General features: G+C 56.2%; 108 protein-coding genes, 1 other RNA gene and 2 pseudogenes (2 of these 111 only partly in view). 66 read left to right on the forward strand and 45 right to left on the reverse strand.

The features are described from left to right. The 6 genes from mreC to msrB all read left to right on the forward strand — a co-directional run. Positions 1–836, forward strand: the 3' portion of a protein-coding gene (gene mreC, locus M5M_RS17185; protein WP_276324573.1) for a rod shape-determining protein MreC. It extends 4 nt beyond the left edge of the window; 836 of the gene's 840 nt are visible here — the last part of the coding sequence; the start codon falls outside the window, past its left edge; its stop codon occupies positions 834–836. Beyond that, complete coding sequence (gene mreD, locus M5M_RS17190) at positions 814–1299, forward strand: rod shape-determining protein MreD (protein ID WP_015048781.1); 486 nt, start codon at positions 814–816, stop codon at positions 1297–1299. The genes mreC and mreD overlap by 23 nt, the downstream gene beginning before the upstream one ends. Before the next feature lie 63 nt (positions 1300–1362). Then, entirely contained in the window at positions 1363–1944 is a 582-nt protein-coding gene (locus M5M_RS17195; RefSeq protein WP_015048782.1) for a Maf family protein, read from the forward strand. Further along, positions 1941–3419 carry a ribonuclease G gene (gene rng / locus M5M_RS17200; RefSeq protein ID WP_015048783.1) on the forward strand — a complete coding sequence of 493 codons (1479 nt, stop codon included), beginning with the start codon at positions 1941–1943 and terminating at the stop codon, positions 3417–3419. The genes M5M_RS17195 and rng overlap by 4 nt, the downstream gene beginning before the upstream one ends. Positions 3420–3424: 5 nt before the next feature. Continuing rightward, complete coding sequence (locus tag M5M_RS17205) at positions 3425–7450, forward strand: YhdP family protein (RefSeq protein ID WP_162141135.1); 4026 nt, start codon at positions 3425–3427, stop codon at positions 7448–7450. Positions 7451–7520: 70 nt separating this feature from the next. Then, a complete protein-coding gene (gene msrB / locus M5M_RS17210) occupies positions 7521–8057 on the forward strand; it encodes a peptide-methionine (R)-S-oxide reductase MsrB (RefSeq protein WP_144062491.1) in 537 nt (178 codons plus the stop codon). Here msrB and M5M_RS17215 read toward each other — a convergent pair. The 12 genes and pseudogenes from M5M_RS17215 to M5M_RS17270 form a co-directional block, all read right to left on the reverse strand. After that, positions 8008–8646, reverse strand: coding sequence for a trimeric intracellular cation channel family protein (locus M5M_RS17215; protein WP_015048786.1), 639 nt, complete (start codon positions 8644–8646; stop codon positions 8008–8010). The genes msrB and M5M_RS17215 overlap by 50 nt on opposite strands. Further along, positions 8646–9155, reverse strand: coding sequence for a ribosome biogenesis factor YjgA (yjgA, locus tag M5M_RS17220; RefSeq protein ID WP_024330119.1), 510 nt, complete (start codon positions 9153–9155; stop codon positions 8646–8648). Before yjgA ends, M5M_RS17215 begins: the two co-directional genes overlap by 1 nt. 56 nt (positions 9156–9211) lie before the next feature. Next, positions 9212–9478 carry an HPr family phosphocarrier protein gene (locus M5M_RS17225; RefSeq protein ID WP_015048788.1) on the reverse strand — a complete coding sequence of 89 codons (267 nt, stop codon included), beginning with the start codon at positions 9476–9478 and terminating at the stop codon, positions 9212–9214. Positions 9479–9480: 2 nt separating this feature from the next. Next, on the reverse strand, positions 9481–10356 hold the full coding sequence (gene rapZ / locus M5M_RS17230) for an RNase adapter RapZ (RefSeq protein ID WP_015048789.1): 876 nt from the start codon (positions 10354–10356) through the stop codon (positions 9481–9483). A gap of 8 nt (positions 10357–10364) precedes the next feature. After that, positions 10365–10832, reverse strand: a complete 468-nt coding sequence (gene ptsN / locus M5M_RS17235; RefSeq protein ID WP_015048790.1) for a PTS IIA-like nitrogen regulatory protein PtsN — start codon at positions 10830–10832, stop codon at positions 10365–10367. Between the two features lie 38 nt (positions 10833–10870). After that, complete coding sequence (hpf, locus tag M5M_RS17240; protein WP_015048791.1) at positions 10871–11161, reverse strand: ribosome hibernation-promoting factor, HPF/YfiA family; 291 nt, start codon at positions 11159–11161, stop codon at positions 10871–10873. Between the two features lie 53 nt (positions 11162–11214). Further along, positions 11215–12707, reverse strand: a pseudogene (locus M5M_RS17245) (RNA polymerase factor sigma-54). A 131-nt stretch (positions 12708–12838) separates the two neighbouring features. After that, positions 12839–13564 carry an LPS export ABC transporter ATP-binding protein gene (gene lptB, locus M5M_RS17250; protein ID WP_015048793.1) on the reverse strand — a complete coding sequence of 242 codons (726 nt, stop codon included), beginning with the start codon at positions 13562–13564 and terminating at the stop codon, positions 12839–12841. 1 nt (position 13565) lies between these two features. Next, a complete protein-coding gene (lptA, locus tag M5M_RS17255) occupies positions 13566–14084 on the reverse strand; it encodes a lipopolysaccharide transport periplasmic protein LptA (protein ID WP_015048794.1) in 519 nt (172 codons plus the stop codon). Continuing rightward, positions 14071–14658 carry an LPS export ABC transporter periplasmic protein LptC gene (gene lptC, locus M5M_RS17260; protein WP_015048795.1) on the reverse strand — a complete coding sequence of 196 codons (588 nt, stop codon included), beginning with the start codon at positions 14656–14658 and terminating at the stop codon, positions 14071–14073. The genes lptA and lptC overlap by 14 nt, the downstream gene beginning before the upstream one ends. A 2-nt stretch (positions 14659–14660) precedes the next feature. After that, positions 14661–15188: a KdsC family phosphatase gene (locus M5M_RS17265; RefSeq protein ID WP_015048796.1), complete on the reverse strand. Its 528-nt coding sequence runs from the start codon at positions 15186–15188 to the stop codon at positions 14661–14663. 14 nt (positions 15189–15202) lie between these two features. Continuing rightward, positions 15203–16177, reverse strand: a complete 975-nt coding sequence (locus M5M_RS17270; RefSeq protein ID WP_015048797.1) for a KpsF/GutQ family sugar-phosphate isomerase — start codon at positions 16175–16177, stop codon at positions 15203–15205. Between the two features lie 189 nt (positions 16178–16366). On the opposite strand from M5M_RS17270, the gene M5M_RS17275 reads away from it, so the two are divergent. The 5 genes from M5M_RS17275 to hisD all read left to right on the forward strand — a co-directional run bounded on the left by M5M_RS17275 (position 16367) and on the right by hisD (position 20532). Next, a complete protein-coding gene (locus M5M_RS17275; protein ID WP_015048798.1) occupies positions 16367–16990 on the forward strand; it encodes an MlaC/ttg2D family ABC transporter substrate-binding protein in 624 nt (207 codons plus the stop codon). A gap of 96 nt (positions 16991–17086) precedes the next feature. After that, complete coding sequence (locus tag M5M_RS17280) at positions 17087–17317, forward strand: BolA family protein (RefSeq protein ID WP_015048799.1); 231 nt, start codon at positions 17087–17089, stop codon at positions 17315–17317. A gap of 28 nt (positions 17318–17345) precedes the next feature. Then, positions 17346–18611: a UDP-N-acetylglucosamine 1-carboxyvinyltransferase gene (gene murA, locus M5M_RS17285; RefSeq protein ID WP_015048800.1), complete on the forward strand. Its 1266-nt coding sequence runs from the start codon at positions 17346–17348 to the stop codon at positions 18609–18611. Beyond that, positions 18608–19234, forward strand: coding sequence for an ATP phosphoribosyltransferase (gene hisG / locus M5M_RS17290; RefSeq protein WP_015048801.1), 627 nt, complete (start codon positions 18608–18610; stop codon positions 19232–19234). Before murA ends, hisG begins: the two co-directional genes overlap by 4 nt. Next, positions 19234–20532, forward strand: a complete 1299-nt coding sequence (gene hisD / locus M5M_RS17295; RefSeq protein ID WP_015048802.1) for a histidinol dehydrogenase — start codon at positions 19234–19236, stop codon at positions 20530–20532. The genes hisG and hisD overlap by 1 nt, the downstream gene beginning before the upstream one ends. Positions 20533–20537: 5 nt before the next feature. On the opposite strand, the gene M5M_RS17300 is transcribed toward hisD, so the two are convergent. Together M5M_RS17300 and M5M_RS17305 are read right to left on the reverse strand one after the other, a co-directional pair. Further along, positions 20538–21668, reverse strand: a complete 1131-nt coding sequence (locus M5M_RS17300) for a trypsin-like peptidase domain-containing protein (RefSeq protein WP_015048803.1) — start codon at positions 21666–21668, stop codon at positions 20538–20540. Between the two features lie 93 nt (positions 21669–21761). Next, positions 21762–22238 carry a Z-ring associated ZapG family protein gene (locus M5M_RS17305; RefSeq protein ID WP_015048804.1) on the reverse strand — a complete coding sequence of 159 codons (477 nt, stop codon included), beginning with the start codon at positions 22236–22238 and terminating at the stop codon, positions 21762–21764. Between the two features lie 193 nt (positions 22239–22431). On the opposite strand from M5M_RS17305, the gene M5M_RS17310 reads away from it, so the two are divergent. From M5M_RS17310 to M5M_RS17350, 9 genes are all read left to right on the forward strand, one after another. After that, a complete protein-coding gene (locus M5M_RS17310) occupies positions 22432–23100 on the forward strand; it encodes an alpha/beta hydrolase (protein WP_015048805.1) in 669 nt (222 codons plus the stop codon). Further along, positions 23097–24200, forward strand: coding sequence for a cell division protein ZapE (gene zapE, locus M5M_RS17315; protein ID WP_015048806.1), 1104 nt, complete (start codon positions 23097–23099; stop codon positions 24198–24200). The genes M5M_RS17310 and zapE overlap by 4 nt, the downstream gene beginning before the upstream one ends. Positions 24201–24308: 108 nt before the next feature. Further along, positions 24309–24737, forward strand: a complete 429-nt coding sequence (gene rplM, locus M5M_RS17320) for a 50S ribosomal protein L13 (RefSeq protein ID WP_015048807.1) — start codon at positions 24309–24311, stop codon at positions 24735–24737. An 11-nt stretch (positions 24738–24748) separates the two neighbouring features. Further along, the gene (gene rpsI / locus M5M_RS17325) at positions 24749–25141 is read left to right on the forward strand and encodes a 30S ribosomal protein S9 (RefSeq protein WP_015048808.1); all 393 of its coding nucleotides are present in this window, start codon (positions 24749–24751) and stop codon (positions 25139–25141) included. A 237-nt stretch (positions 25142–25378) separates the two neighbouring features. Continuing rightward, positions 25379–25972: a ubiquinol-cytochrome c reductase iron-sulfur subunit gene (gene petA, locus M5M_RS17330; protein ID WP_015048809.1), complete on the forward strand. Its 594-nt coding sequence runs from the start codon at positions 25379–25381 to the stop codon at positions 25970–25972. Between the two features lie 2 nt (positions 25973–25974). Then, entirely contained in the window at positions 25975–28197 is a 2223-nt protein-coding gene (locus tag M5M_RS17335) for a ubiquinol-cytochrome c reductase (protein WP_015048810.1), read from the forward strand. An 84-nt stretch (positions 28198–28281) separates the two neighbouring features. Further along, a complete protein-coding gene (locus M5M_RS17340; protein WP_015048811.1) occupies positions 28282–28923 on the forward strand; it encodes a glutathione S-transferase N-terminal domain-containing protein in 642 nt (213 codons plus the stop codon). 30 nt (positions 28924–28953) lie between these two features. Then, entirely contained in the window at positions 28954–29379 is a 426-nt protein-coding gene (locus M5M_RS17345) for a ClpXP protease specificity-enhancing factor (RefSeq protein WP_015048812.1), read from the forward strand. 66 nt (positions 29380–29445) lie between these two features. After that, complete coding sequence (locus M5M_RS17350) at positions 29446–30273, forward strand: CvfB family protein (RefSeq protein ID WP_015048813.1); 828 nt, start codon at positions 29446–29448, stop codon at positions 30271–30273. Between the two features lie 4 nt (positions 30274–30277). On the opposite strand, the gene cysK is transcribed toward M5M_RS17350, so the two are convergent. Beyond that, the gene (cysK, locus tag M5M_RS17355; RefSeq protein WP_015048814.1) at positions 30278–31246 is read right to left on the reverse strand and encodes a cysteine synthase A; all 969 of its coding nucleotides are present in this window, start codon (positions 31244–31246) and stop codon (positions 30278–30280) included. 203 nt (positions 31247–31449) lie between these two features. On the opposite strand from cysK, the gene M5M_RS17360 reads away from it, so the two are divergent. Beyond that, complete coding sequence (locus M5M_RS17360; RefSeq protein WP_015048815.1) at positions 31450–32067, forward strand: Yip1 family protein; 618 nt, start codon at positions 31450–31452, stop codon at positions 32065–32067. 63 nt (positions 32068–32130) lie between these two features. Here M5M_RS17360 and ilvC read toward each other — a convergent pair whose 3' ends face one another. The 3 genes from ilvC to M5M_RS17375 are packed head-to-tail and all read right to left on the reverse strand — an operon-like array spanning position 32131 to position 35422. After that, positions 32131–33156, reverse strand: a complete 1026-nt coding sequence (gene ilvC, locus M5M_RS17365) for a ketol-acid reductoisomerase (RefSeq protein ID WP_015048816.1) — start codon at positions 33154–33156, stop codon at positions 32131–32133. Between the two features lie 47 nt (positions 33157–33203). Further along, on the reverse strand, positions 33204–33695 hold the full coding sequence (gene ilvN / locus M5M_RS17370; RefSeq protein ID WP_015048817.1) for an acetolactate synthase small subunit: 492 nt from the start codon (positions 33693–33695) through the stop codon (positions 33204–33206). Next, positions 33695–35422, reverse strand: coding sequence for an acetolactate synthase 3 large subunit (locus tag M5M_RS17375; protein WP_042455200.1), 1728 nt, complete (start codon positions 35420–35422; stop codon positions 33695–33697). The genes ilvN and M5M_RS17375 overlap by 1 nt, the downstream gene beginning before the upstream one ends. 414 nt (positions 35423–35836) lie before the next feature. Between M5M_RS17375 and M5M_RS17380 the strand changes: the two genes are divergently transcribed. Continuing rightward, positions 35837–36295, forward strand: a complete 459-nt coding sequence (locus M5M_RS17380; RefSeq protein WP_016389889.1) for a DUF4124 domain-containing protein — start codon at positions 35837–35839, stop codon at positions 36293–36295. 58 nt (positions 36296–36353) lie between these two features. Here the strand turns inward: M5M_RS17380 and clpB are convergent, their stop codons facing one another. The 3 genes from clpB to rluD form a co-directional block, all read right to left on the reverse strand. Next, positions 36354–38930: an ATP-dependent chaperone ClpB gene (gene clpB / locus M5M_RS17385; protein WP_015048820.1), complete on the reverse strand. Its 2577-nt coding sequence runs from the start codon at positions 38928–38930 to the stop codon at positions 36354–36356. Between the two features lie 121 nt (positions 38931–39051). Continuing rightward, entirely contained in the window at positions 39052–39810 is a 759-nt protein-coding gene (gene pgeF / locus M5M_RS17390) for a peptidoglycan editing factor PgeF (protein WP_015048821.1), read from the reverse strand. Beyond that, on the reverse strand, positions 39803–40771 hold the full coding sequence (gene rluD, locus M5M_RS17395) for a 23S rRNA pseudouridine(1911/1915/1917) synthase RluD (RefSeq protein WP_015048822.1): 969 nt from the start codon (positions 40769–40771) through the stop codon (positions 39803–39805). Before rluD ends, pgeF begins: the two co-directional genes overlap by 8 nt. Before the next feature lie 120 nt (positions 40772–40891). On the opposite strand from rluD, the gene M5M_RS17400 reads away from it, so the two are divergent. After that, positions 40892–41812 carry an outer membrane protein assembly factor BamD gene (locus M5M_RS17400; RefSeq protein ID WP_015048823.1) on the forward strand — a complete coding sequence of 307 codons (921 nt, stop codon included), beginning with the start codon at positions 40892–40894 and terminating at the stop codon, positions 41810–41812. A 47-nt stretch (positions 41813–41859) separates the two neighbouring features. On the opposite strand, the gene M5M_RS17405 is transcribed toward M5M_RS17400, so the two are convergent. Together M5M_RS17405 and M5M_RS17410 are read right to left on the reverse strand one after the other, a co-directional pair. Next, entirely contained in the window at positions 41860–43743 is a 1884-nt protein-coding gene (locus M5M_RS17405) for a M48 family metallopeptidase (RefSeq protein ID WP_015048824.1), read from the reverse strand. Continuing rightward, positions 43743–44339, reverse strand: a complete 597-nt coding sequence (locus M5M_RS17410; protein WP_015048825.1) for a LemA family protein — start codon at positions 44337–44339, stop codon at positions 43743–43745. Before M5M_RS17410 ends, M5M_RS17405 begins: the two co-directional genes overlap by 1 nt. A 327-nt stretch (positions 44340–44666) precedes the next feature. Here M5M_RS17410 and M5M_RS17415 point away from each other — a divergent pair, with 327 nt between their 5' ends. Further along, positions 44667–45845, forward strand: a complete 1179-nt coding sequence (locus M5M_RS17415) for an acetyl-CoA C-acyltransferase (protein WP_015048826.1) — start codon at positions 44667–44669, stop codon at positions 45843–45845. Between the two features lie 98 nt (positions 45846–45943). On the opposite strand, the gene M5M_RS17420 is transcribed toward M5M_RS17415, so the two are convergent. The 4 genes from M5M_RS17420 to M5M_RS17435 are packed head-to-tail and all read right to left on the reverse strand — an operon-like array spanning position 45944 to position 49336. Then, positions 45944–46516, reverse strand: a complete 573-nt coding sequence (locus M5M_RS17420) for a BON domain-containing protein (RefSeq protein WP_015048827.1) — start codon at positions 46514–46516, stop codon at positions 45944–45946. After that, a complete protein-coding gene (locus M5M_RS17425) occupies positions 46516–47103 on the reverse strand; it encodes a D-sedoheptulose-7-phosphate isomerase (RefSeq protein WP_015048828.1) in 588 nt (195 codons plus the stop codon). Before M5M_RS17425 ends, M5M_RS17420 begins: the two co-directional genes overlap by 1 nt. A 29-nt stretch (positions 47104–47132) precedes the next feature. Further along, entirely contained in the window at positions 47133–47471 is a 339-nt protein-coding gene (locus M5M_RS17430; RefSeq protein ID WP_015048829.1) for a YraN family protein, read from the reverse strand. Next, positions 47471–49336 (reverse strand): penicillin-binding protein activator, encoded by a 1866-nt coding sequence (locus M5M_RS17435; protein ID WP_015048830.1) that lies wholly within the window; start codon positions 49334–49336, stop codon positions 47471–47473. Before M5M_RS17435 ends, M5M_RS17430 begins: the two co-directional genes overlap by 1 nt. Positions 49337–49377: 41 nt before the next feature. Between M5M_RS17435 and rsmI the strand changes: the two genes are divergently transcribed. Beyond that, positions 49378–50214 carry a 16S rRNA (cytidine(1402)-2'-O)-methyltransferase gene (gene rsmI, locus M5M_RS17440; RefSeq protein ID WP_015048831.1) on the forward strand — a complete coding sequence of 279 codons (837 nt, stop codon included), beginning with the start codon at positions 49378–49380 and terminating at the stop codon, positions 50212–50214. Positions 50215–50253: 39 nt separating this feature from the next. After that, a complete protein-coding gene (locus M5M_RS17445; protein ID WP_015048832.1) occupies positions 50254–51129 on the forward strand; it encodes an LOG family protein in 876 nt (291 codons plus the stop codon). Between the two features lie 58 nt (positions 51130–51187). On the opposite strand, the gene M5M_RS17450 is transcribed toward M5M_RS17445, so the two are convergent. After that, entirely contained in the window at positions 51188–53563 is a 2376-nt protein-coding gene (locus tag M5M_RS17450; RefSeq protein ID WP_015048833.1) for a TonB-dependent receptor, read from the reverse strand. 175 nt (positions 53564–53738) lie between these two features. Here M5M_RS17450 and rnpB point away from each other — a divergent pair. The 21 genes from rnpB (at position 53739) to M5M_RS17550 (ending at position 78907) form a co-directional block, all read left to right on the forward strand. Continuing rightward, positions 53739–54085, forward strand: an RNA gene (gene rnpB, locus M5M_RS19785) — RNase P RNA component class A. A 557-nt stretch (positions 54086–54642) separates the two neighbouring features. Continuing rightward, on the forward strand, positions 54643–55086 hold the full coding sequence (mraZ, locus tag M5M_RS17455; RefSeq protein ID WP_016389897.1) for a division/cell wall cluster transcriptional repressor MraZ: 444 nt from the start codon (positions 54643–54645) through the stop codon (positions 55084–55086). 9 nt (positions 55087–55095) lie between these two features. Next, complete coding sequence (rsmH, locus tag M5M_RS17460; RefSeq protein ID WP_015048835.1) at positions 55096–56016, forward strand: 16S rRNA (cytosine(1402)-N(4))-methyltransferase RsmH; 921 nt, start codon at positions 55096–55098, stop codon at positions 56014–56016. A gap of 74 nt (positions 56017–56090) precedes the next feature. Then, entirely contained in the window at positions 56091–56381 is a 291-nt protein-coding gene (gene ftsL / locus M5M_RS17465; protein WP_015048836.1) for a cell division protein FtsL, read from the forward strand. After that, positions 56378–58087, forward strand: coding sequence for a peptidoglycan D,D-transpeptidase FtsI family protein (locus M5M_RS17470; protein ID WP_015048837.1), 1710 nt, complete (start codon positions 56378–56380; stop codon positions 58085–58087). Before ftsL ends, M5M_RS17470 begins: the two co-directional genes overlap by 4 nt. Then, the gene (locus tag M5M_RS17475) at positions 58087–59571 is read left to right on the forward strand and encodes a UDP-N-acetylmuramoyl-L-alanyl-D-glutamate--2,6-diaminopimelate ligase (RefSeq protein WP_015048838.1); all 1485 of its coding nucleotides are present in this window, start codon (positions 58087–58089) and stop codon (positions 59569–59571) included. The genes M5M_RS17470 and M5M_RS17475 overlap by 1 nt, the downstream gene beginning before the upstream one ends. Then, positions 59568–60956, forward strand: a complete 1389-nt coding sequence (locus M5M_RS17480) for a UDP-N-acetylmuramoyl-tripeptide--D-alanyl-D-alanine ligase (RefSeq protein WP_015048839.1) — start codon at positions 59568–59570, stop codon at positions 60954–60956. The genes M5M_RS17475 and M5M_RS17480 overlap by 4 nt, the downstream gene beginning before the upstream one ends. After that, a complete protein-coding gene (gene mraY / locus M5M_RS17485; RefSeq protein ID WP_015048840.1) occupies positions 60956–62038 on the forward strand; it encodes a phospho-N-acetylmuramoyl-pentapeptide-transferase in 1083 nt (360 codons plus the stop codon). The genes M5M_RS17480 and mraY overlap by 1 nt, the downstream gene beginning before the upstream one ends. Positions 62039–62057: 19 nt before the next feature. Further along, positions 62058–63407, forward strand: coding sequence for a UDP-N-acetylmuramoyl-L-alanine--D-glutamate ligase (murD, locus tag M5M_RS17490; protein ID WP_015048841.1), 1350 nt, complete (start codon positions 62058–62060; stop codon positions 63405–63407). Further along, complete coding sequence (gene ftsW, locus M5M_RS17495; protein ID WP_015048842.1) at positions 63404–64666, forward strand: putative lipid II flippase FtsW; 1263 nt, start codon at positions 63404–63406, stop codon at positions 64664–64666. The genes murD and ftsW overlap by 4 nt, the downstream gene beginning before the upstream one ends. Beyond that, positions 64659–65720: an undecaprenyldiphospho-muramoylpentapeptide beta-N-acetylglucosaminyltransferase gene (gene murG, locus M5M_RS17500; protein WP_015048843.1), complete on the forward strand. Its 1062-nt coding sequence runs from the start codon at positions 64659–64661 to the stop codon at positions 65718–65720. The genes ftsW and murG overlap by 8 nt, the downstream gene beginning before the upstream one ends. Beyond that, positions 65713–67134 carry a UDP-N-acetylmuramate--L-alanine ligase gene (murC, locus tag M5M_RS17505; RefSeq protein WP_015048844.1) on the forward strand — a complete coding sequence of 474 codons (1422 nt, stop codon included), beginning with the start codon at positions 65713–65715 and terminating at the stop codon, positions 67132–67134. Before murG ends, murC begins: the two co-directional genes overlap by 8 nt. Positions 67135–67138: 4 nt before the next feature. After that, positions 67139–68089 (forward strand): D-alanine--D-alanine ligase, encoded by a 951-nt coding sequence (locus tag M5M_RS17510; RefSeq protein ID WP_015048845.1) that lies wholly within the window; start codon positions 67139–67141, stop codon positions 68087–68089. Further along, the gene (locus M5M_RS17515) at positions 68086–68841 is read left to right on the forward strand and encodes a cell division protein FtsQ/DivIB (protein ID WP_015048846.1); all 756 of its coding nucleotides are present in this window, start codon (positions 68086–68088) and stop codon (positions 68839–68841) included. The genes M5M_RS17510 and M5M_RS17515 overlap by 4 nt, the downstream gene beginning before the upstream one ends. Before the next feature lie 60 nt (positions 68842–68901). Continuing rightward, the gene (gene ftsA, locus M5M_RS17520; protein ID WP_015048847.1) at positions 68902–70134 is read left to right on the forward strand and encodes a cell division protein FtsA; all 1233 of its coding nucleotides are present in this window, start codon (positions 68902–68904) and stop codon (positions 70132–70134) included. 71 nt (positions 70135–70205) lie between these two features. Then, a complete protein-coding gene (gene ftsZ / locus M5M_RS17525) occupies positions 70206–71372 on the forward strand; it encodes a cell division protein FtsZ (protein ID WP_015048848.1) in 1167 nt (388 codons plus the stop codon). Positions 71373–71702: 330 nt separating this feature from the next. Further along, positions 71703–72614, forward strand: coding sequence for a UDP-3-O-acyl-N-acetylglucosamine deacetylase (gene lpxC / locus M5M_RS17530; protein ID WP_015048849.1), 912 nt, complete (start codon positions 71703–71705; stop codon positions 72612–72614). A gap of 264 nt (positions 72615–72878) precedes the next feature. Then, positions 72879–73811, forward strand: coding sequence for a M23 family metallopeptidase (locus M5M_RS17535; protein ID WP_015048850.1), 933 nt, complete (start codon positions 72879–72881; stop codon positions 73809–73811). Positions 73812–73919: 108 nt separating this feature from the next. Then, positions 73920–76619 (forward strand): preprotein translocase subunit SecA, encoded by a 2700-nt coding sequence (gene secA / locus M5M_RS17540; RefSeq protein WP_015048851.1) that lies wholly within the window; start codon positions 73920–73922, stop codon positions 76617–76619. A 114-nt stretch (positions 76620–76733) separates the two neighbouring features. Further along, positions 76734–77954 carry a bifunctional glutamate N-acetyltransferase/amino-acid acetyltransferase ArgJ gene (argJ, locus tag M5M_RS17545; RefSeq protein ID WP_015048852.1) on the forward strand — a complete coding sequence of 407 codons (1221 nt, stop codon included), beginning with the start codon at positions 76734–76736 and terminating at the stop codon, positions 77952–77954. Continuing rightward, a complete protein-coding gene (locus M5M_RS17550) occupies positions 77954–78907 on the forward strand; it encodes a Nudix family hydrolase (RefSeq protein ID WP_024330114.1) in 954 nt (317 codons plus the stop codon). Before argJ ends, M5M_RS17550 begins: the two co-directional genes overlap by 1 nt. Positions 78908–78928: 21 nt before the next feature. On the opposite strand, the gene yacG is transcribed toward M5M_RS17550, so the two are convergent. From yacG to pilB, 5 genes are all read right to left on the reverse strand, one after another. After that, complete coding sequence (yacG, locus tag M5M_RS17555; RefSeq protein ID WP_015048854.1) at positions 78929–79129, reverse strand: DNA gyrase inhibitor YacG; 201 nt, start codon at positions 79127–79129, stop codon at positions 78929–78931. A 47-nt stretch (positions 79130–79176) separates the two neighbouring features. Beyond that, positions 79177–79770 (reverse strand): dephospho-CoA kinase, encoded by a 594-nt coding sequence (coaE, locus tag M5M_RS17560; RefSeq protein ID WP_015048855.1) that lies wholly within the window; start codon positions 79768–79770, stop codon positions 79177–79179. Then, positions 79767–80591, reverse strand: a complete 825-nt coding sequence (locus tag M5M_RS17565; protein WP_338057834.1) for a prepilin peptidase — start codon at positions 80589–80591, stop codon at positions 79767–79769. Before M5M_RS17565 ends, coaE begins: the two co-directional genes overlap by 4 nt. 72 nt (positions 80592–80663) lie before the next feature. Next, positions 80664–81899, reverse strand: a complete 1236-nt coding sequence (locus M5M_RS17570) for a type II secretion system F family protein (RefSeq protein ID WP_015048857.1) — start codon at positions 81897–81899, stop codon at positions 80664–80666. Between the two features lie 6 nt (positions 81900–81905). Further along, on the reverse strand, positions 81906–83636 hold the full coding sequence (pilB, locus tag M5M_RS17575; RefSeq protein WP_015048858.1) for a type IV-A pilus assembly ATPase PilB: 1731 nt from the start codon (positions 83634–83636) through the stop codon (positions 81906–81908). Between the two features lie 336 nt (positions 83637–83972). Here pilB and M5M_RS17580 point away from each other — a divergent pair, with 336 nt between their 5' ends. Both M5M_RS17580 and M5M_RS17585 read left to right on the forward strand, forming a co-directional pair. Next, positions 83973–84413: a pilin gene (locus M5M_RS17580; RefSeq protein WP_015048859.1), complete on the forward strand. Its 441-nt coding sequence runs from the start codon at positions 83973–83975 to the stop codon at positions 84411–84413. Positions 84414–84507: 94 nt separating this feature from the next. Then, positions 84508–85221: a tetratricopeptide repeat protein gene (locus tag M5M_RS17585; RefSeq protein WP_016389906.1), complete on the forward strand. Its 714-nt coding sequence runs from the start codon at positions 84508–84510 to the stop codon at positions 85219–85221. 162 nt (positions 85222–85383) lie between these two features. On the opposite strand, the gene M5M_RS17590 is transcribed toward M5M_RS17585, so the two are convergent. From M5M_RS17590 to M5M_RS17600, 3 genes are read right to left on the reverse strand one after another with little or no spacing between them, the layout of a single operon-like run. Continuing rightward, positions 85384–86124 (reverse strand): SDR family NAD(P)-dependent oxidoreductase, encoded by a 741-nt coding sequence (locus M5M_RS17590; protein WP_015048861.1) that lies wholly within the window; start codon positions 86122–86124, stop codon positions 85384–85386. Further along, positions 86121–87437: an FAD-binding oxidoreductase gene (locus M5M_RS17595; RefSeq protein ID WP_015048862.1), complete on the reverse strand. Its 1317-nt coding sequence runs from the start codon at positions 87435–87437 to the stop codon at positions 86121–86123. Before M5M_RS17595 ends, M5M_RS17590 begins: the two co-directional genes overlap by 4 nt. Beyond that, positions 87434–87829: a GtrA family protein gene (locus M5M_RS17600; RefSeq protein WP_015048863.1), complete on the reverse strand. Its 396-nt coding sequence runs from the start codon at positions 87827–87829 to the stop codon at positions 87434–87436. The genes M5M_RS17595 and M5M_RS17600 overlap by 4 nt, the downstream gene beginning before the upstream one ends. 39 nt (positions 87830–87868) lie before the next feature. Between M5M_RS17600 and M5M_RS17605 the strand changes: the two genes are divergently transcribed. Next, on the forward strand, positions 87869–88732 hold the full coding sequence (locus M5M_RS17605) for a decaprenyl-phosphate phosphoribosyltransferase (RefSeq protein ID WP_015048864.1): 864 nt from the start codon (positions 87869–87871) through the stop codon (positions 88730–88732). Beyond that, complete coding sequence (locus tag M5M_RS17610; protein ID WP_015048865.1) at positions 88720–89142, forward strand: divergent PAP2 family protein; 423 nt, start codon at positions 88720–88722, stop codon at positions 89140–89142. The genes M5M_RS17605 and M5M_RS17610 overlap by 13 nt, the downstream gene beginning before the upstream one ends. Here M5M_RS17610 and nadC read toward each other — a convergent pair. Both nadC and M5M_RS17620 read right to left on the reverse strand, forming a co-directional pair. Beyond that, complete coding sequence (gene nadC / locus M5M_RS17615) at positions 89135–89995, reverse strand: carboxylating nicotinate-nucleotide diphosphorylase (RefSeq protein WP_015048866.1); 861 nt, start codon at positions 89993–89995, stop codon at positions 89135–89137. The two genes, M5M_RS17610 and nadC, sit on opposite strands and share 8 nt — an antisense overlap. 95 nt (positions 89996–90090) lie before the next feature. Further along, complete coding sequence (locus M5M_RS17620) at positions 90091–90621, reverse strand: retropepsin-like aspartic protease family protein (protein ID WP_016389907.1); 531 nt, start codon at positions 90619–90621, stop codon at positions 90091–90093. Between the two features lie 205 nt (positions 90622–90826). Between M5M_RS17620 and M5M_RS17625 the strand changes: the two genes are divergently transcribed. From M5M_RS17625 to M5M_RS17635, 3 genes are read left to right on the forward strand one after another with little or no spacing between them, the layout of a single operon-like run. Beyond that, a complete protein-coding gene (locus M5M_RS17625) occupies positions 90827–93103 on the forward strand; it encodes a DUF1631 domain-containing protein (RefSeq protein WP_015048868.1) in 2277 nt (758 codons plus the stop codon). A 39-nt stretch (positions 93104–93142) separates the two neighbouring features. Next, positions 93143–93733, forward strand: coding sequence for a 1,6-anhydro-N-acetylmuramyl-L-alanine amidase AmpD (gene ampD / locus M5M_RS17630; protein ID WP_015048869.1), 591 nt, complete (start codon positions 93143–93145; stop codon positions 93731–93733). A 6-nt stretch (positions 93734–93739) separates the two neighbouring features. Continuing rightward, positions 93740–94612, forward strand: coding sequence for a signaling modulator of AmpD, AmpE (locus tag M5M_RS17635; RefSeq protein ID WP_015048870.1), 873 nt, complete (start codon positions 93740–93742; stop codon positions 94610–94612). Here the strand turns inward: M5M_RS17635 and M5M_RS17640 are convergent. Continuing rightward, positions 94587–95531, reverse strand: a complete 945-nt coding sequence (locus tag M5M_RS17640) for a hypothetical protein (protein WP_015048871.1) — start codon at positions 95529–95531, stop codon at positions 94587–94589. The genes M5M_RS17635 and M5M_RS17640 overlap by 26 nt on opposite strands. 175 nt (positions 95532–95706) lie before the next feature. On the opposite strand from M5M_RS17640, the gene M5M_RS17645 reads away from it, so the two are divergent. Then, positions 95707–96189: a YajQ family cyclic di-GMP-binding protein gene (locus M5M_RS17645; RefSeq protein WP_015048872.1), complete on the forward strand. Its 483-nt coding sequence runs from the start codon at positions 95707–95709 to the stop codon at positions 96187–96189. Between the two features lie 133 nt (positions 96190–96322). On the opposite strand, the gene M5M_RS17650 is transcribed toward M5M_RS17645, so the two are convergent. Both M5M_RS17650 and M5M_RS17655 read right to left on the reverse strand, forming a co-directional pair. Next, positions 96323–97306 (reverse strand): ABC transporter permease, encoded by a 984-nt coding sequence (locus tag M5M_RS17650; protein ID WP_015048873.1) that lies wholly within the window; start codon positions 97304–97306, stop codon positions 96323–96325. A gap of 18 nt (positions 97307–97324) precedes the next feature. Next, a complete protein-coding gene (locus tag M5M_RS17655) occupies positions 97325–98203 on the reverse strand; it encodes an ABC transporter ATP-binding protein (RefSeq protein WP_015048874.1) in 879 nt (292 codons plus the stop codon). Positions 98204–98309: 106 nt separating this feature from the next. Here M5M_RS17655 and M5M_RS17660 point away from each other — a divergent pair, with 106 nt between their 5' ends. Then, positions 98310–99818, forward strand: a complete 1509-nt coding sequence (locus M5M_RS17660) for an AmpG family muropeptide MFS transporter (protein WP_015048875.1) — start codon at positions 98310–98312, stop codon at positions 99816–99818. Between the two features lie 6 nt (positions 99819–99824). Here M5M_RS17660 and M5M_RS17665 read toward each other — a convergent pair whose 3' ends face one another. Then, complete coding sequence (locus tag M5M_RS17665) at positions 99825–100133, reverse strand: MGMT family protein (RefSeq protein WP_015048876.1); 309 nt, start codon at positions 100131–100133, stop codon at positions 99825–99827. Positions 100134–100198: 65 nt separating this feature from the next. Here M5M_RS17665 and M5M_RS17670 point away from each other — a divergent pair, with 65 nt between their 5' ends. The 5 genes and pseudogenes from M5M_RS17670 to groEL all read left to right on the forward strand — a co-directional run. Continuing rightward, positions 100199–101218 carry a DUF481 domain-containing protein gene (locus M5M_RS17670; RefSeq protein ID WP_015048877.1) on the forward strand — a complete coding sequence of 340 codons (1020 nt, stop codon included), beginning with the start codon at positions 100199–100201 and terminating at the stop codon, positions 101216–101218. A 184-nt stretch (positions 101219–101402) separates the two neighbouring features. Next, entirely contained in the window at positions 101403–101810 is a 408-nt protein-coding gene (locus tag M5M_RS17675) for an FxsA family protein (RefSeq protein WP_015048878.1), read from the forward strand. Positions 101811–101977: 167 nt separating this feature from the next. After that, positions 101978–102271: a co-chaperone GroES gene (locus tag M5M_RS17680; protein WP_015048879.1), complete on the forward strand. Its 294-nt coding sequence runs from the start codon at positions 101978–101980 to the stop codon at positions 102269–102271. Positions 102272–102323: 52 nt separating this feature from the next. Then, complete coding sequence (groL, locus tag M5M_RS17685) at positions 102324–103964, forward strand: chaperonin GroEL (RefSeq protein WP_015048880.1); 1641 nt, start codon at positions 102324–102326, stop codon at positions 103962–103964. Positions 103965–104021: 57 nt separating this feature from the next. Next, a pseudogene (groEL, locus tag M5M_RS17690) lies at positions 104022–104795 on the forward strand (chaperonin GroEL); the annotation flags it as partial. 114 nt (positions 104796–104909) lie between these two features. Here the strand turns inward: groEL and M5M_RS17695 are convergent. Beyond that, a complete protein-coding gene (locus M5M_RS17695) occupies positions 104910–105605 on the reverse strand; it encodes an NUDIX hydrolase (protein WP_244431045.1) in 696 nt (231 codons plus the stop codon). Positions 105606–105724: 119 nt separating this feature from the next. Here M5M_RS17695 and M5M_RS17700 point away from each other — a divergent pair, with 119 nt between their 5' ends. From M5M_RS17700 to M5M_RS17710, 3 genes are all read left to right on the forward strand, one after another. Continuing rightward, the gene (locus M5M_RS17700; protein WP_016389909.1) at positions 105725–106420 is read left to right on the forward strand and encodes a hypothetical protein; all 696 of its coding nucleotides are present in this window, start codon (positions 105725–105727) and stop codon (positions 106418–106420) included. 67 nt (positions 106421–106487) lie between these two features. Beyond that, positions 106488–108170 carry a succinylglutamate desuccinylase/aspartoacylase family protein gene (locus M5M_RS20850; protein ID WP_015048884.1) on the forward strand — a complete coding sequence of 561 codons (1683 nt, stop codon included), beginning with the start codon at positions 106488–106490 and terminating at the stop codon, positions 108168–108170. After that, positions 108163–109632 (forward strand): alkaline phosphatase family protein, encoded by a 1470-nt coding sequence (locus M5M_RS17710; protein WP_015048885.1) that lies wholly within the window; start codon positions 108163–108165, stop codon positions 109630–109632. Before M5M_RS20850 ends, M5M_RS17710 begins: the two co-directional genes overlap by 8 nt. A gap of 39 nt (positions 109633–109671) precedes the next feature. Here M5M_RS17710 and M5M_RS17715 read toward each other — a convergent pair whose 3' ends face one another. Further along, entirely contained in the window at positions 109672–110334 is a 663-nt protein-coding gene (locus M5M_RS17715) for a GGDEF domain-containing protein (protein WP_015048886.1), read from the reverse strand. Between the two features lie 172 nt (positions 110335–110506). Here M5M_RS17715 and M5M_RS17720 point away from each other — a divergent pair, with 172 nt between their 5' ends. Both M5M_RS17720 and M5M_RS17725 read left to right on the forward strand, forming a co-directional pair. Further along, complete coding sequence (locus tag M5M_RS17720; RefSeq protein ID WP_015048887.1) at positions 110507–111088, forward strand: hypothetical protein; 582 nt, start codon at positions 110507–110509, stop codon at positions 111086–111088. Positions 111089–111436: 348 nt separating this feature from the next. Beyond that, on the forward strand, positions 111437–113890 hold the full coding sequence (locus M5M_RS17725; protein ID WP_015048888.1) for a hypothetical protein: 2454 nt from the start codon (positions 111437–111439) through the stop codon (positions 113888–113890). Between the two features lie 699 nt (positions 113891–114589). Here the strand turns inward: M5M_RS17725 and M5M_RS17735 are convergent. Then, positions 114590–115343: the 3' portion of a pirin family protein gene (locus tag M5M_RS17735; RefSeq protein WP_015048890.1), read on the reverse strand. Its footprint extends 47 nt past the window's final position; 754 of the gene's 801 nt are visible here — the last part of the coding sequence; its start codon lies off the right edge, out of view — the gene reads right to left on this strand; the stop codon is at positions 114590–114592.

Raw genomic sequence — 115343 nt, forward strand, 5'->3', positions numbered from 1 at the left:
TTACCAAAGGCCCTTCGCCGGCGTCGAAAGCGACCCTGCTGATTCTGCTGCTGTTGGCCTTGCTGCTGATTGATCGCTACACCGAATGGCTCGAGCCTGTGAAGTCAGAGCTGGGTGAGTTGGCGGTGCCTTTTTACTGGCTTACTGATCTGCCGGCGCGATTGAATGAAAGTGCCCAGGATGGACTGCGCTCGCGCGATGAACTGCAACAGGAAAACGCGGCGCTGCGGGGCGAGCTTCTGGTTCTCAAGCGGAAATTGCAGCAAATGGCCTCCTTGGCAGCGGAAAACGTCCGTCTGCGCCAACTGCTCAATTCCGCGGATCTGATCGAAGATCGGGTGTTGGTGGCCGAGTTGATCGGTGTGTCACCCGATCCGCAATCCCACGTTGTGGTGGTCAATAAAGGCGTGAGCGATGGTGTCTATGTGGGTCAGCCTCTGCTGGACGCCAACGGACTTATGGGGCAAGTCGTCTCTGTTACTCCCTCCTCGAGTCGGGTGATGCTGATTACAGACCCGACCCACGCCTTGCCGGTGCAGGTTAACCGCAATGGCGTGCGGGCGATTGCTGAAGGCGTGGGTGACTTATACAAGCTGAAATTGCGCCATGTATCCGGCACCGTTGATATCCGGGCCGGCGATCTGCTGGTATCGTCGGGCTTGGGCAGTCGCTTCCCCGTGGGCTATCCGGTGGCCGAGGTGTCCAGCGTGACCATGCAGCCCGGGCAGCCCTTTGCCGATGTAATCGCCGTGCCGCGCGCCCAACTCAACCGAAGCCGGCACGTGTTGTTGGTATTTGACCGGGAAACCGAACGTGCAACCCGCCAAGGCGAATAATCTCTGGCTGCCGGCGCTGATGTTGGTGCCGGCCTTGTTGCTGTCCGTCTGGCCGATGGGTAATTTTGCCAACTACCGGCCCGAATGGGTGTTGTTATTGAGCGCCTATTGGGTACTGGCCCTGCCGCAGCGTATTGGCTTGGGTGTCCTGTGTTGTGTGGGGCTCCTGCAGGATGTAATAGAAGGTTCACTGCTCGGGCACCACGCCCTGCCACTGGTCCTCATCGGCTATATCTGTCTGCTGTCCTATCAACGGCTGCGCAATTATGCGGCCTGGCAGCAGGCGGGCTGGCTGTTCGTGTTGGTCGGTGTTCAGCAGGTGATCGGTAATTGGGTCAATTCGCTGTCGGGGCATGAATACTCGGGGTTTGGCTTCCTTTGGCCGGCGCTCACCAGCGCTCTGGTCTGGCCGCTGGTGCTCCGTTCCCAGCAGGTGTTACGCAGGCGCTTTAAAATCACCTGATTTTACCTTCCCAGGGGTGCAAGCCCTTATAATGGATAAAAATTCATCCCATAGGAGTATCGGGTGCCCCCTTCTTTGTTATTGGCGTCACAGTCTCCGCGCAGGCGCGAATTACTTGATCAGATTGGTGTCGCTTACATTCAGCAGGCCACGCAGGTAGAGGAGGTCTGGCAGGCGGGTGAATCGCCCTCCGCCTATGTCCAGCGCCTCGCGTTGGCGAAGGCCCGTGCGGGGCTTAAGTTGACCGCTGAGCTTCCGGTACTGGGCGCCGATACGATCGTGGTGTCAGAGGGTCAGATTGTGGAGAAGCCCCGCGATCGCGCGCATGCCTACGCTATCTGGTCCAGGCTATCGGGTAAAAGCCACCAGGTCATGAGTGCCCTGGCGTTGGTGGATGGCTCGCGTGCATTGCAGTCATTATCCGTTACCCAGGTGTATTTCCGCGAGTTGGATGAAAGCGCTATGGCACGCTACTGGGCCAGTGGAGAGCCCGCCGACAAGGCCGGTGGCTATGGCATTCAGGGCCTGGGTGCAGTGTGGGTTGAACGCATAGAAGGCAGTTACTCGGGCGTTGTGGGTTTGCCCATCGAAGCGCTGGTGCCGCTACTTGAATCCTTTCAAATACCTTACTGGGCTGGATCATGAGTGAAGAATTACTGATCAATGTGGCGCCTACGGAAACCCGGGTCGCGCTGGTGGAAAACGGCGTGCTGCAGGAAGTGTACATCGAGCGGCCGCAGCGCCGTGGCTTGGTGGGCAATATCTATAAGGGCAAGGTGGTGCGCGTGCTGCCCGGCATGCAGGCGGCGTTCGTGAATATCGGGCTTGAGCGTGCCGGCTTTATTCATGCTGCAGACATCGCGCCGTTGGATGAAAATGGCATGGAAGCGCGGCAAGCCGAAGTGCCGGATATCCGCAATTTGGTGCATGAAGGGGAAACCCTGGTGGTACAGGTGACCAAGGACCCCATCGGTACCAAAGGCGCCCGACTGACAACCCACCTGTCCATTTCCTCGCGCTACCTGGTGTACATGCCAAAAACGGAACACATCGGTATTTCCACGCGCATTGAAGAAGACTCCGAGCGCGAGCGCCTGAAAAGTCTGGTGGAATCTGCCATGGCCGAACACCAGGGTGAAGGGCGCGGTGGATTTATTGTGCGCACGGTGGCCGAAGTGGCCACTGAGGAAGAGATCCGGGCCGATGTGCCGTTTTTGTTTCAGATGTGGGAAAACCTGTCGGCCAGTTTTGCTAAGGCAGCGGTCCCGAGTATCCTGCACGAAGACTTGCCATTGTTTTTGCGTACGTTGCGGGATCTGGTGAAACCCAATCTGGAAAAAATCCGGGTGGATTCGCGCGAAGTGTTTGCCAAAATGAACGAGTTCGCGCATCAATATTCGCCGGAAATTGCGGGTCTGCTGGAGCACTACCCGGGCGAGCGACCGCTGTTTGATTTGTACGGTGTAGAAGACGAATTACAACGCGCACTGGAAACCAAAGTGCCACTCAAATCCGGTGGTTATCTGGTAATCGAACAAACCGAAGCGATGACCACCATCGATGTGAATACCGGTGCTTTTGTGGGCCATCGCAATCTGGAAGAGACTATCTTCAAGACCAATCTTGAAGCCGCCACTATGATTGCCCGTCAGCTTCGCCTGCGCAATCTGGGCGGGATTATTATTCTTGATTTTATTGACATGAAAGACAGTGAGCACCAGCGCCAGGTGCTGCGCACACTGGAAAAAATGATGGAGCGCGATCACGCCAAGACCAGCATCACCGGCGTGTCAGAGCTGGGGCTGGTGGAAATGACCCGCAAGCGGACGCGGGAGTCGCTTGGTCAGGTATTGTGCGAACCTTGCCCTGTGTGTGAAGGGCGAGGGCGACTTAAGTCGGTGGAAACCGTCTGTTATGAGATGTTCCGCGAAATTCTGCGCGAGGCGCGGTCCTATGAAAACGAAAGTTTTCTGGTATTGGGTGCGCAAGCCGTGATTGATCGTCTGCTGGACGAAGAGTCTGCCAACGTGGCTGATCTGGAAGAGTTTATCGGGCGCCCGATAAAGTTTCAGGTTGAAACACTTTACTGCCAAGAGCAGTACGACATCATATTGGTGTGATCCGTTTGAAACCGTTAACCCGCCTGTTGTCTCTCCTGTTCCGCAGTTTGTGGCGTGTGCTGGCGGTTGCGTTGATCCTGAGTGCACTGGTGGTTCAGCTGGGCCGTATGGCGACCCCTATGGTGGCCGACTATCGGCAGACATTGGTCGATTACGTTGAAAATTCCACCGGCCTGAATGTGACAATCGACTCGCTGGCGGCGTCCTGGGACAGCCTGCTGCCGGTGTTGGTGATAGAGGGCCTGTCGGTTTCAGGTAAAGCCGGGGAACCGGTTCTGTCAGTCGAAAGCGCGCTGGCGGAAGTGGATTTGCTGCGCTCGTTGTTGGATCAACGCCTGCGTTTTTCCGATGTGGAATTTTTGGGGTTGCGCAGCCATTTCATTCAAACCGACGCAGGCGCTTATCAGCTCGCAGGCCTGCAACCTAAACTGATCGAGTCGGCACCCCAGGCCCGCCAAAGTATTTATTCTCTCGACGATTTACGCGGCTTGTTCCTGGTCGGGCGTAGCGTACGCCTGGTGGATTTGCAGACCCAGCTGACGCTGGCAAGCGGGCATCAGATAGAGCTGGTGGTAAACCAGATTTTGTTGGAGCACAGTCAGAATCGCCATCGTCTGAGTGCGGATATTCAGCTCGACGAGCAACCGGAGGCGATCAAACTGGTGCTCGAGGGCAGCGGTGATCCGTTCAATATTGACGAGTTTGGCTCCCAAGGCTATGTCAAAATTGACCGGCTGCCGTCTGAAAAAATCATGGCGCTGTTGGCCCAGCAATATTGGCAAGGTCTGCCCGAAGGGCAATGGCGGAAAGAAGGCGAAGTGTCGGTTGAAGCCTGGGTCAGTCTCACGCCGGACCGGGGGCTCGATTGGATCGGTAAAGTCAACTTAACCGGGCTGCCTTTCGAACTGGATGGCCGTCAGATTCCGCTCCGGAAAATGAGTGCCGATATTACCGGTCACGCCTATTTCGGCGGTGAATGGCAGGTCCAGCTGCAACAAATTGATCTGGCCTGGGGCAACCAGTCTCATCCGCTGTTTGCGTTGGGGATGGGTGCCGGTGCCAACGGCGAGAAGTACTTTCAGGCTGATCGCCTCTTATTATCGTTATGGAGTCGATGGCTGAACCGTTTATCGGCACTGCCGGAGAAGTTACAGGGGCTGGCTGAAGACCTGAGCCCCGGCGGCGAGCTGAAAAACCTACATGCAGGTTGGAGCCAGCCGGACCTGAGTGATGTTTTACTGCGAGCCAATTTACACCAGGCCAGTGCCGGTGCCTGGCACGGAGCGCCGGCGGTGACCGGGGTAGACGGTTACGTGCAGTCCACCTTGCGCGATGGTTTTGTGGTGTTGGATTCGCGGGACAGATTCAGCATGCATTACACCAGTGTTTACGACAATCCAATGGCGTACGACACGGCTCGAGGGCACGTGGCCTGGTGGATCCGGCCCGAACAGCAGGCGGTTTATGTCAACAGCGGACCCATCGCGTTTACCGGGGCCGACGGCGAAGCAACGGGCTTTCTGTATATCGATATTCCGACGCAGGGGCGGGACATGCCGCTGGAATTATTGCTGCAAATCGGTATTCGGAATTCTGCTGCCCAATACCACAAAAAATATGTACCCAGGGTTGTATCGGATAATCTCCGCAGCTGGTTGGATACCGCAGTGCAGGGCGGCGATGTACTGGCGGGCGGATTTTTATACCACGGCTTTTTGAAAGCAGAAGGGCGTCAACCCAGTGTGCAGCTTTGGTTGGATATAGACAATGCAGCGCTGGCTTTTTCACCCGACTGGCCTGCACTTCGCAACGCCAAGGCTGAATTGGTGTTGGATGGTGGGCACTTACAGGTTAATTCGGATCGGGCTCTGATACTGGATTCACAGATCAGCCAAACCCGCGTGGTACTGGAAAAAACGGATAATCGGGATTGGCTCAATATTGACAGCGATTTGAACGGTCCTTTGCGTGATGCCGGTCTGCTACTGGCCGATTCAGCATTGGCCGATATGACGGGCCAGGTGTTTTCAAGCTGGGAATTCAGCGGTCAGTATCAAGGCAAATTGAAGTTGGCGATTCCCATGGGGGAATTGGCACAACGTCGCATGGGTTACGAAGTGAATCTCCAGCTCGCACAGGCCAGTGTATCGATTCCCGCCATCGCCATGACCGCTGAGCAAATTGCCGGTGAACTCCTGGTCTCGGATTCCCGCGCGGTGTCCATCGGCGCAATGCAGGGCAGTCTTTGGGGGGAGCCCTTTACGCTGACGGCTGGTTTAAATGGCAAAAAAGATACCATTAATCTTGCCATTGATACCCGGGCGTCGGCAGGCGCGTTGTTGCAATGGGCCGGTGCGCCCGCCATTGAGCAGGTCTCCGGAAGCGCACGCTTTACGGTGTTGGTGGATATTCCCTGGCAGCGGCCCGAGGCCCAAAGCATACTTACGGTGAAGAGTGATCTGGCCGGAATTGCCCTGGATTTGCCAGCTCCGCTGGATAAACAGGCTGATCAGAGTATTGGCTTGCACGTGAGCATGCCGTTAGCGCAGGATCGGTTGGCACTGGATGGTGCAGTGGGTAAGTACCTTAACGCCAGGTTGTTGTGGACGCGTCGGCCGCAAGGGCTGACCTTTGATCGTGGCGATGTTCAGTTTAACGGCACTGCCCGACTGCCGAGTCAGCCGATGCTCAGCATCGGGATGCAGGTGCAGACTCTGGACTTAGGCCCCTGGCGCGCACTGTTGGACCAACAGCTGGTTCAGCAAAGGGCAGATGTTGCGCCGGTTCAGGATGGTCCTGTTTACCCGCCCATCTATCTCAGTCTTGCCACCGAAAACCTGATGATCGACGCGCAACACAGTTTGGGTGAGTCAAGCGTTGAGGCAATCCGGTCGCAGGATCATTGGATGATTAATTTGCGCAATGAGCGCATAACCGGAGCGCTAACGATTCCTGCCGGCGATGCCCCGCTCGATCTGTCATTGTCAAACCTGCGATTGCCACTGTGGCCTGAAGCCACCACCGCAGCGCCTGCGCCCGACAATCAGCGAGAGTTGATCTGGCGGCAACTGACGGACCTGCCGGCGATGAAAGTTGCTGTTGGCCAACTGTTTTATAACGAAAAAAATGTGGGCCAATTCGGATTCGAATCGGAAACGGTCGGCGAGCAGCTGAGAATATCCTCGTTGACCGGCAATGTGTTTGATTTGCAATTTGTGGCAGACGCGCAGGGCCTGAGTCCGGAAATCACCTGGGATAAGGCATCAAACCTCAGTCGTGTTTCGGGGCGGCTGGCGGCGGGTGATCTGGGCAACAGCATGGACAGCCTGGGTATGACCAAATTGATTGAAAGCCGCAATGCCGAGATAAATTTGGCGCTCTCCTGGTTGGGTACGCCCATGGACGCCGGCATTGGCCAGTTGGATGGCAACGTACAATTCGCTTTCAATAAAGGGCGCTTCTTGCGTCAGGATGCCAGCGCCAGCAATGCACTTATGCGCCTCATGGGCATCCTTAACTTCGATACCTGGATTCGCAGATTGCAATTGGATTTCTCCGATGTGTATGCCAGTGGCATGGCGTATGATCAGGTCACCGGGGATTTGGTCTTTGCCGGCGGCCAGGTCACCATGAATCAGCCTGTGAGTGTAAAGACACCGTCCAGCAAGATGCAGATGGCCGGGTCTGTGGATTTAGTGCGCAACCAGTTGGATACTCAACTCACGGTGAATCTGCCGGTGCTCGATAACCTGACGTTTATTGCCGCTGTTTCTGCGGGGTTGCCCGTGGCGGCTGGGGTATTTGTGGCCAGTCGCTTGTTTGAGAAACAGTTTGATCAGATGACCAGCGTGAATTATTCCGTCGTCGGGCCACTGGACTCACCAGAGATGAAATTCATACAAATTTCGAATCCCCTTGGTCAGTCGGTCAAACCCGGTACCCAGGCCGGTGAGACGCGTGGGGTAGAGCCCTCAGCTCAGGCGCGGGATGAGCGCCAGACGGATGAACCGGCAACCGACCGGCCCTTGTAACAAAACCGATCTTTCTGCCTCTATCTAGCAGGCTGTTTTTTCAGCTGGCACTGGTCGTCACGAGGAGGTCATGATGAGGCTGTTCACTTTATTGGTCGGGGGTTGCCTGATGGCGTGTGCCGGCGACCCGCCTGCGCAGGCAATGGAGGTCGGTCAGGCCCGCGAGCTCATTGCGCAACAGCGCGATCTGACAGCGATTCCCCGGGAAACCTGGCAACAAATGCTGACACCCCAGCAATTCGACATATTGTGGAATGCCGCCACCGAACGACCGCATACCGGCGCGCTGTTACACAACAAGGCTGAAGGTGTTTATGTGACTGCCGGTTGCCGACTGCCGGTGTTTGACTCACGCCACAAGTACGATTCCGGCAGTGGTTGGCCGAGTTTCTGGGACAGTCTCTATAAGGAAAATATCGTGCTGAAAAAAGATTTCAGTTGGGGCATGCGGCGGGTCGAAATCCTGTCTGCCTGTGGCGAGCACCTGGGGCATGTGTTTGAAGATGGCCCCAACCCCACTGGCTTGCGTTATTGCATTAATTCAGCCGCGCTGGAGTTTATTCCGCAGCCGGTGGTGGAAACTTCGGCAACCGAAGATCCCAGATAATCGCCGCACCTCGGACGCTGAAGGCGATGCTGAAACCGATGGCTAATGCCAGGTAATTGGCTGAGCCGTCTTCAACACCTTGGAAGGAGCAGGTAAGCAGATAACCCAGCGCGCCCAGCAGGCTGGCGGATACATAGATTTCAGGTTCCAGCACCACTGGCATCTGATCCAGCAGTACATCCCGGATGATGCCGCCAAAAGAGGCGGTAATCATTGCCATGACCATGGCGACCATCCATGATGCGTGCCATTGCTGGCTGATTTGTGCGGCCATGATGCTGAATAACGCCATGCCGGCGGCGTCCATCCAGACCAACGCTTTGTGTTTGAATTTTATTTTCCGGGCGGCAAAGAACGTGAGGCCGGCGGCCGCAATGCACACTTCGAGATAGAGTGGATCCACCAGCCAGAACACCGGTCGGTCCAGAATCAGATCCCGCACGGTTCCGCCACCAATGCCGGTGACAACGCCAAGGAGGATAAAACTCATAATGTCGTGCTGTTTTTCCGCTGCGGCCAGGGCGCCGGAAATCGCAAACACGGCGCAACCGGCCAGGCCGATCCAATACAGCGTTTGACCGATATCCATTAAAGGGTCGTCAGAGTCTGGCGCAGCAGTTTAAACAGCTTACGGGCAGCAGCCGGCGGTTTGTCCCTCTCGGCCTCTTGCTTGGCTGTTCTCAGCAATTGACGCAGCTGCTGGCGGTCCGCATAGGGAAATTGATCGACAAACTCATTCAGGGCAGCGTCACCTTCCTGCAGCAACCGATCCCGCCACTGCTCGGTTTTGTGGTGTTGTTGCACATGTTGCTCGGAGACCTGCATCAGCGCCTGATACGCGGATTCGATGGCTTCATGGTCGGCCTCACGCATCAGGCGGCCGATAAACTGAAAATGACGCTTGCGCGCACTGTGGGACTTTATCCGGCTGGCCTCCTGAACGGCTTTCAGTAGCGGGTCTTCCAGCGGGATTTTTGCCAACTGGCCCGGGTTAAGCTCGCACAATTTAACCCCCAGCGCCTGCAATGCCAGCATTTCATTCTTGACCTGGGTTTTGCTTTTGGGCGCGTCGTCGGTGTCTTCGATATAGTCTTGCATGATCATGGTCCAATAGGGGGCCGGCATAGTAGCTCAAACACGGGATGGGTGACAGTTCACTCGCCTTCGCCAAACCGGTCGTTGATCAATGCCGAGATGGCTTCAATGGCTTGTTCCTGCTCGGGGCCTTCGGCCACCAGGTGCAGCTCTGTGCCTTGCGCGGCCGCGAGCAGCATCAATGACATGACGCTTTTGGCATCCACCAGTCGGCCTTCTTTGCCAGCCTGAATGCGGCAGTCGAATCGTGCCGCCAGGGCAGACAGTTTGGCAGCTGCGCGTGCGTGTAAGCCGAGTTTGTTGATGATAGTGACGCGGGTTTCCATGGTCAGGTCCGGTCAATTTCGCGGTGGCGAAGATTGATTTTCTTGTGCTGGGACTGCAGGGCTTCCTTGAGCCGCTGGGCAATGAAGACCGAGCGATGCTGTCCGCCGGTGCAGCCAATGGCAATACTCATGTAGCTTCTGTTTCCCTGTTCGAATTTTGGCAACCAGCGTTGCAGGTGAGCGAGTATGTCATTCAGCATTTGCTGGCAATCCGGCTCGCTGTTGAGAAAATCGATCACCGGTTGATCGAGGCCAGTATGAGCCCGCAGCTCGGGTTTCCAATAAGGGTTCGGCAGGCAACGTACATCGAAAACAAAATCCGCATCCACTGGCACCCCGCGCTTAAAGCCAAAGGAAATCACCTGCACCGACATGATGGCGTCGTCTTCGGTGCGCACGCGGCTTTGAACCAGATCGCGTAACTGATGCAAGGTCAGGGTCGTGGTATCGATAACCAGGTCGGCCATGTTGAGCACTGGCTGGAGCAGTTCGCGCTCCTTGCCCAATGCTTCCTTGAGCGCCATGCCAGATTTGCTTAATGGATGCTTGCGCCGGGTTTCTGAAAAACGTTGCACCAAAACGGGGCTGCGGGCGTCCAGATAAAGGATTTCAACATAGATACCGTGGGCATTGGCTTCGGCGACCAGCTGTGGAAAGCGTGGCAGGTCTGACCAGGCATTGCGCGCATCGACACTGATCGCAAAACGTTGCCCGGGCGAATCGTTGACCAGTTGTTTGATTAATTCAGGCAACAGTCGCAGTGGCAGATTGTCGATACAATTGAAACCCAGGTCTTCCAGTACATGCAGGGCTGTACTTTTGCCTCCGCCTGAACGGCCGCTGATGACTACCAGGCGTGAAGCTTTGGGGGAAGACATGGTAAATCCTAGGTTGTCAGTTTAAGAAGTTGTTGTTCGGTATACACAAACAGTGCCTGATTATCGGTTTGGCTGCGCAACTGCTGGCGGAAGCTGTCACGCTGAAACAGTTCCGCCAGTTGAGCCAGTGTTTGCAGGTGCTCGCCGGTGGCCTGTTCGGGCACCATCAAGGCACAAATGATATCCACCGGCTGGTTGTCGGGCGCATCAAAGTCCACAGGCTCTTTCAATACTATCAGTGCACCGGTTGTTTGTGCACACTGGGCCAGGCGGCAATGGGGAATCGCAATACCCAAGCCTAAACCGGTGGAACCCAGTTTTTCGCGTGCCACCAGTGCCCGGAATACGTCGACGGCGTTAAGCTCGGCGGCTTCTTCCGCGATCAGGTTGGCGAGAATCTCTAACACGCGCTTTTTACTGCCCCCCTCAACGCCGCACTGGGTGCGGCTGGGGGCTAGAAGAGTTTCGAACTGCATAAATCTCGGGCTCGTTGCAGGTGTCTGCAACTGGCAGGTTAACGGTGGCTTCTCAGCTTTTCCTTGTGCTTGATCAACTGCCGATCAAGCTTGTCGGCCAATAGGTCGATGGCGGCGTAAAGGTCTTCGTTTTCGGAGTTGGCGAAGAATTCAGCGCCGCTCACGTGTACGGTGGCCTCGGCTTTCTGTTGTAGTTTATCAACACTCAGGATTGCATTCACGCTGGTTATTCGGTCGTGGTGCCGCTCAAGCTTTTCCAGCTTGGCCATCAGGTAGTTTTTGATGGGATCAGTCAGGTCGAGGTGGTGTCCGCTGATATTGACTTGCATTCTGCTTGCTCCTTGTGTCGCTGTTGCATCTGCTGCCCCGGCCGTGCGGGGCGTTAAATCAATCGCTTGCGTTCGTTGGAGGCGGCTATGCCCAACGATTCCCGGTATTTGGCGATGGTGCGCCGGGCTACCTGGATGCCCTGTTCTTCCAAGAGTTTGGTGATTTTGCTGTCACTCAAGGGTTTTTTCGGATTCTCTGCGGCCACCAGCTTTTTAATGATGGCGCGGATAGCCGTGGATGAGCACTCGCCACCGGAGTCGGTACTCACATGGCTGGAGAAAAAGTATTTCAGCTCAAAAATACCTTGCGGTGTGTGCATGTATTTTTGCGTCGTCACACGTGAAATGGTGGATTCGTGCATGCCCACCTCTTCGGCGATGGTGTGCAGCACCATTGGGCGCATCGCTTCCGGACCGTGCTCGAAAAATCCCACCTGTTTTTCGACGATGGTGGTGGCGACTTTCAGTAGCGTTTCATTGCGGCTTTGGAGGCTTTTCAGGAACCAGCGTGCTTCCTGCAGATGGTCGCGCAGAAAGCTGTTGTCACGGCTGGTGTCGGCGCGTTTGACCAGCGCCGCATAACCGGAGTTGATGCGAATTTTAGGCGCGATATCGGGTTCAATTCAACCAGCCAACGATCCTGCTTCTTTGTGACAAATACATCGGGAACCACATATTCGGTATCGGATGCGCTGACGCTTTCTCCGGGGCGCGGATTCAGGGTCTGGATCAGCTCGATGATGCTGGCCAACTCCGCTTCCTTGAGCTTGCACCGGCGCATGAGTTGTTTGTAATCACGACTGCCGAGGAGTTCGAGATGTTCTCTGACTATCAGCTTAGCAGTTTCCAGCAGGGGCGTTGTGGCCGGTAGCGCTTTGAGTTGGATGAGCAAGCATTCCGACAGGTTCTGACCGGCGACGCCGAGCGGGTCGAACTGTTGTATGCGGTGCAGTACTGCCAGCACCTCGTCGTACTCCAGCGGATCGTCCCATTCCTCTGCCTGGCTGAGGCCTTCAAAGATTTCTTCCAGAGGGCTGTCGAGCATGCCAGAAGGACCGATAGCGTCAATAATTGCCATGGCAATGACCCGGTCCCTGTCGCTCATCGGGGTAAGGTTAAGTTGCCACAACAGGTGGTCCTGCAGACTCTCTCCACTGCTGTCACCGCGTTCGTAATCGCGGTCGTCGTCGGGGGCCGGCCCGGCACTGGTGGGCGCGGAGGTGTAAATGTCGTCCCAATTGGTGTCCACTGGCAGCTCGCCCGGGATCTGGTCGGCCCAATCGCTGTCCATATCACCGCTATCGCTGCTACCGGGCTGCTCGCTCTGGTCGCCAGTCTCCTGAGGCTCCTGACTTTGTTCGTTGCTGGCCTTTTGCTCCGGTCCATCGTCGGACTCGGCGACTTCCAGCATGGGGTTGGAATCGAGCGCTTCCTGAATCTCTGCTTGTAAATCCAGGGTCGACAACTGCAGCAGGCGAATGGCCTGCTGTAGCTGGGGGGTCATAGTCAGCTGTTGACCCAGTTTTAATTGCAGAGAAGGCTTCATTGTAAGCGGGCTTGGAACCTCTGGCCCGATGCATGCGCCCGGGACTCGATTAGGACAATAACCCTAGTGTAGTCAGCTGACCGGACGCGGGCAATATTGACAAGCAATGATTGTGCCGTTCCAAAGCGTTATCACAGGGTGAACTGGTCGCCCAGATAAACTTCACGTACCCGTTGGTTGGCGAGTACCTGCTCTGGCGTGCCCGAGCAGATGATGTGACCTTCGCTCACAATATAGGCGGTTTCACAGATGCTCAGGGTTTCGCGCACGTTGTGGTCGGTAATCAGCACGCCGATGCCCTTATCGCGCAGTTGCCGGATAATGTTTTTAATGTCGCCCACAGATATAGGGTCAACGCCCGCAAAGGGCTCATCCAGCAATATAAAGCTGGGTTCAGTGGCCAGCGCGCGGGCGATCTCTACTCGGCGGCGCTCACCGCCGGAGAGTGCCATGCCCAAACTGTCCCGGATATGGGTGATGTGGAACTCTTCCAGCAACGCCTCCATTTTTGCCAGCCTTTGCTTGCGGTTAAGCTCGGGGCGGGTTTCCAGTATTGACAGGATATTGTCGGCTACCGTGAGTTTACGGAACACCGAGGCCTCCTGTGGCAGGTAGCCGATGCCGGCGCGAGCGCGCTCGTGGATGGCTTTGCTGGTGAGGTCCTGGTCGTTCAGTAAAATGCGCCCGGCGTCGCTCGGCACCAGACCTGCAATCATGTAAAAACAGGTGGTCTTGCCTGCACCGTTGGGGCCCAGCAAGCCGACTATCTGGCCATTATTGACCTCCATGGAGACGTCGATAACCACGCGGCGCTTTTTGTAGCTCTTGGCCAGGTTTTGTGCAATCAGCTGCGCCATATCAGTTTTTCGCTCCGGCTTTTTCGTCGTTGCGGTTTTGTGGCTGCAGCACAACCTTTACGCGCGTTTTGGTGTTGGGTTGGCTGTTGGCCTCTACCACGGCGCGGAGGATGTTATAGGTGATTTTGTCGCCGGAAATGAGGGAGCCGTCCTGCTCAACCTGGGCGTTGTCGGTAATTGAGAGTTTATCCTGTGTAACCTGGTAATTCAGGGTGTTGCCGCTGGCAACGACCACGGCTTTGTCCTCGGCTGGTTGCTGCTGGAACCGGGCCGGCGTGCCGGTGGCGATGACCCGGCTGACTTTTTTGTCGTTGCTGTGAATAACGATCTTGTCGGCTTCAATGTGGATGCTGCCCTGATCCATGACCACGTTGCCGGTATAGGTGGTGATGCCGGCTTTCTGGTTAAGCACATAGTGATCGGCTTCGATGTGAATGGGCTGATCCCTGTCTGTGGGCAGGGCGTACAGGTTTGTACTCAGCGCCAACAGCGCCAGTGCCATGAGGTTAGTAGGGCGCATGCACACTTCTCACTCTTTTTTTCAGCGTTAATATTTGTTTGGTCAAATCGGCATCCAGGCCGATGGCGTCCGCAGTGCCGTCCGGCGTGGTGATGCGGACCGGCGCGTCGGTGGTTGCAAACCGGCGCTTGGGAAAATAGACCAGTTTTTCGGTGGTCAGTTCAGTCAGGCCCCGTTCGGGGTCCTGCAGCCAGAGTTTTACATTCCCGGACAAGGTGATTTGCTGGCCTTTTTGGTTCGCGACACCCTGGTTGGCGCGGATAAGCCAAGGGTCTTCCTGGTCCTGGAAAATCTCGGCTTCGAGCTGTTCAATGACCGTGTAATCCTCGGCGCTGGCCTGGCCTTTGGGTTGGAAATGGTCTGCCCTCAGACCTCTGAGTATCTGGACAATGGTGCCACTGTCGCCGTACTGGCGGCTTTCGAAGTCGGTGATAAAAAACACCGGTGCCGTTTGCGTCTGACCGCTATCGGCGGTGTCAAAAAGCTGGCTCGACGGGTTATCTACCGTGAACAGGTAGAGCAGCACCAGCAGGGCGATAGCAACTGGCAGCGCTTTGCGAAGCCACTTCGGCATGTTCAGAATTCCGTGTAGTGTGCAAGCAGGGCGGCGTGCTTGTCCTGGGCGTGCAGCAAAAAGTCGCAGGCTTCACGCACGGCACCTTCGCCGCCTTGCCGGCCGCTTTGCCAGTGAGCCCGGGCAACCACGTCCGGATGGGCATTGGCGGTGGTCATTGCCAGCCCTACCCGCACCATGCAGGTGAGATCGGGATGATCGTCGCCCATAAATGCAATCTGTTCCAACTCACAGGGAAACGCACTGCGCATTTCATTGAGCGCAACAAACTTGTCCTCGCGTCCTTGAATCAGTAATTCAATGCCAAGGTCCCGGGCGCGTTTTTCAACCAGCTGGCTTTTGCGTCCGGTAATGATCCCCACCTTTACCCCGGCCTTTTGCAAGAGCTTGATGCCGTGGCCATCCTGAGTGTTGAACGCTTTCATCTCGTTGCCCTGATTGTCGAAGTACAGGCGTCCATCGGTGAGTACGCCGTCGACATCCAGCACCAGTAGTCTGATCTGGCGGGCAATTTTTTGTACTTGGGTCATGTGCGGTTCAACCTTTAAACGATACCGGCGCGCAGAATGTCATGCATATGCAGCAGGCCGATAGGGTGGCCCTGGTTGTCTTCGACGACCAGGGCGGTGATTTTTTTGGTTTCCATCAGCGTCAGTGCTTCGGCCGCCAGCAGGTCGGCCTGGATGGCTTTAGGTGAGCGGGTCATGACTGTGGCCATGGTGGCATTGGCCAGGTCTGTGCCCTGATCGACACACCGGCGCAGGTCGCCATCGGTGAATACGCCCAGCAACTGGTCCTCATCATCCACCACAGTGGTCATACCAAAGCCTTTGCGTGTCATTTCGACCAATGCTTGCGAAACGGGTGCTGTGTCGCGGACTCTGGGTACTTCTGAGCCTTTGTGCATCAGGTCCTCGGCGCGTACTAACAAGCGCCGGCCAAGCGCACCACCCGGGTGGGAAAAGGCAAAGTCTTCCCGGGTAAAGCCGCGGGCTTCGAGTAAGGCTACCGCCAGCGCGTCGCCCATGACCAGTGTCACGGTGGTCGAAGACGTGGGGGCCAGATCCAGAGGGCAGGCCTCTTCCGTAATGGAGATGTCGAGGTGGACATCTGACGCTTTCGCCAGCGGCGAGTCCGGCTTTCCGGTCATGCTGATGATTGGCACTTGCAAGCGCTTGAACAGGGGAATCAGCGTGACTACCTCCGATGAGCTACCGGAGTTGGAAATGGCGATGACCACATCCTGACGGGTGACCATGCCCAGATCGCCGTGGCTGGCTTCGCCCGGGTGGACGAAGAAAGCCGGCGTGCCGGTGCTGGCCAGGGTCGCGGCGATTTTGCCGCCGATGTGGCCGGATTTACCCATGCCGGTGACGATGACCCGGCCCTTGCACTGCAGTATCAGCTCACAGGCGGCGGCAAAGGTGGAATCTATGCGGCCGTGTAACGCCTGAACGGCCTGAGACTCAATGGCAACGGTGCGTTGGCCAGAAAGGATAAACCGGTTGGTCTCATTCATCAGATAAAATATCACTATGGCAGGAGAACTAAGGCGGCTAATGGTATAGTGCGCGCACCCAAAAGTCAGCTTTTGACCTTGGGGCCGCGGTTCAGTCCATGTTCAGGCTGGTTCGCTATAGTGGCAGTCAATATTCATCGTTGCGGGGGTGGCGCGCCTACCCCGGTAATCGGTAAGGAGAGGTGGGAAATGAGGAATTTGATAGGCACTCTGTTGCTCGTCATCGGCTTTGTGGTCAGCAGTGTGCCTGTGCTGGCTGATCCAGTGGGTCCGCGTGAGGTGGTCGTACAGGTGATCGACAGCCTGAAGTCGAGTGTGCGAGAGCACGATGCTAACAGCGACCCCAAAGGCGATAAGTTGCAGCGGCAACTGCAGCAGATTCTGGAACCCGTGGTGGATTTCGGATTCATTGCACGCGTGGTCATGGGGGACGCGGCAAACTCGGCCTCGCCCGCGCAAATGAAGCGTTTTGAAGATACCTTCCGTTCAGGCATGGTGGCGACTTATGCCAAAGGGGTGAGCGGCTACCTGGACGCAGAAATGAATGTCTTGCCACTGTCGCCTGAGGCGGAGGGGCAAAACCGGGTGGCTGTGCGTCAGGAGGTGATTACCGCCTCGGGCATTCAGATTGTGGATTACACCATGGCCAAGAACCGGCGCACCGGCGAGTGGAAGCTGATCAACGTGGTGCTCAACGGTATCAACCTGGGCAAGACGTTCCGCAGCCAGTTCGCCCAGTCTTACAAGCAATACGGCGGCGATCTGGACAAGGTCATTGACCACTGGGGGCAGGCCCCACAAACCGGCGCCTGAACCCGTGCAATACGAGGTGCAAACCAGTAGACTTGTCACCCCCTTTTCAGGGGGTGATTTGTATTCGGCGCAGCTTGGCGCCAGAGTGGAGTGTGTATGCAACCAGAAGATATCAAAGCGCTATTGGAGTCAGGCCTGACCGATGCCCGGGCAGAGGTGACCTCCGATGGCAGCCACGTCAACGCCATTATTGTCAGTCCCGATTTTGAGGGGCTGCGCCCCGTGCAGCGCCAGCAGCTGGTCTACAAGGTGGTCAGCGAGCATATCGCCAGTGGCGCGATCCACGCCTTTAATATGAAGACACTGACGCCGGCCGAAGCCGGTTGATTCCCCCGCACAGCAAGTTGAGATAACTATGGACAAGCTATTGATCCAGGGCGGCGCCCGTTTAAACGGAGAGATCCGCATTTCAGGCGCAAAAAATTCCGGTTTGCCCATTCTGGCGGCCACGCTGCTGGCGGAAGGGCCAATGCATGTGTGCAATCTGCCCCATCTCAACGACATTACCACCATGTTGGCGTTATTGCGGTGTATGGGTGCAGATATCACCATCGACGAGAAGATGTGCGTGGAAATCAATGCTTGTGGCATTGAGGATTACACTGCGCCCTACGAGCTGGTGAAAACCATGCGCGCGTCCATCCTGGTGCTTGGCCCTATGTTGGCACGCTTCGGCGAGGCCAATGTGTCATTTCCCGGCGGCTGTGCCATTGGCAGCCGGCCAGTGGATATCCACCTGCGCGGGCTCGAAGCCATGGGTGCTGAGATCGAGGTGGATCAGGGTTACATCCGCGCCCGCAGTAACGGCCGACTCAAAGGCGCACACTTTTTCATGGACACGGTCACCGTCGGCGGCACGGAAAATCTGGTGATGGCGGCGGCGCTGGCCGAGGGCCGCACCGTGCTGGAAAACGCCGCGCGTGAGCCTGAGGTGGTTGACCTGTGTGATTGTCTGGTGGCCATGGGTGCAAAAATTTCCGGTATCGGCACCGCCACCCTCACCATCGATGGTGTGGAGTCACTCAAGGGATGTACCTACCGGGTCATGCCTGATCGCATCGAAACCGGCACTTATCTGGTGGCCGCGGCCGCAACCGGCGGCAAAGTGAAGCTCAAAGATACGCGCGCGGATATTCTCGAAGCGGTGATTCTCAAACTGGAAGAAGCCGGTGCTGAAATCACCTGTGGCGAAGACTGGATCGAGCTGGACATGAAGGGCAAACGGCCCAAGGCGGTTAATCTCAAAACCGCGCCATACCCGGCGTTTCCCACCGATATGCAAGCCCAGTTCACCGCCATGAATGCGGTGGCCGAGGGGGTGGGTACCGTCATTGAGACTATTTTTGAAAACCGCCTGATCCAGGTGCATGAACTGAACCGCATGGGAGCCAATATCGCCCTGGATGGCAACCGCGCCATGATTACCGGGGTGCCGAAGTTGAAGGCGGCGCCGGTGATGGCGAGTGATCTGCGGGCGTCCGCCAGTCTGGTGATTGCCGGGTTGGTCGCCGAGGGCGATACACTGGTAGACCGGATTTACCACATCGACCGCGGTTATGAATGTATTGAAGAAAAGCTCCTGATGCTGGGCGCCAACATTCGCCGGGTGACCGCCAAATGAATAAGCTGACCATTGCCCTTACCAAAGGTCGCATTCTGGAAGAGACGCTGCCGCTGTTGGCGGCGGCCGGTATCGAGCCGGAAGAAGACATCAGCAAGTCGCGTAAATTGATTTTTGGCACCAATCACGAGCACATCAATCTGGTGGTGCTGCGCGGTTCGGATGTGCCCACCTATGTGCAGTTTGGCGCCGCCGATATGGGCGTATCCGGCAAGGATACGCTGATGGAAAACGGCGCCGAGGGCTTGTATGAGCCGCTCGACCTGAAAATAGCCAAATGCCGGTTGATGACCGCGGCGATCAAAGGCGCTGTGGCGCCGAGTGGTCGTCTGAAAGTGGCCACAAAATACGTGAATGTGGCCAAACGCTACTACGCAACACTCGGTCGTCAGGCAGACATCATCAAGTTGTACGGTGGCATGGAGCTGGCGCCGCTGATGCAGTTGGCCGATGAAATTGTGGATATTGTCGATACCGGCAATACCCTCAAGGCCAATGGTCTTGAAGCCCGTGACCACATCGCCGATATCAGCTCGCGACTGATCGTGAACAAAGCCTCGATGAAAATGAAGCATGCGCTGATACAACGCATCATTGACGATATAGCCAAAGCGGTGGCCTGATGATCCGGCGACTGAATAGCAATGATCCGGGTTTCGAGCGCGCGCTGGCTGATTTACTGGCGTTCGAAACCATCAGCGACCGGCTGGTGGCTGAACGGGTGGATACCATCCTGCAATCAGTGAAGGCCGACGGCGATGCCGCCCTGCTGAAATACTCCGCCGAGTTTGATCGGTTGGAAGTGGAGCGGGTTGCCGACCTCGAAGTGTCAAAAGCCGAACTGGCTGCCGCCCACGACCGTATTGAGCCGGCCGCACGCGAGGCGCTCACTCTGGCCGCCGCGCGCGTGCGTCGCTACCACGAACACCAGTTGGCGCAATCCTGGTCCTATACCGAAGCCGATGGCACCTTGCTCGGTCAGCAGGTGACCGCGATGGAGCGGGTGGGCGTATATGTGCCCGGCGGCAAGGCGTCTTATCCCTCATCGGTGTTGATGAATACCATTCCGGCCAAGGTGGCTGGCGTGGATGACGTTGTCATGGTGGTGCCTGCGCCTGGCGGTGAGTTGAACCCGTTGGTATTGGCGGCAGCGCACATTGCCGGTGTGGATCGCGTATTCAAACTGGGCGGCGCGCAAGCGGTGGCAGCGCTGGCCTTCGGGACTGAAACCCTGCCCAAAGTGGATAAAATTGTCGGCCCCGGCAACATTTATGTGGCCACTGCCAAACGCGCGGTGTTTGGCACCGTCGCTATCGATATGATTGCTGGCCCGTCGGAAATCCTCGTGGTTTGCGATGGCAAAACCGATCCCGATTGGCTGGCGATGGACTTGTTCAGTCAGGCGGAGCACGATGAATTGGCGCAGGCCATATTTATCGGTTGGGATGCGGCGTTTATCGATCAGGTGCAGGCTGCCATGGCGCGGTTATTGCCAACGCTTGAGCGTGCGGCCATTGCCGGTACTGCTTTGGCTGATCGCGGTGCGCTGATTCAGGTGCGCGATCAGGCGGAAGCCATTGACCTTATCAACCGCATCGCGCCGGAGCACCTGGAGCTGTCCGTTGAGGACCCGCAAGCCTGGTTGCCGTCCATCCGGCATGCGGGGGCTATTTTTATGGGGCGCCACACGGCCGAAGCGCTGGGCGACTATTGTGCTGGCCCCAATCACGTGCTGCCCACCTCGGGCACCGCGCGCTTTTCTTCGCCATTGGGGGTGTATGACTTCCAGAAGCGCAGCTCGCTGATTATGTGCTCGCCTGCCGGCGCCAGTAGCCTGGGTAAGTGCGCCAGTGTGCTGGCGCGTGGCGAGTCCCTGGAGGCCCACGCCCGATCTGCCGAATACCGGATACGTGAAGACTGACCGGCTCAGCCCGCCGTGGGCTGAGCTGCCATAACCAGTTGAATCTGGGTAATCTGTAATCCCCGTTTGATCGTGAGTGTGACCGGATCGCCCGGCCGGCTTTGTTCCAGGAACTGGGCGCCTCGACGACCATCACCGAGCGGTTCATCGTTCAAGTGGGTGATGATATCGCCCGGTTTCAGGCCGGCATAAAGTGCCGGACTGTCGGCATAGATGCCGGTGACAATCACCCCGATGGATGGCTCCACGCCGAGTGAACGCGCCAGTTGCGGTGTCAGCCGGCGCGCTTCCACGCCGATCCAGCCGCGTACCACTTCCCCGTGCTCAGCCAGTTCATTCATCACCCGTTGGGCCATGTCGATCGGTACGGCAAAACTGATGCCTACCGAATAGCCGGTCTTGTCCAGAATGGCGGTGTTGATGCCGATCAGGTTGCCGCGCGCATCAATCAGCGCGCCGCCGGAGTTGCCGGGGTTGATAGGGGCATCCGTTTGCAGGTAATTCTCGAACACGTTGATCCCCAGGCCAAAGCGCCCCACGGCGCTGATGATCCCCTGGGTGACCGTCTGGCCCACCCCGAAAGGGTTGCCGATGGCCATGACCACGTCGCCCACCTGAGCGCTGGCCGGGTCGCCGATGGGAATGGCGTGCAGGTTGTCGAGGTTGATTTTCAGTAGTGCCAGGTCGGTATCCGGGTCGGTGCCGATTACGGTGGCCTGGGCCTCGCGGCCATCGGTCAGCAGGGCCACAATCTGATCGGCGCCATTAATGACGTGGTGATTGGTGAGAATGTATCCCTTGGGATTCATGATGACGCCAGAACCCAAAGAGGATTGCAGGCGTTCTTGCTGGGGCTGATTGGCATTGTTGAAAAAATGCCGGAACAGCGGATCATCCCGCAGCGGATGACGTTGCGCCTGGATTTTGCGCTGGGTAAAAATGTTCACTACCGCCGGTGCCGCCCGCTTGACTGCACCGGCATAGCTGACCGGTTGTGTGCTTTGTACGCTGGGCTGCGCCGATGCGTGCAAGTTCGCCAGAAGTGGGCGAAAGCCGGGCGAAGTGAAAATGACAATGAGTGCGGTGAGTAGCCCGATGGCCACCGGCCAGGCGAGAAAGTCGAGCAGTTTTTTCACAAGTCCACCTCGGCGATACAAGGCGGTCAGTATAAAGCAAGTGAAGAGTGAAAGGACGCCCGGTTAGGGCATCCTTTTAGTGCGCAGAGTGGCTCAGGCCTGACGTTGCAGAACCAGTGTCTGATCTTCTTCCTGCTCGTCCTCGCTCAGACCGTAGGCTTCGCTCAAGGTGCCATGCTTGCCCGGCTTCTTCGGAGCCCAGTCAGTGGGCGCCTGCACGTGCGGTTGCTCATCATCTGACTTTTTCTCCAGCAGCTTACCGTCGCCCGCTTGAGTAATCTGCCGGCTGATTTCTGCGTTGCTGAGCTTCAGTGCCGAGCTGGCCAGGTGTTCGTGTACGTCGCGGTAGGAGCGCGTGAGGTTGTTGATCAGCTCGGAGGTTTCCACAAAGTGCTGGGTGACCTCCTGTTGGTATTCACGCAGTCGTTCCTCGGTATCCATGAGTTGGGTTTCGAGTTCGCGGTTCAGTTTTTCCTGCGGTCGCAGGGCGAACATCAGAAAAGCGCCGAGAATGCCGCCGCACAGAAGGCTGGTGGCAACTGCAAAGATAATGGTGGTCAACGAAAACACAGTGCTCTCCTTTGGGATGCCAAAAAAATCAGGCTACGCGCTTCGCTCCATGCCATAATGCGCCCGCTTGGCGGATGGGCGCACCTGAAAGCGCGACTGCTGTCCTATATTATATGCCTTTATGCCGAAGAATGGATCACTGTTTTATTACGAACAGTGGTGTTCACAGACCAGTTATCGCACGAAAGCATCCATGACACCCGAAATCACCGTATTTACCTCCAACGAACAGTCCTTCGATATCGCTGGGCCGGCCGGTCGCTTGTCGGTCAGGACGCAGGCCGGATCGCCCGAAGGCGTGCTGGCGAGGCGTCGGCTGTTGGTCGTTGTCGCGCACCCGCATCCGCAGCATGGCGGCACCATGGATAACAAAGTGGTAGTGACCTTGGCGCGCGCCTATCGCGATCTCGGAATTGCCACCGTGCGGTTCAATTTCCGTGGCGTTGGTGACAGCGAGGGCGTGTTTGATTTTGCCCGCGGCGAAGTGGACGACATGCAGGCAGTGGTCGCCTGGGCGCAGGCCGACGGTCAATTGGACGAAGTACTGCTGGCGGGCTTTTCCTTTGGTTCGGCAGTCGCGGCTGCGGCGTCCTACGGCGTAAAGCCCGCCCACCTGCTGTTGGTTGCGCCACCCGTTGAGCGCTATGCCTATGATCAGTCGCAGGCGTTTCTGCAGCCCACTGCTGTGGTGATTGGTGCCGATGATGAAGTGGTGGACGTGGCCGGCGTGAGGCGATGGGCTGAAGCCCGGCCGGGATTGCGGTTGAGCGTGCTTGAGGGCACTGGTCATTTTTTTCATGGCAAGCTCGTAGAGCTCAAACAATGGGTCAGTGACTCAGTCGAACAGGCGTTATCAGTATGAGTGGTCATCAGCTTCCGCCGCTAGCGCGCTATGAGCGGGATATTGCTGAAAATGGTTTCCGGTCCGATCAGGCGCAGCGAGCGGCAGTTCAGCAGTTGCAGGACCTGTACGAGCGGTTGACCCGTCCTCAGCCGGCCGGTCTTTTCAGCCGGCTGTTTGGTCGCGCCCCCGTGAAGCTGGAAAAAGGCCTGTATTTCTGGGGTGGAGTAGGGCGTGGCAAGACCTATCTGATGGATCTGTTTTACGATGCCCTGCCGTTCGAGAACAAAATGCGCGTGCACTTCCATCGCTTTATGCGCCGTGCGCATCAGGAGTTGAAAGCGCTCGATGGCCAGAAGAATCCGCTCGAAAAAGTGGCCGACAAACTGGCCGCGGAAACCCGCATCATCTGTTTCGACGAGTTCTTTGTCAGCGATATTACCGACGCCATGATCCTGGGGACTTTGCTGGAGGCCCTGTTCGCCCGTGGTGTGTCGCTGGTGGCCACCTCCAACATTGTGCCGGATGGCCTCTATAAGGATGGTCTGCAGCGTGCCCGCTTTTTGCCCGCGATCAAATTGCTCAACGAGCACACCCTGGTTTTGAACGTGGATGGCGGCATCGATTACCGCCTGCGCGCCCTTGAGCAGGCCGAGCTGTACCACAGCCCGCTCGACGAGGCTGCCGACGTGGCCATGGACAACAGCTTCAGGGCGCTGGTGCCGGACGTGGAAGAGATTGAGCGGGATGTGGCGCTGGAAATCGAGGGGCGGGTGATTCCGGCCCGGTTTGAAGCCGAGGACGTGGTCTGGTTTGACTTCGACGCCCTGTGTGACGGACCCCGCTCCCAGAACGACTACATTGAGATTGCGCGCATTTACCACGCGGTGCTGGTCACCAACGTGCCCCTGCTGGGCGGTGATAAGGACGACCAGGCCAGGCGCTTCATTAATATGGTGGATGAGTTTTACGACCGCAGCGTCAAGCTGGTGATATCGGCCGCGGTGCCATTGGTTGATCTCTACGGGGGTGGCCGGCTCAGTTTCGAATTTGAGCGGACCCAGTCCCGGCTGCTGGAGATGCAGAGTAAGGAATACCTCGCCAGGCCCCATAAACCCTGAGTTTTGGCCTGTTTTGCCCGCCTGTAAAAAGTCCTTGAAATGGGCTGTTGAAGTCTGTAGTATGCGCGCTCTTTTTGTGGGAACAACCCTCGTTAAAGGCGATATAACATGAAGACTTACAGTGCTAAACCCGAGTCAGTCCAGCGCGACTGGTTCATTGTTGATGCCGATGGCAAGACGCTTGGCCGCATGGCTGCCGAGATCGCTAGCCGTCTGCGCGGCAAGCACAAGCCTGAGTACACCCCGCATGTGGACACTGGTGACTACATTATCGTAGTCAACGCCGAAAAGGTGCACGTAACTGGAAACAAGGCGACGGACAAGATGTACCACCGTCACACCGAGTTCCCAGGTGGCCTGAAGTCAATGAGCTTTGAAAAGCTGATTGCTCACGCCCCAGAGCGCACCATTCAGAGCGCCGTAAAGGGCATGCTGCCCAAAGGCCCTCTCGGTCGCGCCATGTTCCGCAAGCTGAAAGTGTACGCTGGTAGTGCCCACCCGCACACTGCTCAGCAACCGAAAGAACTCAACATCTAAGGACGCTGAAAATGGCAGATACTCAATACTACGGTACAGGTCGCCGCAAGACCTCCACGGCCCGCGTGTTCATCAAGGCTGGCAGTGGCAACATCACCATTAATGACCGTTCTCTGGATGTGTACTTCGGCCGTGAAGTGGCTCGCATGATCGTGCGTCAGCCCCTGGAACTGACCGATAACCTCGAGAAGTTCGACGTTAACGTTACCGTTAAAGGTGGCGGTAGCTTTGGTCAGGCAGGTGCAATCCGCCACGGTCTGACCCGTGCGCTGATGGCCTACGACGAAGCGCTGCGTCCTTCACTGCGCGAAGCGGGTTATGTTACCCGTGACGACCGTGAAGTTGAGCGTAAGAAAGTGGGTCTGCGCAAAGCGCGTAAGAAGCCACAGTTCTCCAAGCGTTAATCGTTTGGTCCGCTACGGCGGAGCGAAAAAAGGCGTGCCAGCGGCACGCCTTTTTTGTTTCAGATCAGGGAAAATGGAGCAAACCGCGCACAAATAGGGCGCATCCTGTGGTTATCCTTGTCAGTTGTGGTCATTTTCTTTAAGATTGTGCCACTTTTTGGGGTGCAGATTTTCTCGCTTTTCTTTTTTATTTCAGTCATTTACTGGCTTGATCAGCCGTGATGGGAGAGAGACGTCATGAGCAATGACGCAGTGAACGAGGGGCGTCGTCGATTTTTGACTGCAGCTACCTCTGTTGTCGGTGCCGCCGGTGCCGTAGGTGTAGCCGTTCCATTTGTGGGTTCCTGGAACCCGAGCGCCAAGGCAAAAGCCGCTGGTGCGCCCGTAAGAGCCAACATATCCAAGTTGGAACCCGGTCAGATGATCGTTGTGGAGTGGCGCGGCAAGCCCGTGTACATCCTGCGTCGGACCGAGGAAAACCTCAGTGCTCTGGCCGGTATGGCAGATCGTCTGCGCGACCCTGAATCGGTCGAGCCCCAGCAACCTGCCTATGCCCAGAACGAAGGCCGCTCCATCAAGCCGGAAATCCTGGTCCTGCTGGGCCTGTGTACTCACCTGGGCTGTGCGCCGATGTATCGTCCGGACGTGGGGGCAGCAGACCTCGGCGGCGATGAATGGGAAGGTGGTTTCTTCTGCCCTTGTCACGGTTCCAAGTTCGACCTTGCCGGTCGTGTTTATAAGGGCGTGCCCGCCCCTGTGAACCTGGAAGTTCCCCCCTACAGCTATGAAACCGACACAGTAGTGCTCGTCGGTGTGGATCAGGAGGCCTGAGCATGAACTGGTTAACTAACCTGTGGGGTTGGATCGATACACGACTTCCTGTGCAGCGCGCATGGGATACGCATATGGGCAAGTACTATGCGCCCAAGAACTTCAACTTCTGGTACTTTTTTGGCGTTCTGTCCATTCTGGTACTGGTCAACCAGCTGCTCACCGGCATCTGGCTGACCATGAGCTATACCCCGACCGCTGAAGGGGCCTTCGCGTCTGTTGAATACATCATGCGCGATGTGGATTTCGGCTGGATCATCCGTTACATGCACTCCACCGGCGCCTCGGCGTTCTTCCTGGTGGTGTACCTGCACATGTTCCGCGGCCTGATGTACGGTTCCTATAAGGCTCCGCGCGAGCTGGTGTGGATCTTTGGTATGACCATTTACGTGGCGCTGATGGCGGAAGCCTTCATGGGCTATGTACTGCCTTGGGGCCAGATGTCCTACTGGGGTGCGCAGGTGATTGTGTCCCTGTTTGGTGCGATTCCCGGCATTGGTGATGACCTGGTCCAGTGGATCCGCGGTGACTACCTGATCTCTGGCATTACCCTGAACCGCTTCTTCGCGCTGCACGTGGTGGCCCTGCCCATCGTACTGCTGGCACTGGTTGTGCTGCACATTCTGGCGTTGCACGAAGTGGGTTCCAACAACCCCGACGGTGTTGAGATCAAGAAAACCAAGGATGAGAACGGTATCCCGCTTGACGGCGTAGCCTTCCACCCTTATTACACCGTGCACGATCTGGTGGGTGTGACGGTATTCCTGTTCGCTTTCTGCTTTGTCTTGTTCTTCATGCCCGAAATGGGTGGTTTCTTCCTCGAGTATGCGAACTTCGAAGAAGCCAATAACCTGAAGACGCCGCCACACATTGCACCGGTATGGTACTTCACGCCTTTCTATGCGGTGTTGCGTGCTGTGACCATCGACATCGGTCCGCTCAGCTCCAAGTTCCTCGGACTTGTAGCCATGGGTGGCGCCATTGCGATTCTGTTTGTACTGCCCTGGCTCGACAAGAGCCCGGTCAAGTCCATCCGCTACAAGGGCTTTATGCCCCGTGTATCGCTGATGCTGTTCGCTGCCATGTTCGTGGTACTGGGTTACCTGGGTGTTAAGTCGCCCACCGACGGCCGTACCCTGTTGGCGCAGTTGGCGACCGTTTACTACTTCGCCTACTTCATCCAGATGCCCATGTTCACCAATCCGGACAAGCCTGCCGGTACCCTGTGGAACTGGCTGGTTGCAGCAGCGCTGGGCGGTGGCATGATCTACATGTCTTTGGCCGCTGCCATTGCGGGCAAAGTCGGGCTGTTCATCGTTGTATTTGGTGTTCTGTTGGGCCTGTTCGTGCTGGCTTCGCCCTGGCTGACCGGTAAAGACCGCGTACTGCCAGAGCCCACCCGTACTCAAGACAAAGGTCTGGGTGCGCATCTGGTGTGGGGTGGACTGCTGCTGTTTATTGCCCTGACTGTAGTGCCAATCAAAGCTGTAGGTGCCGAAGGTGCTTACCCTTGTGGCAGCATCCAGTGCGATGAGATGAAGCCTGACCTGGAAGACAAGGCGTCGCTGCAAAGCGGTGCCATGTACTTCGCCAACTACTGTATGGGCTGCCACGCGGCCAGCTTCTCACGCTTTGAGCGCGTCGCTACCGATCTGGACATCCCGGCCGAGTTGATGATGGACAACCTGGTGTTCGGCGACCGCCGCATCGGTGAGCTGATGACCATTTCCATGGACCCGGCCAAATCCAAGGCCTGGTTCGGTGCTACGCCACCGGATCTGACGCTGGTAGCGCGTGCACGTAACCCCGAATGGTTGTACACCTACCTGCGTAATTTCTACAAGGACGACACCCGGCCTACCGGCGTGAACAACCGTGTATTCGACAAGGTAGCCATGCCGCATGCCATGATCGAGCTGCAGGGGCTGGCCGAATGTGCGCCGGGTCCGCGCTTTGAACATGGCCGTCCGGTTCGGGACCCGGTGACTGGCGCAGTGATTGCCGATGATCCCTGTGGCAGCCTGAAAGTGGCTGATGAAAAGGGCAGCATGACCGCGGAGGAGTTCGACAAGGCCGTTTACGACCTGGTTAACTTCCTCGAGTATGTAGCTGAGCCCTATGCGCTGGACCGCGAACGCATCGGCATTTACGTGCTGTTGTTCCTGTCTGTGCTGTTTGTGTTCGTATTCCTGCTTAACCGCGAGTACTGGAAAGACGTTCACTAAGATGCGAAATCTGTCGGGCGGCCTGTGGCAACACAGTGCCGCCCGTGTTTATTATTGTTCTGAACAAAAATTGAGGTGAAACCAATGGGTGTAGTCGCTAAGCGCTCATCTATGACCTACTTTTCTGATGCCGGTGACCACTACAGCCACCGCGTGCGCATTGTGCTGGCGGAAAAGGGCGTCACTGTCGACATTGAAGATGTAGACCCAGAGGCCAAGCCCGCCGAGCTGGCAGACCTGAACCCCTACAACAGTCTGCCTACTCTGGTTGATCGCGATCTGTCCTTGTATGAAACCAAGGTCATGATGGAATACCTCGACGAGCGGTTCCCGCATCCTCCACTGCTGCCCGTATACCCGGTGGCGAGAGCACAGAGCCGCCTGTGGATGTACCGCATCGAGCGGGATTGGTGTCCACAGATCGACGTTATCCTGCGCAACGAAAGCAAAGATGACGTGGCCAAGGCCCGTAAAGAACTGAAAGAGAGCTTCACTGCCATAGCGCCGATTTTCTCCGAAATGCCGTTTTTCATGAGTGAAGAGTTCACCATCGTTGACTGCTGTTTGGCGCCTATTTTCTGGCGACTGGATTCGCTCGGCATCAATATTCCGCAGACCCGGGCCACCAAACCGCTGTTCGACTACATGGACCGCCTGTTTGCGCGCGAATCTTTCCGTGAAAGTCTGACGGAAGTCGAACGGGAAATGCGATCGACCAAGAAGTAATTCTCGGTCCGAACAGGAGTAGTACCGCCGATGGCCATGTCTTCCAGCCGCCCCTATATGATCCGAGCGCTGTACGATTGGATTGTGGACAACAATTGCACCCCCTACATTCTGGTGGATGCAATGATGTCAGGGGTTGAAGTGCCCCAGCAGCACGTCAATAAAGATGGCCAGATAGTGCTTAACATATCGCCCACAGCGGTCATGGGGCTGTCGCTGGACAATCAGGCGGTGAGTTTCAACGCCCGTTTTGGCGGTATTCCCACCGACATTTTTGTACCCAGCCGCGCTGTGTTGGGCATATATGCGCGCGAAAACGGTCAGGGCATGGTGTTTGAGCCAGAGCTGGAGCCTGAACCGGAGCCCACGCCGCCCAAAGGACCGGCGAAAAAGCCGGTGGTGGAAAAGCCTGCGGTGAAAAGTGCGGGCCGACCCAGCCTTCGGGTGGTCAAGTAAACGATCAAACCAAAAGGGGCCTGAGGCCCCTTTTTTGTCCGGGCCACTGGGTCCATTGGAGGATAAATGGCGCAGCCAGGCCGATTTCACACCTTGCCTATCGTCAGAATGACAGACTACGGCGCCTTTCTGGATCTCGGTGATCAAACCCAGGTGTTGCTACCCAAGCGCTACGTGCAAGACTCGCTGGCGGTGGGCGATTTTGTGCGGGTGTTTCTGCATTTCGATTCCGAAGACCGCTTGATTGCCACGACGGATACGCCCAAAGCCACGCTGGGCCAGTTTGCCTTTCTGCGGGTAACGGCCACAGGTCGTTTTGGCGCCTTCCTCGATTGGGGGCTGGGTAAGGATCTGCTGGTGCCTTTTGCCGAACAGCACAAGCCCATGGAGGAGGGGCGCAGCTATCTGGTCCATATCTATCAGAACGCCCAGGATGGTCGCCTGATGGCCAGCTCTAAGGTCGATCGTTTTCTGGATAAAACGCCACCCCGCTACAAGGTGGGTCAGGCAGTCTCTTTGATTATCGCCAACAGTACGGACCTCGGTTACAAAGCCATTGTTGAACATCAGCATTGGGGGCTTATTTTCGAATCGGAAGCCGGTGGCCGGTTGCGCTTTGGCGACAGCGTGCAGGGGTTTGTGAAACGCGTGCGGCCCGATGGCAAAATTGATCTGGGGCTCGCGAGGCCGGCAGAGCGACATGACCAGAATGTGGATCGTGTCTGGGCGGCACTGGAAAGAGCCGGCGGCCTGTTGCCGCTCAATGACAAGTCCTCACCTGCTGACATCGAAAAGCAGCTGGGCATCAGCAAGGCAGCCTTTAAACGGGCCGTCGGTACTCTATTAAAGCAGGGCAAGGTGGCACAGGATACGGGCGGCTTGCGCCGCCTGTAAGTACTTACTGCTGCAGCTCCTGTTCGGTCCAGTGTCCTGCAAACAGCGGACTGGACAGGTAGCGCTCGCCCGAGTCCGGGAGAATGACCACCGTGGTCTTGCCGGCATTTTCCGGCTTTTCTGCCTCTTTCAGTGCCGCGGCAACGGCGGCACCTGAGGAAATGCCAGCCAGTATCCCTTCCTCTTTCATCAGTCTGTGGGCCATGGCCATGGCCTCCTCGCTGCTGACAGTACAGGTGGCATCAATGACGGACAGGTCCAGATTGGCGGGGATGAATCCGGCGCCGATGCCCTGGATCTTGTGGGGGCTCGGGGTAAAGTCGGTGCCCGCTCGGGTCGCAGTGATGATGGCCGAGGTATCGGGTTCAACTGCGACCGTGTGAATCGCTTTGCCCATCTGTTGTTTGATATAGCGAGAGGTGCCCGAAATGGTGCCGCCGGTCCCGACCCCCGCGACAAAAATATCGATTTCGCCGTCGGTGTCGCGCCAGATCTCGGGGCCTGTGGTCTTTTCATGAATTGCCGGGTTGGCGGGATTGGCAAACTGCTGTGGCATGTAGCGGTTTTCCGGGTCCTCCGCCAGCAAGGCTTCCGCCTCTGCAATGGCTCCTTTCATGCCCTTTTCCGGCGGTGTGAGTACTAACTTGGCGCCCAGGGCTTTGACCAGTTGCCGTCGCTCCAGGCTCATGCTGGACGGCATCGTCAGTATCAGTGAGTAGCCTCTGGCCGCACAGACGAACGCAAGGGCAATGCCGGTATTGCCGCTGGTCGGTTCGACAACGGTCATGCCGGGTTTGAGCAACCCTTGCTGTTCGGCTCCCCAGATCATGTTGGCGCCAATGCGGCATTTGACCGACGTGGCTGGGTTGCGCGACTCCAATTTGACCAAAACCTTGTGTGTGGTCAGGCGGTTCAGTCGGACCAGTGGGGTGTTGCCAATGGTTTCGGAATTGTCTTTGTAAATGTGACTCATGCAGGGTTCCCTTCAGTGAACAGGCAGCTTCGCAGGCTAGCATAGCGTCCTTGTCTATATATCATCCAAGAATTATAACGACTATTAATATTGCGAATCCTTATTGGTTTAGTCTGCCGGCCTCAATAATACTGAGATTGCAGTTCTGCTGTGCGCACCTTGCGGCAGCGGAGTGGTTCCTAATAAAAACATAAGGAGGCTGTATGGCCATTTTGGAGCACACACTTGGTATCCTGTTGCACCCCGATCGGGAGTGGAAGGCAATTCGCAATGAGCGACATTCCTTCGCACAGGTGTTTTTCAGTCATGTGCCTTTCCTTGCCCTGATTCCCCCGGTGGCGGCCTATTTTGGTGTGACCCAGGTGGGTTGGACCATTGGCGACGGCGAGGTTGTCCGGCTCACCAGCGAATCCGCCCTGTCTCTTTGTGTAATGACCTATATTGCCCTGATGGTGGGCGTTTATGTATTGGGCGAATTCATTAATTGGATGGCCAAAACCTACGGTGTGACGGACTCTGCGGAGCAGCGCCACTATGAAGGCACGGCTTTGGCGGTTTATATCACGACGCCGGTGTTTCTCGCCGGCATCGTCGGGATCTACCCGGAGCTGTGGTTGAATGCCGCGGCGACTATCCTTGCGGGCTGCTATGCCATTTATCTGGTGTACGAAGGTATTCCGATTCTGATGAATATCGATAAAGAGCGCGCCTTCATGTATGCCACCAGCGTGGTGACCGTTGGTCTGGTCATGTTGGTGATTGTGCGCGTCGGCACAGTGATCGTTTGGGGAATGGGCATAGGGCCTGTCTACGTGGATTGACCCTGTAATCTCTGCAATAAAAAAGCCCCGCATAGCGGGGCTTTTTTATGTCGGCTAAAGCGATCAGCTATTGCCTTCGGTGCGGTCGATGATCTTATTGGCCTTGATCCAGGGCATCATGGCGCGCAGCTTGCTGCCCACCTGCTCGATGCCATGCTCACCGGAGATGCGACGCTTGGCTTTCATCACCGGGTAACCGGCCTGACATTCCAGAATGAAGTCGCGTACGAAGCGGCCTTCCTGGATGTCGGTCAGTACCCGCTTCATTTCCGCTTTGGTTTCTTCGGTGATGATGCGTGGGCCAGTGGCGTAGTCGCCGTATTCAGCGGTGTTGGAGATGGAGTAGCGCATGTCGGCGATGCCGCCCTGATACATCAGGTCAACGATCAGCTTCAGTTCGTGCAAGCACTCGAAGTAGGCCATTTCCGGCGCATAACCGGCTTCCACCAGTGTTTCAAAGCCCGCTTCTACCAGTGCGCTGGCGCCACCGCACAATACCGCTTGCTCGCCGAACAGGTCAGTTTCAGTTTCTTCACGGAAGTTGGTTTCGATGATGCCGGAACGACCGCCGCCGTTAGCCGAGGCCCAGGACAGCGCGATGTCTTTGGCTTTGCCAGTGGCGTCCTGATAAACCGCGATCAGGGTAGGTACACCGCCGCCTTCCAGGTAAGTGGAGCGTACGGTGTGGCCGGGGCCTTTGGGCGCGATCATGATCACGTCCACGTCGGCCGGCGGCTGAATCAGCTGAAAGTGGATGTTCAGGCCGTGCGCAAATGCCAGTGCGGAGCCTGACTTGAGGTAAGGGCCGACACTTTCGGAGTAGATTTTCGCCTGATGCTCATCGGGCGCCAGGATCATGGTGACATCGGCGTCTTTTACTGCATCGGCAATTTCGGCCACTTTCAGGCCTGCGCGCTCGGCTTTGGCCCAGTTGGCGGAACCTTTGCGCAGGGCAACGGTGACATTGGCCACACCGGAATCTTTCAGGTTCTGGGCATGGGCATGGCCCTGTGAGCCGTAGCCAACGATGGCAACGTTTTTGCCTTTGATGATAGAGAGGTCACAATCTTTGTCGTAGTACACTTGCATGATTCAGTCCTATGTCCGGTTCCGAATGTATTTCAAATTTAATGAGCTCAAAGGCTCAGGATTTTTTCGCCGCGGGCAATGCCGGAAACTCCCGTCCGCACCACCTCAAGGATGGCGCTGTCTCCAACCGCCTGCACGAACGCATCGAGTTTGTCCGACGTGCCAGCCACCTGCACGATGTAAACGCTGGGCGTCACATCGACAATCTGGCCCCGAAAAATATCAACGCAACGTTTGATTTCTTCGCGTTGGCCGCCCACTGCTTTGACTTTTATTAACATCAGCTCGCGTTCGATGTGGGCGCCTTCGGTCAGATCCACCAGTTTCACCACATCAATCAACTTGTTGAGGTGCTTGGTGATCTGTTCGATTTTGTGGTCGTCGCCAATGGTGGTCAACGTCAGGCGCGACAGGGTTGCATCTTCCGTGGGGGCCACCGTCAGGCTTTCAATGTTATAGCCACGCTGAGAGAACAACCCGACAACCCGTGAGAGTGCACCAGGCGCGTTTTCCATCAATACTGAAATGATCCGTCTCATCAGGTGCGCTCCGTCTTGCTTAACCACATGTCGCGCATGGTGCCCGGTGCAATCTGCATGGGATAAACGTGCTCAGTCGGATCCACGTAGATGTCCATGAACACCACGCGGTCTTTCATCGCGAAACACTCTTCCATTTTCGCTTTCAGGTCTTCTTTTTTCGTGACGCGAATGCCCACGTGGCCATAGGCCTCGGCCAGCTTCACAAAATCCGGTAACGAATCTTCGTACAGGGACTCCGAATAGCGACCGCTGTACTGCATGTCCTGCCACTGCTTGACCATGCCGAGGGCCTGGTTGTTCAGGCAGATAATTTTGACCGGCAAATGGTACTGGGTGCAGGCAGACAATTCCTGAATACACATCTGAATAGAGCCTTCGCCGGTGACGCAGGCGACGATCGCATCGCGGTGAGCCATCTGCACGCCCATGGCTGCAGGCAAGCCAAAGCCCATGGTGCCCAGCCCGCCAGAGTTGATCCAGCGCCGGGGCTTGTCGAACCCGTAATACTGGGCCGCAAACATTTGATGCTGGCCCACATCCGAGGTCACAAAGGCATCGCCTTGGGTGACTTCATGCAAGGTTTTGATGACGTCCTGCGGCATGATTTTTTCGCCCGCCGTGTTGTAGCGCGGCTTAGTGTAAATGCCGTGACGCTCGCGCCAGTCGGTAATCTGCTGCCACCAGTCGCCCAGCATTTTGGTGTCCGGACGCTCTTTGATCTCGCCCAGCAGTGCCAACATGTCTTTCATCACACTGGATACCGAGCCCACGATCGGGATATCGGCACTGACCGTTTTGGAAATCGACGCGGGGTCAATATCAATGTGGATGATTTTGGCCTGCGGGCAGAACTTGTTTGGCGTGTTGGTCACGCGATCGTCGAAGCGGGCGCCCACCGCCAGAATGACGTCGGCATGGTGCATCGCGGTATTGGCTTCAAAGGTACCGTGCATGCCCAGCATGCCCAGCCAACGCTGATCAGATGCCGGGAATCCACCCAACCCCATCAGCGTGGTGGTGACGGGGAAGTTGAGCTCGCGCGCAAACTTGGTTACCAGCTCACTGGCATTGCCCAGCACCACGCCGCCACCGGCGTAAATGACGGGACGGCGTGCCGTCATCAACAATTGAACGGCCTTGCGGATCTGGCCGCTATGGCCTTTTTCAATGGGCGTGTAGGAACGCAGCTTGATCTTCTTCGGATAGCTGTATTCGAACTTGTCAGCCGGGTTGGTCACGTCCTTGGGCAAATCCACAACCACGGGCCGGCCGGTAGAGGCGATGTAATAGGCTTTTTTGATCGTGGCAGGAATGTCTGCCGCATCTTTTACCAGAAAACTGTGTTTCACAATCGGACGGGAAACACCCACCATGTCGGTTTCCTGAAAAGCGTCTTCACCGATCTTCTCCGACGGAACCTGGCCGGATATCACCACCATGGGAATGGAATCCATGTAGGCGGTGGCAATGCCTGTAATGGCATTGGTGGCACCCGGACCGGAGGTGACCAGTACGGTGCCGACCTTGCCGGTGGCGCGTGCATAGCCATCCGCGGCATGGGTTGCGGCCTGTTCGTGACGAACCAGAATGTGTTTGATTTTGTCCTGACGGAAAATGGCGTCGTATATATGCAGGGCTGACCCACCCGGGTAGCCGAAGATATGTTCTACGCCTTCGTCTTGGAGGGCGCGAATCAGCATATCGCCGCCGGAAAGCATTTCCACCTTTTATCCCCTTAAAGAATTTGCCTTAATCTACGCTAAATGCGCCATGGGCGACCCGAACAAACAGGTTGCCCTACCTCATTGCTGTATTAGCTTTGGATTAACCAGCTCCCTGCGCTTTTAACGCTGCGAGGTCTGGACAAGATGTCGTCGGTGGACGCACCTTCGCAACTCTGGATGGTAAGGCGGGTGGTTGACCTGCCGGGGTAGAAAAGAACCGGGTTTACCGGTATGTCTAATAGCCATCTAGCGAATCCGCAATTTTGGCAATCTGACAAACAATGTCAATACTTTGCCCTAAAAAGTGGCAAATGTATCCCAACAGGCCGGATATGTGAGGTGCTTAGTGGGTTTTATTGCGGTTAACGAGTATAGTCTTATACTGATGCTTAAATTTGGAGTATGGATTTCGCCATGCGTAGCTTGATTGCCGTTGTTTTTTGTTCGTTGGGGCTGGCTTTTGCCACTCAGGTAGACGCCAAAGAGTACTACAAGTGGGTGGATGACGACGGTGTCACCCATTACACCGTAACCGCACCTAAGGATCGTCCTTCCGAATTAGTGCGCGTGATGGGCGGCGGTAAAGCCTCCAGCGGTAAGAGCAATGCAACCCCCGCGAGCAAAGCCTTGCCCGGTGATGAAACCGGCTTTGGCGCACCCAAACCGAAAGCGACGGCTGAAAAAGCCGAAGCTAAAATGTCAGTGGTGGATCCGGCCCGCTGCGAGATTGCGCGCAATAATATGGAAACCCTGACCAATCACCCGAGAATCCGGATCACAGAGGCCGATGGCAGCATTCGTTACCTGACTGACGAAGAAAAAGCTGAAAAAATGGCTGAAGCTGAAGCCGCTGCCCGAGAGAGTTGCGAATAACCGCGGTTTTACGCAATAAATGAAAAGGCGCGGATACCGCGCCTTTTTTCGTTGAGGGTTACTCAAACACTACGTGATCGCCGTTCATCCTCGCGTTGATATCCGCCCCGGGGGCAAACTTGCCGGCGAGGATGGATTGCGCTAACGGATTCTCAATGATCTGCTGTAGCGCACGCTTGAGTGGGCGGGCGCCGTACACCGGGTCGTAGCCTGCTGCCAGTACTTTATCCATGACCGCGTCTTCCAGCGTGAGGCTCAGTTCCCGCTCCTTCAGGCGGCGTTGCAACAACGCCAGCTGTAACTCGGCAATCCCCCGGATCTGCTCGCGACCCAGTGGGTGAAACACCACTGATTCATCGATCCGGTTGATAAACTCCGGCCGGAAATGCTGCCCTACCACATCCATCACAGAGGCCTTGATGGCATCGTAGTTGGCATCGCCGCCTTCTGACAGCTGCTGAATGCGATCGGAGCCCAGGTTCGAGGTCATGACCACCACGGTGTTGCGGAAATCCACAGTGCGGCCCTGGCCGTCGGTCAGGCGGCCGTCGTCCAGTACCTGCAGCAGGATATTGAACACATCGGGATGGGCTTTCTCCACTTCATCGAGCAGCAGCACCGAATAGGGCTTGCGCCGGACGGCCTCGGTCAGGTACCCGCCTTCTTCGTAACCCACATAGCCGGGCGGGGCGCCAATGAGACGGGCCACCGAATGCTTCTCCATGAATTCCGACATGTCGATGCGCACCATGGCTTCCGGTGTATCGAACAGGAATTCCGCCAGCGCCTTGCACAGTTCGGTCTTGCCCACGCCCGTGGGGCCAAGGAACAGGAATGAGCCGTTCGGGCGATTCGGGTCCGACAAACCGGCCCGCGAGCGGCGCACGGCATTGGACACGGCGATCACCGCCTCAGTCTGGCCAATGACCTTTTTGTGCAGAGCGGATTCCATCTGCAGCAGTTTTTCGCGTTCGCCCTCCAGCATCTTGCTGACGGGGATACCAGTCCACTTGGACACCACTTCGGCAATCTCTTCGTCACTGACTTTGTTACGCAGTAACTTCATTTCCATCATTTCGGCCTGACTCGCCATATCCAGCTGCTTTTCCAGCTCGGGAATGACACCGTATTGCAGCTCGGACATGCGCGCCAGGTCGCCTGCGCGACGCGCGGCTTCCATGTCCAGGCGAGCTTGCTCCAGGCTCGACTTGATGTCCTGGGAACCGCTCAGGGCAGCCTTTTCGGTACGCCAGATCTCTTCCAGATCGGCGTATTCCCGCTCCACTTTTTCTATCTCACCGTCGAGCAGGTTGAGCTGTTTTTTGGCCGCTTCGGTTTCATCTTTTTTAACCGCTTCGCGCTCGATTTTTAACTGAATCAGACGTCGCTCCAGGCGATCCATTTCTTCAGGTTTGGAATCGATTTCCATCCGGATCCGGCTGGCGGCTTCGTCGATCAGGTCAATGGCTTTGTCCGGCAACTGGCGGTCGGTGATGTAGCGTTGCGACAGCTTGGCGGCCGCAATAATGGCCGAATCAGTAATGTCCACGCCGTGGTGTACTTCATAGCGTTCTTTCAGACCGCGCAGAATAGCGATAGTGTCTTCTTCAGACGGTTCGTCCACCAGCACTTTCTGAAAGCGGCGCTCGAGTGCGGCGTCTTTTTCAATGTACTGGCGATACTCGTCGAGTGTGGTGGCGCCTACGCAATGCAGTTCACCACGTGCCAGCGCAGGCTTCAGCATGTTGCCCGCGTCCATGGCGCCGTCGGCTTTGCCGGCGCCGACCATGGTGTGCAGTTCATCGATAAACAGGATGATGCGGCCTTCTTGTTTGGCGAGTTCATTGAGCACGTTTTTCAAACGCTCTTCGAATTCGCCCCGGAACTTGGCACCGGCCAACAGTGAGCCGAGATCGAGCGAGAGCAGCCGTTTGTTTTTCAGGCCCTCTGGCACCTCGCCATTGACAATGCGTTGCGCAAGCCCCTCCACGATGGCGGTTTTACCAACGCCGGGCTCACCGATGAGTACGGGATTGTTTTTGGTCCGGCGCTGCAAAACCTGAATGGTGCGACGGATTTCATCGTCGCGTCCAATCACCGGGTCCAGCTTGCCGGCTTCAGCCCGGGCGGTTAAATCGATGGTGAATTTGTCCAGTGCCTGACGGTTGCCTTCGGCATCTGCGCTGTCCACTTTCTCTCCACCGCGTACTTTTTCTACCGCCTCTTTCAGGCGCTTCACATTGCCGAACTGCGCCAGCATTTTGCCAAGCTCCATGGAGCCTTCTTCCATGGCGGCCAGCAGGACAGTTTCGCTGGAGATAAACTTGTCGCCGGCTTTTTGCGCGTGCTTGTCGGCCAGGTTGAGCAGTCGCCCGAGTTCCGGCGACATGTGAATATCACCGGTGGGGTTTTGAATCCGGGCCAGGCCGTCGAGCTTTTTCGCCAGTTCGTTGCGTAAACCGGTGACGTCAAAGCCCGCTTGCGCGAGCAGGGGGCGCACGGTGCCGGCTTGCTGATCCAACATGGCCAGCAACAGGTGCGCAGGTTCCAGCTGCGGATGGTCCCGGCCTACCGCCAGGGATTGGGCGTCGGACAGGGCGATTTGCAGCTGGTTGGTGAGTCGGTCAATTCGCATGGTCAACCTCGAAAACATTGTCTAATGATTCAGAGGTTGGGGTAATTTGTGCAGAATTCAAGCAGCTGCACAATTGGTCGTGATTTGTTTGATCAGGATCAAACTTTATCTTGCCCGCTTTTTAACTCAGCCATATCAGGCTGGCAAACCGGCCCGTGGTGCCTTCTTTGCGGTAAGAATAGAACCGGTGGTTTTCTGTCGCGGTGCAGTGCGTTCCACCGTATACCTGCGCGATGCCCAGGCTGGTTAATGCGATGCGCGTGAGGGCAAACAGGTCGGCGTAGAACTTCAGCGGCCGGGCGCCAGGGGTAAAGCAGGCTGCAATGTGTTCGGTGCTGTCGGCATCGGTGGCCAGATCGAAGCAGGCCTCCAGGACATCGACACCGACTTCAAAGGCTGTGGGCCCGATGGCTGGGCCAATCCACGCCATCAATTGATCGGGCGCCGCGTCGAACATGGCCACTGCATTGGCAAGAATGCCGGCGCTGAGGCCGCGCCAGCCGGCGTGCACGGCGGCCACCTGGGTGCCAGCGGCATTGCACAGCAATACCGGCACACAATCGGCCGTCAGCACCGCACAGGCCAGCCCGGCTTGCTGGGTGATGCAGGCATCGGCGGTGCGGGTCAGGTTATCGGGCTGGGCTATCACTACCTCCGTGCCGTGAACCTGTTCCAGCCATTGTACCTGGGGCAAATCGAGCTGGTGCAGCAGCTGTTGCCGGTTTTGTAAAACCTGCTGTTCGTCGTCACCCACATGCAGGGCCAGGTTTGCATGGGCATAGGGGGGCGCACTGGCGCCGGTGCTGCGCTCGGTGACCACAGCCTTTACCCGGGCGGGCGCGGGCCAGTCGGGCGATAAAAGCGCGATGGGCTCAGACAAGGGGATCTTCCTCTGCCAGTTGATTCAGAATTTGCTCAAAATCTTCCGGCCGCTCGGCGTGCCAGGCCATGGTTTCCTTCAGCACCGGGTGTACCAGTTCAAGGTGCGTGGCATGCAGTGCCTGACGGGGAAAGGTGAGGATGGTGTTGCGCAGTTCGCTGCTGATGCCGGCGGCAAGCTGACGGTTACCGCCATAGGTTTTGTCGCCCACCAGCGGGTGCTTGAGCCAGGCCATGTGCACCCGGATCTGGTGCGTGCGCCCCGTGGCGAGGCTGCAGCGTACCAGCGTGTAGTGACCAAAGCGCTCGCTCACCGAATAGCGGGTAATCGCTTCTTTTCCACCCACGTCGGTAACGGCCATTTTGGTGCGTTGCGTGGGATGCCGTGCCATGGGCTGGTCGACGGTACCGCCCGCGATCAGCTTGCCCACCACCAGCGCGTCGTATTCGCGCTTGACGGAACGTTTCTGCAACTGCCGCACCAGGTTGATCTGGGCCTGCGGGGTTTTGGCGACCACCATCAGGCCGGTGGTGTCTTTATCCAGCCGGTGCACGATGCCAGCGCGGGGTACCTGCTCCAGCGAGGGACAGTGGTGCAGGAGGGCATTGAGCAGGGTGCCGGTGGGGTTGCCCGCACCCGGGTGCACTACCAGCCCCGCCGGCTTATTGATGACCAGTAAGGTATCGTCTTCGTACACAATATCCAAAGCAATGGCTTCTGCTACCCAGTCACCCGCAGGCTCCAGCGCGGCCTCCAGCGCCAGCGACTCGCCGCCAAAGCACTTGTCCTTGGGCTTGCAGGGCCGGCCATCCAGCGTCAGGGCGCCTTCTTTGATCCAGGTTTGCAGGCGGGCGCGGGAATAATCCGGGAATAACTGACTGGCCATCGCATCCACGCGGGCGCCGCCAGCGCCCTGAGGCACGGTGGCAGCAAGCGAGATAGTGGGGTTGGGACTCGACATGTGTTTGGTATCTTGGTGTGGCTGTGATTAAATGCGGCTATTTTACGCTGTGCGGGTCATTGGGGACAGCTCAAAGACCGCGCGGTGTCAGACCAGAATTAGTCCATAAAGAGTTTTAGCATGTCCCTCCGCCGTATTATCTCGTCAACCCTGGTGTTGACCGCGGTTTTGTTAGCTGCCTGTGCCAGCAATGAGCCTAAGCATACAACCGAAAAAGACTTCTATGATGCTGCCCAGCGCATGCTGAACGCGTCTCAATGGGAGCCGGCCATCAAAAACCTGCAGTTGCTGGAGGAGAACTTCCCGTTTGGTGCTTATGCCGAACAAGCCCAGCTGGAACTGATTTACGCCTATTACAAGAGCAATCAGCCCGAAGCTGCCATGGCCGCTGCCGACCGGTTCATCCGCCTGCACCCGCAGCACCGGAACGTGGATTACGCCTATTACATGAAGGGCCTGACCACCTTTACCCAGAATCAGGGGATGTTTGAGCGCTATGTGCCCTCCGACCTGACCGACCGCGACCCCGGAGCTGCGCGTGAGTCCTTTGCCCATTTCGCGCAGTTAATCGCCCGTTACCCCGACAGCCAGTACGCCCAGGACGCGCGCAAACGCATGATTCATTTGCGCAACCTGCTGGCGCGTTACGAAATCCATGTGGCTAATTACTACTTCAAGCGCGGTGCCTATCTGGCCGCCGCCAACCGGGGTCGGTACGTGGTGGAAAATTTCCAGCAGACGCCGGCGGTGCCCGATGCGTTGGCAGTGATGGCGCAGGGCTATCATTTGCTGGGTATGGATGATCTGGCCCAGAGTGCGGTCGAGGTACTGTGGACCAACTTTCCGGATTACCCGAATTTCGATAAGAACGGCAATTTCAACTACCAGTACAGTGTGGATATCAATGACCGCAGCTGGCTCAACCTGCTGAGTTTTGGTCTGTTTGATAAACAGGACCTGCGTGGATTTGACACCCGTGCGAAATACAATCCCGCCGTGGCGGTGTTTGAAACGGAAGGTGCGCTGCCAGGCAGCAACTGAGAGCCGGGCCCCGGTTGCGGGCCCGTGGTTATTGCCGCTTTGCGGTGTCAGTGAACAGCCCGTTCCCCCAACGGCGGCATCGGGCAGTTCAGCCGATCGGCGATCACGCGCAACAATTCGTATTCAGCCAGCTGCAGTGCGCCATCGGCATCCAGCGCCAGCATGATACTCTTGATCAGCCTGGGCTTTTGTAGCGGCTTGAGCAGATTAAGTTGGCTGAGTGCCGCATCCAGTCCCGCTAAATCAACAGCCTCCTCTGGCAGATTCTCCAGACCCAAGCCCAATGCCTGCATGGCACTTTCAAATGCCTGTTGCTGGTTGCTGACGTCCCCCTGTTTTGCAACTGCAGCCAGTAGTAGCCGGCACGGCGCCTTCAGGGCGGCGAGATCGCGGGTTTTATTCGAACTTTGTGGCCGGTCAAACAGGTTGTGTTTGAGCAGACTGAACAGGCACCACTCGGATAAAGTGAGTTGCTTATCGGCTTTGATCAGGGCAATCACCGATGCTCTGAATTGGTTTTTCTGCCCGTCAGACAATGCCTTGAGTGCCGGCAGGCACAGCTCCACCACCGGCAAGCGCAGCGCCAGTGGTAAGGCTTTCACCCGTGGCAGATAGTGCCGGTAAAGTTTGAACACCGGGGTCGGCACATGCACGCCCAAGTGGCTTTCCTGTTCGAGTGCGACGGATTCAGTGAACAGTAGGCCGTAGATGATGGCCATGGCCGAAGCGCTGTTATGGCAAGCGTCGCGCACTTTGGGGTCAAGCTGATCGAGCAAGCGCGCCGCCACAGCTTGGGCGGCCGGCGTCGGTACACCCATTTGTTCAACCAGCGGCTCGGGTGCCGGTGCGTTGACCTCAGCGGCGCCGGCAAAACCCTGTGTGCGTGGGTCGGTCTCGTCGGTGGGGGCGCTGGTCAGGAAATCGCCTTTCCAGCCGGGTTCGATGCGTTGAATGCGCTCGGCCAGCGGTGGATGGGTAGCAAACAGGCCGCTGAACCAGCCGCTGACACCGTTGGCGAAATAGAAATGGCTGTACTCGGCGGCGTTGGCGGCGGCCAGATTGGAGCCGGCGCTGTGCCCGCCAATGCGTTTGAGAGCATCGCTGATGCCGCTGGGGTTGCGGGTAAACTGCACTGCCGAGGCATCGGCCAGAAACTCCCGCTGCCGGCTGACCGCGGCTTTGATCAGGTTGCCAAAAAAGATGCCGGCATAGCCGATTACAAATAAACCGAGCCCGAGCAGGGCCAGGCTGTTGCCGTCTTTTTTACTGCTGCGCCTGGGCGTGCTGCGCATGATCATCTCGCCGATGATACCGATCAGCAAAATGCCGTGCAGTACGCCCACCAGACGCAGGTTGAGGCGCATGTCGCCATTGAAGATGTGGCTGTATTCGTGCGCGATCACCCCCTGCAACTGGTCCCGTGACAAGGCTTCGAGGCAGCCACGGGTCACGCCAATCACCGCATCCTGAGGGGCATAGCCGGCGGCAAAGGCGTTGATTCCGGGCTCGTCCAGCAGGTACACCGGTGGCACGGGAACGCCCGCCGCGATGGCCATCTCTTCGACGATATTGAGCAGTTGGCGTTCCTTGCCCGTGCATTCAGCGATATTCAGCAGGCGACCGTTGAGCGACTCCGCCACCACGGCACCCCCCTGGCGCAACTGGGATAACCGGTACCAGCTGCCCAGTAACACCACGCTGATCACGATAATGGCGATGCCGCCGATCAGGCGCGCATCCAGGTGTTCAAAAAACGTTTGCCAGAAGGCCGCCTGATCGGGGCTGGGGGTTGCGGCGCCGCCGGTGGCTTGCAGCATAATGCCAACGAACAACGTGGTTATGACGATGAGCGCCACCACTGCCAGCGCCATCAGGCCCACCAGACGCGCGGTCTGTTTGCGCGCCTGATCCTGATGCTCAAAGAAGTTCATTAGAAGGAAACTTTCGGTGCGGCCTGGATTTCGGCGCTATCGGCAAACTCCAGCAGATTTGCGTCTTTGCCGTGGCCAAATAAATTGGCAAAAAACACCGGCGGGAAGCTTTGCTTGTAGCTGTTATAAGCCGTGACGGCGTCGTTAAAGGCCTGGCGGGCAAACGCCACCTTGTTTTCGGTGGAGGTGAGCTCTTCGGACAGCTGCATCATGTTCTGGTTGGCTTTGAGGTCGGGGTAGGCCTCCATCACCACGTTCAGCCGTCCCATGGCGCCAGCGAGCATGCCTTCGGCCTGATTCAGCTGGGCCACCGATCCAGCGTCGTCCAGATGGCCTTTCAGGGCTTGCAGTCCAGCCGCAGCTTGGTTGCGAGCGGCAATGACCGCCTCCAGCGTTTCGCGTTCATGCTTGATGTAACCCTTGGCGGTTTCCACCAGATTGGGAATCAGGTCGTAGCGGCGTTTGAGCTGAACCTCGATCTGCGCAAAGGCATTTTCAAAGCGGTTTTTCAGCGCCACCAACTGGTTGTAGATACCTACGATGTAAAACAGCAGCAGGGCAATGATGACGAATGTAACAATAGTTCCGGTTCCCATAGAGGCTCCTCCGTGTGCGTTTGGCCGATGGTAGCATGAGTGCAGGGCTGGCAGTGAAGTCACTCGGTTAACGGTCCTGCCGGCAAGATGAACGCAATTATCCGCCCTGCCTCAAAACGCCACTGCTGTTAACAACCGGGCCCGAAAACAGCTTTCTGTTGCTCCAGATCGGCGCCAATGACGCCTGCACGGCGTACCCTGCCAGTGACAGAGCGCATCGCCCAGGGCTGGCTGACACGGCTTTGGTTATACTGCAATGCATTGCGTGCAACGGCGGTGCTGTTGCAGACTGGAAGCGAGTGATCAAGCAGCGTACGAGGAGCGGTTATGAAAGATCCCATTGTGATTGTAGGTATGGCGCGCACGCCCATGGGGGGCATGCAAGGGGCTTTGTCCGCGGTCTCAGCACCCGATCTGGGTGCGGTGGCCATCAAGGCCGCGCTGGCCGATGCGGGTGTGGCCGCAGATCAGGTGGACGAAGTGTTGATGGGCTGCGTATTGCCTGCCGGTGTGGGTCAGGCGCCGGCGCGACAGGCGGCACTGAAAGCCGGCCTGTCTGACCGCACGCCCTGTACCACCATTAACAAAGTCTGCGGCTCGGGCATGAAAACCGTGATGATGGCCGCCGATGCGCTGGCGCTTGGCCACGGCAAAGTGATTGTTGCCGGCGGCATGGAAAGTATGTCCAATGCGCCTTATTTGCTGGCCAAGGCGCGAGCGGGTTATCGACTTGGTCACGGCGAACTGCTGGATCATATGTTCCTGGATGGCCTGCAGGACGCCTATCAGGGTGGCCTGATGGGTAGTTTTGCCGAACAGTGTGCTGACAAGTACCAGTTTACCCGTGAGGCCCAGGACAACTATGCGTTGACCTCGCTGGATCGCGCGAACAAAGCCATTGCCGAAGGGCGTTTCCGTCGCGAAGTGGCGCCCGTGACCATTGCCGACCGGCGGGGTGAAGTGGTTGTGGATACCGATGAGCAGCCCGGCAATGCGCGCCCGGAAAAAATTCCCACGTTGAAGCCGGCGTTCAAAAAAGACGGCACCGTCACTGCCGCCAATGCCAGCTCAATATCGGACGGTGCGGCCGCTTTGGTATTAATGACCGCGTCGGAAGCCAGCCGACGCGGCCTTAAGCCCATTGCCCGGGTGTGCGGCCACAGTCAGGCCGCACAGGCACCTGAGTGGTTTACAACGGCGCCCGTGGCGGCCATGAAAAATCTGCTTGAGCAGGTGGGTTGGTCGGCCGCCGACGTGGACCTCTACGAAATCAACGAGGCCTTTGCCGTCGTGGCCATGGCGGCCATGACCGAACTGGAGCTCGACCACGCCAAAGTGAACGTCAACGGTGGCGCCTGCGCACTGGGTCATCCTCTGGGTGCCAGTGGTGCGCGTATCATGGTGACCTTGTTGGGTGCTATGTTGCACCAGAGCAAAGCCCGTGGTGTGGCCAGCTTGTGTATTGGCGGCGGCGAGGCCACCGCGGTGGCATTGGAGCTAGTCTGAAAAAACAGTGGCTGGCTAGTCTCCGGAACAAAAAAAGCGGGCATTGCCCGCTTTTTTTGACTATCGATAACTGAAAAACTGACGGTTGTTACTAGCAACTAGTTAATGTATTCCACCACTTTCACGACTTTCTGCACGCCACCCGTGGTGCGGGCAATTTCGCTGGCGCGTTTGGCTTCGGCCTGGGTCAGTAAGCCCATAATGTAGACTACGCCATCTTCCGTCACCACTTTAACCCGGCCGCTGTCCAGGTTCATGTCGGTCATCATTTTGGTTTTGACTTTGGATGTCAGCCAGGTATCGCTGGTGGCGGTCAGGAAGGAGGCATTGCCTTGAATGGCCAGCTCGTTGTGAACTTCGCGAACGCGGGTGATTTTGCGCACTTCTTCGCCGGCGAGCGCTTTCATGTCGGGCGCTTGTACCTGGCCGGTCAGCAACACAATGCCGTTAAAACTGGTGACAGAAATGTTGGCGTTTTCCAACAAAGGTGAGGCCTTGCGGATGTTCACCAATGCAGAAACCTCAATTTTTTCATCGTCGATGGCCGATCCCAGAGTGCGTTCTTTTTTATCCACGCCAACGGGTTCTTCGTGCGCCGCACCCACGATATGGCTGCAGCCGTTCAGGAACAATGGCAGCGCCAAAAAGCTTGCTAACAATAAAATCCGCATTACGCGAAACCTCCAAATAATTGCTGATCTATGAGATCACAGAGACAAAAAACACTCAACAGGTGCACCTCATGGGCGTGGGGCGCCGATAGGGTAGGCACTTTCAATTCGAAATCCTGACTGGCCAGCATGCTGGCCAGGTCGCCGCACTGTTCGTTGGTAAACGCCACAATGCTCATTTCTTTGTCGCGTGCGGCGCTGATCGCTTGCACCGTTGCACTGGTGTTGCCGCCGGTGGCAAATACTACCAGCAGATCGCCCGCTTGCCCCAGTCCCCGTATGGGTTTGGCAAAAATATCGTTTAAGCCCGAATCGGTTGCCACGGCGCTCAGGTTGAGCGCGTCGTTGGCCAGACATAGGGCTGGCAGGCTGGGTCTTTCCTGCTCGAATCGGTTCACCAGGCAACTGGCCAGGGTTTGTGCGTTGGCAGCCGCCAGGCCTACGCCGCAGGTAAGTATCTTTCGTTCACTCAGCAGCGCCTGGACCATGGCGTGGCTGGCATCCGCCAGCAGAGGCGCAAAGCCCTCGCCGGCATTCATGATGGTTTCAATGCTTTCGTGGAAGCGCTGAATGACGCGTTGTTCCATGGTGTTTTCTCAGGTGTTCGCGGTGTATTTCAAAAAGCGTTGGTTACCCAATGGGGGTCCGACTGTAAATCATCAAACCAGACCACATCAAAGCGGGCGGGTTGATGGTGGCGATCAGGGTGCGCCTGCAAATAATGTTCGGCCGCAAGTCTCAGTTTGCGCCGCTTGCCAGCGGTGACAGATTCGGCACCCGAACCAAAGGCGGCGTGACTGCGAAGCCTGACTTCGACAAAAACCAGTGTGCCAAGGTGCTCCATGATGAGATCGAGTTCGCCCCGGCTGCAGAGGTAGTTGCGCGCGAGTGTAGTGAGCCCCGCGCGGGTTAAAAATGCCTCCGCTTTTTGTTCGGCTTCGGCACCCCTGGTCATCAGCTGTCATCGCTCTGGCGGCTTACCACCATCGGCATGGGTACCGCTCTGCCGCGCCGTATACTGGCCCACATCTGTTCCCGCTCGATCTGGCCAGCGGTATTCAATTGCAGGTTGCCAGTGGCGCCGAAAACGCGGGTGCCGTCAATTTCCCGCAGCTGGCGCAGGCGAGGATAGAGGTAGAATGCGTCTACCCCCATGGCATAGAGCCGGTTAAAGGCCGGGTCGCGCGAATAGGCGTCGATCGCCAGCTTTTCCGGACGCTGGGTGTCGAAAATCCACGGCAGGGTACTGAACCGGATGCCATTCATGTCGCTGTCCAGTTTTGGGTCCGGTTCGCCGGTGTAGATATGGCTGGTGGCGTATACCGGAATGTCGCTGGCCAGGTGAAATTTCAACGTGGGTTTTACCTGCCGGGCCTGGTTCGGCAGTGCGGTCAGGAAAATCATATCCACATCCTGGCGGCGCCGGGGTTCGTACTCCATGGTGCGGCCAAGAATATTACGCACTTGTGCAGCGCGGGCTTTACTCTGGTCAATCAGCAATGCGCGCGAAATAATTTTTGAGTAATCGGCTTTGCCGGTGAATTTGGCATAATCAACGACCGTGCCTCCCAACTGATTCCACTCGGCGATGAACGCCACTGCGGCGCGATCAGCCCAGCTGGCTTCCGGTGCAATCACCATCGCCAGCCTGTGACCTTCCAGCCATGCCCGGCGGGCGGCTTGGCGGGCTTCATCTTCTGCGGCAAGACTGAACTGCACCAGCTGCGGTGGGGGGGGCAGACTGCCATTTTGTTCGGACCGGTTCAGCGCCAACGTGGGTACCGGCAGTGCGGGTAAGAGGGCCAGCTCGGCCACTTTGTCCTTGTCCAGCGGGCCAATGATCAGCTCGGCGCCTTCGTCTACTGCCTGCTGATAGAGGCCTGCGATATCCTGGGTGTTGCTGTCATAGACGCGAATGGCGGGATGTTGATGACCGGCTGCCACGGCCTGATAGTAGGCGGCAAAAAAACCGTCCTGAATGGCTTTACCGGCGCGGGCCAGACGCCCGCTCACCGGCAGCAACAGGGCCACCTGCTTGGGTTGCTCTTCAATCAGTTGTTGCAGCAACTGCAGATCTTGCGGCAGGTGCGCGGCCGCCGGGTGGTCGGGCCATTGGGCTCGCCATTGCTCGACGCCGGCGAGCTGAGCCTCCAGTTGGTTCTGGTTATTCTTGGACAAGATTGCCAGCTGATACCAGCCCAGCTCTTCCCGCGATTGGCTGTTGCCGGCTAATTGCTCCAGCTCCCACAAAGGCTGTGCCATCAATGTTTGCCACAGGGCAACCTGATTGCCGGTGGCCTCTACGGGTGACAGCGATACGTGGTCGAGCGCAACGTATTCCCTGATGGCCAACTGGGTTTCACCCAGCGTCGACATCAGTTCGCCGCGCATTTGCCTGATGGCCACGTAGGTGGCTTTTGGCATCAGCTCCCATTGGCTGTCGAGGCCCGGGTTCATCAACACTTGTTGGGCGGTGAACAGGTTGTTCTGGGCGATCGCCAATTGGCTGTACACCAGGGTGTAATGCCAGAGGTCTTGCTGCTGCAGTTGGTCCCGGCTGATGGCGCTGAGCAGGTTGTCGGCCCATTCATTGTCGCCCAGTGCAATCAACTGCTCGGCGGCGGCAATAATGTGACGCTCGCGCTCCGGCGACTTGGCCTGCCGGGCCTCCAGCAGTAATGCCTGTACCGCTTCCTGAGAGCTGCCGGCCGTGGCTTCGACAATATCGGGGTCGGATTGCTTGACCGGTGCAGAGCAGGCGGACAGCAGTAAACACAGGGCCAGGCCGGAGAGGCAGAGGCGGGTCGGGATGTTAAACATGGTATGATTGAGCTTCCAATGAGCAGGTCAAAAGTGTACCCATGAACGAGTCAGCTTTATACGTGGTGGCTACACCAATCGGCAATTTGGGCGATATGGTACCGCGAGCCGTAGAAACTCTTCAAACGGTTGCGGTGATTGCGGCAGAGGATACACGTCATAGCAGCCGTTTACTGGAACACTTTCACATTCGCACCCCGCTGGTGGCCTACCACGACCACAGCGATGGCCAGGCCACCCAAAAGTTGATTGATCGGCTGCTGGCGGGGGAATCAGTGGCGTTAATCTCCGATGCGGGCACCCCCCTGGTGTCCGACCCGGGGTACCAGCTGGTCGCGGCAGCGCGCGCTGCCGGCATCCGGGTGGTGCCCATTCCTGGCGCCTGTGCGTTAATTGCCGCGCTATCGGCCTCAGGGCTGCCTTCCGACCGATTCAGTTTTGAAGGCTTTTTGCCGGCAAAGCACGGAGCGCGGGCGACCCGGCTGGAATCTGTTAAGCAGGAAACCGGCACACTGATTTTTTATGAGGCCCCGCACCGGATTCTGGACTGTCTTAATCATATGGCCGAAATTTTTGGACCGGACCGGCAAGCGGTTGTGGCGCGCGAGTTGAGTAAAACCTTCGAGACCTTTTTGTCCGGCTCGCTTGCGGAACTGGTCGAGCGCGTTGGCGCCGATTCAAACCAGCAGCGGGGTGAGATCGTATTGTTGGTGCGGGGCGCACCCAAGCAATTGGAACAATCGTTGAGCCCGGATGCCATGCGTATCATGCAGTTGCTCGCCGCCGAGTTGCCGCCGAAAAAAGCCAGTGCACTGGTGGAGCAAATTGTTGGCGTAAAAAAGAAACTCGTTTATCAATGGTACGTGGAACAGCATTAAACTGCCGGTTCCGCGATTGGGTCGAATGAAGGAGTAATAATGGCCAAACATGACAGGGATTCCAACCGGTTATTCTATTCCGCCGCCGATGAGGTGGTGCATGCTGAATACCCGGAAGACGTGGTGTGCGGAAATCCTCAGCTTTGTTCGCCCGCCTATCGGCTGGCCTACACCGATCAGGATTTTATGCTCACCGAAGAAATGCGTTCGGTGCGGCTGATGTTAGAGTTGGCGAAACCGGAAAAAACCTTACAGGCACTGGGCATATCGCAAACGGTGGTTATGTTCGGCAGCGCCCGGACTCCGGATGCGGAGCAAGCAAGCATTGATCTGGCAGCGGCCCAGTCTGGTAACCTGTCAGACACAGAGCAAAAGCGATGTCAGGTGGCCGTTGAGCAAAGCCGTTACTATGAGCAGGCGCGTGCGCTGGCCCGATTGATTGCCGAGCAAAGCCCGGCTTGTCCCGGCGGCGAGCTGCATGTGATTACTGGCGGTGGCCCCGGCATTATGGAGGCTGCCAATCGTGGCGCCAGTGAAGCCGGCGCGAAATCGATAGGACTCAATATTGTATTGCCGCACGAGCAATACCCGAATCCCTACATTACTCCGGAGCTCTGTTTCCGGTTCCACTACTTTGCCATGCGCAAAATGCATTTTCTTATGCGCGCCAAAGCGTTGGTGGTTTTCCCCGGCGGCTTCGGGACATTGGATGAATTGTTTGAAACTTTAACCTTGGTGCAAACCAAAAAAGTGCAGCCCTTGCCTATCCTGATTTTCGGTAAGCAGTTCTGGCAGCGCTTGGTAAATTTTGAGTTTCTGGTAGAGCAGGGCATGATCAGTGCGGAGGATCTCGCCTTGTTTCGCTACGTGGAGTCGGCAGAGCAGGCCTGGGATATTATTCGCGAATCGCTATGATGTTTTCGCAGGCATAAAAAAGGGGAGCCGGAGCTCCCCTTTTTTTGTTTACATCGTTTTAAAAGCGCATGGTGCCTTGCAGGGCAATGCTGCGCGGGCGATCGTAGAAGCTGTAGTAAGCGGTACCGGTGCCACCTGTTAATCGAGTTGATACAGGTAGTTGGTTGCCGAAAGTGGATACTGCTTCGTCAGTCAGATTTTTACCCACCAAGGCGACTTCCCACTGGCCATCCTGAGCGCCCAGTGCCAATCTCAGATTCAACTTGGCGTAGGCGTCCTGCTGCAGGTTAGGATCCAGTGTGGGAGATGCGTAGTAACTGTCGCTGAAGTTGATGTCACCGGTTAAACGCCACTCCAGATTATCCCCTATGGTTTGAGCATAGTCAGCACTGATAGTGCCCTGGAATTGTGGCGCGAACTCCCGGGTTTTGCCCGACAGGTCACACAAACCGGGGTATTCCGTACTGTCCGGCGTTTGGCCGAAATAGCACTGGCTGTTAGGGAATTTGTCGAAGTTGAAGTCAAGGTAGCCCAAAGAACCGCTCAGGGTCAGGCCGTTGGTAATTAGCCAGCGGCCATCAAGCTCGATACCTTGGGTTGTGGCTTCACCTGCGTTGGTCACGTTAAAACCCAGCACGCCATCAAACTGACTGGTTTGAAGATCGGTGTAGTTGGTGTGAAACAGCGCAACGTTGAGTTCGGCGGCGCCATCGGCCAGGGTCATTTTCGAGCCAAGTTCAAAGCTCTGGGCTTTTTCCTCTTCGTATTCGAAAACGCCAGGCGCAAATCCGTTTGCCGCAGTGGTTTGGACAATGACCAATGGGCTTTGGTTGGCAATGATGTTTACACCATAGTCCGGGTCTGGATGTGCATTGGAGCGCACGTCAAATCCGCCGGACTTGAAACCCTCTGTATAGGTGGCATACAGCATGGTGTCTTCGGTGGCGTCCCACTGTGCGGTAATCAGGGGCGTGAACTTACCTTCAGAGCGTTTGTCTGAAATTTCTTCGTAGGGCTCCAGCAAAAATGCGGTATACACGGTATTCAACAATAGATCTGTTGCTCCCACATCCTGGCCCAGCGTATTGGTATGGTGTTGTCGCCGGGTGGCTTCCTTGTCTTCAGCGGTATAGCGTCCGCCAACCGTCAGGCGCCAATCGGTAGAAATGTTCCAGGTTGCCTGAGCAAAACCTGCCCACAGTGTTGAATCCTGGGTAAAGGTACGTTGGCTGGCGGTGCCGGGAAGCAACGCTGACAGCCCTCCCAGCAGACTGGTGGTGGGGACGCGGATGGCGTCATCGAAATCCATCTCGCTGGACTGATAAAACAGACCCGCTATGTAATCAATGGTTTCGCCTTGTGGTGAGGCAATACGAATCTCTTGGCTGTATTGTTTGAAATCCTCACGGCTGTCTGCGGTGAAAACCGTCGCGCCGGTAAAGTCGCAATCACAATCCTCTTCGTAGTTGTAGGCGTTGTAGCCAGTTACGGCTGTCAGTGTATGTTCGCCAAGGCCCCAGTCGATGGTGAAAGTGGCGTTTTCAGTGTCGTTATTCGAAAAATCGCCATTGGATTGGCGTTTGAAGTTCTGCTCTGTGTCCAGGACGTAGGCGCCGCCGGTGGCGCCGAACAGCGCATCAGCATAGGAAAGCCCCCCCGGAAGTGTCACTGGATTCACTGGCTCCAAAAACCGGCCTTTGGTGTCAAACGACCCGGTTTCGACTTTCAAATTCATGGTCAGATCTTCGGTGGCGTCCCAGCGGAACTGACCTCTGATGACCTGCTCTTTTTCAGCAGATTCATCCCGGTTCAGGGTGGTATTTTCATAATAGCCATCGATTTCACGACCCAGTAAGGACAGCCGGCCACTCAGGGAGTCGGTCAGCGGGCCTGACAGCACAACGCGCAGGTCTTTTTCACCGTGGCTGGGTTCGTACAGGGCAGTAACCTGGCCCTCGAACTCATCGGTGGGTTTGGCGGTGACCATCGAAATGGCACCGGCAATGGAGTTCTTGCCAAACAGGATACTTTGCGGGCCGCGCAGGACTTCCACGCGCTCAAGGTCCATAAAAGGGGCGCGGGCCAACTGGGCGCGGCCATAGTAGATGCCGTCTACATATTGGCCTACGGACTGTTCAAAGCCCTGGTTAATGCCGGAGCTGATACCACGGATGGCGATAATGGTGCCGATACCGGTCTGGTTCATGGTCAGGTTGGGTACGTAAGCTGTCATACCCTCAAGATTGGTGATGCCGGCTTCATCCATTTTGGCGCCGGACACAGCGTTAACCGAGATGGGGACATCCTGAAGCCTTTCTACACGCTTCTGGGCGGTTACCACCACCTCTTCCAGAACCAGGTCCTGGGCGAGTGTGGCGCTTGATGCCAGTGCGGCGATGGAAAGGGGTAGTAACTGCTTGGTAAATCTGATCATGTTGCTCTCCAGCTTTTTTATTGTGTGATCTCGCCCGGGGGCTCAAAAAGTATGCAATGGTGAGTTGGCCTTTGGAAAGGGGTTAATGGATAAAAGATAGCTCAATCTGCTCGTTTTTCGCCCTGTTGTAGAAAAATCCGGTTGAAATTGGGGGTGGGCTTCATTAATGTGTCCGCGAGCCAGCCAGACAGTCGCTCCCGCAAGGGGGAGGAAAGTCCGGGCTCCACAGGGTAGAGTGCCAGGTAACGCCTGGGGGGTGAAAGCCCACGGAAAGTGCAGCAGAGAGCAGACCGCCTAAGCGCGCGCAAGCGTGCCGGTAAGGGTGAAAGGGTGCGGTAAGAGCGCACCGCGCAACTGGTAACAGTTTGTGGCATGGTAAACCCCACTCGGAGCAAGACCAAATAGGCCTTCTATGGTGTGTCCCGCACTGAAGGCGGGTAGGTTGCTTGAGGCCAGTGGTGACACTGGTCCCAGATGAATGACTGTCCTAGACAGAACCCGGCTTATCGGCTGACTCAACTAATTTACAGGTGCTGTGCCGGCGGTTGGCTCAGCAGCTTTTGGCCAGTAAAGTGGCGCCGGCTACTGTCCCGGACAGGTCCTTTCCACTTTTTACCAGGCCAGAGGGCGGCTTATCGGCCGACTCAACTAGATATACAGGTGCTGTGCCGGCGGTTGGCTCAGCAGCTTTTGGCCAGTAAGTGGCGCCGGCTACTGTCCCGGACAGGTCCTTCCGCTTTTTACCCGGCCAGAGGGCGGCTGTGCCGCTGACTCGCGCCAACTCTCTGAACCGGATTTTCGGTTATATCTCCCGACTCTCATATAAGAATCTGTTCCTACTCTTAACAATCTACTTTAAGTTTGTTGCTTAACGTATTGATTGTTATGTCTTTGCTGCTTTCCTTGTGGCCGAGTTCCTGCTTGATCGACGCCCGTTCGCCGCTAAATGCCTGATTTTGCTAGCAACTTCTCGCCACTTCGCTTGACTTTAAAAGGCACAGATTTATAGTGTGGCAATGTGGGAAAAAGTGGGTAAAAGTGGAATTTAGTGTCATGAACAGCAGGGTGAGTGGGAAATAGTGTTTCTCGGAAGCCATTCCATCAGCATGGATGCCAAGGGGCGTCTGGCGATTCCGGCTCGTATTCGCGAGTCGTTGGTGGAATTGTGTGCCGGAAAACTGGTGGTGACCGCCCATACCGAAGAGCGCTGTCTGCTGGTGTATCCAGAGCCTCAATGGCTCGAAATTCTGCCCAAAATTGAAGCTTTACCCAGTTTTAATAAGATTGCCCGCCGCACCCAGCGCCTGTTGATAGGTTATGCCACGCCGCTGGAAGTGGATGGCAATGGGCGTGTGTTGCTGCCGCCCACGCTGCGTGAGTACGCCCAGCTCGACAAGAAGCTGATGTTGGTCGGGCAGGGGAAAAAACTGGAGCTGTGGTCGGAGGCAAGTTGGCTGCAGTGGCTGGATGCGGATGCCGGAGATGACGAAATGCCGGTTGAAATGCAGTCGCTGTCTTTATAAGGGGCGGCCATGGTTGCGCAAGAACACTACACAGTACTGCTCAATGAGGCGGTGGACGCTCTGATCACCGATCCCTCGGGTATCTATGTGGATGGCACTTTTGGCCGCGGTGGCCATAGTCGTCTGGTGTTGACGAGACTCGCAGGCGATGGGCGATTGATAGGGGTTGATAAAGACCCCCAAGCCATTGCCTCGGCCGAAGCACTGGCTGCCGCAAACAGCCGGTTTTCGGTCCGTCATGGCAGTTTTGCCCAGATCGGCGAATGGTTTGAGCCGGCTTCCGTTGATGGTGTTTTGTTGGATCTGGGGGTGTCGTCGCCACAGTTAGATCAGGCTGAACGGGGTTTTTCGTTTATGCAGGATGGCCCGCTGGATATGCGCATGGACACCACCAGTGGTCAGAGTGCTGCGCAATGGTTGGCAGTGGCTGAGGCGGAGGACATTGCGTTTGTATTGAAAGAGTTTGGTGAGGAGCGCTTTGCCAAACGCATGGCGTCGGCCATTGTGCGCGAGCGCGACATTGAACCTATCACCACAACCGCACGCCTGGCAAAAATTGTGAGTGAGGCGAATCCTGCGTGGGAAAAAGGTAAGCACCCTGCAACGCGGGCCTTTCAGGCGATCCGCATATTTATCAATAACGAGTTGGGTGATCTGGAAGTTGTTCTGGAGGCTGCTCTCAAGGTGCTCAAGCCGGGTGGCCGGTTGGTGGTGATCAGTTTTCATTCGCTTGAGGATCGCCTGGTCAAACGATTTATCCGTGATAAAGAGCGCGGACCGCAGCTGCCCAAAGGGTTGCCGGTGATGGAAAGTCAGATAACGAAGACGCTGAAGAGTCTGGGTAAGGCGGTGAAGGCCAGTGCCCGTGAGCTCGATGAAAATCAGCGCTCACGCAGTGCGGTTATGCGCTGCGCAGAAAAACTGGGCTGAGGCCTGTGGGTCAGACTGTTGGTCTGATCATTTGAGCTAACAACGACAAAAGGGGCAATTGGGTGTCAAATCCAATGGCAAATACAACGCAGCCGAAAGGCCTGTTAATTGCAGTGGTAGTAGCGCTGTGGTTGGCCGTGACTGCGTCCGCGTTACTGGTAGTGGGTGCCACTCACCAGGCGCGTCTGTCGTTTTTTGAGCTTGAATCCCTGCGACGCGAAGCGCAGGAACTGGAAATCCAGCGCGGTCAGTACTTGCTGGAGCAAAGCACCTGGGCGGCCTACAGTCGGGTGGAAAATCTGGCGCATAAAAAACTCGGTATGCGTCTGCCCGAGCCGAGCGATATTGTTATGGTGACGCCATGAAACGGCCGCAGGCGAATCACCAACTGGCGCGCTGGCGTTTGGTGTTTGTGGTGTTGGTGCTGCTGCTGCTGGCCGGATTGCTGCTGGCTCATCTCGCTCGCGTTCAGGTATTGCCGGGTGAAGAGAAAGGTTTTGAATTCCTGCAGAACCAGGGTGAAGCCCGCACTCTGCGCGAAGAGCGCATCGCCGCCTACCGCGGCGTGATTACCGATCGCAATGGCGAGCCCTTGGCGGTCAGCACGCCGGTTCTCTCTTTGTGGGCCAACCCAAAATTAGTGCCCGATCAGTCGGTTGATCAATTGGCCAAAGCGCTGGCCATTAAGCCGTCTCAATTGCGTCAGCGCCTGGCAGCCAATGCGACGCGTGAATTTATCTACCTCAAGCGACACCTGCCACCCCAGGACGCCAACAAAGTGTTGGAGTTGGATATTCCCGGTGTCAGTGCTGAACAGGAATACCGTCGCTATTACCCGGCAGCAGAAGTTACCTCGCACCTGGTGGGCTTTACCAATGTGGATGAGCGGGGGCAGGAAGGTATCGAGCTGGCCTACGATGCCTGGCTGGAAGGGCACGCAGGTTCGAAACAGGTGTTACGCGATCTGAAGGGCCGCAATATCAAGGAAGTGGCGCTGTTGAAGTCGGCCGAGTCGGGTAAAGATCTGGCCTTATCCATCGATCTGCGTTTGCAGTACCTGGCCTATCGCGAGCTGAAAGCGGCGGTGCAGGCACACCAGGCCAAAGCAGGTTCAATTGTGGTGATGGATGTGGGTACCGGTGAAGTACTGGCGATGGCAAATCAGCCCAGCTACAACCCGAATGATCGCACCAACCTCACCCCGGCGGCATTGCGCAACCGCGCCATCACCGATCAGTTTGAGCCGGGCTCAACGGTTAAACCGATTACTATCATGACGGCGTTGGAAGCGGGTACGGTGTCTCCGCATACCACCATTGAGACGTCGCCGGGCTACATTCGTGTGGGCAAGAAAACGCTGCTCGATCCGGTCAATTACGGCACCATCGATGTGACCAAAATCATTACCAAATCGAGCCAGGTTGGATTGACCAAGGTTGCGCTCAAGCTGCAGCCTGAAATGATCCGCAATATGTATGCGCGGCTGGGTTTTGGTCAGGTGACCGATTCGGGCTTCCCGGGTGAAAGTGCGGGCCAGCTGCCTAATTACACGCGTTGGCAACCGATTGTTCAGGCGAACTACGCCTTTGGATACGGTCTTACTGTGACCGCTCTGCAATTAGCCCAGGCCTACACGACCATCGCTGCGGGCGGTGTGAAAAAGCCCGTGAGCATTCTGCGTCTGGACGCACTGCAGGACGGCGAGCGCGTTGTAGAGCCGCGTTATACCGGGCAGCTGGTCGACATGTTGAAAACCGTGGTTCAGCCGGGCGGTACGGCTGTGCGTGCCAATCTGGAAACTTACCCTGTCGCCGGCAAAACCGGCACCGCCCATAAAGTCGGACCCAATGGTTATGAGGCCAGCCGCTACCGTTCATTGTTTGCCGGCATGGCGCCTGCGGATGATCCGCGTCTGGTCGTTGTCGTGGTGATTGATGAGCCGGGTGCGGGTAAGTATTTTGGCGGCGACGTGGCGGCACCTGTGTTTGCACGGGTGGCAGACAGTGCCTTGCGCACGCTTCAGGTGCCGCCGGTGATGACACAGCAAGTGGCACGGGGAGGCAGACACTGATGACAACTCCGTCTGTAGCGCTCAAACATTTGCTGCCTGAATGCGCATTGGCACCGTCCCTGGCGGAAATATCTGTTACTGGTGTGACGCTGGATAGCCGTGAAGTGAACAGCGGTTATGTGTTTCTGGCCATGCAGGGTACCCGTGAGCACGGGATTCGTTATCTGGATCAGGTGTTACAGGCCGGGGCCGTTGCGGTGCTGGTGGAGCAGGCGGATGACCTGCCCGCAGCGCTGCCGGAAAACGCGGTAGTGATTGACGCCTTGAGTGCCAAGGCCAGTGAAATCGCTGCCCGCTTTTACGGCTTGCCCGGTCAGGAGTTGCACACTATCGGTGTGACCGGGACCAATGGAAAAACCACCTGCACACAGTTGTTAGCGCGTTTGTATCACGCGCTGGGTGAGCGCGCGGCGGTCATGGGCACGATGGGTTATGGGCTGATAGGTAAGCCTTTGCGGGATACCGGCATGACCACGCCGGATGCAGTGTCATTTCAACGTATCCTGCGCGATTTGCGCAACCAGCATGCACGCCATTTGGCAGTCGAAATATCCTCTCATGCGCTGGCCCAAAACAGAGTGGCTGCTGTACCTGTACAGACCGCGGTATTTACCAATCTCACCCGCGATCACCTGGACTTTCATCAGACCATGGAGGCTTACGGTGCCGCCAAGCGTGCACTGTTTTCTCAGCTGGGAATCAAGCGCGGCATTATCAACATCGACGATACCTTTGGTCGCGAAATGTCTTCTGCCTTGCCGGGGTTGACGGTGATTACCTATGGCCTTGCACCGGATGCTCAGGTACGCGCCAGCGAAATCCGATACGAAACCCGTGGGCTACAGGCGCGTGTTGACACGCCATGGGGCGCCGGCGAGTTGCGTAGCCAATTGGTGGGTGAATTTAATTTGCATAATTTATTGGCCGTTGTCGCTACGGCTTGCGCCGAAGGCTACAGCCTGCAAGAGGTGTTGGCGGCGGTTCCTACCTTGCGCCCGGTGTGTGGCCGGATGGAGTTGTTGGGGGCTGACCAGTCGGTGCAGGTGGTGGTCGATTACGCCCATACGCCCGATGCCTTGCGGGCGCTGCTGGCTGCAGCCCGCGCCCATTGTGCGGGCAAACTCTGGTGTGTATTTGGCTGCGGCGGTGATCGCGACAAAGGCAAGCGCGCGGACATGGCGCGCATAGCAGAAGCCATGGCGGATCAATGCGTTGTTACCAGCGATAATCCTCGCACCGAAAACCCCGAGCTCATTATTCAGGATGTAATGGCCGGCTTTAACGAACCTGACCGTGTTATCCAGCAGGTGGATCGCAAGGCCGCGATCGCGACTGCGGTGGCGCAAGCGCAAGCCGGTGACTGGGTGTTGGTGGCAGGTAAGGGCCACGAAGACTACCAGATTATAGGTACCCGCAAGCTGCCGTTTTCAGATCAGGAAGAGGCGCGCAAGGCGCTCGCGCTTCGCGTCGGGGGTGCTGCATGATTACTGCCGTTTCGCTGCACGCCATGCAAGCCCGTTTTGGCGGCTCGCTTTCCGCCGCTGACGCGAGCGTCGATCGCGTGTGCATTGACAGTCGTACACTCAAACCCGGTGATTGTTTTGTCGCCATCGTGGGCGAAAACTTTGATGGTCATACCTTTGTTGAGGCGGCTGTGGCGGCGGGTGCGCAGTCACTGGTGGTGAGTCAAGCATGGGCAAAACAACATGCCCCCTTGCCGGTGCCCACCTGGCAGGTTGCCAATACCACCGAAGCACTCTGGCAATTTGCCAGAATCCAGCGCGAGCACTTTCAGGGGCCGGTTGTGGCGATTACCGGTAGCGCCGGTAAAACCACAGTTAAACAGATGCTGGCAGCCATTGGTCAGGCGGCCTTTGGCGCCGATGCCGTATTGTTCACGCAGGGCAATCTCAACAACCATATCGGGGTGTCCTTGACCTTGTTTTCGCTGACACCCGCACACCGTTTCGCCGTTATTGAGATGGGCGCCAGCGGGCCCGGCGAAATTGCGCCGCTGGCGTGGCAGGCCCAGCCGAGTGTATCGGTAGTGAACAACGTGATGCCGGTGCATGTGGAAGGATTTGGCAGTGTTGCCGGTGTGGCGGACACCAAATCGGCAATCTACGACGGTTTGTCAGCAGAGGGCGTGGCAGTCATCAATGCCGACGATGGGTTTGCGCCAGCGTTCAAACAAAAAAATCTTAACCGACAGCAGATGACTTTTTCTCTGGCAGATTCAGCGGCCGATGTTTACGCATCAGATGTGGAAAATGCTGAGTTGCATGCTCGTTTTATGCTGCACTCACCGCACGGCAGTCAGTTGATTCAATTGCCGGTGGCGGGCATACACAACGTGGGCAATGCGTTGTGTGCCGCTGCCTGTGCGCTGGCCTCCGGGATCTCGCTTGACATTATTGCGCGAGGGTTGGCGGGTTTCGAATCGGCTAAAGGTCGCTATCACGTGATAAAGGTATCCGATCGGTTGACGGTGATCGATGATACCTACAATGCCAATCCCGAGGCGGTCAAGGCAGCGCTGCGGGCGCAGGCCAGTTTTACCACGCCTCGCTGGTTGGTGTTGGGCGATATGGGTGAACTGGGCCCGCAGGCGACAGAGATGCACGCGGATGTAGGCACATTTGCGCGCGACCTGGGCGTGGAGAAAGTCTTTACCGTCGGGACATTGAGTCAAGCCACCAGCGCTGCAGCGGGTGGTTTACATTTTGAGACGCAGGCCGCATTGATTGCTGCGCTGCAGGACGATATCCGGCGCCAGGCAGGGCCCACAACAATATTAATAAAGGGTTCGCGAAGTGCTCGCATGGAATTTGTAGTGCAAGCCCTGAACAACAATGGGGGAGTGCACTGATGCTGCTTTGGCTGGCTGACATTTTACAACAATACCTGAATGCGTTCGGCGTGGTGAAATACCTGTCGGTGCGCGCCATCCTGGGCGTGTTGACTGCATTGGGTATTTCTTTATTGGTGGGCCCCTGGATGATCCGGCGCCTGAATTACCTGCAGATCGGTCAGGCTGTCCGCAACGACGGCCCTCAAACCCACCTGAGTAAATCTGGTACGCCCACCATGGGCGGCACCCTTATCCTGGCGGCGATTTTCGTCAGTGCCTTGCTGTGGAGCGACTTGGGTAATCGCTATGTCTGGGTTGTACTGGCAGTAACTTTCATATTTGGCGCAGTCGGTTGGGTTGATGACTACCGCAAGGTGGTCGAGAAAAATTCCCGGGGGTTGCCGGCCAAGTGGAAATATTTCTGGCAATCCGTTGGCGGCTTGGGCGCGGCTGTGTTCTTGTATCAGTCGGCCCAGGTGCCGGCAGAGACGCAGCTCTATGTGCCTTTCTTCAAAGATGTGGCCATTGCCATGGGGCCGGTGTTTATTGTGCTCACTTATTTTGTGGTTGTGGGCGCCAGCAATGCGGTGAACCTGACCGATGGCCTGGATGGACTGGCCATCATGCCGTCTGTGATGGTGGGTGGTGCGCTGGGTATCATCGCCTACCTGGCCGGGCACGTGGAATTTGCGAATTACCTGCACATTGCGTATGTACCGGGTGCTGGCGAGTTGGTGGTGTTTTGCGGTGCGCTGGCGGGTGCTGGCCTGGGCTTTCTGTGGTTCAACACTTACCCGGCCCAGGTGTTCATGGGCGACGTGGGTGCATTGGCCCTGGGTGCTGCACTGGGCGTGATTGCCGTGATTGTGCGACACGAGATTGTGTTCTTCATTATGGGCGGTGTGTTTGTGATGGAAACCGTCTCGGTGATTCTGCAGGTGGGCTCGTACAAGCTTACCGGGCGCCGGATTTTCCGGATGGCGCCACTGCATCATCATTTTGAATTGAAAGGTTGGCCTGAGCCGCGCGTCATTGTGCGGTTCTGGATTATTACAGTAATGCTCGTGCTGGTGGGGCTTGCCACCCTGAAGCTGCGTTAGTGAAGGTACGGGATAGAACGTGGATAATCTGATCGCAAAAAGTAAGCAACTTGCCGTGGTGGGTCTGGGCGTCACCGGGCTGTCGGTTGCGCGTTATTGTACGCGCAAGCAGTTGCCTTTTGCGTTGTTTGACTCCCGCTTAGCGCCGGCCCAGTTGGATACGTTCAAGCGCGAATTTCCCAACGTCGAAGTCCACCTGGGTCCTTTGGATGTGGACAAGTTGGTCGGCTTTGATGAGATCATCCTGAGCCCGGGTTTGAGTCTGAAAGAAGCGGCGATTGCAGAGTGTGTGACTCGCGGCCTCCCGGTCGTGGGTGACATTGAGTTATTTGTGCGTGAGGCAACAGCGCCCATCGTTGCGATTACCGGCTCTAACGCCAAGAGCACTGTCACCACGCTGGTGGGTGACATGGCAAAGGACGCAGGGCTCAAGGTTGGCGTAGGAGGCAATCTCGGTACCGCTGCATTGGACCTGCTTGCTGACGACGCCGAGTTGTACGTGCTGGAATTGTCCAGCTTTCAGCTGGAAACCACGCAGCGGGTTGGTGCCCGTGTCGCCAGTGTGCTGAATCTTAGCGATGATCACCAGGATCGTTACGATAGTTTTGCCGCCTACCACGCAGCGAAAATGCGGATTTATTTCGGCGCCGAACACATCGTGATTAATCGTGATGATGTGCTGACCCGCCCGCCATTGGGTAACCATGTTACGGTCAGCAGTTTCGGCTTGGGTAAGCCGGATTTCAAAGAGTTCGGTGTGATGATGGTGAAAGGTGAGGCACACCTTGCGTACCAGTTTGAGCCGTTGTTGCCGGTCAGCGAACTGAAAATCCGTGGCAAGCACAATGTGGCAAATGCTTTGGCCGCGCTGGCCATCGGTACTGCCGCAGGCTTACCTTTGGCGGGCATGTTGAAAACGCTCAAACAATTCAAAGGATTACCGCACCGGTGTGAATGGGTAGCGTCAGTTCGTGGCGTTGAATACATCAATGATTCCAAAGGCACCAATGTGGGTGCCACGCTGGCTGCCATAGAAGGGTTTGCCAGTGATCAGCACAAGCTGGTGCTCATTGCCGGCGGTGATGGTAAAGGCGCCGATTTCGCACCGCTAAAACAGGCAATTGATCAGCATGTGCGCGGTCTGGTTGTGATCGGTAAAGATGCAAAGGCGATTGCAGCACTCGCAGGTCCTCAGGTTCAGGTAGGTTTTGCCTCTGATATGGGCGATGCGGTTGTGCAGGCGCAGGCCATTGCGCACGCAGGTGATAAGGTGTTGTTGTCACCCGCGTGTGCATCGCTGGACATGTTCCGCAATTACGCGGACCGCGGTGAGCAATTCGTCGCATCGGTCAGGGGGTTGCTGGGATGAGCCTGACGATGGCATTGAAACCCGCAGCCCTTGACCCGGATTTACTGACCCGGTTACGGCCCGAAATCGGTCGTCTGCTGACTACCCGCATGGTATTGGTCTGGGCAGTTTTGATGACCTTTGGCGTCATTATGGTGGCGTCCGCATCGATTGGTTTTGCCGACACCACTTTGCATGATCCGTGGTACTTCACGCGTCGGCATGTGATTTTTCTGATGATGGGATTAACGCTTGCTTTGGTGGTGGCGTTGGTACCACTGGCCGTGTGGCAGAAATATGCGTGGGTGTTGATTCTGCTGGCGATTGTGCTGCTGGCGGTTGTGCTTATCCCTGGGATCGGTCGCCGCGTGAACGGGAGTCAACGCTGGATCGCTTTCGGCCCCTTGACGCTGCAAGCCTCAGAAGCCGTTAAATTCTGTGCCATCGTATTTTTTGCGTCTTATTTCACCCGCCGGGCGGCGCCGTTATCGAGCCAGAATAAAGGTTTGTTGCGTGCCTTGTCATTGCTTGGCGTGCTGGTTGTATTGCTGTTGCTTGAGCCGGACTTTGGCAGTTCGGTGGTGCTGTGTGTGACCGTCATAGCCATGCTGTTTTTTGTTGGTGCGCGGTTGTTCATCATGATCGTGCTGGGATTATTGGCCGTGGCTGCGTTGAGTGCTGTGGCAGTGCTTTCGCCCTATCGCATGCAGCGTTTGGTGACTTTTCTGGATCCCTGGGCTGACCAGTTCAATACCGGCTACCAGTTAACCCAATCACTGATTGCGTTTGGCAATGGCCAATGGACCGGCGCGGGGCTTGGCAACAGCATCCAGAAATTGCTGTACCTGCCAGAGGCGCACACGGATTTCGTGTTTGCGGTGGTGGCGGAGGAGTTCGGCTTGGTGGGTTGTGTGTTGGTGCTTGCCTTGTTCGGTTGCCTGATTTACGAGTTGCTGCGCCGGGTGAAAAGCCGTATGGCGCATCAGGATACCTTCAGCGCGCTGCTCGCCTTTGGTGTGGCCGTGTTGTTTGCGTTCCAGACGTTTGTCAATGTGGGTGTGTCCTCCGGTTTTTTGCCCACCAAAGGTCTGACCTTACCGTTCATCAGTTCGGGTGGCAGCAGCTTGTTGTTGTGCTGCGCGCTGATGGGATTGATGTTGCGCATCGACTGGGAATCGGAAGTACAAGTGGTGCGTGCGACCCGCAAAACCGTGAAAAAACGCGCGACAAAATCAGTCGCCAAGCCCTCGTCTTTGGAAGAGGAGGACGCCGATGCCTAGCGCGTTGATCATGGCCGGTGGCACGGGTGGCCACGTATTTCCTGCCTTGGCGGTTGCGGAGGCGCTGCGCGCACAGGGTTGGGATACGCAATGGCTTGGCACGCAGCGGGGAATCGAAGCGCGCCTTGTGCCGCAAGCGGGCATCAGTCTGCACACAATGCAGGTGCAAGGGTTACGTGGTAAAGGCATGCTCAGTTTGCTGAAGGCGCCTTTTAATCTGATGCGAGCCTTGTGGCAAGCACGGCGCATATTGCGGCAATGCCAGCCTTCATTGGTATTGGGTTTTGGCGGCTTTGCGTCAGGCCCCGGCGGGTTGATGGCGCGCTTGCAAGGGCTGCCGTTGGTCATTCATGAACAGAATGCACGCGCAGGTACCACCAACCGATTGTTGGCGCCGATTGCCACGCGGGTACTTGAGGCCTTTGACTCAGGCCTGAAAAACGCCGAGCAAGTGGGCAACCCGGTGCGTGAAAGTATTCGGGCTATTGCTGTGCCTCAAACGCGGCTTGAGGGGCGCACGGGTCCCATCCAGGTGTTGGTTTTGGGAGGCAGTCTGGGCGCACAGTTTTTTAATCAGACACTGCCGTCCGCCTTTGCCAAATTGGACAAGCCCGTGCAGGTGGTGCATCAGACCGGTGAGAAATGGGCCGAGGCTTGCCAACAACAGTATGCGCAGGCAGGTTTTGATGCGGTGCGCGTTCAGGCTTTTATTGAGGATATGGCAGCGGCGTATGAGCAGGCGGATCTGGTGATCTGTCGCGCCGGTGCGCTGACGGTGAGTGAAGTGGCCTGCGCGGGCGCTGCAGCATTGTTTGTGCCCTATCCGCATGCGATAGATGATCACCAGACCGCCAACGCCCGGTGGTTAGTTGAACGAGGCGCAGCGCGTATGTACGCCCAGTCGGCACTGGATGAAAACGTGTTGATAAAAGAATTAAACGGCCTGTGTGACAGGGCGGTATTGAGCCGGATGGCAATCAAGGCGCGCGAGTGCGCGCGGCCAGAGGCAACCGCCAGCGTGGTGACCGTATGTCAGGAGGTCATTAATGACTAAGTCAAAGTTATACCAGATTCCGGAAATGCGCCGGATCCGTCGCATTCATTTTATCGGGATTGGTGGCGCCGGCATGAGTGGTATTGCCGAAGTGTTGTTGAATCTGGGCTACCAGATCACCGGTTCCGATATGCGTGCGTCGCAGACGACCCGCCATCTGGAGTCAAAAGGCGCCACGGTGTTTATTGGCCATCGGTCAGAGCAGGTCGATGGCGCCGATGTGGTGGTTAATTCCACTGCCGTCAAAGCGACAAACCCTGAGCTGGTGGCGGCCCGAGAGCACCGGATTCCGATTGTGCGGCGCGCTGAAATGCTGGGCGAGTTAATGCGCTACCGGCATGGTATCGCCATTGCGGGTACCCATGGAAAAACGACCACTACGTCGTTAATGGCATCGGTATTGGCTGCCGACGGCAAAGACCCCACGTTTGTCATCGGGGGCCTGCTGAATAGCGCCGGATCTAATGCCAAGTTGGGTGAAAGTCGCTATCTGGTGGCCGAAGCCGATGAGTCAGATGCTTCGTTTTTGCATCTTCAGCCGATGGTCTCTGTAGTGACCAACATCGATGCTGACCATATGGATACCTATGGCGGTGATTTTTCGGTGCTGAAAAAAACCTTCCTGGATTTTCTGCACAATTTGCCATTTTACGGCTTGGCGGTTGTATGTGGTGACGATGAAGTGGTCTGCGAATTGTTGCCGCAGATCAACCGGCCGGTTATCACCTACGGTTTCGGTGATCATTGTGATGTGCGAGCGACTAACATCCGGCAGGATAAAATGTCCACCTCCTTTGATGTGATCCGGCCGGGTGCCGAGCCCTTGCCCGTTACCGTGAATATGCCGGGTGAACACAATGTGTTGAATGCGCTGGCAGTGATTGCCGTGGCCACCGATGAAGGGGTTGCCGACGAAGCCATACAGCAGGGGCTGGCGGGATTCCAGGGGGTTGGGCGCAGGTTTCAGGTGCACAGTGAAATGCCTGTGGGTGAATCAGGCAGTGCCATGCTGGTGGACGACTATGGCCATCATCCCAGGGAAGTGGCCGCCACCATTAAAGCGGTGCGCTCTGGTTGGCCTTATCGCCGTTTGGTCATGGTGTACCAGCCACATCGCTATTCGCGCACGCGCGATTTGTTTGAAGATTTTGTCGACGTATTAAGTGGTGTTGATGCGTTGGTGTTGCTTGAGGTGTACTCCGCCGGTGAAGACCCTATTCCCGGTGCGGACGGGCGCGCGCTCAGCCGTTCGGTTCGCAATCGCGGTGTCGTAGATCCGGTGTTTGTGGAGTCGGTGGAGCAGGTCGCGCAGGCGTTGTCCCACGTCATTCAACCCAACGATATCGTCATCACGCAGGGCGCTGGTAACGTGGGACAGTTGGCGGCCGAGTTGGCCGGCAGGAAGTGGAGCTGAAATTATGCTGAACGTAAAAGACTTCCGCTTTGACCAACAAACCCTTCGGGCTATCGGGCGCGTGGGCGTATTGCTCGGCGGTGATTCTGCTGAACGCGAAGTGAGCCTCAAGTCCGGCACGGCGATTGCTGACGCATTGAACAGTGCGGGTCTGGATGTGGTGAAAATTGATACGGCGAAGGATGCGATCGGTCTAATCCAGCAGGCTGCGATCGATGTGGCATTTATCGCTCTGCATGGTCCGGGCGGTGAAGATGGACGGATGCAGGCGCTATTGGATTTTATGGGTATTCCCTACACCGGCAGTGGTGTACAGGCGTCTGCAATTGCCATGGATAAATGGCGCACGAAGCAGATTTGGCGTGGCGAGAGTTTGTCGACACCCGACTACCGGATAGTGAATGCAGATTCGGATCTGGCGACAATACTGGCAGAACTGGGCGGCAAAGTGATGGTAAAGCCCAGCCATGAAGGCTCTTCCATTGGCATGTCGCGGGTCGAGTCGTTGGCTGAATTTAAGGTCGCGCTGCAAACGGCGCTGTCGCTGGATGCCACAGTCATTGTCGAACGGTTAATAGAGGGTGCTGAATATACCGTGGCCATTTTAGGCGACGAAGTATTGCCGCCGATCAAACTGGAGGCCGCCAACCGCTTTTACGATTACGACGCAAAATATATATCTAACGCAACGCGCTATATCTGCCCCTGTGGCCTGAATGAAACCAAAGAAGCCGAGCTTAAAGCGCTCGCAATGGCAGGCTTTAAGGCGATTGGCTGCAAAGGCTGGGGGCGGGTCGATGTGATGGCCGATGGCGCCGGCAATTTCTATATGTTGGAAGTGAATACGGTGCCCGGCATGACAGACCACTCGTTGGTACCGATGGCGGCGAAGCAGGCGGGCTACAGTTTTGAAAGTCTGGTGTGCAACATATTGCAGGATGCGATTCACGCATGAGTGAGCGTCGGCGTGGTGCAAAAGCCAAGCAGGAAAGTGTCAAGCGACCGGGCCTGATTCGCCGCTTGTGCCTGATGCTTGTGCTGGTCTCCGCGCTGGCATGGCTTACACCCATGATGGTGCAAGAAGCGTTGGTGATCTGGGACAGACCGGTGCAGGAAGTCACCATTGAAGGCCCGTTCAAATGGGTGGCGCGCGAGCAGATAGCAAATCTGATCGGCGAGCAGATAAATACGGGCTTCTGGGCGCTTGATATTGCGGCGCTGCAACACAGCATCGAGCAAGACGCCTGGGTAGATCGGGTATCTATTCGGCGCAAGTGGCCCGACAGGTTAGTGATTGAGATTGAAGAGCAAAAGCCTATTGCGCGCTGGGGCAGTACTGGTTATGTGAATGTCCGTGGTGAACTGATTGAATCAGATGCGGCGATGTATCAGTTGTCAGGATTGCCGACCTTGGTTGCGGCGCCGGAGAATCTGGAAAAAATGCTGCAGTACTATCAGACCATTGCCGAGTTGATGTACGCCCGCGATCTGCGTTTGGCCAGTATCGAAGTCGATGCGCGGGGCAGCTGGACGGTGAGTTTGGCAGACGGTGTTGCCATACGATTTGGACGTCAGTCATTGCAGACAAGAATTAGACGATTCGCCAAGGTGTTTGACGTCGAACTCAGGTCCCATTGGGCGAATGTCAGTGCAGTTGATGTGAGATATAACAATGGCATCGCAGTGAGCTGGCGCGATGCAGGATAAAAAGTGCGGCATCGCACTTAGGAAGACCATTATGGAACAATACAAAACGGGGATAAGCACATGCCACCGGTAAATGAAAACCGGATGATCGTCGGGTTGGATATCGGCACGTCAAAAGTCGTTGCGATTGTTGGCGCCTTGTCGGCTGACGGCGAGCTGGAAATTGTTGGCATCGGCTCGCATAAGTCATCGGGACTGAAGAAAGGCGTAGTCGTCAATATCGAGTCGACGGTGCACTCCATCCAGCGCGCAGTGGAAGAGGCCGAGCTGATGGCCGGATGCCAGATAGATTCGGTCTATGCCGGTATTGCGGGCAGTCATATCAGCAGTCTGAATTCCCACGGCATTGTGGCAATTAAGGACCGGGAAGTTTTCAATCAGGACGTTGAGCGGGTCATTGATGCCGCTCAGGCGGTGGCGATTCCGGCGGATCAGAAAATTTTGCACATCCTGCCGCAGGAATACCTGATCGATAATCAGGAAGGCGTGCGCGAACCTTTGGGAATGTCCGGTGTCCGGCTCGAAGCCAAAGTGCACCTGGTCACTTGCGCTGTTAATGCCGCGCAGAACATTGAAAAATGTATTCGCAAATGCGGTTTGGAAGTGGACGACATTATTCTGGAACAGTTGGCGTCCAGTTATGCGGTGTTGACGGAAGATGAAAAGAGCCTGGGTGTTTGTCTGGTCGATATCGGCGGAGGCACCACGGACATTGCAATATTTACCGATGGTTCTATCCGGCATACTAAATCGATTCCGATTGCAGGTGACCAGGTGACCAATGATATTGCGATGGCATTGCGCACACCCACGGCACACGCCGATGAAATCAAAATCAAATATGCCTGTGCACTGGCGAAGCTTGCCGGTGCAGATGAAACTATCAAGGTACCTTCCGTGGGCGATCGGGAACCGCGTGAGCTTTCCCGTCAGGCGTTGGCGGAAGTCGTAGAGCCACGATACGACGAGCTGTTCACGTTGGTACAGGCAGAATTGCGTCGCAGTGGTTATGAAGATTTGGTGGCAGCGGGCATTGTACTGACTGGCGGCACCTCAAAAATGGAAGGTGTTGTCGAGCTTGCTGAAGAAATTTTTCACATGCCCGTCCGTCTGGGAGCACCCCAGAATGTGCGTGGCTTGAGTGACATAGTGAACAACCCGATTTACTCAACCGGTGTCGGGTTGCTGTTTTATGGCATGAAACAACAGGAAGGGAAACCCGTTAATGGAACCAAAGATAAAGGTAATAGCTGGTGGAGCCGGACCAAGGCTTGGCTGGCTGAAAATTTTTAAGGGCGATGCCCAAAGTAAACGTTGCAGTAACACGCTAATAAAAGACTTCGGTACAACAAAGGGGAATGACAATGTTTGAATTAGTAGATAGCGTACCGCAAAACGCCGTAATCAAAGTGGTAGGTATTGGTGGCGGTGGCGGCAATGCCGTAAAGCACATGATTGCTGGTGACATTGAAGGCGTGGAATTCGTGTGTGCGAACACCGATGCCCAAGCCTTGAAAGATATTGACGCCAAAACCGTGCTGCAGCTCGGTAACAGCATGACCAAGGGTCTGGGCGCTGGTGCCAATCCGGAAGTGGGCCGTCAGGCTGCCATGGAAGATCGCGAGCGTATCGCAGAAATCCTGGAAGGCGCCGATATGGTATTTGTGACTGCCGGAATGGGCGGTGGTACCGGTACCGGTGGCGCCCCTGTGGTGGCTGAAGTGGCGCGCGAAATGGGCATTCTTACCGTAGCCGTGGTAACCAAGCCGTTTCCTTTCGAAGGCAAAAAGCGCATGGCCATCGCAGAAGCCGGTATTCGCGAGCTTACTGAGCGGGTTGACTCCTTGATCACGATTCCGAATGAAAAGCTGCTGTCTGTTCTGGGCACCAAATGCTCGCTTCTGGACGCTTTCAAGGCGGCGAATAACGTGTTGCAAGGTGCGGTACAGGGTATTGCCGATCTGATTATTCGCCCCGGCATGATTAACGTGGACTTTGCGGATGTGCGCACCGTCATGAGTGAAATGGGTATGGCGATGATGGGTACCGGCCGTGCGACCGGTGAAAACCGTGCGCGCGAGGCGGCGGAAGCGGCGATTCGCAGCCCGCTGCTGGAAGATGTGGACCTGCAGGGCGCACGGGGCATTCTCGTCAATATTACTGCGGGCATTGATTTGTCTCTGGGCGAATTCACCGAGGTGGGTGATACCGTGGGTGAGTTTGCATCACCCGATGCCACCGTGGTTGTCGGGACCGTGATAGACCCGGAGATGACCGATGAGCTGCGCGTCACTGTGGTGGCAACGGGCCTGGGGAAGCCGTTAGCGGTTGAAGTGCCTCAGCCCAAAGCCAAGGTCATTGTCGATAATACGGCCAAGACCAAGCCCGCGGCGTCGGCGGATGATCTGGATATTCCAACCTATCAGCGGCGTAAGCAGGCGGCTAATGGCGGTACTAATGCGGCGGTAGCGCCGGAGAAAGACATGGAATTGTTTGATATTCCAGCGTTTTTGCGCCGGCAGGCCGACTGAGGCAGACCGATGGGTTTGTCTTGACAGGGAACTTAAGTATTGGTTTCGCGGTCTATTCTTGGTAAGATTCGCCGCTTTGCGACCGTTTTCAGGTGTTTTGGTCAGCCCGGAGGGGTTGATTGGCCTGAACAGGTCATGGTTGAAGTGACTCGGCCAGCAACAAGTCTGGCCGGTGGGAGCTTTGTCACCAGGGCAGGTGTAGAGTCAGCGCGGCCTCCTTTTTAACCCCTTTTAGGGGAGGTTGGGCGAGCGATGCGACGGGATTGTATTGCGGCGAATCCCTATGGAATCAGTAGTACTTAGAGTGCTATGTAACCTCATGGTGAGTGAATGATTAAGCAGCGGACCTTAAAAAATCCAATTCGTGCCACCGGTGTGGGCCTGCACACAGGTGAGAAGGTTTACCTGACCTTGAAGCCTGCGCCAGTAGACGCGGGCATTGTGTTCCGCCGTACCGACCTCAATCCGGTTGTAGAAATTGAGGCGAAAGCGGAAAACGTGGGTGATACCACCCTGTCGACCACCCTGATCAAGGGCGACGTTCGGATTTCTACCGTTGAGCACCTGTTGAGTGCCATGGCGGGGCTGGGCATCGATAATGCCATTGTTGAAGTCTCCGCCGCCGAAGTGCCGATTATGGACGGCAGTGCCGGGCCATTCGTGTTCCTGATTCAATCGGCAGGCATAGAAGAGCAGAACGCGGCCAAGCAGTTTATCCGCATCAAACGCCCGGTTGTGGTGGAAGATGGCGACAAGATCGCGTCTTTTTTGCCGTTTAATGGCTTTAAAGTGTCATTTTCCATTGATTTTGATCATCCGGTGTTTACCGGTCGCACGCTCAAGACAGCCGTCGATTTTTCCAGCACATCGTTTGTTAAAGAAGTCAGTCGCGCGCGTACTTTCGGCTTCATGCACGAAATTGAATACCTGCGGTCTAAAGGCCTGGCCAAGGGCGGCAGCGTAGATAACGCCATTGTGGTCGACGATTACCGGGTGGTGAACGAAGATGGCCTGCGTTACGAAGATGAGTTTGTCAAACACAAGGTGTTAGACGCCATCGGCGATCTTTACCTGTTGGGCAATAGCCTGATTGGTGAATTCAAAGCGCACAAATCGGGTCATGCCCTGAACAATCGTGTGTTGCGTGAGCTGATTAAGCAGCAGGATGCCTGGGAAGTGGTGACTTTCGAAGATGAGAAAGAAGCGCCGATTTCCTACATCAAGCCGATTCTGGCGATGTAACCTCTCCTGAGCCTGTGGACGGGCATTGGAAATTGGTACCTAAGTGTGCGATATTCCCTCTGCCCATTGCCAGGCTCGGCCGTTGGTTTGAAAAAATAACCCACTTTTGTACTATTTTTTCTTACGAATGTGACGGCCATTCGAGCGCAGGGCGCGCTCAACCGCTAGTCTGTGCACCCGCTCCATCAGGCCGATTCAGGGTCCTGTTGGCCGCGGAATAACCTATACTAATAAGGCATTTACGAGCAGGTATTAACCCATCGCATGAAAGTCATACTGGTCAGCCAACGCCATGGTAGCACCCGCAGCTTTACGCTGGGTGGGTGGACGCGCGCGTTGGTGTCTGTGTGCTTATTGGGTCTGCCTGCCGGTGTTGGCGTGATGGCCGGGCTTGAGTGGGCTAAAGGCGAAGGCGCCGACCTGTTCAATGCCGAAGCCGCAGGCGCCTGGCGCGATGACCTTTCCGACCAGCGTGAAAAAATCGAGCTGACCCGCCAACAGGCCGAGCAGCAGCTTGCTGCGATTACTTTACGCGTGGCTGAGCTGCAGGCGCGATTGGTGCGCTTGGACGCACTGGGTGAACGCCTTACCTCCATTGCAAAACTCGATTCCGGTGAGTTTGATTTCAGCCAGCCGCCCGCATTGGGTGGGCCTGAGTCTGCCGCCTTGGGCGATGCCTACCAGGCGCCGGAGTTCGTAGACGTTATTGATCAGTTAACGGCTCAGATTGCCAACCGTGAGCAGCAGCTGGAAATTCTTGAAACATTACTGGCCAAGCGCAAGCTGGAAAACGATGTATTCCTTGCCGGTCGACCGGTCAGTAAAGGCTGGATGTCGTCGCGTTTTGGTCGCCGTACAGACCCTTTCACCGGGCGTGTCGCTTGGCATTCAGGGGTGGATTTCGCCGGCAAGATGGGTTCAGACATCATTTCGGTAGCCGCCGGTGTGGTGACCTGGGCCAGCCAGCGTCAGGGTTACGGCTATCTGGTTGAAATCAACCATGGCAACGGCTTTTCAACCCGCTATGCCCACAATTCCGAGCTCAAGGTCAAAGTGGGTGATATCGTCAAGAAAGGGCAGGTTATTGCTCTTATGGGTACCAGTGGGCGTTCTACCGGCCCGCATGTGCACTTTGAAGTCTACAAGCACGGCCGCGCCGTGGATCCCGCCGCCTATATCCATCGCGCGGCTCGCTGACCTCCTTCTCCTTTTTAGGGCCCTTGCAACCTGAGGCGCCTTTCTGTTTACTTGACACCTTTTTTAACCGCCAGTGGGCGGGAAACCTTTATAAATTCCGGATTTCACATGTTAGGCAAGATGCTGAAGGCCATTTTTGGCACAAAAAATGATCGCGAACTGAAACGTATGGGCAAGTTGGTCAAGCAGATCAATGCCCTCGAGCCAGAAATGGAAAAGCTGGGCGATGCCGATTTCTCTGCTAAGACCGAGGAGTTCCGCAAGCGTTTCAACGACGGCGCTACGCTCGACGAGCTGTTGCCAGAAGCCTTTGCGGTATGTCGTGAAGCCTCGCGCCGGGTGATGGGGATGCGCCATTTCGATGTGCAGTTAATCGGTGGTATTACCCTGCATGAAGGCCGGATCGCCGAAATGCGTACCGGTGAAGGTAAAACCCTGATGGCCACCTTGGCGACTTATCTGAATGCCATCTCCGGCAAAGGCGTGCACATTGTTACCGTGAACGACTATCTGGCGGCGCGCGATGCGGAGTGGATGTCACCGTTGTACAACGCGCTGGGCATGTCTGTGGGTGTGATTCGATCACAGCAGGACCCGGATGAGAAGCGCGCGGCCTACCAGTCCGATATTACCTACGGCACCAACAACGAATACGGTTTTGATTACCTGCGCGACAACATGGCGCTGCGGAAAGAAGACCGGTATCAGCGCGGGCTGAATTTTGCGATCGTGGATGAGGTGGATTCCATTCTGATCGACGAAGCGCGAACACCGTTGATTATTTCCGGTGCCGCTGAAGACAGCTCCGAGCTGTATAAACTCATCAATACCCTTATTCCTAAACTCAAAGCGCCCACGGAAACGGACCCTGGTCACTACCAGCACGATGAAAAATCCCGTGTAGTTGAATTGACGGAAGACGGGCACCAGGTGATTGAAGATCTGTTGATTGAGGCCGGTTTATTACAGGCCGAAGACAGCCTCTACTCCGCTGCAAACCTGACGCTGTTACACCACGTGCACGCGGCACTGAAAGCCCAGATCCTGTTCCAGAAAAACGTGGATTATATTGTGCAGGACGGCCAGGTCATGCTGATTGATGAGCACACCGGCCGCACGATGCCGGGGCGTCGCTTGTCCGAAGGTTTGCATCAGGCGTTGGAAGCCAAAGAAGGTGTGCACATTCAGAACGAAAGCCAGACGCTGGCTTCCATTACCTTCCAGAATTATTTCCGACTGTACAATAATCTGGCGGGCATGACCGGTACTGCCGATACCGAAGCGTTTGAATTCCGCCAGATCTATGGTCTGGATGTAGTGGTTATTCCCACCAACAAACCGATTCAGCGTCAGGATCTTAACGATCTGATCTACCTCACGGTGGAAGAAAAGTACGATGCGATCATCGAGGATGTAAAGGCCTGTATCGAAAAGCAGGCGCCGGTATTGGTAGGTACTGCCTCCATCGAAACATCGGAAATTATGTCGGCCCGATTGAAAAAAGCCGGCATCAAACACCAGGTGTTAAACGCGAAATTCCACGAACGCGAAGCAGAAATTATCGCTGAAGCGGGCCGGCCCGGTGCCGTGACAATTGCCACCAACATGGCGGGTCGCGGTACCGATATTGTGCTGGGCGGTAAGTGGGAATCCGAGATTGAGGCGTTGGAAAACCCCACTCAGGAGCAGATCGACAAGATCAAAGCAGACTGGAAAAAGCGCCATGAGCAGGTGCTTGAGGCCGGTGGTTTACACATTATTGGTACCGAGCGGCACGAATCCCGCCGTATCGATAACCAGCTGCGCGGTCGTGCCGGTCGCCAGGGTGATCCGGGCATGTCGCGCTTCTATTTATCGCTGGAAGATAATCTGATGCGTATTTTCGCGTCCGAGCGTGTGCGTAACTTCATGAAAGCCTTGGGAATGGAAAAAGGTGAGGCGATTGAGCACCGCATGGTGACCAATGCGATTGAAAAAGCACAGCGCAAAGTGGAAGGCCGCAACTTCGATATTCGTAAGCAGCTGCTGGAATACGATGATATTGCCAACGATCAACGCCAGATTGTGTACCAGCAGCGCGATGGCTTGCTGGATGCGGAAAACATCACCGATACCATCAATGCTATCCGGGCGGATGTGGTCAACGACATTGTCAGCACCTATATGCCGCCCCAGAGTATGGAAGAGCAGTGGGACGTTCCCGGTCTGGAAAAATCGCTGGAAGCAGAGTTCGGTTTGCAATTGCCGATTCAAGAGTGGTTGGACACGGACAAGAGCGTGCATGAAGCCGTGGTGCGTGAGCGGGTACTCGACGCGGCCCAGAAAGCGTACGACGAAAAATCCGAACGCATTGGCCCGGTTATGCAAGATATCGAGCGCCAGATCATGTTGCAGGTGTTGGATCAGCAGTGGAAGGAGCATTTGGCCAGCATGGATCATTTGCGCCAGAGTGTGGGCCTGCGCAGTTATGCTCAGCGCAACCCCAAGCAGGAATACAAGCGCGAAGCATTTGAGCTGTTCCAGCGCATGTTGGGCAGCATCAAGCACGAGGTCGTCAAGATCCTCGCCCGGGTCGAGCCGATTACCCGCGAGCAGATGGAAGAGATCGAGCGCCAGCGAGCTGAGGCCTTGGCCCGCCAGAAGATGCAGCTGCAACACGCGGAGGCGTCGGCGCTGGGTGCGCCTGAGCAACCCGAGCCTCAAACGGCGCAGCCGTTCGTACGCGAAGGCATGAAGGTGGGACGCAACGATCCTTGCCCGTGTGGCTCAGGTAAAAAGTTCAAACAATGTCACGGCAAGCTGGCCTGATAAATTTGCATGAAAAGCCGCCTTCGGGCGGTTTTTTCATAGTGAGATCCAAAAAATAACCTCGCCATAGGATACACTGTGCGTCTTTATGGCTAATTGACTTCAGGAGGCACCATGGCCGTTGGCGAGTTCCCCTTTCCACAGATGCACCCGGTACCGGGTTTTTCCCTCGGTGTTGCCAGTGCCGGCATCAAGCGCCCCGGGCGTCGCGATGTGGTGGTGATGGCGGCTGCCGAAGGCGCCACGGTAGCGGGTGTGTTTACCACCAATGCGTTTTGCGCTGCGCCGGTAACCGTGTGTAAAGAGCGCCTGGCGAAAGGTGCCCCGCGTTATTTTGTCACCAATACCGGTAACGCCAATGCCTGTACTGGTGCGTCCGGTCTCGCTAACGCGCGCAAAGTATGTGCCGAAGTTGCGCGCTTGCTTAACTGCGATGAAAACCTCGTGCTGCCTTTTTCTACCGGTGTCATCGGTGAGCCATTGCCGGTAGATAAAATTCTGCCGGTACTACCGGACGCCGTGGCAGCACTGGCGGAGGACCAGTGGGAAAATGCGGGCCACGGCATAATGACCACCGACACCCGCCCAAAAGGCGCGACGGCTGCCTTTACGTTTGAGGGCGAGACCATTGTGGTGTCGGGGATCAGTAAAGGTTCCGGGATGATCAAGCCCAATATGGCAACAATGCTCGGTTATGTGGCTACCAACGCCAAGGTCAGCCAGCCCGTGTTACAGGCGTTATTGCGTGAAGCGACCGATTTGTCCTTCAACCGGATCACGGTGGACGGCGATACCAGCACCAATGATTCCGGTGTATTGATTGCCACCGGCAAGACTGCATTGCCTGAGATCACCGAGGCCGCCGGTGATTACTATCAGAAACTACGTGCAGCAGTGATTGAAGTGCATGAGCAATTGGCGCGCGCCATTGTGGCCGACGGTGAGGGCGCGACCAAATTTGTCACCATTGAAGTCTCCGGCGCTGCGAAAAAAGCCGAAGCCACCCAGGTGGCCTATGCTGTGGCCCATTCGCCCTTGATTAAAACGGCATTGTTCGCCAGTGATCCGAACTGGGGACGCATTGTTGCGGCCATTGGCTACGCCGGTGTGGACGGTCTTGATGCGGACAAGGTGCGCGTGCATCTGGGCGATGCCTTGATCGTTGAAAACGGCGGGCGTGCGGACAGTTATACGGAGCAGCAAGGCCAGGCGGTGATGAATCAGGCAGAAATCACCATCCGCATCGATTTGGGCCGCGGACAGGAAGCTGACCGGGTCTGGACCACGGATTTTTCCCACGACTACGTGACCATCAACGCCGACTACCGAAGCTGATGAGCCGTCGAGTCCATGTGGCCGCCGCGGTTATTCGTCGCGGCGGGCAGATTTTTGTCGCCCGACGCCCGGCGCATTTGCACATGGGTGGCTTGTGGGAATTTCCGGGGGGCAAGGTAGAGCCTGGTGAGTCTGTGCAGGATGCACTGGCGCGCGAACTGACCGAAGAGCTGGGCATTCAGGTACATACAAGCTCTCCCCTGATTCAGGTGCCTTACGATTATCCCGATAAGTCGGTACTGCTCGACGTATGGGAGGTAAACGATTTTGGCGGTGAACCTGCCGGTCTTGAAGGGCAGGAAACCCGTTGGGTCACGCCCTCGGCGCTGGGATCGCTGGAATTTCCGGCTGCCAATAAACCGATTGTTGATGCGGCCTGCCTGCCGCCGGTGTGTGCCATCAGTCGCCCGGCAGAGAGCCTGCAGGCCTGGCTGGCGGATTTGCAGGCCGGTGTCATGCGGGGCGTGCGACTTTTCGTGTTGCGTCCTCCGCTTGGATTCAGTGCAGAACCCGAGCAGTTGCTGAAGGCGGTCGGCTCGCTCACGCATGCGCGTGAGGTTCAGTGGCAATGGCACCGTGATCTGTTTGCCAATGCCGGTGCCATGCCTGCGCTGCTGGCCGGTGCATCCAATTATGGTGTACATCTGCCATCGACCGCATTGTCCGGGCCATGCGAAGCGCTGCCCGAGGGCGTAGGGCTGATCAGTGCTTCCTGTCATTCTTTGGCAGAGATGCAGGCCGCTAAGGCGGTGCATGCCCGATTTTTGTTGCTGTCTCCGGTGGCCGAGACCAAACAGTATGCGTCCCACCAATTGCTGGGTTGGTCTGCGTTCGCAGACTGGGTGGCTGGCTGCCAATTACCCGTTTACGGTCTGGGCGGGCTTTCGCTCGGCGACGTGGCGCAGGCGCGCGCGCACGGAGGCCAGGGCATCGCATTGCAGCGGGGTTGGTAGCACGACAATCTTAAGAGCCGCTCAGTGCTTTTTCTCGAGATCTTCACTCATCAGATCATCCAGCAGCGGTTCACCGGCAATCCGGTGTGACTCGCTGGCCCAATCGCCCAGGTCAATTAATTTGCAGCGCTCGGAGCAAAACGGGCGGTGGGGGAATTTGTCGTTCCAGGTAACCTGCTGCTTACACACAGGGCAGGCGAGGGTGAGTGGCGGTTTTGACATGGGACTTGCAGTTGTCTCTGAAGGCGATTCAATCTCGGTTGACCAGTTTAACTGGCCAGAAGCTTCAGGTGTAGTGCTTCCACTTGTTGTTTCAGTTGTTCAGGCTTGCCTTCGTTATCCAGCACAAAATCCGCCAGGGCCAGCTTGTCGGCGCGTGACATCTGGCTCGCCATGATGGCTTCGACCTGTGCTTTGGTGTTGTTGTCCCGGCGGCTGGCGCGTGCTATTTGTGTGTCTGGGCTTACATCCACCAGGATGACGGCGTCTACCAATGCCTTTTGATCGGTTTCCAGTAGCAGCGGTGACTCCAATAACTGATAGGGCTGGTCGTGGGCTTGGGCCAGTGTTTCAGCGATGGTCGTGCGAATCAGCGGATGCAGTAGGGTTTCGAGAAAGTGTTTTTCGGCGGTATCGGCGAACACAATCGCCCTGAGCGCCGCCCGATCCAGTTGGCCATCGGATTGGATGAGTGCTTCGCCAAAGTGATCCGCAATGGCTTGCAAGGCAGGTGATCCCGGCTGTACCACCTGACGAGCAACCTGGTCGGCATCGGTCACGCGAATTCCCAAGGCTCTGAAGTGGGCGGCGGCGCTGGATTTGCCGCTGCCAATACCGCCTGTAAGGCCGATGACCCTGCTCACCCGTTGTTGATACCAGACAGATTCAGGTAAAGATTGGTGATCTGTTCACCCCACATCATGGCAATCCAGCCGGCGACCGCCAGATAGGGGCCAAACGGCATGGGTTGTTGGTTGTCACGCCCCTTGAGCACAATCTGGCTGATACCCCAGGCGGCGCCAACGAAAGACGACAGCAAAATGATCAATGGCAGCGCTTGCCAACCCAGCCAGGCGCCCAAGGCGGCCAGCAGCTTGAAGTCGCCGTAACCCATGCCATCTTTGCCGGTGAGTAATTTAAAGCCCCAGAACACCAGCCACAAGACGCCGTAGCCGGCAATGGCGCCCCAGAACGCACTGTCGAAATCAGTCACATAACCAAAGTAATTGACCACCAGGCCCGCCCACATAAGTGGCAGGGTCAGACTGTCGGGCAGGAGCATGGTGTCTGCGTCGATGAGGGTCAGGCAGATGAGCGTCCAGGTGAAACCAAGTAGAAAAAGAGCTTGTAAACTGGCACCGAACTGAAGGGCAATTAACAGACTTAGCAGGCCGGAAGTAATTTCAACGAGAGGATAACGTACTGAGATTGAGGCTTTACAATTGCTGCACCTACCGCGCAGTATCAACCAGCTGATAACCGGAATGTTTTGCCAGGCTTTAATGGGGGCTTTACACGATGGGCAGTGCGAGGCAGGAAAAGCGAGATTAAAAGATGCCTCGGGTTTTGAATGCTCGCTTTGCCCCATTAACTCACAACATTCGCTCCGCCAGTTAGCCTCTAAAATTTTAGGCAGCCGGTAAATTACCACATTTAAAAAGCTACCAACTGTAAGTCCCAGCACCGCCAGCGCTGGAATGTAGAATAGAGGTTCGACCAGTGATTGCAAAAAAATAATCTCGATTGGTAATCAGGCTTAAACAACGGCGCCAAGCTGGAAAATCGGTAGGTACATAGCAACCATCAAACCGCCTACGAGAATACCGAGTACCGCCATAATCATTGGCTCAAGGAGTGCGGTGAGGTTGTCTACCATGTTATCTACTGCATCCTCATAGAACTCCGCAACTTTATCAAGCATCTCGTCCAGTGCGCCTGATTCTTCACCAATTGCAGTCATCTGGATTAGCATCGGCGGGAACATATTGGCGGCGCGCAGTGAAGTATTGAGCTGAATACCAGAAGATACTTCTTCCCTCACTTTCAGAATTGCATCTCTGTACAGCGCATTGCCGGCGGCGCCAGATACAGATGTCAGAGCATCAATGAGTGGTACGCCGGCAGAAAAGGTAGTAGATAGCGTGCGTGCAAACCGCGCGACAATAGAGTTGTATAAAATTTGTCCGACAATGGGCAGTTTCAAAGACAGGCGATCTTTTTGATAGGCAACCTTTTCGGATCTTTTAACAGCCTCTTTGAGGGCGAATACTGAGCCGACTATGCCGAAGACAATCATCAGCCACCATTCCTGGGCAAATTCGGACAGTCCCAATACCAATAGTGTAAATGCAGGTAATTCTGCGCCGAACGAGGAGAAGGTTTCAGCGAATTGTGGTACAACTTTTACCAACAATATGCCAGTAACGACAACGGCTACAACTAAAACAGCAATGGGGTAGGTCATTGCTTTTTTAATTTTTGCTTTTAGCTTTTCAGTCTTTTCTTTATAGGTGGCGATACGATCGAGCATAGTTTCAAGTGCACCAGATTGTTCGCCGGATTCAACCAGGTTGCAAAACAGTTCATCGAAGTATTTGGGGTGTTTTTCAAGTGCTTTTGCAAAGCCGTTACCCGATGCTACATTTTCCCTGATATCGAGTACTAACTTACGCAAATTTGGGTTTTCAAGGCCGTCTGCTACGATTTCAAAGCTTTGCACCAGTGGCACGCCCGCTCGCATCATGGTTGCCATCTGGCGCGTAAAAATAGCAATATCCTGAGGTTGTATTGCTTTGCCTCCACCACCAAATAGAGGCTTTGGCTTCTTCCTGACGGTCGAGGCCTTGATACCCTGTTTCAACAGTTGAGCCTTGACAAGAGCGGCACTGGATCCATCAATTTCACCACTGATTTTTTTGCCCTTCCGATCCACACCTTTGTAAATAAAGATGGTGGGTTTGGCTTGGGGCTTCATTTTTGCTGCAGTTGCCATCAGTGATTAGTCCTTGGTGACGCGATTTGCTTCTTCTAGGCTGGTGAGTCCCATGGCGGCTTTTCTCAATGCCGAGACACGAAGATTGTTAAAGCCCTCTTCTTTCGCGGCCTTTGCAATCTGTAGGGAGTTACCTCCCTCCATTATAATGCTGGAGATCTTGGGTGTAATGCGAACCACTTCATAAACCCCCACGCGGCCCTTGTAGCCATTGTTGCACTGATCACAGCCCTTGGGATGGTAGAGTTCAAAATCTGATCGGGCTATGCCAATGTCATCAAAACCTTCTTGCGATAGGATTTCATCCGGAATATCGTTTGCGGGTTGCTTACAGTTGCCGCAAAGTCGTCGCGCCAGGCGTTGTGCGATAATCAGGCTGACTGTCGTGGCCACGTTAAAAGCCGGGACGCCCATATTCAACAGGCGGGTCAGTGTTTCCGGTGCAGAGTTGGTGTGCAGTGTTGACATTACCATGTGACCGGTCTGTGCCGCCTTGATCGCAATCTCGGCGGTCTCCAGGTCGCGAATCTCACCCACCATGACCACATCCGGGTCCTGACGCAAGAAAGAGCGCAGCGCTTCAGCAAACGTCAGGCCGACCTTGGTGTTCATCTGTACCTGATTGATGCCTTCCAGGTTGATTTCTACCGGGTCTTCGGCGGTGCTGATATTAATTTCCGGGGTATTGAGGATATTTAAACCGGTGTACAGCGAAACTGTTTTACCAGATCCAGTGGGACCCGTGACCAGAATCATGCCTTGAGGTTGCGCCAACGCATCCATGTACATCTTTTTCTGGGTATCTTCATAGCCCAGAGCGTCGATACCCAGCTTGGCAGAAGATGGATCGAGGATCCGCAGTACTATCTTTTCGCCAAACAGGGTCGGTAGCGTGTTTACACGGAAGTCTATTGCCCGGCTTTTGGAAATCTTCATCTTGATCCGGCCGTCCTGTGGCACGCGCCGTTCCGAGATATCCATTTGTGACATGACCTTGAGGCGGGCCGCTAAGCGGGTTGCCAGATTTACGGGCGGTCTGGCTACCTCATGCAATATCCCGTCAGTTCGGAAGCGGACGCGATAGGCCTTTTCGTAAGGTTCAAAGTGAATATCCGATGCCCCGCTTTTGATGGCATCGAGCAATACCTTGTTAATAAACTTTACAATTGGCGCTTCGTCGGCCTCCGATGGGCCTGAATCGTCCTTGTTGCCTTCCTCATCGACAGCTTCGATATCCAGATCTTCAAGGCCTTCATCATCCAGGCCTCCTAAAGAATCTCCCAGTGCCTCATCCTGTGCTGACAGGAATTTTTCAATGGCTTTATAGAGTTTATCGCCCTCTGCCAGAATGGCTTCGACTGAGCATCCCGTCTGAAACTTAATCTCATCCAGTGCGTGCAGGTTGGTTGGGTCCGCTACTGCCAGAAACAGGCGATTCCCCCTTCTGAATAGCGGCAGTGCCTGATGTTTGGTAATTAACTTGGTGTCGACCAGGTCTTTTGGTATCGCGTCAGTGTTCAGACTGTCTAAATCCAGCAGGGGCGTGCCAAATTCATCGGCGGCGGCCATTGCGATAGCCTGGCCGCTGAGGGCGCTGGTACTGACCAAATATTGAACCAACGGCTTCTTTTCTTTTTGCGCGCTGTTTATGGCGTTTTTGGCCAGCTCTTCATCAAGAAGGCCATCTTTCACTAATCGCCGCGCAAGGCCGTTAAGTTGTACGGTAGGTGGATTCATAGCGCTGATAGAAAGCGTCCTGAGGCTGGATTGAATGACAAGTGTGTTTAAGTTTATCGACTAACCATCTGTATTTACGAAGGTATTTTACCTAATTGCAAAAGTCTAGCATCCTTTTCCAAGTTGGGCAGCGTATCCTCAGGTAACCAGCATTAAATGACATATAGTGACAAAAAATGTCACAATGCATGAGGTTTGCGCGGTTTTGCAGCGGTGGCTGCTGACATATTTGCCCGTAAAATGGGTTGGTTCGACTTGTTGCTAGCAGTTGGCATGAATGGTGCTTTGTGTTCCCTGCGTCTAACATTACCCTGTCTAAATACTACGGAGACATCCATGAAGACAACGCAAAAAGGTTTTACCCTGATTGAATTGATGATTGTTGTTGCAATCATCGGCATCCTGGCTGCAGTGGCCCTGCCAGCCTACCAAGACTACACCACCCGCGCCAAGATTTCCGAAGTAATGGGTCTGGCTGCTGCCGGTAAAACATCTGTTTCTGAGTATTATGTGAGCATGGGTACCATGCCCACTACTCCTGACGCTTCAGGTGTGAATACCAACGCGGGTCAGAGCAACTACGTGAGCACTATTTCTTTTTCCGGTTCAGGTACTGCTGCGACCATTACCTATGCAATTGATACTTCCGGCATTGGTAACTCAGCTGCTTCAGGTAACGTTGTCTTCGTGGGTACTGGTAGCCCAGACACCGGTGTTAGCTGGACTTGTAACACCTCATCTGTTGCTGATAAGTTTCTGCCTGCTAACTGCCGTTAATCGGGCGTAAGCTGCAGTTGAAAAAGGGGGCTTGGCCCCCTTTTTTGTTTTTTTGTGATAGGTGGATTCAGGAGGTTGTGCCTTGGTGGGTGGCATGTCGATAAGAAGTGGTGTCTTGATTAGCGCCGTGATGTTTGCGTTGGTGGTGTCGTGGTGTTTGGCCTATTCTGTGTCAGGCCGTAGTGTTATGTACATGTGGTCTAATAATCTCTCCCTTTGGGAGTGGGCTTACAGTGTGTTGCCACGACATTCGGTGGCTTTTACCAATTACCCTGCCGCCCTTTTGCAGTTTGGTCGCCCAGAGGATGCTGTCGAATACTACGAACGAAACAAAAATTTCCGGTGGAAGCCTCAGATTTTTGGTGGTTACGCTGTTGCATTGGCTCAGGTGGGCCGTTATGACGAAGCCGTAAAGAATTACGAGAGCGCCATAGCATTGGTATTTTCGGGTATTGAATCCTTGTTGCTTAAAGGAGTCGATGAGAACAGTGGTCATCTCAGGTATTTAGAGGGGCTGCTGGCCGAGTATTATACCAATCTTGCCATGGCTAAACTGGCTCAATATGAGGAGGACGGCGTTCCAAGGTGGGACGACGTGTTTGGGTTGCTCGAAGCCGTAGAAGGAATGAGGGCAGATAATAACCGGCATTTGGCAATACTCGCATCTGCGCACTACACCAAAGGCAATATTGAAAAGGCCAAGGAGTACGCTGAGAGGTTCCTTGCGGCACGTGGTGACAAACGCTTGATCGCCAAGTTTTGGCCGGATTATTGTGATTACATCAACTGCGCGACAACGGGCAAGTAACACACTACCTGCGGTTGTTATGAGCGGCAGCAGGGTCTCTGCTGTCGCGCATTTCCATTGGAGCTGTATTCATGTGTAGGCAGGGCTGTCTGCTTTGGCGGCTTGTTTGAACATGGCGCCAACGCGAAATTTGGCTGTTGTCGACGCCTCGTCTGGATACGGCTAGATGTTCAGCCGAAGGAAGATGGCTTTTGGCAGATTTTTAATGATTGCCATAATTAACCACCACTTCCTGGGTGTGTAGATGGTTGATTTTTTGTGGCATTGGCTGACAATTTGCTGGGCTACATCGTGAGGTTTGGCCAGGGCTTTTTCGTTTAGCTCAAGATTTTTTGTCATAGCGGTTGCGGTCGGCCCCGGTTTTACCAGGCAGATGTGTGGGCTAGACTGAAAGTACTTGTGTTGCAAACCTTGGGAAAAAACGTCCATCAAGCCCTTTGCTGCACCGTAGGTGTAATTGGTTTTTCTGCCTCTGTCTCCGGCAACGGAGCCGATCATAATAAGCGTCGACTTTGGAATCGTCGCCATACTGCGTGACAGAGCCTCTGCGTACAAGCAGGGTGTAACACCATTGGTCAGCATCGACAGAGCGCTGGTGTTGAGGTTGTTCGCGCAATCATCTTGGGGGAATAGCGTACCGTGGGCGATGAGGGCAAGAGTGGGGGGCTTGCCTTCAGATATTTTTTTGCACGTTTCTTCTATCGCGTTCAGGTCGGCAAGGTTAGCTACTATTATATCTACGGTTGAATTTGGCGACCGTACCAGCAGGTCGCTGGCAATAATTTTTAGTTTGTCCTGATTTCGGCCTGTGAGCACGAAGTGCCAAGCGTCTTGTTCGGCCCATAGGCGTGCGCAGTGGTTGGCGATGGTGGATGTGGCGCCTATGATTGCAATTTTTTTCATGGGTTAATCTCTTCGGGCAGGATACGTCGCGCTAAATCGGAGTTAATTCCGCGGTCTAGCTGCAAAACATACCGATCTATGATTTCTTGTTTGGGTAAAAGGAGATCTTTTGGGCCTCGCGCATCTTTGGCTGAGTAAAGTTTCCCTTCAGCAAGCCTTACGATATTGTCAAGCCTCTCGAATAAAGCCAAAGTCCGTTTCCCTTTATTGGGGAAGTCCAATGCAATAGTGGTGCCCTGTATTGGAAAGCTTAGCAGTCCTGGGCTCTTAAGGCTGCCAAACTTCTTGAGTACAGCAAGGAAGGAGCCGGCAGAGGAGCGCCGTATTTCATTTAATAAATCTTTTACAGGTGCGATGCCAGCTTCTTCGGGGATTACGCACTGGTACTGGTAAAACCCGGCGTTGCCGTACATTCTGTTCCAGTTTGATATGTGGTCTAGGGGATAGAATACTGATGAGTAGTGCTGTTCGCTGATTCTGGCCCTGCTTTTTAGAATGTTGTAATAAAGTTCGTTAAAAATCCGGACTGTCAGGCCATTTAGTGGTGATATGGGAGGGGTAAAGGGTATGCTCACATTTCTCTTGCTTGGTGGTGACAGTTTTTTATTGCAATAATTTGAGCGGCTGAAAATGCCTCTTCCGTTTGTGGAAAGGCAATCAAACCAAGCTACAGTATGTTCCCATGAACCCTCTGATTCCTCAGATAACTGATAAAAACCATTGAGGTCTGAAAAGGGTATGTTTTCGGAAGTTAGCCAGCCTGTCCCTGTAATTTTTTTAAGCTGGATTTCTGCGGACAGAATGATCCCTGTAAGCCCAATACCTCCAATTGTGGCTGCGAACAGGTCTGGATGCTGGTCCTGGCTGCAGCGCAGCACTGGCCTATCCGTTCTTGCGAGGGTGATGCTTAGTGCATGACGGCCAAAAGTGCCTTGCTTGTGGTGATTTTTGCCGTGAACATCGTTTGCGATAGCGCCGCCAACAGTCACAAATTGGGTTCCGGGGGTAACCGCGAGCATCCAGCCTTTAGGCGCAAACAGGCGCTGTATTTCCCCTAGGGTTACGCCGGCACCGCAATGCAAAATGCCTGATTCGGTGTCAAAAGCAATTAGGTGATCAAGTTGTGTTGTGCAAAGGAGCGGCCCTTGATTGTTCAGGCAGGCGTCCCCATAGCTGCGAAGTAAGCCGATAGCCAGCACGGGTTCTTTAATCGTGTGGAGGAAGTTTGGCACTTCCTCTGCTAGTGTTGGCTTAAATACAGTATATTGATTTTGGGTTAAGCGACCCCACGAATGGATGGTTTGTATTTTCATGACCTGAAGACTAACCGCTTATCCAAGTGAAATTTAATGGTATACCCCAGTGCCAAGCCTAAAATTGCACCTAAGTATCTAAGCCATTTTTCTCCAAACACCCAGTGAAAAAGCAGTTCAGAGCCCCAGAAGATTAGAGTGGTGAGTACACCCGTTGATGAGTAAAGTATAAACAATCGAGCGTCTTCCAGCTTTGTTTTGGTGAGATGCCTGAAGATAAATCGCTTGTCAAGAACGTATTTGCTGATCAGGCCCACAATGGTTCCGTTGAATATTGAAAGCAGAATATTGTATGGTCCGGCGTAAAAAAGCAGTGTTATTTCTTGCGCTCCAAGGTTGCAGGATGTTGCAATTATCGCAAAGAGCAGGTACCGGGTCGCGACGCTGATCATGGGTTATTCACTGAGTTTTCGTTGAGGGATTTTATAATAATGCAGGGCTTACAACTAGGCGCAGCGCAATCATTACTTGAGTTGATGAGACCGAGGCAGTGGGTGAAGAACGCTTTCGTTCTGGCTCCTCTTCTGTTCGTGGGCGGGGCGATGGACCTGTCGATGGTGCTTCGGGCGCTTTATGCCTTTCTAGGCTTTTCGATCGCGGCCTCTTCTGTATATATTTTTAATGATATCAAAGACTTGGAGTCAGATAGGCTGCATCCAATAAAATCAGTTAAACGACCATTGGCGTCTGGGCGTGTCTCGTTGGGCGCCGCTTGGACATTACTGGTAGGGCTGTACGCTGTGCTACTGATGCACGCCTGGGTGACGCCCGATGTATTGGTGGTGCTGGCGGCGTATATTGTAATGAATATTCTGTACACCCTGTACCTCAAGCAGCAGGTAGTCGTTGATATCTTCGTCATAGCAATAGGGTTTGTGTTGCGGGTGTATGCAGGTGCTGTCGCAATTGGCGTGCCGGTATCTGACTGGATGTTTGTTACAACCTTGTGTCTGGCGTTGTATCTGGCGTCTGTAAAACGGAGGCAAGAGTTGTTGGTGGTCGGTGAGGCTGGGCGGTCTGTTTTGAAAGCTTACAGTGTCAATTTGGTGGACCGTTATGCGGAAATGTCTGCAACGGGCGCTCTGGTATTTTACAGTATGTTTGTGATGGCAGAGCGGCCAGAGTTGATTATGTCTATACCGATAGTGCTTTTTGGTTTGTTTCGGTATTGGTATTTGGTCGAGCAAACAGGCGGAGGAGAGTCTCCCACGGATGTGCTGCTGGAGGACCGATTGTTGGCTGCTACGGTGTGTGTTTGGGCTGGTTGGTGTGGGTACGTTATATGGGTATCTTGAGTATTCCTGTTTATCTTATAACGCCTTTCTTTGCTTGGTTGGTTGCAGGCTGTGCAAAGTTTGGTTTTAACTGTATTCGGGAGCGAAGGCTGGCTTTTGATTTGATCGGCTATGGTGGGATGCCCAGCAACCACAGTGCGATTGTTGGGAGTATGGCATCCTTGGTAGCTTTTAAAGAGGGATTGAATACCCCTTTTTTTGGCGTTGCGGTTACCCTGGTATTTATCGTTGTGCTTGACGCTGCAAGCTTACGTAAGCAAATCGGGCGACATGCCGAGCGCATCAATCAAATGTCGGTTAATCATTCGGCGAAAGCATTGCGGGAAAGAGTGGGGCACTCGCCTCTTGAAATAGCAGCCGGTCTGTTAGTGGGTGCGCTGGTTGGATGGTTGTTTAGTCATCTTAGCTGATAACCCGCATCGAAAGATCGACAGCCCTTGCATGCTTGGTAAGGGCGCCAATCGATATAAAATCCGCTCCCCAGCTGGCAATTTCGCCAAGGTTGTCCTTGGATATTCCGCCAGATGCCTCAATTTTCGTCGCCGGACGGCGGTTGTTCCTGAGGTTTACGGCTTCAATTGTCTGGGGCTTGTCAAATTCATCCAGCATGATGATATCGGCGCCCGCGTCCAACGCAGCCTGAAACTCCTCCAGCGTTTCCACTTCAATTTCCACCGGTTTGCCGGGGGCGATTGTGTGGGCGGATGCGATGGCCTGCTGGATGCCGCCGCAGGCCATGATGTGGTTTTCTTTGATCAGGAATGCGTCGTACAGACCGATGCGGTGGTTGTGGCAACCGCCGCACGTGACTGCGTATTTTTGTGCCGTTCGCAGGCCGGGGATGGTTTTGCGGGTGTCGAGCAGTTTTACCTGGGTGTGGGCCACCAGATCGGCGTATTCGCGGCAGGTGGTGGCAACGCCGGACAGCATTTGTAGAAAGTTCAGTGCGGCGCGCTCACCGGTCATGAGCGAGCGGGCATTGCCGCTCAGCTCGTACAGTAATTGGTTGGGCTGGGCGCGCTCGCCGTCCTGGACGTGCCAGGTGACGGTAACCGAGGGATCCAGTTGGCGGAATACCTCGTTCACCCATTCGCTGCCCGCAACTGTGCAGGCTTCACGGGTGATCACCCGTGCGCTGGCAGTTTGTCCGGCCGGGATCAGCTGCGCGGTAATATCGCCCGAACCTACGTCTTCCTGCAGGGCGGCAGTAACACAGCGAATGCGGTCTTCAGCGATCTGTTGGGCGAGTGGGTCTGGCAGCATGGTACACCTCAGTTCAGGAGGCGGGATGATAGCAAAAAAGGGCGTGCAAGGGGTTTTCAGTCGCCTGTTGAGTCCGGGTTGCCGATTGCCCGGGGCTAGTGTCGCTGGATCAATGTCAGGGTATCGCCCTGTTGTCTGATTTCCAATTGTTTGAGTGCGCTCATGCCAAGCAGGATTTCATCGCCTTGCATGCCCGGGTTGATGCTGCCACGCAAGTTGGTCAGTGTGATTGCGCCCAGTGTCAACTGGTCAATCCGGGTGGACCACACGCGCACGGTGCCATTGGCGGTCTGGGATTGCATGGGGACGCCTTTGTCCAGCCCCAGCTTGTCTGCCAGATTGGCAGGTACGGACACTGCAGTCGCCCCGGTATCCAGTAAGAATGTGACCGGTTCACCGTTAATGGTGCCGTTGCTCACATAGTGGTGCCAGCGATTGGCGTTCAGTGTCACGATGACCTGGTCGCTCGCCAGGCGGCTTTCGGGGGCTGCGTTCGGGTTGTATTGGCGCTCTTCCCAGCGGCCAAACCACAGTGTGAGCAGCCCCAGTACCACAAGCCAGGTGATCATCAGCATGGCCTTGCCCATGGATTTGCCCGGGGCAGCCTGGGGGGGGGAGTCTGGCATTCTGTCTTATACCCTCTGGTAATGGTGGCTGGCGAGTCAGCGATTTTTGGTTGTTAAAACATGCCCTTAATATAACATCATGTGATGGAGATCTCGGTGTGAACCTTTGCCTCTGGGTATCGACAAACAGATGATTATACTAACATCTGGCCGTGTTAAGCCGGCCCTAGCGAGTAATACACAGCGCCAACCCTGGAGTTGAATCATGTCATCCGGATCTACCGGGGCTAAAGTGGTCCCCCTGAAGTCCGATCAGGCACCCGATGCCCGTCGAATCGAGCGAGCCCTGCTGGCCCGCCTGCCCGCGCCCGTGCATGCCGTACAACAGAAAGGCAAGCAGGTGTTGGCCGGGTTGCTGCGGACCTTGTTTGACAAGGCAGATGATTCGCTGTTCGAACTGGCCGACCGCGCCGCTAACAACCAGGACCAGAACCTGTATTTTGAATCCATGCGCGAGGTTCGCCTGAAGCGCCGCGCGGTGGAAACCCAATTCGCGGACGAGATCGATTCGGCCTTTGCCCGTCTGGCAAACCCCGATGCCGCGGCAGCAGAAAATCAGGAAGACGACACTGAATTCTCCATGGACAATCTGTCCCTGGTCCAGAATGACGAACTTGAGGAGTTAGTGGCCACTGACTCCATGATTAACAAGGCGAACGAGCGCTTTGCTGAAAACATTCAGCACCTGGCCTTGCGCCTGGACAATCTGGTGCCGGTGAAGGTGTACCAGAAAAATAATCCGCTTGGCCCGGACGCCCTGTGTAACAGCTTTGTGGCCGCCACGGGCTGCATGACGCTGGACATCAAAGCCAGGCTGGTCCTGTTCAAGCTGTTCGACCGTTTGGTGGTCACCCAGTTGGGCAAGCTCTACGACGAAGCCAACAAGGTGCTGATTGAGCACAATGTGCTGCCTTCGCTTAAAGCCCAGATTCGCCAGAACCGGCGTCAGGCCGTACAGCGCACATCGCCTGCCGTTTCCGCCGGTGGTTACATGGGCGGGGGAGATCAGTCGGATGCCGCGGTCGATGGCGAAACCCTGAATTCCTTGCAGCAACTGTTGGCCGAGCATCGCGGTGATGCCCCCGATCGTCTCAACCCTGAATTCAATGGTCCCACCATTGGCACCAACGATGTCATGCGGGTGTTGTCTCAGCTGCAGCAGCGAGAGCTGTCTGGAGGCAAGCGTAACCTGAACTCGGTGCTGGATCATGTGTTGCGCGCCCGCGAAGATGGTCGCAGATTGGGGCAGCTGGATGACGATGTGATTAACCTCGTCAACATGATGTTCGAATTCATCCTTGATGACCGCAACCTGGCGGCCCCGATGAAAGCGCTGCTCGGCCGTTTGCAGATTCCTTTGCTCAAGGTCGCGATTGCCGATAAGTCCTTTTTCAACAAGGGCGGGCATCCGGCGCGTCGTTTGTTAAACGAACTGGCGACAGCCGCCCTGGGTTGGGCGGGTGACGGCGGTGAAAAAGACGGTCTGTACCGCAAGATCGACGGCATCGTGCAGCGCCTGATTACCGATTTCGAAAGCGATATCAGTATCTTTAATGAGTTACTGGCAGATTTTGTGTCCTTCGTTGAGCGCGAAAAGCGCCGGGCAACCTTGCTCGAACAGCGGACGCTGGATGCGGAAGACGGCAAAGCCCGCTCCGAGCGCGCCCGCGCTTTGGTGGCGCAAACGCTCGATGGCCTCATGCTCGGCCGCGATCTGGATCCCGCTGTGGAAAAATTGCTGAAAGAAGCCTGGGGCAATGTGTTGTTCCTGGTGTGCCTGAAGCACGACACCGATTCCGAAGAGTGGCGCGAGGCGCTGCAGACGGCAGCGGACCTGGTGTGGAGTGTGTCTGCCAATCTCGACAAACAGTCGCGCGCGCGCTTGCTGCAGCTGGTGCCCGATTTGCTCAAGCGCCTGCGTGCCGGGCTTGAGAGTGTGTCTTATAACCCGTTTGAGATGACTCAACTGTTCAAGCAGTTGCAGGTTGTACACCTGGCGCGCCTGAAGGCGCCGGTACCCGCCGTGGCGCCTGCGCCCGAGCCGGTGCCAGCACAGCCGGCCGCGGCAGTTGATGTCCCTGCGGTATCGGAAACCGTAACGCCGGCCACTCCCGTTGCGGAAACCCCGCAGGTCATTGTGGAAAATCTGATCGCCCGGCAGGAAGAGGTTGAACCGCCGGCCCCGGCCGCGCCGGCGGAAGACAATGCCTTCATGGCGCAAGTGCTGCGTATGTCCCCCGGCAGCTGGTTTGAAATGGTGGACGATGACCAGCGTTTCCGTTGCCGGCTCGCGGCCATTATCAAGGCCACGGGCAAGTACATATTTGTTAACAGGGCCGGTATGAAAGTGGCGGAGAAAACAGCCGCAGACTGTGCCGCAGACCTGCGCTCCGGCAAATTGCAAACGCTGGATGATGGCCAGTTGTTTGATCGCGCACTCGAAGCGGTCATTGGCAACCTGCGCTCTTCCCGCGGGCGTTAACCCCTTGTTACACTGCCCCGCAAACAACAGGGGGCAGTGGTGACCGACTCCAATTCAACAAGCCTCGCGCAGCCGGATGATATCTGGCTTGCGGGCGCCCGCGCCTGCATCAGTCCGAATTTCAATTTGCGTCCCGAGCAGACAGACGTGTCGTTGTTGGTTATTCACAATATCAGTCTGCCTCCCGGGGATTTCTCGTCCGATGCTGTCGAGCGTTTTTTTTGTAATCGTTTGCCGGCAGACGAGCACCCTTATTTTGCTGGCATCGCCCAGCTACAGGTATCGTCGCATCTGTTTATCCGCCGCAGTGGGGAATTGGTGCAGTTTGTACCGCTTAACCGGCGTGCCTGGCATGCCGGGGTGTCGGCGTTTGAAGGCCGGCAGAATTGCAATGACTATTCCATCGGCATTGAGTTAGAAGGCACCGACGATCTGCCCTACACTCAAGCTCAGTACGATGTGCTGGCGCAAGTTACCCGGGATATTCAGCGTTTGTTCCCGGCCATCAATGGCGATCGCATCGTTGGCCATAACGACATAGCCCCGACCCGCAAAACCGATCCCGGGCGGGCATTTGATTGGGCCTATTATCGTGCGATGATCGGGGCAAATAACAAACAAGGACAATAACCGGCTATGGGATTTCTCAGTCTTCTGGTGGTGCTGCTTCTGGTGCAGTTATGGGGCTTTGGCGGTCCGTTGCAGCAAGACAGCTGGTATCGCGCCTGGTGTCAGTGGCTCGTGACAAAATTAAAGCACCCCGCGGCGGTATTGGCGCTGGGAGTGTTTTTGCCGGTAATCCTGCTACTTGTCGCGATGATGGCGCTGTACGTTCAGGGTTTCGGTTGGTTGTTGGTCTTGCTGAACATTCCGGTTTTGTTGTTCGCGCTGGGCCGGGGGCGTCTCGACAATCTGGTGCAGGATTACAAGGACGCCTGGGAAGCGCAGGCGCGCGACGATGCCTGCAAGGCGGTCAACGCGTTGCGGCTGGATGGCGAACAGGCGTGCCAAACCGACAGTCAGTGGCAGGGCGTGCACGCGGAAGCGTTTCAGGCCATCAGCTACCGGGGCTTTGAGCGGATGTTTGCCGTGCTGTTCTGGTTTTCGCTTCTGGGCGCGCCAGGCGCGTTGTTATACCGCTTGACTGCCTTGTCTGCCCGCGAGCCGTTGCTGGGCGAGAACAGTCAGGACCCGATTCGGCATCTGTTGTGGCTTCTGGAGTGGCCCGCCGCGCGGGTGTATTACCTGTCGGTGGCCATGGTGGGAGATTTTGTGGCCTGCGCTGAACGGTGGCGGGTGTTGGGTTTGTGTATGAAAAGCCCCACTGCCATGGTGGTGGAAGCCTTCAACCGGGGTGCCCTGGGACTCGATGGCGCGCTGGTGCGGGAAATCGACGCCGGTGACACCGCGGCGGTGGCCGAAATCGACAAGCTGGTTCAGCTCATGTCCCGCGCGCTCATATTGTGGGTGTGCGCGGCCGCACTCATTGCCCTGTTGCTGGGTGGCTGACGGTTGTTTCTGTGGTTCGTTGCGGAGCCATAAACTCGGCGTTTGATACCAGAGCCAGGTGAGCCGGGGCATGGTTGTCGATGATGGCAGTCTTCCGACCCTGTGGTTGTGCGCGCGCGAGCGCGGGTTTGGCTTTTTCCATCAGGCTGGCGACCAACTGATGCAGTAAGCCGGCGTGCTGGCGGCTGGCCTGACGGGCCGCCGAATCAAGCTGTGCAGGTGCCATGTCAAACAGGGCCGTAAGTGGTTGAAGGTCATGGAGCCCGAGCTGTTGGCAAGCCGCCCGGGCAATGCCGGCCAAGGTGTTCCGGCGCCGTCGCATCCGCGCATGCTGGAGCTGCTCCGGGTTACAGCTGAAGTGTGCCAATACCCGCTCGATGACCAGGTCGGTGGTCAGGTCTGCCGGTGCCGGTTTGCTTATCTGCGGCATCGCCAGCGCATGTTTGTGGGGATTCAACGCGGCAGCGTAGGTTCTGACCCAGCTTGCGCGCCGCACCTCCTGCAATTGCCAGAATGATTCCATCGCCAGCCAACCGGGTGCAGGCTGCTGGCCGGTGTAAAAGTGATGACTGCTCCAGCGGTAGCCGTCGGCGCTGGCGGCCTGCTCCCGCTCCACCGGCAGGGTGTGCAGGCGTATCAGCGCCTGGGTCAGCGTCGCAGGCGACAGGTGCTGCTGTTTGAAAGCCTGTGCCAGCGGGTGGACCGAATCCCCGGTCAGCGCGTGCAGCAGGTGGGCAGGCAGGTCGGCCTCCTGGCCGAGACTGAGCAAGTGCAGCTCGTTTGGTAGCAGGCAGTAACCTGCAATGGCGTGGGACCGCAACGACGCGATGACGTCCAGGCAATGGCCGAAGTCTGCCTGATCGCTGAACAATACGTCATTGCTGATGAGAGAGTATTTTACGCCTGCCGTGGCTTGCATGGAGAGTGCCTTCGTCTGATGGTCTAACAGGCTGCTGAAATACGGCTGCGCCATGGTTTTTCGCAACCAGTTCTACGGGCCTGATCAAAAAACACAATAGGTCATTTAAGACAATAGCCCAAAGGCTAACAAAGGCAAGTCTGCTATTATCCGCCCATTGTGACAGGAGATTCTCATGCCCTCATTTGACGTAGTATCCAAAGTGGATAAACAGGTACTGACTAACTGCGTGGATCAATCCACCCGGGTCATCACCACGCGCTTCGACTTTAAGGGCGTCGATGCCAAGTTCGAGCGCAACGAGTATGTAGTTACCCTCATTGCCGAAGCCGAATTCCAGGTCAATCAGATGCTGGATGTGTTTCAGGGCGCGCTGCATAAAGCCGGCATTGATATCGCTTGCCTGGAGGTCGGAAAGCCGGTGATGAGCGGTAAGCTCACCAAGATGCCGGTGACTGTGCGCACGGGAATCGAAGCCGACCTGGCGCGCAAGATTGTTAAAATGATCAAGGATGCCAAGCTCAAGGTGCAGGCCCAGATTCAGGGCGACGAGGTGCGGGTGAGTGGCAAGAAGCGCGATGATCTGCAGCAGGTGATCGCACTATTGCGCGCATCGGAAATAGAGATGCCGTTGCAGTACGACAATTTCCGGGATTGATTGGTCAGGGTCCTTTCCATGGGGGCGCTTTCAATGGGGTCAGAGTCCTACAAGCTCTAACAGTGCTGGAAGTGAATGCCACTAACGAATGGGATAGACTCTGACCCCATTGAAAGTGCCAGAACCCCATCGCCTAACCTTTCTGCCAGCGAAATAAAAAGCCTGCAATCGTGAGCAACACCAGCGTCATTGCCGTCATGGCCAGCAAGTGCGGCGTGATGTCGGCAAGCCCCGCGCCTTCAATCATGATCGCGCGCGCTGCTTTGACCATGTGGGTGAGCGGGCTGAGGTTGGCCAGCGCGGTCAACCACTGGGGCGCACCTTCCAGCGAAAACCACACTTCACTCACCATCATCATGGGAAAGCTGATGAAATTCAGCAGACCATTGGCGAATTCTTCGCTGCTGATGCGCGCCGCCACCACCAGGCCCAAGGCGAGCATGCTCAGGTTGCCAATAACCGCCACCAGAATCAGGTGCCAGTAGGAGCCCAGCATGACAAAGTCCAGCATCAGGTCGCAGCTCACATAAACAATGGTGCTGACCCCAAGCATGATCATCAGACGCGACAACATTTGTGCCGCCAGGAATTCCACCGGGTGGGTGGGCGTCGCTTGCAAGCGTTTGAGTACCCCGTTTTTCCGGTATCGCACGATCACATAGCCAATGCCCCACAGGCCGGAAAACATCAGGTTCATGCCGAGAATACCGGGGACCACCCAATCCACGTAGCGGATCGGATTGCCTTCGATGGCCTGACCTGCATAGGTTTCGTCAGGCAATAGTGCTTCCAGGGTTTTGCCTTTCTGGCTGGTGGGATTGATCCAATAGGTGCGGGAGGCCGGGTCCAATAACATATCGATCTGATGGTAAGCCACCTGGCGCTGACCAGTGGCTGCATCATTGACGGCGACGCCGTGGACCAGGGCCTGATCGAACGGATGCCGGTTGGCATCGCCCTGGATGCCTACGGTAAACAGGGCACTGTTGTCCGGACTGAACGCCAACGCCATTAACCCGATAATCATCGGCGGCATGATGAACGACCACACCAGCGAACTTTTATCCCGGTAGTATTCTTTATTGCGCGCAAAAAACAGCGCGATCAATCGGTACATGGTGAATTCTTCTTATTGTCAGTCGCGCAATTGGCTGCCGGTGAGTTTAAGGAACAGATCATCCAGTGTGGGCGTGCGGATTTGCAGGCTGGTCAGTGGGATCTGGTGAGTCATCAGGGTTTGCAGTGTGGTTTCCACGCTGGCGCTGGCGATCTGCCATTGGTCCCGGCTTCTGTCCGCCTGGAATTGTTCGGCTTGCACATCATCCAGCGCGCCGGCTTCCAGGCAGACAAATACCTGCTCAAAATGGTGTTTAAGCAACGCCTCGGGGCTGCCTTCGGCGATGATTTTTCCCTTGTCCATAATCACCAGCTGATCGCACAGAAATTGCGCTTCGTCCATGTAATGGGTGGTGAGAATGACCGTCTTGCCCTGGGCTTTGATGTCATCAATCAAGCGCCAGAAATTGCGACGGGATTGGGGGTCGAGGCCGGTGGTGGGCTCATCCAGAAAAATGATTTCCGGGTCGTTAATCAATGCCAGCGCCAGTAGCAGCCGTTGACGTTGGCCTCCGGATAGCTTGGCGGCATCGCGATCGACGAAATCGCCCAGGTGACACAATTCAATCAGCGGTGTGAGGTCAGCGCGACGCTTGTACAGGCCGGCAAACAACCGTAGCACTTCGCCCACGCTCAGGTAATCCATCAGCGCCGTGGACTGGAATTGAATGCCCACTTCGTTTTTAAACTGGCGGTCGCGCGGTTTACCCTTGTACAAAATATCGCCGGCGCAGGGCTGGGTGATGCCTTCGATCATTTCAATCGTGGTGGTTTTGCCGGCGCCGTTGGGGCCGAGTAAACCAAAGCACTGGCCGGCCGGAATGCCAAAACTGATGGCGTCCACCGCGGTGTGCCGGGCATAGCGTTTGGTCAGGTTGCGGACTTCTAACTGATACACCGTGTACTCGCTTGGTATGTAGGGTTTATCGACAGCGGTCCCCTAGGAGTATAACAGCGTCCTCTGTTACCCTTGGCGTTCATTTTTCTGACCAGGCCCCACAGAATTGAATTCGCACACCCTTGCTCATCTGCGTCGATTTACCGACCGGCGCGTATTGGTGGTTTTCTGGCTGGGCCTTTCTAGCGGGTTTCCCTGGGTCATCATTGGCACGGCGCTGACGCTCTGGTTACAGGAGCACGGCCTCTCGCGCTCAACCATTGGTTACTTCGGCGCCGTTTTTGCTGCTTATTCGGTGAATTTTTTGTGGTCGCCTTTGGTGGATCGACTGAAGCTGCCCGGCGTGGGCGTTCGTAAAGGCTGGATATTGTTGGGGCAGCTGGTGATTATTGCCGGCGCCTGGCTGATGGCGGAGCAGTCGCCGGATCAATCCCTTAAGCACCTGGCAGCGCTGGCGTTACTGGTGGCGGTGGCTGCCGCCACGCACGATATCGCCATTGATGCTTTTCGTATCGACAGCTTTCAGGCCCACGAAACCGAACCCCTTACCGCCGCGTCCTCCGCCGCCACCGCCGGCTGGTGGACCGGCTACGCGGGCCTGGGCTTCGTGCCACTGTGGTTATCCGATACGGGTTGGAGTTGGCCCGAACTATACCGGCTGATGGCGTGCATGATGGCCTTTATCGGGCTGGTGGCGTGGGTCATTGCGCGCGAACCCTCGGTGGACAGGGCGCAGGCTTTGTCACCCCTGGCGCAACAATACCGGCAGCAACTGGGCTATTTCAGCCCGGGGCGGTTGGTTGCCTCGCTCGGTGTGCTGGTAGTGCTGGTACTGATACTGCTGCTCACGCTGGCGGACCAACTCAGTGTAACCATGGCCGCGACAGCGGTGTTCCCGGTGTTGCTGGCGGCTGTCTGGCTATGGCGTCGGCCGCCCTCAAAGATCCGGTATGAGGCCTCCGGTTGGCATCGGTTGAGCGTTTGGTTGTTGCTGTCGGTGGTGGCGCCGTTTCAGGAATTTTTCCAGCGCAACGGTGTGCGTTTGGCGCTGTCGCTTTTGTTGTTCATTTTTTTGTTCAAAATCGGCGAAGCGTTCCTGGGCCGTATGTCGGTGGTCTTTTACAAAGAACTCGGCTTCAGCAATACCGACATCGCCACTTACTCCAAGCTGATGAGCTGGTGGATCACCATTGTGTTTTCGCTGCTGGGCGGCTTCTTCACCATGTGGTTCGGTGTGGTTAAAGGGCTGATGGTGGGCGGCATCGCCATGGCGGCCAGCAATCTGCTGTTTTCGCTGATGGCGGTGGTGGGACCGAGTATCCCTTTATATGCGTTTACTGTGCTGGTGGATGGATTTTGTCAGGCCTGGTCCACGGTGGCCTTTGTGGCGTTTTTGTCGGCCCTGTCCAATCGCGCGTTTTCTGCCACCCAATATGCGCTGATGGCCTCCTTGGGCACATTCGCCCGCACCTTGCTCAGTGCCTACAGTGGCGCCCTGGTGGATTGGTTGGATGGCAATTGGGCCTTATTCTTCGCCCTGACCACCTTGATGGTCATTCCGAGTTTGTGGTTGTTGTGGCGCATGCGCGATCGGCTCGAGGCGTTGTTTCGCTGACCCAGGTCAGGGCCACCAGACCTCTCCGGTAACTTTGCCGGCCACGCTGATACTCAGCCCTTCCGCTTCCAGCAGCGCCAACTGACGCAGCCAAGCCTTCGATCCCTGTGGAAATGCGGGTTTGCCGTTGGCTGCCACCACCCGGTGCCAGGGCAGGCGCGTGCCCTTGGGCAGATTGCGCATCATCGCGCCCACCATGCGTGCCCGGCCCGGGTGGCCGGCCTGTGCGGCCAGGCGGCCATAGCTGGTGATGCGCCCGGCGGGAATGCCATGCAAAAGTGCTAAAACCTGGTCCCTGAAGTCATCGGTTTTCATTTATTCATACAAATCGACTAAAATTCGCCGCAAATTAACATAGATGTACGGTGATTGGAGCAGTTATGAAGTTATGGACGTTTGTAGCCCTGTGCGCCTGTTCGCAGGCCGCCCTGGCGGGTAAGTTGGCCTTTAAAAATGGTGATGTGCTGTCGGGCGAGATCAAAAGCATCGATGCGGACAATGTGGTTTGGGTCTCCGATACGCTGGGCGAAATCACCGTACCCAAAGCCCAGATCGATGACCTGCAGAGCACCGAATTGGTGAAAATAGACGGCCACGACGAGCCCTGTGCGCTGGTGGGCATGGATGGCCCGCGACTTAAGTTCAGCTGTTCCGGTGGCGCAGAAGGCGATGTGCCGTTGCTCACCGTGAATAAAGTGGAGCCCTATGAGGACTTCGCCATGGGTTCATCGGCATGGACCGGGAAAGTCAGCCTGACTGGTTTTCAGGATCGTGGCAACAAAATTGAAGATACCTGGGTTTTCGATAGTTTTACTGAGTACCGTCGCGGTGACTACCGCCACGGCGGCAAGGCTCAGTTTGACTCCAAATCCAAAGATGGTGCCGACAAACAGCAGCGCGCCATGTTGGAATACCAATTTGACTGGTTTTTCTCAGAGCGCTGGTTCTGGACCAATACACTTGCCACCAGCTTCGATGATGCTAAAGCGATCGATAAAAAGTACCGAGCGGGTTCTGGTTTGGGTTACCAGTTCTGGGAAAACGAAATTACTGCCTTGTCGGTCAGGCTGGGTGCGTCCTACGTGGATGAATACTATATTGAACCCGAGGTAATCACGCCTGAATTTGAAGATCGCGACAAGCGTACGGCCTGGACCGCCGGTCTGAATTACCGCTATAAATTCGCCTTTGGTGGTGAGTTTTTCCATCTCAACAATTATTCGGTGTCGAACGAGAACAACGACAACTGGCAACTAGAGGCCGACACCGGATTTACCATGCCATTGGTCGGTGGCGTGTTCGGCGAACTCAAGCACGAATACGACTACGATAACGAGCCTCAACCGGGCACCAAGAAGCTGGATACCCGTATCACCGTGGGTGTGGGCTACCAGTGGTAGGCTGAAAGCACAGGTTGATTCGTTAAAGCCCTGACCTGTCAGGGCTTTTTTTATGGCCAGAATCGAGAGCCTGTCGCTTTAACTCTCCGGAACCTCCGGGCGGCGCAGTAGTCTATCTGGGGCAGGCCAGCTGGCTTGAAAAACCGGAAATTAAGGCCATATATACCGGAGTTAAGGAGACTTTATGCCCGCATTGCTGATTTTTATCCTCTTTCCGCTGCTCGAACTCTGGCTGATGATTCAGGTAGGGGGCGCGATCGGGGCGCTGACCACCGTTTTACTGGTGGTATTCACGGCTCTGCTGGGGCTGACCTTGCTCCGCATTCAGGGCTTGTCGGCGCTGCTGCGCGCCCAGGCCCGGATGCAGGCGGGTGAGGCGCCGGTTGAGGAGCTGGTGCAGGGCGTATTCCTGGCCGCTGGCGGCTTATTGTTGCTGGTGCCCGGCTTTATCACCGATTTCCTGGGTTTCCTGTGCCTTACGCCGGGCATACGCCAGGGGCTGGTGGCCTTGTTCCTGCGCCGCAGCCGGGGCTTCCGGCCAGCGCAAAAGCCCAACCCCGATGTCATTGAAGGCGAATTCCGGCGCGAATAATTTTGCTGGTTGGCTGTTGAAATCGCGCCAGCCATCCCCATTTACCCTTCACAGTTTAAAAACGGCTGCAGGCAGGCCTTGAAATGTGGTGACCACGCCCTATTTCTGGTGCACGCCTCAGGCGGTAAATCACTATTGTTTAGCAACGCTAAATTGGAGAAACATCCATGAAAATCCGTCCTTTGAATGACCGTGTTGTGGTTCGTCGCAAGGAAGAAGAAGCCAAATCAGCCGGTGGCATCCTGTTGGCTGGTTCAGCCAAAGAAAAGCCCAATCAGGGCGAAGTGGTAGCCGTAGGCACCGGTAAAGTTCTGGACAATGGCGATGTGCGCGCACCTGCCGTGAAGGTGGGCGACAAGGTGGTATTCGGCCGCTATGCCGACAGCAACACCCTCAAGGTGGACGGCGAAGAGCTGATCATCATGAGCGAAGGCGAAATCTACGGTGTACTGGAAGACTGAGTCCCGGTCACCCCACCTGAAACACAGTGAATTGAATTGAGGATTAAGCAAAATGGCTGCAAAAGACGTTAAATTCGGTAACGAAGCCCGTCAGAAAATGCTCAAGGGTGTGAACATCCTGGCAGACGCGGTAAAAACCACTCTGGGCCCGAAAGGCCGCAACGTTGTACTGGACAAGTCTTTCGGTGCGCCCACCGTCACCAAAGACGGTGTATCCGTAGCAAAAGATATTACCCTGGAAGACAAGTTCGAAAACATGGGTGCGCAGATGGTGAAGGAAGTGGCTTCAAAAGCCTCTGACGACGCTGGTGACGGCACCACCACCGCCACCGTACTGGCCCAGGCTATCGTAAACGAAGGTCTGAAGGCCGTTGCTGCCGGCATGAACCCCATGGACCTGAAGCGCGGAATCGATAAAGCCGTTGCCGCCGCTGTAGCGCACGTGAAGTCCATTGCCCAGCCTTGCACCGACAGCAAAGCCATTGCCCAGGTTGGCACCATTTCTGCCAACTCCGACGAATCCATCGGTGGCATCATCGCCACTGCCATGGAAAAAGTGGGTAAAGAAGGCGTGATCACCGTTGAAGAAGGCACCAGCCTGGACAACGAACTGGATGTGGTAGAAGGCATGCAGTTCGACCGCGGCTACCTGTCTCCCTACTTCATCAACAACCAGGACAGCATGGTTGCCGAGCACGAGCACCCCTTCCTGCTGTTGGTTGACAAGAAAATCTCCAACATCCGCGAACTGCTGCCCGTACTGGAAGCGGTTGCCAAAGCCGGCAAGCCACTGATCATCGTGGCCGAAGACGTGGAAGGCGAAGCCCTGGCCACGCTGGTAGTGAACAACATGCGCGGTATCGTGAAAGTGGCCGCCTGTAAGGCACCGGGTTTCGGTGACCGTCGCAAGGCCATGCTGCAGGACATCGCCATTCTGACCGGCGCCACTGTGATTTCTGAAGAAGTGGGCCTGGATCTGGAAAGCACGACTCTGGAGCACCTGGGTACCGCCAAGCGCGTGACCTTGTCCAAGGAGAACACCACCATCGTTGATGGCGCTGGCAACCCTGACGACATCAAAGCGCGTGTTCAGCAGATCCGCGTACAGATCGAAGAAACTTCTTCCGATTACGACCGCGAGAAGCTGCAAGAGCGCGTAGCCAAGCTGGCCGGCGGTGTTGCGGTAATCAAGGTTGGCGCTGCCACCGAAGTGGAAATGAAAGAGAAGAAGGCCCGCGTTGAAGACGCCCTGCACGCGACCCGTGCCGCGGTGGAAGAAGGCGTGGTGCCTGGCGGCGGTACTGCATTGCTGCGCGCTGTGGCGGCTATTGCCGACCTGAAAGGCGACAATGCCGAGCAGACGGCTGGTATCAACCTGGCCCGTCGCGCCATGGAAGCACCTCTGCGTCAGATCGTGGCTAACGCCGGTGATGAAGCCTCTGTGGTTGCCGACAAAGTAAAAGCCGGTGACGGTAACTTCGGTTACAACGCGGCCAATGGTACCTACGGCGACATGCTTGAAATGGGCATCCTGGACCCGGCCAAAGTAACCCGCACTGCACTGCAGGCTGCTGGTTCCATTGCCGGTCTGATGATTACCACCGAAGCCATGGTGGCTGACCTGCCAGAAGACAAGTCTGCACCTGCAATGCCTGACATGGGCGGCATGGGTGGCATGGGCGGCATGATGTAAGTGCCGAGTAACTAGCAACTAGTTACTAGTTGCTAGTAAAAGCAAAAAACGCGCTGCGACCGCGGCTACCTGTCTCCCTACTTCATCAACAACCAGGACAGCATGGTTGCCGAGCACGAGCACCCCTTCCTGCTGTTGGTTGACAAGAAAATCTCCAACATCCGCGAACTGCTGCCCGTACTGGAAGCGGTTGCCAAAGCCGGCAAGCCACTGATCATCGTGGCCGAAGACGTGGAAGGCGAAGCCCTGGCCACGCTGGTAGTGAACAACATGCGCGGTATCGTGAAAGTGGCCGCCTGTAAGGCACCGGGTTTCGGTGACCGTCGCAAGGCCATGCTGCAGGACATCGCCATTCTGACCGGCGCCACTGTGATTTCTGAAGAAGTGGGCCTGGATCTGGAAAGCACGACTCTGGAGCACCTGGGTACCGCCAAGCGCGTGACCTTGTCCAAGGAGAACACCACCATCGTTGATGGCGCTGGCAACCCTGACGACATCAAAGCGCGTGTTCAGCAGATCCGCGTACAGATCGAAGAAACTTCTTCCGATTACGACCGCGAGAAGCTGCAAGAGCGCGTAGCCAAGCTGGCCGGCGGTGTTGCGGTAATCAAGGTTGGCGCTGCCACCGAAGTGGAAATGAAAGAGAAGAAGGCCCGCGTTGAAGACGCCCTGCACGCGACCCGTGCCGCGGTGGAAGAAGGCGTGGTGCCTGGCGGCGGTACTGCATTGCTGCGCGCTGTGGCGGCTATTGCCGACCTGAAAGGCGACAATGCCGAGCAGACGGCTGGTATCAACCTGGCCCGTCGCGCCATGGAAGCACCTCTGCGCCGGCGTTTTTTTGTTGGAGCGGCGGGGCGGCCATCCGCTTCCCAGCCGCGAAGGAAGTGGCACCATACTCTTCGCGGCTAAGAAGCGGATGGCCGCCCCGCGCTCCCACAAGGTGCCCTACACTGTAAACACAAACCCCTGTTCCATAAGCTCTTCATACACCGCCGGATCAAACCGGTACAGGGTGGCGGCGCGATGGGCAACGCCCTGCTGTTTTTCATTGCAGCTCACCAGCAAATTCATTTTTGTCATCTTGCGGCGGAAGTTGGGCTTGTCTAAATTCACATCCAGAATACCTTCATACAATTCCTGTAATTGCAGCAAAGTGAATTTCTCTGGCAATAAATTAAACCCGATAGGTTCGTGGCGGATTTTGTGGCGCAGGAAATCCAGACCGAAATCGACAATCTCCTGATGGTCAAAAATCAGCTCGGGCAAATCTTTGATATCGAACCAACCCACGGCAGAGGCGCGCTCGCCGGGCGCGATGGCACAGCTTTCGGGGCGCACAAGCGCGTAATAGGCAATGGTAATCACCCGCTCATTCGGTGCCCGGTCCACCCGGCCAAACGCACGCAATTGTTCCAAATAGAGGTCACGCGCGCCGGTAAGTTCGTGCAAGGCCTGTGCTGCGGCGCTGTCCAGGTCTTGTTGCAGGCCCACGCGCCCACCCGGCAATCCCCATTGGCCTTTACTTTCGCCCACTGCGTGTTTGACCAATAACAACTGTAATTTACGGTCGTCCAGACCGAAGATCACGTTGTCGATCGTCACTTCCTGCAGTACGCCCTTGTGCTTTTGGGGACTGGTCACACTCGCCTCGCTTGTCATTTGTGTTATGCGGGTAGATTAACCTGATCAGACCAAAATTGGGAGCTGTGAACTTTTACGGGTTTTCTGGCTCTAACTGGGCATCATAAAAAGGTTATACCGTGTCAGAGCTTAGTTGGGATTGTGCGATTAATGCGACGGCGTTGGATCAGTACCTGCGCCAGATCCCATCGCGCCCGCAAGGTCGCTACGGGTTTTGGCTGTTGGGTGTTGTGGTGGTGCTGGCGTGCCTGGTGTTTATTCAGGTGCCTGACTATGCGGGCGGCAGGGTAGCGGCTCAACCACTCGCATTGGTATTGGTTCAGCCTGCCCCCCCTACAGAGCCATCCCGCCCGCTGAATCCTATTCCCCCACCTGCTGTGGCGCCGTCTGTGCCATCTGTGCCCGAGACCCCGACCAGCGCAGAAACCGAGGTGCCGCCCGTTTTGAATCCGGCAGCGGCAGTACCGGCGCTGAGTTTGTCTGAAACCCGGGCGCGCCTGATGCAGGACTATCAGCGCGAGCTGCAGGATACTACTATTGAACTGACAGGCAATGGCGCCACCGTAATGGACAGCGGGTTGCGCCAAAAGCTGAATGCCATTGCTGCGGCGCCCATGCGGAGTACCGAGACTGTGTCTACGTTACCGGATGCCATGGGGCAAACCCAAGTAGAATTCGGCGATCACTGTTTTGTCACCTCCGAGCTGGATAATCAGGCCATGCGCGGCATGAAAAACTGGTGGGTGGGGCTGTGCGGCAAAGCGGCCAAATCCGAGATTTCTCTCGAGGGCATCAAAGTGCTCGGCGCACCCTGAGGCCGGGGTTTGCAGTTTATCTTGGAGCCAAGCAAAATACGGGCATCCAACACTGGGCCTGAGCTAAATGCCGTATTCCCGCGTGAGCAATTACCTGTTTGTAGCGTTACTGGTTTCCACGCTGGGGCAGCACTCCCTGGCCAACGAGGCCAACCCGCCCGAAACACCCATAGAGCAATCCTCCGCTCCGGCATCTGAAGTGCCGGACGATGCGGTCACATCGACGCCGGAATCCGTTGAGCAGGGCGAGACCACCGGCGCGCACAGCGTTGACGACCCGCGGCCGGACACCGTCGTCGACTCTGCCCCAGCGGCGAAACCCAAGCCGAAATCCACGCCAAAACCCAAGCCAAAAAGCCCTGAGCAAGACAGTGCTGTCGCCCAGAGTGATTCAACGGGTATCGCACCGGTTCCGCCAACCGCCTCCGCGCAACCGGATGCGTTGGTGCAAGACCAGGCAGAAAGCCGCGCCTCGGCTGGCGCTTCTGCCGAGGTGTCAGCCGACGAAGCCACACTGCCAAAAGCGGAAAACGTCAATTTGCGGGAAGTGGTGGCTGAAGCCGCTGAAAACAGCGTGTTACCGCCAGCACTGCCCGATGACGATGATGATCTGGCAGACGATGAACCGCCTGTGGCTGAAACCCAACCATTGATCAGCGCGGAACCGGTGGGTAAAAAACCGAACAGCTCGCGCACCTTGTTGGGTGTGGAAGTGCCTGCATCCACTACGACCCGTCTGGGTTGGACACCGTCCAAATCCTTTGCCGGCATGGCCGTGGATACGCCGGTGCTGGTGGTCAATGGCGCTTGGGACGGACCCACCTTGTGTCTCACGGCGGCAGTGCACGGCGACGAGTTGAATGGCATCGAAATGGTCCGGCGGGTGATGTATGACCTCGATCCCACCAAATTGCATGGCATGGTGGTGGGCGTACCGATAGTGAATCTGCTCGGCTTTTCCCGCAATTCCCGCTACCTGCCCGATCGCCGCGACCTCAACCGGTATTTTCCGGGTAATTCCCGCGGCAGTGTGGCTTCGCGTCTCGCGCACGCGTTTTTCAATGATGTGATCCTGCACTGCAATGCCTTGGTGGATCTGCACACCGGCTCGTTTTACCGCACCAATATTCCGCAGCTGCGCGCGGATATGCGCAACAACATGGTGGCAGATTTTACCAACATGTTCGGTAGCATTCCGGTGCTCAACACCCGCGGTAACCGGAATTCATTGCGGGCCGCCGCGGTGCGCGCCGGTATTCCTGCTGTGACGTTGGAAGCCGGTGAACCGATGCGCATGCAAACCGATGTGGTGGAAGAGGGGGTGCGAGCGATTAAAACCCTGATGGAAAAAAACGGCATGTACCCCAGTTTCAGCTTGTGGGCTAAGCCGAGCCCCGCGTTTTATCGCTCCAGCTGGGTGCGGGCAAATGGCTCGGGCATTCTGTTCAGCAAGGTGGCACTGGGCGATAAGGTCCGCGAAGGGCAGGTATTAGGCGAGGTGATCAATCCGATCACCAATGAAAAGAAAAAAGTGGTGTCCAAGTACAACGGCCGGGTACTTGGTATGGCGCTGGATCAATTTGTATTACCGGGCTTTGCGGCCTATCACATCGGTATCCTGGCGCCGCGCGATAAACTCAGCGATCCCACAGAAGAAGATGAAGCGCTGATTGATGAAGATTACAAACCGGAGCTGCTTGACCAACCCAAGCCCATGACGCCGGAAGAAGAAGGATTCGACGATGAATAAAATCGGTTTGACGGCGCTGCTGTTGTGCGCCCCCATTGCCCTGGCAAACGAGTCTCCGGCGCAGTGGTATGCCGATGGCGAAGCCGAATTGGCGCAGGCGCTGGCCATGCAGCCCAACACGGCAAAAGCCCGGAATGTCATTTTGTTTGTGGGCGACGGCATGGGCATTTCAACGCTCACCGCGACCCGGATATACGATGGCCAACGCCAGGGCAAAGCCGGTGAAGAGCATCGTCTGGCGTGGGAAAGCCTGCCTTATGTGGCGCTGTCAAAAACCTACAACACCAATTTGCAGACACCCGATTCGGCCGGCACCATGAGCGCCATGATGACCGGCATCAAAACCGGTTTCAGCCTGATCTCCGTTAATCAGAACACGCGTCTGGGCGATTGTGCGAGCAGCCGGGGCAACGAAGTGCCTACCTTATTGCAGCAGGCGCAAGCCCAGGGCCTGGCGACCGGGGTGGTGTCCACCGCCCGCCTGACCCATGCCACGCCGGCAGCCACTTATGCCCACGCCGCCGACCGTGGCTGGGAGTCGGATGCCGATATGCCGGAGTCAGCCAGGCGATTGGGGTGTCGCGATATTGCCAGTCAGATGATGACGGCGGGGCTCGATGTGATGTTGGGCGGCGGCAAGCGCAGTTTTGTGCCTGTGTCTGCGGGCGGTAAACGCACGGATGGTCGTGATCTCGTGCAGGAATGGAAAACGTCCGCCAGGGGACGTTTTGTGCAAACAGCCGAAGAGCTCAACCGGGCCGATCAGGACTCGCCTTTACTGGGACTTTTCAGTGATTCCCACATGGCATATGAGTTGGACCGCACAGCCGGCCAACCGTCGCTGTCAGAAATGACCCGTCAGGCCATCACCCGGCTGCAGAAAAAACCGGCGGGATTTTTCCTGATGGTGGAAGGCGGGCGTATCGATCACGCCCACCATGCGGGCAACGCGGCCAGGGCACTGGGCGACGGCAAAGCGCTGAGCGGCGCCGTCCAGACGGCGCTGGCGATGGTCGATCTGAAAGATACGTTGGTCATCGTGACCGCCGATCATAGCCACGTATTCACTATGGGTGGGTACTCAGTGCGCGGTAATCCCATACTCGGGCTGGTGACAACCCCCGGGCAAAAGGGGCCTGAAGTTGCCACTGCGCTGGACGGTAAACCTTACACCACCCTCGGTTATGCCAATGGCCCGGGCTATGCGGAAAACCTGCCCATGGCACAGCGCGATGACAGCAAAGCCAAAGCCGGTCGTCACCTGCACAATAAGGTAGACACCCGACAGCTTAATTATTATCAGGAAACCTTGGTGCCGCTGGAATCGGAAACCCATGGCGGGGAAGACGTGGCGATTTTTGCCGGCGGTCCCTGGGCGCACCTGTTCCATGGCACTCACGAACAGCATTACATTTACCACGTGATGCGGCATGCGTTGGGACTCGAGGTGAAAGCAGAGTAACGTTCATGCGGCGCCCGTGCAAAACGGGCGCGATGCGCCTCAGCGTTTGGTAAATAAATCCGAGAGCGCGGCTTTTTCGTCGGCACTGATTTTCGCTTCGGTGGTGAGATCGGCGACGCCGTGCACAACGCGATTGCGGCCCTCGGCCTTGGCCTGATACAAGAGTGCGTCTGTGCGCGCCACAAACGCGTCGGGCGTGTCCTGATCTTCCGACCGATAGGTATCGATGCCGATGCTGGCGGTTAAGCGCAGTTCGCCCTTTGCCAGGGGAACAGGGCTGGATTCAATCAGGCTGCGGATGCGCTCGGCGACAAATTTGCCGGTATACAAATCTGTTCCGGGTAAAATCACCACAAATTCCTCACCCCCGTAGCGGCATGGTATGTCCAGCCTGCGCAAATTGTTAACCAGTAAATCCGCCAGGTGTTTGAGCGCGGTATTGCCCACTTCATGCCCGTGGGTATCGTTGACCTTTTTAAAAAAATCCAGATCCACAAACATCAGGCTGGTGGGCTGTCCCTGGCGTTGGGTGCGTTCGATTTCCTGTAGCAGGGCATCCCGGAAATGGCGGCTGTTAAACAGGCCGGTGAGCGGATCGGTGCGGGCCAACTGGCGCAACATCATCAATTCATCGATGATTGGGCACTGGGTCTCGCCTACGGGGCAGTCCGGCCGGTTATCCTTCTCCACGGTTGGCTTCATATGAGGGGGGCTACCCAGTTTCCAGGTTCATACTATGGCGTTAAGTGTAGGCATTTATAGCGATTCATGAAAGCGTCAGGCGCCCCGACTTTTTCACGATGGCGGGTCGACAGGTTTTACTGCACACTGACGCCCTCCAGTCATGGGGATTTTTTCTAAAAGGAGTAATGCAATGCGTGTAATAAAAATTGGATTTTTACTGATGGTTGCTCTGTTGAGCACTTTGAGTCACGCAGACCCGGTCCTGAGCCGGAGTAATATGGAGAGCTACTTTGCTGCTATGCAGGCAATCAAGCCGCTCGAAACCCGCTATGCCGATGCGTTTGCCGAAATGGAGGCGCAAACAGAGAGTATGAGCCTGGCCGATGGCGGCAAGCAGTTAGCCGACATTCTGCGCTCACAGTCATTTGCCGGCGAAGTAGAGCAAGTGTTAAAAGCCAACGGCTTCAATTCTATTGAGGCTTTCAGTGCCTACAGTGTGAAATTACTGTCCGGCCTGATGGTGCAAAGTTTTGCCGAATCCAAGCCGGAAATGGAGCAAGCCATGGCCCAGTTTGATGCCCAGGTCCAACAAATGAAGCAGGCGGGAGCCAGCCCGGACATGATCCGGCAAATGGAATCCGGCATGGCTGAGGCCAAACGCATGTTGAAAGAATACCAGTATGCTGAACACAACCTCAGTGCGGCAGACAAGGCGGCGGTGGCTCAGAATTTCGAGTGGCTGCAGGCCGAGTTCATGAAGCTGAACCCCTGAAGGGGCACGTGCCTGCCTGAATGGTACCATGGTGCATAATTTTTAGAGCTTGTGACTGCACCTCTCGTTGGTATCTATAACCTTTCACGTATCCGGCGCCAAAATCATGCTTTGGCGTCTAAACCATTTTGTTTGATGGTTTGACCCTGCAGTCATGCCAGGGTTATTAAAACCCCTTATTCGGACCAGAATCGACCCTCTTATAACCCTTGGTGATTATTTTGGCCAAATTATAACCATTAATTCTCTTTCGGTTATAAAAACTGGGTTATCGTTCAGTTGCCCGCTACGTGGATTGGGCAACGGCAAGGCCGCCGGCTCATTAGAAATCCTGCCGGAGAGAAAAAGATGACCAAACTCACCCCTTTCGTTTCCCTGTGTTCTTCCGTGGTTTTATTGGCTGCCTGTGGCGGCGGTGGCGGCAGCCAGACCATTACTGAGCCCCAGCCCGTGACCCAACCCGAGACGCCGTCGGTTGTGCGGACCACGGAATCCCTGGTGTTACCCGAGTCGCTTGAAGTGGTCAGTGCCACAGGCGCCTCCGCTAACAGCTTTACCCGCATGGCCAAAAAGGGCCTGATGTTCAGCATGGCTGGATTTGATGACGCCGGCACGGATTACAGCAATAGCCGCCAGCACGTGCATACCTGGGTCGAGGCCCTGGAGCCGGTGGAAATGGTGAACAGTATTTTGTGTTTTGCAGGCAAGCTTAAAGCGACCGAGTTCGTTAATGCCGGGCCCTACCTGGCGCTGGTTGACGAGTCACAGTGCTTTGACGAGGAGGGTGAAGAAACTCAGCTGGGCGACAACGGCCAGGTCCAGAGCAAAGATACCAGCAAGCGATTCATCAATGCGGTGGTCGACGCAACCCGCAGTGGAGATACCGAGCCACTGATTGTGGAGGCCTGGATTAAGGATGTTGCCGGTGAAGGGCCCGATGGCCCCATGTCCATCAAAATGCGCGCGGTGATCACCGAAGGCGCGAGCGAAACCAACCCCTACGGGCAGTTTTCGTTTACCTGGCAAATGGTCGACAACCTGACCAACACCCAGGCCAATTTTGGCAGCGGTGAAATCCAGACCGTGAATACACTCGAAGGCTTTATCGGCTTTACCTTGTATGAGGCTAACGGTGTGGAATCCGAAACCTTCTCCTACAGCCGCGAGCAGCAGGCCAGTGTGGTCATGCGCAACGATTTGTCCGACGGTGTGGCACTGACCGGTTTCTATGAACAGAATCCTTTCTACGAAGGTGGCGCCAGTTACGGCCTGTCGTTCGACAATGACCGGGTGCTGATCCAGCAGGCAGACAGCTTTGCCGACTTGCCCTACCGTACCGGTGATGTGGGTGCCGGCAGTTGTCTCAGCCGCACGGATTTTGTGGAAAACGTATGGCGCTACGATTTATTCGATGCCAATACCGGTGCTGCAGTGCGCATCAATTCCGGGTTCCCGGTGCAGATCGATACCGACGGCAATGGCGTGTTCGACCAGCACGGGTATGTGGGCTATCACGGTTTGTGGGCTGATGGCGAAGCCAGCTTTGCCGATGGTACCCAGATGCAGCGTGGGCATATGGGCGACAGCAACAGCAGCAGCGAAATCTATACCCTGAATACAGCGCCCGGACGCCTGGTGCAGTACAGCATGGAAACCCTGCCATTGGCGGAATTGCGCGGCAGCGAACTGATGTACTGGGATCAGGAAGCCCAGTCTGCCGGCTTTGATCAATGGGTCGTGCAATACCTGACAGCGAATGCCGACCAGGTCGGTGCCGATGGTTTTTATCTGGTGGCCGGCATGCGCTGGGGGGATCAGGGCCCGGCTCAGCGCACGGCACTTGAGCAGCCGGTGATGATTTCGCCCCAAAGTGATTGGGATATTTTCCACTTCTGGTCGCAGCAGTTGGGCGGGCAGGTGCGCTACAAGCCCGGTGCGGCGGGCGTGAAGTTCTATCGCGAAACCGTTATCAATGGTGCTGAATCCGAGTTGTTTGCCAATGGTGCCCTGGAGCTGGTGTGTCTGAATGATTGCCCGGTGGGTAGCATCACTGAAAACACATTGGGCGACTGGCACGAGGTCAACAGCCCGATGGTGCAACCGGAATCCATTAATGCCGCGCCCGCATTCAGTTTTGCCAATAGCGGGGATGCTGCGCTCACGCTGGTGCGTTCCGACAACGGCGAATCGGTCACCTTCGCGTCCACTTTATCGCGGGCATCACTGGAAGCCGCCGGTTCAACCTGGGCCTGGGGTCTGCGTTCAGGTGCGCTGGTGACTGCGGCAGACGCCGCGTTGCTCACCAACACCTGGGATATCTGGGGCAGTGAGAGTGTTCAGACTTACTACCAATGGGAAACCGGCTTTGATCAGTGGCAGAAATTGGTGACGCTGGTGGATGCTACCGGACAGCGCGTGCAGTTTGACCAGCCGCTGAGCCTGACCTACCGCCACAATACCTCACAGGACCGCAACAACAGCAGCGCGGCAGACGGCCAGGTATTCCAGATCAACTACGGTGGCCGCGGTGACTTCTGGGGTATCCCGCACCGACAGGACGGCGATCGCTGGTCACCCATGTTCAGCATCGCCGATGGCGTCACGCTGGGGGATGCCTCCCAGTACGTGATTAAAGCGATAGATATCGAACGCCAGATGGCCGACGCACCCAACAGCTGCAGTGCCCTTGCGGTAAATGACCCGGCAGCACCATTGCCAGAAGGGGTGAGCGGTAATGCGGACATTGGTAGCATGCCAAGCGTGACCGGCGGTGCGTCAGTGATTGATGGCGAAGTGCAATAACGCGTACAGGATTTTCCCGATGGTCATCTTGCCCCCGTACCGGGGGCTTTTTTTATGCCGAAAGGAGCCATGGCAGGAAATTCTCCTGCTATTCCTGCACTCCCGCCTTCCATGGCGTTCGGATGGTATGGTCCGACATATCGGTGGTCCGACACATCGGTTCAGCGCTCTGCAGCTCACTGCGATAGGGTTAAAAATCCAGCCCGCACTTCGGGTGGCAGTTCGCGCCGATAATTTGCCGCTCAACGATCCCCTCCGGGCCCTGCCATCAAGCAAGCTTGATGGCGTTCCGTGAGCGCCAAGCGGAACGCTCCCTCCACCCTGTATCGATTCGCTCTCGCCACATCCTTGTGGCTTGCAAATTAACGGCGCGAACCGCCAAACACTGGACTGTTGTAGCGTCAATTTCGGTAGCGTCTTTGTCCGCTGTTCACATTGCGTTTCGGAGGGGCGAGGCATTCCCGCATGGTTTTTGCCTGCAAAGTAATTTCTGGCTGATTAAAGTCCAGCTGCGCATGGCCAAAGAATCTAACCCCTTTGAATTGAGTGTCAGACTTTGTTTGGGAGTTCGCATCGGTGATTTGCAAGCCACAGGGACGTGGCGAGAGCGAATCGATACAAGGACGTATCGTTGAGCGGCAAATCACCGATGCGAACTCCCACCCAACGTGCGGGCTAGCGCTCTTAAGTTTGGTACGATCAAAACACCCCGTTCTGGTAATCCTCAAATGCCTGCAGCAACTCTGCGCGTGTATTCATTACGAACGGGCCGTGGCGGGCGATGGGCTCGTGCAGGGCATTGGCACCCACTACCAACGCCTTTCCATTGCCGGAAAGATTGAGGGCGCCCTCGTTACTCAATAAGGCCAGATGCTGCGCCGGAATGGATTTGCCGGCAGCGTTCATCTCGCCCTGGTACACATACACAAAGCTGCGCTCAGGTACATTCAGCGTAACGTCACCGGTGAGTGACAGATCAATCAGCGTGGGTTGGCTGACAATGTCGGTCACCGGGCCCGTGTGGCCATCCAGTTCGCCGGCCATCAACCGGAGTTTGGCGTCGGGTCGTTCAATCACCGGAATCGCGTTTGCAGGAATGTCCTGATAGCGCGGTGCCATCATCTTGTGCTCAGCCGGCAGATTCACCCACAGCTGAAAGCCCCACAACCGGCCAGAGGTTTGTTCCGGCATTTCGGCGTGGGTCAGGCCGCTGCCGGCGGTCATCCATTGTACGCCGCCGGATTCAATCACCCCCTCGTTGCCGCGGCTGTCGCGATGGCGCATCTTGCCTTCCAGCATGATGGTGACTGTTTCAAAACCGCGGTGGGGGTGCTCGGGAAAGCCGGCGATATAGTCGGCCGCTTCATCCGACCGGATTTCGTCCAGCAACAAAAACGGATTCCAGTCGGGCAGGGCCTGGCTGCCGAGCGAACGCATCAGGTTGACGCCCGCG

This window comes from Simiduia agarivorans SA1 = DSM 21679 (genome assembly GCF_000305785.2).
Lineage (GTDB): Bacteria > Pseudomonadota > Gammaproteobacteria > Pseudomonadales > Cellvibrionaceae > Simiduia > Simiduia agarivorans.

Coding starts and splice junctions, on each gene's coding strand:
- rng (WP_015048783.1), top strand. CDS start 1,941: ATGAGTGAAGAATTACTGATCAATGTGGCGCCTACGGAAACCCGGGTC.
- msrB (WP_144062491.1), top strand. CDS start 7,521: ATGATGAGGCTGTTCACTTTATTGGTCGGGGGTTGCCTGATGGCGTGT.
- M5M_RS17215 (WP_015048786.1), bottom strand. CDS start 8,646: ATGGATATCGGTCAAACGCTGTATTGGATCGGCCTGGCCGGTTGCGCC.
- yjgA (WP_024330119.1), bottom strand. CDS start 9,155: ATGCAAGACTATATCGAAGACACCGACGACGCGCCCAAAAGCAAAACC.
- M5M_RS17225 (WP_015048788.1), bottom strand. CDS start 9,478: ATGGAAACCCGCGTCACTATCATCAACAAACTCGGCTTACACGCACGC.
- rapZ (WP_015048789.1), bottom strand. CDS start 10,356: ATGTCTTCCCCCAAAGCTTCACGCCTGGTAGTCATCAGCGGCCGTTCA.
- ptsN (WP_015048790.1), bottom strand. CDS start 10,832: ATGCAGTTCGAAACTCTTCTAGCCCCCAGCCGCACCCAGTGCGGCGTT.
- hpf (WP_015048791.1), bottom strand. CDS start 11,161: ATGCAAGTCAATATCAGCGGACACCACCTCGACCTGACTGATCCCATC.
- lptB (WP_015048793.1), bottom strand. CDS start 13,564: ATGGCGCAGCTGATTGCACAAAACCTGGCCAAGAGCTACAAAAAGCGC.
- lptA (WP_015048794.1), bottom strand. CDS start 14,084: ATGCGCCCTACTAACCTCATGGCACTGGCGCTGTTGGCGCTGAGTACA.
- lptC (WP_015048795.1), bottom strand. CDS start 14,658: ATGCCGAAGTGGCTTCGCAAAGCGCTGCCAGTTGCTATCGCCCTGCTG.
- M5M_RS17265 (WP_015048796.1), bottom strand. CDS start 15,188: ATGACCCAAGTACAAAAAATTGCCCGCCAGATCAGACTACTGGTGCTG.
- M5M_RS17270 (WP_015048797.1), bottom strand. CDS start 16,177: ATGAATGAGACCAACCGGTTTATCCTTTCTGGCCAACGCACCGTTGCC.
- M5M_RS17275 (WP_015048798.1), top strand. CDS start 16,367: ATGAGGAATTTGATAGGCACTCTGTTGCTCGTCATCGGCTTTGTGGTC.
- M5M_RS17280 (WP_015048799.1), top strand. CDS start 17,087: ATGCAACCAGAAGATATCAAAGCGCTATTGGAGTCAGGCCTGACCGAT.
- murA (WP_015048800.1), top strand. CDS start 17,346: ATGGACAAGCTATTGATCCAGGGCGGCGCCCGTTTAAACGGAGAGATC.
- hisG (WP_015048801.1), top strand. CDS start 18,608: ATGAATAAGCTGACCATTGCCCTTACCAAAGGTCGCATTCTGGAAGAG.
- hisD (WP_015048802.1), top strand. CDS start 19,234: ATGATCCGGCGACTGAATAGCAATGATCCGGGTTTCGAGCGCGCGCTG.
- M5M_RS17310 (WP_015048805.1), top strand. CDS start 22,432: ATGACACCCGAAATCACCGTATTTACCTCCAACGAACAGTCCTTCGAT.
- zapE (WP_015048806.1), top strand. CDS start 23,097: ATGAGTGGTCATCAGCTTCCGCCGCTAGCGCGCTATGAGCGGGATATT.
- rplM (WP_015048807.1), top strand. CDS start 24,309: ATGAAGACTTACAGTGCTAAACCCGAGTCAGTCCAGCGCGACTGGTTC.
- rpsI (WP_015048808.1), top strand. CDS start 24,749: ATGGCAGATACTCAATACTACGGTACAGGTCGCCGCAAGACCTCCACG.
- petA (WP_015048809.1), top strand. CDS start 25,379: ATGAGCAATGACGCAGTGAACGAGGGGCGTCGTCGATTTTTGACTGCA.
- M5M_RS17335 (WP_015048810.1), top strand. CDS start 25,975: ATGAACTGGTTAACTAACCTGTGGGGTTGGATCGATACACGACTTCCT.
- M5M_RS17340 (WP_015048811.1), top strand. CDS start 28,282: ATGGGTGTAGTCGCTAAGCGCTCATCTATGACCTACTTTTCTGATGCC.
- M5M_RS17345 (WP_015048812.1), top strand. CDS start 28,954: ATGGCCATGTCTTCCAGCCGCCCCTATATGATCCGAGCGCTGTACGAT.
- M5M_RS17350 (WP_015048813.1), top strand. CDS start 29,446: ATGGCGCAGCCAGGCCGATTTCACACCTTGCCTATCGTCAGAATGACA.
- cysK (WP_015048814.1), bottom strand. CDS start 31,246: ATGAGTCACATTTACAAAGACAATTCCGAAACCATTGGCAACACCCCA.
- M5M_RS17360 (WP_015048815.1), top strand. CDS start 31,450: ATGGCCATTTTGGAGCACACACTTGGTATCCTGTTGCACCCCGATCGG.
- ilvC (WP_015048816.1), bottom strand. CDS start 33,156: ATGCAAGTGTACTACGACAAAGATTGTGACCTCTCTATCATCAAAGGC.
- ilvN (WP_015048817.1), bottom strand. CDS start 33,695: ATGAGACGGATCATTTCAGTATTGATGGAAAACGCGCCTGGTGCACTC.
- M5M_RS17380 (WP_016389889.1), top strand. CDS start 35,837: ATGCGTAGCTTGATTGCCGTTGTTTTTTGTTCGTTGGGGCTGGCTTTT.
- clpB (WP_015048820.1), bottom strand. CDS start 38,930: ATGCGAATTGACCGACTCACCAACCAGCTGCAAATCGCCCTGTCCGAC.
- rluD (WP_015048822.1), bottom strand. CDS start 40,771: ATGTCGAGTCCCAACCCCACTATCTCGCTTGCTGCCACCGTGCCTCAG.
- M5M_RS17400 (WP_015048823.1), top strand. CDS start 40,892: ATGTCCCTCCGCCGTATTATCTCGTCAACCCTGGTGTTGACCGCGGTT.
- M5M_RS17405 (WP_015048824.1), bottom strand. CDS start 43,743: ATGAACTTCTTTGAGCATCAGGATCAGGCGCGCAAACAGACCGCGCGT.
- M5M_RS17410 (WP_015048825.1), bottom strand. CDS start 44,339: ATGGGAACCGGAACTATTGTTACATTCGTCATCATTGCCCTGCTGCTG.
- M5M_RS17415 (WP_015048826.1), top strand. CDS start 44,667: ATGAAAGATCCCATTGTGATTGTAGGTATGGCGCGCACGCCCATGGGG.
- M5M_RS17420 (WP_015048827.1), bottom strand. CDS start 46,516: ATGCGGATTTTATTGTTAGCAAGCTTTTTGGCGCTGCCATTGTTCCTG.
- M5M_RS17425 (WP_015048828.1), bottom strand. CDS start 47,103: ATGGAACAACGCGTCATTCAGCGCTTCCACGAAAGCATTGAAACCATC.
- M5M_RS17430 (WP_015048829.1), bottom strand. CDS start 47,471: ATGACCAGGGGTGCCGAAGCCGAACAAAAAGCGGAGGCATTTTTAACC.
- M5M_RS17435 (WP_015048830.1), bottom strand. CDS start 49,336: ATGTTTAACATCCCGACCCGCCTCTGCCTCTCCGGCCTGGCCCTGTGT.
- rsmI (WP_015048831.1), top strand. CDS start 49,378: ATGAACGAGTCAGCTTTATACGTGGTGGCTACACCAATCGGCAATTTG.
- M5M_RS17445 (WP_015048832.1), top strand. CDS start 50,254: ATGGCCAAACATGACAGGGATTCCAACCGGTTATTCTATTCCGCCGCC.
- M5M_RS17450 (WP_015048833.1), bottom strand. CDS start 53,563: ATGATCAGATTTACCAAGCAGTTACTACCCCTTTCCATCGCCGCACTG.
- rsmH (WP_015048835.1), top strand. CDS start 55,096: ATGGTTGCGCAAGAACACTACACAGTACTGCTCAATGAGGCGGTGGAC.
- ftsL (WP_015048836.1), top strand. CDS start 56,091: ATGGCAAATACAACGCAGCCGAAAGGCCTGTTAATTGCAGTGGTAGTA.
- M5M_RS17470 (WP_015048837.1), top strand. CDS start 56,378: ATGAAACGGCCGCAGGCGAATCACCAACTGGCGCGCTGGCGTTTGGTG.
- M5M_RS17475 (WP_015048838.1), top strand. CDS start 58,087: ATGACAACTCCGTCTGTAGCGCTCAAACATTTGCTGCCTGAATGCGCA.
- M5M_RS17480 (WP_015048839.1), top strand. CDS start 59,568: ATGATTACTGCCGTTTCGCTGCACGCCATGCAAGCCCGTTTTGGCGGC.
- mraY (WP_015048840.1), top strand. CDS start 60,956: ATGCTGCTTTGGCTGGCTGACATTTTACAACAATACCTGAATGCGTTC.
- ftsW (WP_015048842.1), top strand. CDS start 63,404: ATGAGCCTGACGATGGCATTGAAACCCGCAGCCCTTGACCCGGATTTA.
- murG (WP_015048843.1), top strand. CDS start 64,659: ATGCCTAGCGCGTTGATCATGGCCGGTGGCACGGGTGGCCACGTATTT.
- murC (WP_015048844.1), top strand. CDS start 65,713: ATGACTAAGTCAAAGTTATACCAGATTCCGGAAATGCGCCGGATCCGT.
- M5M_RS17510 (WP_015048845.1), top strand. CDS start 67,139: ATGCTGAACGTAAAAGACTTCCGCTTTGACCAACAAACCCTTCGGGCT.
- M5M_RS17515 (WP_015048846.1), top strand. CDS start 68,086: ATGAGTGAGCGTCGGCGTGGTGCAAAAGCCAAGCAGGAAAGTGTCAAG.
- ftsA (WP_015048847.1), top strand. CDS start 68,902: ATGCCACCGGTAAATGAAAACCGGATGATCGTCGGGTTGGATATCGGC.
- ftsZ (WP_015048848.1), top strand. CDS start 70,206: ATGTTTGAATTAGTAGATAGCGTACCGCAAAACGCCGTAATCAAAGTG.
- lpxC (WP_015048849.1), top strand. CDS start 71,703: ATGATTAAGCAGCGGACCTTAAAAAATCCAATTCGTGCCACCGGTGTG.
- M5M_RS17535 (WP_015048850.1), top strand. CDS start 72,879: ATGAAAGTCATACTGGTCAGCCAACGCCATGGTAGCACCCGCAGCTTT.
- secA (WP_015048851.1), top strand. CDS start 73,920: ATGTTAGGCAAGATGCTGAAGGCCATTTTTGGCACAAAAAATGATCGC.
- argJ (WP_015048852.1), top strand. CDS start 76,734: ATGGCCGTTGGCGAGTTCCCCTTTCCACAGATGCACCCGGTACCGGGT.
- M5M_RS17550 (WP_024330114.1), top strand. CDS start 77,954: ATGAGCCGTCGAGTCCATGTGGCCGCCGCGGTTATTCGTCGCGGCGGG.
- yacG (WP_015048854.1), bottom strand. CDS start 79,129: ATGTCAAAACCGCCACTCACCCTCGCCTGCCCTGTGTGTAAGCAGCAG.
- M5M_RS17570 (WP_015048857.1), bottom strand. CDS start 81,899: ATGGCAACTGCAGCAAAAATGAAGCCCCAAGCCAAACCCACCATCTTT.
- pilB (WP_015048858.1), bottom strand. CDS start 83,636: ATGAATCCACCTACCGTACAACTTAACGGCCTTGCGCGGCGATTAGTG.
- M5M_RS17580 (WP_015048859.1), top strand. CDS start 83,973: ATGAAGACAACGCAAAAAGGTTTTACCCTGATTGAATTGATGATTGTT.
- M5M_RS17585 (WP_016389906.1), top strand. CDS start 84,508: ATGTCGATAAGAAGTGGTGTCTTGATTAGCGCCGTGATGTTTGCGTTG.
- M5M_RS17590 (WP_015048861.1), bottom strand. CDS start 86,124: ATGAAAAAAATTGCAATCATAGGCGCCACATCCACCATCGCCAACCAC.
- M5M_RS17595 (WP_015048862.1), bottom strand. CDS start 87,437: ATGAAAATACAAACCATCCATTCGTGGGGTCGCTTAACCCAAAATCAA.
- M5M_RS17600 (WP_015048863.1), bottom strand. CDS start 87,829: ATGATCAGCGTCGCGACCCGGTACCTGCTCTTTGCGATAATTGCAACA.
- M5M_RS17605 (WP_015048864.1), top strand. CDS start 87,869: ATGCAGGGCTTACAACTAGGCGCAGCGCAATCATTACTTGAGTTGATG.
- M5M_RS17610 (WP_015048865.1), top strand. CDS start 88,720: ATGGGTATCTTGAGTATTCCTGTTTATCTTATAACGCCTTTCTTTGCT.
- nadC (WP_015048866.1), bottom strand. CDS start 89,995: ATGCTGCCAGACCCACTCGCCCAACAGATCGCTGAAGACCGCATTCGC.
- M5M_RS17620 (WP_016389907.1), bottom strand. CDS start 90,621: ATGCCAGACTCCCCCCCCCAGGCTGCCCCGGGCAAATCCATGGGCAAG.
- M5M_RS17625 (WP_015048868.1), top strand. CDS start 90,827: ATGTCATCCGGATCTACCGGGGCTAAAGTGGTCCCCCTGAAGTCCGAT.
- M5M_RS17635 (WP_015048870.1), top strand. CDS start 93,740: ATGGGATTTCTCAGTCTTCTGGTGGTGCTGCTTCTGGTGCAGTTATGG.
- M5M_RS17640 (WP_015048871.1), bottom strand. CDS start 95,531: ATGCAAGCCACGGCAGGCGTAAAATACTCTCTCATCAGCAATGACGTA.
- M5M_RS17645 (WP_015048872.1), top strand. CDS start 95,707: ATGCCCTCATTTGACGTAGTATCCAAAGTGGATAAACAGGTACTGACT.
- M5M_RS17650 (WP_015048873.1), bottom strand. CDS start 97,306: ATGTACCGATTGATCGCGCTGTTTTTTGCGCGCAATAAAGAATACTAC.
- M5M_RS17665 (WP_015048876.1), bottom strand. CDS start 100,133: ATGAAAACCGATGACTTCAGGGACCAGGTTTTAGCACTTTTGCATGGC.
- M5M_RS17670 (WP_015048877.1), top strand. CDS start 100,199: ATGAAGTTATGGACGTTTGTAGCCCTGTGCGCCTGTTCGCAGGCCGCC.
- M5M_RS17675 (WP_015048878.1), top strand. CDS start 101,403: ATGCCCGCATTGCTGATTTTTATCCTCTTTCCGCTGCTCGAACTCTGG.
- M5M_RS17680 (WP_015048879.1), top strand. CDS start 101,978: ATGAAAATCCGTCCTTTGAATGACCGTGTTGTGGTTCGTCGCAAGGAA.
- groL (WP_015048880.1), top strand. CDS start 102,324: ATGGCTGCAAAAGACGTTAAATTCGGTAACGAAGCCCGTCAGAAAATG.
- M5M_RS20850 (WP_015048884.1), top strand. CDS start 106,488: ATGCCGTATTCCCGCGTGAGCAATTACCTGTTTGTAGCGTTACTGGTT.
- M5M_RS17710 (WP_015048885.1), top strand. CDS start 108,163: ATGAATAAAATCGGTTTGACGGCGCTGCTGTTGTGCGCCCCCATTGCC.
- M5M_RS17715 (WP_015048886.1), bottom strand. CDS start 110,334: ATGAAGCCAACCGTGGAGAAGGATAACCGGCCGGACTGCCCCGTAGGC.
- M5M_RS17720 (WP_015048887.1), top strand. CDS start 110,507: ATGCGTGTAATAAAAATTGGATTTTTACTGATGGTTGCTCTGTTGAGC.
- M5M_RS17725 (WP_015048888.1), top strand. CDS start 111,437: ATGACCAAACTCACCCCTTTCGTTTCCCTGTGTTCTTCCGTGGTTTTA.